Origin of the sequence: Anabaena sp. WFMT (assembly GCF_051781005.1) — a bacterium.
Lineage (GTDB): Bacteria > Cyanobacteriota > Cyanobacteriia > Cyanobacteriales > Nostocaceae > Anabaena.
This window is the reverse complement of record NZ_JBPWOA010000002.1, coordinates 288,358-403,700: the sequence shown is the minus strand read 5'-3', so window position 1 is coordinate 403,700 and position 115,343 is coordinate 288,358. Positions and strand designations below refer to the sequence as shown.

The 115,343-nt window shown below is 38.4% G+C and carries 96 protein-coding genes and 5 pseudogenes (2 of these 101 only partly in view); 48 read left to right on the top strand and 53 right to left on the bottom strand.

Annotated features, from left to right (window positions below; translation table 11 throughout):
• The 4 genes and pseudogenes from menA to ACSQ6I_RS02025 all read left to right on the top strand — a co-directional run.
• Positions 1 to 870: the 3' portion of a 2-carboxy-1,4-naphthoquinone phytyltransferase gene (gene menA, locus ACSQ6I_RS02040; RefSeq protein WP_438888611.1), read on the top strand. 30 nt of this gene lie to the left of the window's left edge; 870 of the gene's 900 nt are visible here — the last part of the coding sequence; the start codon falls outside the window, past its left edge; it ends in the stop codon at positions 868 to 870.
• Positions 870 to 1,886 (top strand): o-succinylbenzoate synthase, encoded by a 1,017-nt coding sequence (locus ACSQ6I_RS02035; RefSeq protein WP_438888609.1) that lies wholly within the window; start codon positions 870 to 872, stop codon positions 1,884 to 1,886. The genes menA and ACSQ6I_RS02035 overlap by 1 nt, the downstream gene beginning before the upstream one ends.
• Positions 1,871 to 3,265 carry a 2-succinylbenzoate--CoA ligase gene (locus tag ACSQ6I_RS02030; RefSeq protein ID WP_438888608.1) on the top strand — a complete coding sequence of 465 codons (1,395 nt, stop codon included), beginning with the start codon at positions 1,871 to 1,873 and terminating at the stop codon, positions 3,263 to 3,265. The genes ACSQ6I_RS02035 and ACSQ6I_RS02030 overlap by 16 nt, the downstream gene beginning before the upstream one ends.
• A gap of 378 nt (positions 3,266 to 3,643) precedes the next feature.
• Positions 3,644 to 4,787 (top strand): annotated as a pseudogene (locus ACSQ6I_RS02025) (IS4 family transposase).
• Positions 4,788 to 5,333: 546 nt separating this feature from the next.
• Here the strand turns inward: ACSQ6I_RS02025 and ACSQ6I_RS02020 are convergent.
• From ACSQ6I_RS02020 to ACSQ6I_RS02005, 4 genes are all read right to left on the bottom strand, one after another.
• A complete protein-coding gene (locus tag ACSQ6I_RS02020; protein WP_438888606.1) occupies positions 5,334 to 5,783 on the bottom strand; it encodes an acyl-CoA thioesterase in 450 nt (149 codons plus the stop codon).
• Between the two features lie 156 nt (positions 5,784 to 5,939).
• Positions 5,940 to 7,031 (bottom strand): T3SS effector HopA1 family protein, encoded by a 1,092-nt coding sequence (locus tag ACSQ6I_RS02015; RefSeq protein WP_438888605.1) that lies wholly within the window; start codon positions 7,029 to 7,031, stop codon positions 5,940 to 5,942.
• 152 nt (positions 7,032 to 7,183) lie between these two features.
• On the bottom strand, positions 7,184 to 8,422 hold the full coding sequence (locus tag ACSQ6I_RS02010; protein WP_438888604.1) for a phosphotransferase: 1,239 nt from the start codon (positions 8,420 to 8,422) through the stop codon (positions 7,184 to 7,186).
• 455 nt (positions 8,423 to 8,877) lie between these two features.
• Entirely contained in the window at positions 8,878 to 9,192 is a 315-nt protein-coding gene (locus ACSQ6I_RS02005; RefSeq protein ID WP_438888602.1) for a TMEM14 family protein, read from the bottom strand.
• A 77-nt stretch (positions 9,193 to 9,269) separates the two neighbouring features.
• Here ACSQ6I_RS02005 and ACSQ6I_RS02000 point away from each other — a divergent pair, with 77 nt between their 5' ends.
• The 3 genes from ACSQ6I_RS02000 (at position 9,270) to ACSQ6I_RS01990 (ending at position 13,353) form a co-directional block, all read left to right on the top strand.
• Complete coding sequence (locus ACSQ6I_RS02000) at positions 9,270 to 10,598, top strand: ATP-binding protein (protein WP_438888601.1); 1,329 nt, start codon at positions 9,270 to 9,272, stop codon at positions 10,596 to 10,598.
• 126 nt (positions 10,599 to 10,724) lie between these two features.
• A complete protein-coding gene (locus tag ACSQ6I_RS01995) occupies positions 10,725 to 11,999 on the top strand; it encodes a tellurite resistance TerB C-terminal domain-containing protein (protein ID WP_438888600.1) in 1,275 nt (424 codons plus the stop codon).
• 28 nt (positions 12,000 to 12,027) lie between these two features.
• The gene (locus ACSQ6I_RS01990; protein ID WP_438888599.1) at positions 12,028 to 13,353 is read left to right on the top strand and encodes an ATP-binding protein; all 1,326 of its coding nucleotides are present in this window, start codon (positions 12,028 to 12,030) and stop codon (positions 13,351 to 13,353) included.
• A gap of 241 nt (positions 13,354 to 13,594) precedes the next feature.
• On the opposite strand, the gene ACSQ6I_RS01985 is transcribed toward ACSQ6I_RS01990, so the two are convergent.
• Positions 13,595 to 14,986, bottom strand: coding sequence for a serine/threonine protein kinase (locus tag ACSQ6I_RS01985; protein WP_438888598.1), 1,392 nt, complete (start codon positions 14,984 to 14,986; stop codon positions 13,595 to 13,597).
• A gap of 124 nt (positions 14,987 to 15,110) precedes the next feature.
• Here ACSQ6I_RS01985 and ACSQ6I_RS01980 point away from each other — a divergent pair, with 124 nt between their 5' ends.
• Entirely contained in the window at positions 15,111 to 17,276 is a 2,166-nt protein-coding gene (locus ACSQ6I_RS01980) for a DEAD/DEAH box helicase (protein ID WP_438888597.1), read from the top strand.
• 205 nt (positions 17,277 to 17,481) lie between these two features.
• Here ACSQ6I_RS01980 and ACSQ6I_RS01975 read toward each other — a convergent pair whose 3' ends face one another.
• A complete protein-coding gene (locus tag ACSQ6I_RS01975; protein WP_438888596.1) occupies positions 17,482 to 18,063 on the bottom strand; it encodes a pentapeptide repeat-containing protein in 582 nt (193 codons plus the stop codon).
• A gap of 572 nt (positions 18,064 to 18,635) precedes the next feature.
• On the opposite strand from ACSQ6I_RS01975, the gene ACSQ6I_RS01970 reads away from it, so the two are divergent.
• The 6 genes and pseudogenes from ACSQ6I_RS01970 to ACSQ6I_RS01945 form a co-directional block, all read left to right on the top strand.
• On the top strand, positions 18,636 to 19,697 hold the full coding sequence (locus ACSQ6I_RS01970; RefSeq protein ID WP_438888595.1) for a transposase: 1,062 nt from the start codon (positions 18,636 to 18,638) through the stop codon (positions 19,695 to 19,697).
• Positions 19,698 to 19,964: 267 nt separating this feature from the next.
• On the top strand, positions 19,965 to 20,138 hold the full coding sequence (psb34, locus tag ACSQ6I_RS01965; RefSeq protein WP_438888594.1) for a photosystem II assembly protein Psb34: 174 nt from the start codon (positions 19,965 to 19,967) through the stop codon (positions 20,136 to 20,138).
• A 156-nt stretch (positions 20,139 to 20,294) separates the two neighbouring features.
• Positions 20,295 to 21,698, top strand: a complete 1,404-nt coding sequence (gene leuC / locus ACSQ6I_RS01960; RefSeq protein WP_438888592.1) for a 3-isopropylmalate dehydratase large subunit — start codon at positions 20,295 to 20,297, stop codon at positions 21,696 to 21,698.
• 135 nt (positions 21,699 to 21,833) lie between these two features.
• Positions 21,834 to 22,442, top strand: coding sequence for a 3-isopropylmalate dehydratase small subunit (leuD, locus tag ACSQ6I_RS01955; RefSeq protein WP_438888591.1), 609 nt, complete (start codon positions 21,834 to 21,836; stop codon positions 22,440 to 22,442).
• A gap of 42 nt (positions 22,443 to 22,484) precedes the next feature.
• Positions 22,485 to 22,718 carry a DUF3134 domain-containing protein gene (locus ACSQ6I_RS01950; RefSeq protein ID WP_323313047.1) on the top strand — a complete coding sequence of 78 codons (234 nt, stop codon included), beginning with the start codon at positions 22,485 to 22,487 and terminating at the stop codon, positions 22,716 to 22,718.
• A gap of 480 nt (positions 22,719 to 23,198) precedes the next feature.
• A pseudogene (locus tag ACSQ6I_RS01945) lies at positions 23,199 to 23,672 on the top strand (gluconolactonase); the annotation flags it as partial.
• Positions 23,673 to 23,689: 17 nt separating this feature from the next.
• Here ACSQ6I_RS01945 and ACSQ6I_RS01940 read toward each other — a convergent pair.
• A pseudogene (locus tag ACSQ6I_RS01940) lies at positions 23,690 to 24,601 on the bottom strand (IS982 family transposase).
• 150 nt (positions 24,602 to 24,751) lie between these two features.
• On the opposite strand from ACSQ6I_RS01940, the pseudogene ACSQ6I_RS01935 reads away from it, so the two are divergent.
• Both ACSQ6I_RS01935 and ACSQ6I_RS01930 read left to right on the top strand, forming a co-directional pair.
• Positions 24,752 to 25,225: pseudogene (locus ACSQ6I_RS01935) on the top strand (SMP-30/gluconolactonase/LRE family protein); the annotation flags it as partial.
• A 22-nt stretch (positions 25,226 to 25,247) separates the two neighbouring features.
• Entirely contained in the window at positions 25,248 to 25,811 is a 564-nt protein-coding gene (locus tag ACSQ6I_RS01930; protein WP_438888589.1) for an antibiotic biosynthesis monooxygenase, read from the top strand.
• Between the two features lie 50 nt (positions 25,812 to 25,861).
• Here the strand turns inward: ACSQ6I_RS01930 and ACSQ6I_RS01925 are convergent, their stop codons facing one another.
• Positions 25,862 to 27,142 carry a vWA domain-containing protein gene (locus tag ACSQ6I_RS01925; protein WP_438888588.1) on the bottom strand — a complete coding sequence of 427 codons (1,281 nt, stop codon included), beginning with the start codon at positions 27,140 to 27,142 and terminating at the stop codon, positions 25,862 to 25,864.
• Positions 27,139 to 28,395, bottom strand: a complete 1,257-nt coding sequence (locus tag ACSQ6I_RS01920; RefSeq protein ID WP_438888587.1) for a vWA domain-containing protein — start codon at positions 28,393 to 28,395, stop codon at positions 27,139 to 27,141. Before ACSQ6I_RS01920 ends, ACSQ6I_RS01925 begins: the two co-directional genes overlap by 4 nt.
• Positions 28,396 to 28,688: 293 nt before the next feature.
• Here ACSQ6I_RS01920 and ACSQ6I_RS01915 point away from each other — a divergent pair, with 293 nt between their 5' ends.
• From ACSQ6I_RS01915 to ACSQ6I_RS01890, 6 genes are all read left to right on the top strand, one after another.
• A complete protein-coding gene (locus tag ACSQ6I_RS01915; RefSeq protein ID WP_438888585.1) occupies positions 28,689 to 29,351 on the top strand; it encodes an ATP-dependent Clp protease proteolytic subunit in 663 nt (220 codons plus the stop codon).
• 96 nt (positions 29,352 to 29,447) lie between these two features.
• Positions 29,448 to 30,041 carry an ATP-dependent Clp protease proteolytic subunit gene (locus tag ACSQ6I_RS01910; protein WP_015217292.1) on the top strand — a complete coding sequence of 198 codons (594 nt, stop codon included), beginning with the start codon at positions 29,448 to 29,450 and terminating at the stop codon, positions 30,039 to 30,041.
• Between the two features lie 203 nt (positions 30,042 to 30,244).
• Positions 30,245 to 30,850, top strand: a complete 606-nt coding sequence (locus tag ACSQ6I_RS01905; protein WP_438888584.1) for a DnaJ domain-containing protein — start codon at positions 30,245 to 30,247, stop codon at positions 30,848 to 30,850.
• A gap of 268 nt (positions 30,851 to 31,118) precedes the next feature.
• Positions 31,119 to 31,379 carry a MoaD/ThiS family protein gene (locus tag ACSQ6I_RS01900; RefSeq protein ID WP_438888583.1) on the top strand — a complete coding sequence of 87 codons (261 nt, stop codon included), beginning with the start codon at positions 31,119 to 31,121 and terminating at the stop codon, positions 31,377 to 31,379.
• Positions 31,380 to 31,575: 196 nt separating this feature from the next.
• Complete coding sequence (gene thrC / locus ACSQ6I_RS01895; protein ID WP_438888582.1) at positions 31,576 to 32,880, top strand: threonine synthase; 1,305 nt, start codon at positions 31,576 to 31,578, stop codon at positions 32,878 to 32,880.
• Positions 32,881 to 33,003: 123 nt separating this feature from the next.
• Positions 33,004 to 33,279, top strand: a complete 276-nt coding sequence (locus ACSQ6I_RS01890; RefSeq protein WP_438888580.1) for a MoaD/ThiS family protein — start codon at positions 33,004 to 33,006, stop codon at positions 33,277 to 33,279.
• A gap of 39 nt (positions 33,280 to 33,318) precedes the next feature.
• On the opposite strand, the gene ACSQ6I_RS01885 is transcribed toward ACSQ6I_RS01890, so the two are convergent.
• Positions 33,319 to 33,681, bottom strand: a complete 363-nt coding sequence (locus ACSQ6I_RS01885; protein ID WP_438888578.1) for a hypothetical protein — start codon at positions 33,679 to 33,681, stop codon at positions 33,319 to 33,321.
• 302 nt (positions 33,682 to 33,983) lie between these two features.
• On the opposite strand from ACSQ6I_RS01885, the gene ACSQ6I_RS01880 reads away from it, so the two are divergent.
• On the top strand, positions 33,984 to 34,598 hold the full coding sequence (locus ACSQ6I_RS01880; RefSeq protein WP_438888577.1) for a DUF2996 domain-containing protein: 615 nt from the start codon (positions 33,984 to 33,986) through the stop codon (positions 34,596 to 34,598).
• Between the two features lie 164 nt (positions 34,599 to 34,762).
• Here ACSQ6I_RS01880 and ACSQ6I_RS01875 read toward each other — a convergent pair whose 3' ends face one another.
• Positions 34,763 to 35,263, bottom strand: coding sequence for a TM2 domain-containing protein (locus ACSQ6I_RS01875; RefSeq protein ID WP_438888576.1), 501 nt, complete (start codon positions 35,261 to 35,263; stop codon positions 34,763 to 34,765).
• A 329-nt stretch (positions 35,264 to 35,592) separates the two neighbouring features.
• Between ACSQ6I_RS01875 and acsF the strand changes: the two genes are divergently transcribed.
• From acsF to ACSQ6I_RS01860, 3 genes are all read left to right on the top strand, one after another.
• Complete coding sequence (acsF, locus tag ACSQ6I_RS01870) at positions 35,593 to 36,669, top strand: magnesium-protoporphyrin IX monomethyl ester (oxidative) cyclase (protein ID WP_438888575.1); 1,077 nt, start codon at positions 35,593 to 35,595, stop codon at positions 36,667 to 36,669.
• Positions 36,670 to 36,762: 93 nt separating this feature from the next.
• A complete protein-coding gene (locus ACSQ6I_RS01865; RefSeq protein ID WP_438888574.1) occupies positions 36,763 to 37,572 on the top strand; it encodes a tetratricopeptide repeat protein in 810 nt (269 codons plus the stop codon).
• 291 nt (positions 37,573 to 37,863) lie between these two features.
• On the top strand, positions 37,864 to 39,270 hold the full coding sequence (locus ACSQ6I_RS01860) for a collagen-like protein (RefSeq protein WP_438888572.1): 1,407 nt from the start codon (positions 37,864 to 37,866) through the stop codon (positions 39,268 to 39,270).
• Positions 39,271 to 39,361: 91 nt separating this feature from the next.
• Here ACSQ6I_RS01860 and ACSQ6I_RS01855 read toward each other — a convergent pair whose 3' ends face one another.
• From ACSQ6I_RS01855 to ACSQ6I_RS01845, 3 genes are all read right to left on the bottom strand, one after another.
• Positions 39,362 to 40,486 carry a site-2 protease family protein gene (locus ACSQ6I_RS01855; protein ID WP_438888571.1) on the bottom strand — a complete coding sequence of 375 codons (1,125 nt, stop codon included), beginning with the start codon at positions 40,484 to 40,486 and terminating at the stop codon, positions 39,362 to 39,364.
• A gap of 695 nt (positions 40,487 to 41,181) precedes the next feature.
• Entirely contained in the window at positions 41,182 to 41,760 is a 579-nt protein-coding gene (locus ACSQ6I_RS01850; RefSeq protein ID WP_438888570.1) for an ABC transporter permease, read from the bottom strand.
• Positions 41,761 to 42,056: 296 nt separating this feature from the next.
• Positions 42,057 to 42,632 carry a TIGR04376 family protein gene (locus ACSQ6I_RS01845; RefSeq protein WP_438888991.1) on the bottom strand — a complete coding sequence of 192 codons (576 nt, stop codon included), beginning with the start codon at positions 42,630 to 42,632 and terminating at the stop codon, positions 42,057 to 42,059.
• A 328-nt stretch (positions 42,633 to 42,960) separates the two neighbouring features.
• Between ACSQ6I_RS01845 and ACSQ6I_RS01840 the strand changes: the two genes are divergently transcribed.
• Positions 42,961 to 43,155, top strand: a complete 195-nt coding sequence (locus ACSQ6I_RS01840; protein ID WP_438888568.1) for a type II toxin-antitoxin system HicB family antitoxin — start codon at positions 42,961 to 42,963, stop codon at positions 43,153 to 43,155.
• Positions 43,156 to 43,194: 39 nt separating this feature from the next.
• Here the strand turns inward: ACSQ6I_RS01840 and ACSQ6I_RS01835 are convergent, their stop codons facing one another.
• The 3 genes from ACSQ6I_RS01835 to ACSQ6I_RS01825 all read right to left on the bottom strand — a co-directional run bounded on the left by ACSQ6I_RS01835 (position 43,195) and on the right by ACSQ6I_RS01825 (position 44,998).
• Positions 43,195 to 44,022 (bottom strand): D-alanyl-D-alanine carboxypeptidase family protein, encoded by an 828-nt coding sequence (locus ACSQ6I_RS01835; RefSeq protein ID WP_438888567.1) that lies wholly within the window; start codon positions 44,020 to 44,022, stop codon positions 43,195 to 43,197.
• Between the two features lie 152 nt (positions 44,023 to 44,174).
• The gene (locus ACSQ6I_RS01830) at positions 44,175 to 44,462 is read right to left on the bottom strand and encodes a hypothetical protein (protein WP_438888566.1); all 288 of its coding nucleotides are present in this window, start codon (positions 44,460 to 44,462) and stop codon (positions 44,175 to 44,177) included.
• Positions 44,463 to 44,524: 62 nt separating this feature from the next.
• Positions 44,525 to 44,998 (bottom strand): DUF29 domain-containing protein, encoded by a 474-nt coding sequence (locus tag ACSQ6I_RS01825; RefSeq protein ID WP_438888565.1) that lies wholly within the window; start codon positions 44,996 to 44,998, stop codon positions 44,525 to 44,527.
• A gap of 259 nt (positions 44,999 to 45,257) precedes the next feature.
• On the opposite strand from ACSQ6I_RS01825, the gene mnmG reads away from it, so the two are divergent.
• Positions 45,258 to 47,186, top strand: a complete 1,929-nt coding sequence (gene mnmG / locus ACSQ6I_RS01820) for a tRNA uridine-5-carboxymethylaminomethyl(34) synthesis enzyme MnmG (protein WP_438888564.1) — start codon at positions 45,258 to 45,260, stop codon at positions 47,184 to 47,186.
• A gap of 227 nt (positions 47,187 to 47,413) precedes the next feature.
• Entirely contained in the window at positions 47,414 to 48,610 is a 1,197-nt protein-coding gene (locus ACSQ6I_RS01815; RefSeq protein ID WP_438888990.1) for a hypothetical protein, read from the top strand.
• Between the two features lie 63 nt (positions 48,611 to 48,673).
• Here the strand turns inward: ACSQ6I_RS01815 and ACSQ6I_RS01810 are convergent, their stop codons facing one another.
• Entirely contained in the window at positions 48,674 to 50,230 is a 1,557-nt protein-coding gene (locus ACSQ6I_RS01810) for a glucosaminidase domain-containing protein (RefSeq protein WP_438888562.1), read from the bottom strand.
• 573 nt (positions 50,231 to 50,803) lie between these two features.
• Here ACSQ6I_RS01810 and ACSQ6I_RS01805 point away from each other — a divergent pair.
• Complete coding sequence (locus tag ACSQ6I_RS01805; protein ID WP_438888561.1) at positions 50,804 to 51,337, top strand: late competence development ComFB family protein; 534 nt, start codon at positions 50,804 to 50,806, stop codon at positions 51,335 to 51,337.
• Positions 51,338 to 51,525: 188 nt separating this feature from the next.
• Here ACSQ6I_RS01805 and ACSQ6I_RS01800 read toward each other — a convergent pair whose 3' ends face one another.
• The 6 genes from ACSQ6I_RS01800 to ACSQ6I_RS01775 form a co-directional block, all read right to left on the bottom strand.
• Complete coding sequence (locus ACSQ6I_RS01800) at positions 51,526 to 52,137, bottom strand: hypothetical protein (RefSeq protein ID WP_438888560.1); 612 nt, start codon at positions 52,135 to 52,137, stop codon at positions 51,526 to 51,528.
• Positions 52,138 to 52,611: 474 nt separating this feature from the next.
• On the bottom strand, positions 52,612 to 53,466 hold the full coding sequence (gene purU, locus ACSQ6I_RS01795; protein WP_015216587.1) for a formyltetrahydrofolate deformylase: 855 nt from the start codon (positions 53,464 to 53,466) through the stop codon (positions 52,612 to 52,614).
• 24 nt (positions 53,467 to 53,490) lie between these two features.
• A complete protein-coding gene (locus ACSQ6I_RS01790) occupies positions 53,491 to 54,102 on the bottom strand; it encodes a DUF4340 domain-containing protein (protein ID WP_438888559.1) in 612 nt (203 codons plus the stop codon).
• Between the two features lie 52 nt (positions 54,103 to 54,154).
• Positions 54,155 to 55,915 carry a GldG family protein gene (locus ACSQ6I_RS01785; protein WP_438888989.1) on the bottom strand — a complete coding sequence of 587 codons (1,761 nt, stop codon included), beginning with the start codon at positions 55,913 to 55,915 and terminating at the stop codon, positions 54,155 to 54,157.
• A 153-nt stretch (positions 55,916 to 56,068) separates the two neighbouring features.
• Positions 56,069 to 56,881 carry an ABC transporter permease gene (locus ACSQ6I_RS01780; protein ID WP_438888558.1) on the bottom strand — a complete coding sequence of 271 codons (813 nt, stop codon included), beginning with the start codon at positions 56,879 to 56,881 and terminating at the stop codon, positions 56,069 to 56,071.
• Positions 56,882 to 57,874 (bottom strand): ABC transporter ATP-binding protein, encoded by a 993-nt coding sequence (locus ACSQ6I_RS01775; protein WP_438888557.1) that lies wholly within the window; start codon positions 57,872 to 57,874, stop codon positions 56,882 to 56,884.
• A 572-nt stretch (positions 57,875 to 58,446) separates the two neighbouring features.
• Here ACSQ6I_RS01775 and ACSQ6I_RS01770 point away from each other — a divergent pair.
• Entirely contained in the window at positions 58,447 to 60,519 is a 2,073-nt protein-coding gene (locus tag ACSQ6I_RS01770; protein WP_438888556.1) for an S-layer homology domain-containing protein, read from the top strand.
• A 528-nt stretch (positions 60,520 to 61,047) separates the two neighbouring features.
• Complete coding sequence (locus ACSQ6I_RS01765; RefSeq protein ID WP_438888555.1) at positions 61,048 to 61,731, top strand: hypothetical protein; 684 nt, start codon at positions 61,048 to 61,050, stop codon at positions 61,729 to 61,731.
• Positions 61,732 to 61,844: 113 nt separating this feature from the next.
• Here the strand turns inward: ACSQ6I_RS01765 and ACSQ6I_RS01760 are convergent, their stop codons facing one another.
• On the bottom strand, positions 61,845 to 63,449 hold the full coding sequence (locus ACSQ6I_RS01760) for a DUF1565 domain-containing protein (protein ID WP_438888554.1): 1,605 nt from the start codon (positions 63,447 to 63,449) through the stop codon (positions 61,845 to 61,847).
• 197 nt (positions 63,450 to 63,646) lie between these two features.
• Between ACSQ6I_RS01760 and ACSQ6I_RS01755 the strand changes: the two genes are divergently transcribed.
• Entirely contained in the window at positions 63,647 to 64,690 is a 1,044-nt protein-coding gene (locus ACSQ6I_RS01755; RefSeq protein ID WP_438888553.1) for a thiamine phosphate synthase, read from the top strand.
• A gap of 108 nt (positions 64,691 to 64,798) precedes the next feature.
• Positions 64,799 to 65,011, top strand: a complete 213-nt coding sequence (thiS, locus tag ACSQ6I_RS01750; protein ID WP_015216596.1) for a sulfur carrier protein ThiS — start codon at positions 64,799 to 64,801, stop codon at positions 65,009 to 65,011.
• Positions 65,012 to 65,130: 119 nt separating this feature from the next.
• On the opposite strand, the gene ACSQ6I_RS01745 is transcribed toward thiS, so the two are convergent.
• A complete protein-coding gene (locus ACSQ6I_RS01745) occupies positions 65,131 to 66,369 on the bottom strand; it encodes a glycosyltransferase family 4 protein (RefSeq protein ID WP_438888552.1) in 1,239 nt (412 codons plus the stop codon).
• A 1,136-nt stretch (positions 66,370 to 67,505) separates the two neighbouring features.
• Between ACSQ6I_RS01745 and ACSQ6I_RS01740 the strand changes: the two genes are divergently transcribed.
• Positions 67,506 to 68,477, top strand: a complete 972-nt coding sequence (locus ACSQ6I_RS01740) for a DUF1517 domain-containing protein (RefSeq protein ID WP_438888551.1) — start codon at positions 67,506 to 67,508, stop codon at positions 68,475 to 68,477.
• Positions 68,478 to 69,247: 770 nt separating this feature from the next.
• Here ACSQ6I_RS01740 and ACSQ6I_RS01735 read toward each other — a convergent pair.
• The 3 genes from ACSQ6I_RS01735 to ACSQ6I_RS01725 form a co-directional block, all read right to left on the bottom strand.
• Entirely contained in the window at positions 69,248 to 71,083 is a 1,836-nt protein-coding gene (locus tag ACSQ6I_RS01735) for an SUMF1/EgtB/PvdO family nonheme iron enzyme (protein ID WP_438888550.1), read from the bottom strand.
• 349 nt (positions 71,084 to 71,432) lie between these two features.
• Positions 71,433 to 72,839: an aromatic ring-hydroxylating dioxygenase subunit alpha gene (locus tag ACSQ6I_RS01730; protein ID WP_438888549.1), complete on the bottom strand. Its 1,407-nt coding sequence runs from the start codon at positions 72,837 to 72,839 to the stop codon at positions 71,433 to 71,435.
• 151 nt (positions 72,840 to 72,990) lie between these two features.
• Positions 72,991 to 73,800 carry an ABC transporter permease gene (locus tag ACSQ6I_RS01725; RefSeq protein WP_438888548.1) on the bottom strand — a complete coding sequence of 270 codons (810 nt, stop codon included), beginning with the start codon at positions 73,798 to 73,800 and terminating at the stop codon, positions 72,991 to 72,993.
• Between the two features lie 726 nt (positions 73,801 to 74,526).
• On the opposite strand from ACSQ6I_RS01725, the gene ACSQ6I_RS01720 reads away from it, so the two are divergent.
• The gene (locus ACSQ6I_RS01720) at positions 74,527 to 75,597 is read left to right on the top strand and encodes a glycosyltransferase family 4 protein (protein ID WP_438888547.1); all 1,071 of its coding nucleotides are present in this window, start codon (positions 74,527 to 74,529) and stop codon (positions 75,595 to 75,597) included.
• Here ACSQ6I_RS01720 and ACSQ6I_RS01715 read toward each other — a convergent pair.
• Complete coding sequence (locus ACSQ6I_RS01715; RefSeq protein WP_438888546.1) at positions 75,594 to 75,983, bottom strand: DUF1499 domain-containing protein; 390 nt, start codon at positions 75,981 to 75,983, stop codon at positions 75,594 to 75,596. The genes ACSQ6I_RS01720 and ACSQ6I_RS01715 overlap by 4 nt on opposite strands.
• A 297-nt stretch (positions 75,984 to 76,280) precedes the next feature.
• On the opposite strand from ACSQ6I_RS01715, the gene ACSQ6I_RS01710 reads away from it, so the two are divergent.
• The 4 genes and pseudogenes from ACSQ6I_RS01710 (at position 76,281) to ACSQ6I_RS01695 (ending at position 79,004) form a co-directional block, all read left to right on the top strand.
• Entirely contained in the window at positions 76,281 to 77,429 is a 1,149-nt protein-coding gene (locus ACSQ6I_RS01710) for an alanine--glyoxylate aminotransferase family protein (protein ID WP_438888545.1), read from the top strand.
• Between the two features lie 142 nt (positions 77,430 to 77,571).
• On the top strand, positions 77,572 to 78,255 hold the full coding sequence (locus tag ACSQ6I_RS01705; RefSeq protein WP_438888544.1) for a hypothetical protein: 684 nt from the start codon (positions 77,572 to 77,574) through the stop codon (positions 78,253 to 78,255).
• A 363-nt stretch (positions 78,256 to 78,618) separates the two neighbouring features.
• Positions 78,619 to 78,780, top strand: a pseudogene (locus ACSQ6I_RS01700) (DUF4258 domain-containing protein); the annotation flags it as partial.
• Complete coding sequence (locus ACSQ6I_RS01695; protein WP_438888542.1) at positions 78,777 to 79,004, top strand: type II toxin-antitoxin system MqsA family antitoxin; 228 nt, start codon at positions 78,777 to 78,779, stop codon at positions 79,002 to 79,004. The pseudogene ACSQ6I_RS01700 and the gene ACSQ6I_RS01695, both read left to right, overlap by 4 nt.
• A 212-nt stretch (positions 79,005 to 79,216) precedes the next feature.
• On the opposite strand, the gene ACSQ6I_RS01690 is transcribed toward ACSQ6I_RS01695, so the two are convergent.
• The 3 genes from ACSQ6I_RS01690 to ACSQ6I_RS01680 all read right to left on the bottom strand — a co-directional run bounded on the left by ACSQ6I_RS01690 (position 79,217) and on the right by ACSQ6I_RS01680 (position 80,041).
• Entirely contained in the window at positions 79,217 to 79,426 is a 210-nt protein-coding gene (locus tag ACSQ6I_RS01690) for a type II toxin-antitoxin system HicA family toxin (RefSeq protein WP_438888541.1), read from the bottom strand.
• On the bottom strand, positions 79,423 to 79,623 hold the full coding sequence (locus ACSQ6I_RS01685; RefSeq protein WP_015216521.1) for a type II toxin-antitoxin system HicB family antitoxin: 201 nt from the start codon (positions 79,621 to 79,623) through the stop codon (positions 79,423 to 79,425). The genes ACSQ6I_RS01690 and ACSQ6I_RS01685 overlap by 4 nt, the downstream gene beginning before the upstream one ends.
• A gap of 187 nt (positions 79,624 to 79,810) precedes the next feature.
• Positions 79,811 to 80,041, bottom strand: a complete 231-nt coding sequence (locus ACSQ6I_RS01680; protein WP_438888540.1) for a hypothetical protein — start codon at positions 80,039 to 80,041, stop codon at positions 79,811 to 79,813.
• A gap of 698 nt (positions 80,042 to 80,739) precedes the next feature.
• Between ACSQ6I_RS01680 and ACSQ6I_RS01675 the strand changes: the two genes are divergently transcribed.
• The 3 genes from ACSQ6I_RS01675 (at position 80,740) to ACSQ6I_RS01665 (ending at position 85,444) form a co-directional block, all read left to right on the top strand.
• Positions 80,740 to 81,426: an alternative oxidase gene (locus ACSQ6I_RS01675; RefSeq protein ID WP_438888538.1), complete on the top strand. Its 687-nt coding sequence runs from the start codon at positions 80,740 to 80,742 to the stop codon at positions 81,424 to 81,426.
• A gap of 485 nt (positions 81,427 to 81,911) precedes the next feature.
• Positions 81,912 to 83,726: an ATP-binding protein gene (locus tag ACSQ6I_RS01670; protein WP_438888536.1), complete on the top strand. Its 1,815-nt coding sequence runs from the start codon at positions 81,912 to 81,914 to the stop codon at positions 83,724 to 83,726.
• 65 nt (positions 83,727 to 83,791) lie between these two features.
• Positions 83,792 to 85,444, top strand: a complete 1,653-nt coding sequence (locus tag ACSQ6I_RS01665) for a pseudouridine synthase (RefSeq protein ID WP_438888535.1) — start codon at positions 83,792 to 83,794, stop codon at positions 85,442 to 85,444.
• Positions 85,445 to 85,646: 202 nt separating this feature from the next.
• On the opposite strand, the gene metK is transcribed toward ACSQ6I_RS01665, so the two are convergent.
• The 3 genes from metK to ACSQ6I_RS01650 form a co-directional block, all read right to left on the bottom strand.
• On the bottom strand, positions 85,647 to 86,837 hold the full coding sequence (gene metK, locus ACSQ6I_RS01660) for a methionine adenosyltransferase (protein WP_438888534.1): 1,191 nt from the start codon (positions 86,835 to 86,837) through the stop codon (positions 85,647 to 85,649).
• A 64-nt stretch (positions 86,838 to 86,901) separates the two neighbouring features.
• Positions 86,902 to 89,862 carry an HAD-IC family P-type ATPase gene (locus ACSQ6I_RS01655; protein ID WP_438888533.1) on the bottom strand — a complete coding sequence of 987 codons (2,961 nt, stop codon included), beginning with the start codon at positions 89,860 to 89,862 and terminating at the stop codon, positions 86,902 to 86,904.
• On the bottom strand, positions 89,822 to 90,406 hold the full coding sequence (locus ACSQ6I_RS01650; protein ID WP_438888532.1) for a DUF5132 domain-containing protein: 585 nt from the start codon (positions 90,404 to 90,406) through the stop codon (positions 89,822 to 89,824). Before ACSQ6I_RS01650 ends, ACSQ6I_RS01655 begins: the two co-directional genes overlap by 41 nt.
• Before the next feature lie 406 nt (positions 90,407 to 90,812).
• Here ACSQ6I_RS01650 and ACSQ6I_RS01645 point away from each other — a divergent pair, with 406 nt between their 5' ends.
• Positions 90,813 to 91,274, top strand: coding sequence for a pyridoxamine 5'-phosphate oxidase family protein (locus ACSQ6I_RS01645; RefSeq protein WP_438888531.1), 462 nt, complete (start codon positions 90,813 to 90,815; stop codon positions 91,272 to 91,274).
• Between the two features lie 284 nt (positions 91,275 to 91,558).
• On the opposite strand, the gene ACSQ6I_RS01640 is transcribed toward ACSQ6I_RS01645, so the two are convergent.
• The 3 genes from ACSQ6I_RS01640 to ACSQ6I_RS01630 all read right to left on the bottom strand — a co-directional run bounded on the left by ACSQ6I_RS01640 (position 91,559) and on the right by ACSQ6I_RS01630 (position 93,333).
• Positions 91,559 to 91,783, bottom strand: a complete 225-nt coding sequence (locus ACSQ6I_RS01640; RefSeq protein WP_438888530.1) for a hypothetical protein — start codon at positions 91,781 to 91,783, stop codon at positions 91,559 to 91,561.
• A gap of 4 nt (positions 91,784 to 91,787) precedes the next feature.
• The gene (locus ACSQ6I_RS01635) at positions 91,788 to 92,417 is read right to left on the bottom strand and encodes an HPF/RaiA family ribosome-associated protein (RefSeq protein WP_438888529.1); all 630 of its coding nucleotides are present in this window, start codon (positions 92,415 to 92,417) and stop codon (positions 91,788 to 91,790) included.
• 514 nt (positions 92,418 to 92,931) lie between these two features.
• Complete coding sequence (locus tag ACSQ6I_RS01630) at positions 92,932 to 93,333, bottom strand: hypothetical protein (RefSeq protein ID WP_438888528.1); 402 nt, start codon at positions 93,331 to 93,333, stop codon at positions 92,932 to 92,934.
• A gap of 331 nt (positions 93,334 to 93,664) precedes the next feature.
• Between ACSQ6I_RS01630 and ACSQ6I_RS01625 the strand changes: the two genes are divergently transcribed.
• Positions 93,665 to 94,459 (top strand): type 1 glutamine amidotransferase, encoded by a 795-nt coding sequence (locus tag ACSQ6I_RS01625; RefSeq protein ID WP_015216508.1) that lies wholly within the window; start codon positions 93,665 to 93,667, stop codon positions 94,457 to 94,459.
• 66 nt (positions 94,460 to 94,525) lie between these two features.
• On the opposite strand, the gene ACSQ6I_RS01620 is transcribed toward ACSQ6I_RS01625, so the two are convergent.
• Both ACSQ6I_RS01620 and thiD read right to left on the bottom strand, forming a co-directional pair.
• Entirely contained in the window at positions 94,526 to 95,128 is a 603-nt protein-coding gene (locus tag ACSQ6I_RS01620; protein WP_438888527.1) for a hypothetical protein, read from the bottom strand.
• A gap of 121 nt (positions 95,129 to 95,249) precedes the next feature.
• A complete protein-coding gene (gene thiD / locus ACSQ6I_RS01615; protein WP_438888525.1) occupies positions 95,250 to 96,077 on the bottom strand; it encodes a bifunctional hydroxymethylpyrimidine kinase/phosphomethylpyrimidine kinase in 828 nt (275 codons plus the stop codon).
• 45 nt (positions 96,078 to 96,122) lie between these two features.
• Between thiD and ACSQ6I_RS01610 the strand changes: the two genes are divergently transcribed.
• A complete protein-coding gene (locus ACSQ6I_RS01610) occupies positions 96,123 to 97,601 on the top strand; it encodes a PAS domain-containing sensor histidine kinase (RefSeq protein ID WP_438888524.1) in 1,479 nt (492 codons plus the stop codon).
• 283 nt (positions 97,602 to 97,884) lie between these two features.
• Here ACSQ6I_RS01610 and ACSQ6I_RS01605 read toward each other — a convergent pair whose 3' ends face one another.
• Complete coding sequence (locus ACSQ6I_RS01605) at positions 97,885 to 98,316, bottom strand: hypothetical protein (protein ID WP_438888523.1); 432 nt, start codon at positions 98,314 to 98,316, stop codon at positions 97,885 to 97,887.
• A 91-nt stretch (positions 98,317 to 98,407) separates the two neighbouring features.
• Between ACSQ6I_RS01605 and ACSQ6I_RS01600 the strand changes: the two genes are divergently transcribed.
• On the top strand, positions 98,408 to 100,252 hold the full coding sequence (locus ACSQ6I_RS01600) for a S8 family peptidase (protein WP_438888522.1): 1,845 nt from the start codon (positions 98,408 to 98,410) through the stop codon (positions 100,250 to 100,252).
• Positions 100,253 to 100,321: 69 nt separating this feature from the next.
• Positions 100,322 to 100,549, top strand: coding sequence for a hypothetical protein (locus tag ACSQ6I_RS01595; RefSeq protein WP_438888521.1), 228 nt, complete (start codon positions 100,322 to 100,324; stop codon positions 100,547 to 100,549).
• A 46-nt stretch (positions 100,550 to 100,595) separates the two neighbouring features.
• On the opposite strand, the gene ACSQ6I_RS01590 is transcribed toward ACSQ6I_RS01595, so the two are convergent.
• From ACSQ6I_RS01590 to ACSQ6I_RS01540, 11 genes are all read right to left on the bottom strand, one after another.
• The gene (locus ACSQ6I_RS01590; protein WP_438888519.1) at positions 100,596 to 100,991 is read right to left on the bottom strand and encodes an endonuclease domain-containing protein; all 396 of its coding nucleotides are present in this window, start codon (positions 100,989 to 100,991) and stop codon (positions 100,596 to 100,598) included.
• Between the two features lie 261 nt (positions 100,992 to 101,252).
• Complete coding sequence (locus ACSQ6I_RS01585; RefSeq protein WP_438888517.1) at positions 101,253 to 102,575, bottom strand: CO2 hydration protein; 1,323 nt, start codon at positions 102,573 to 102,575, stop codon at positions 101,253 to 101,255.
• 259 nt (positions 102,576 to 102,834) lie between these two features.
• On the bottom strand, positions 102,835 to 104,337 hold the full coding sequence (locus ACSQ6I_RS01580; RefSeq protein WP_438888516.1) for an NADH-quinone oxidoreductase subunit M: 1,503 nt from the start codon (positions 104,335 to 104,337) through the stop codon (positions 102,835 to 102,837).
• 101 nt (positions 104,338 to 104,438) lie between these two features.
• Positions 104,439 to 105,149, bottom strand: a complete 711-nt coding sequence (locus ACSQ6I_RS01575) for a carbonic anhydrase (RefSeq protein WP_438888515.1) — start codon at positions 105,147 to 105,149, stop codon at positions 104,439 to 104,441.
• Positions 105,150 to 105,217: 68 nt separating this feature from the next.
• Positions 105,218 to 107,077, bottom strand: a complete 1,860-nt coding sequence (locus ACSQ6I_RS01570) for an NAD(P)H-quinone oxidoreductase subunit F (protein ID WP_438888514.1) — start codon at positions 107,075 to 107,077, stop codon at positions 105,218 to 105,220.
• 319 nt (positions 107,078 to 107,396) lie between these two features.
• The gene (locus ACSQ6I_RS01565) at positions 107,397 to 109,211 is read right to left on the bottom strand and encodes a hypothetical protein (protein ID WP_438888513.1); all 1,815 of its coding nucleotides are present in this window, start codon (positions 109,209 to 109,211) and stop codon (positions 107,397 to 107,399) included.
• A gap of 263 nt (positions 109,212 to 109,474) precedes the next feature.
• A complete protein-coding gene (locus ACSQ6I_RS01560) occupies positions 109,475 to 110,698 on the bottom strand; it encodes an NAD(P)/FAD-dependent oxidoreductase (protein WP_438888512.1) in 1,224 nt (407 codons plus the stop codon).
• Positions 110,699 to 110,833: 135 nt separating this feature from the next.
• Positions 110,834 to 111,817, bottom strand: a complete 984-nt coding sequence (locus ACSQ6I_RS01555) for a hypothetical protein (protein WP_438888511.1) — start codon at positions 111,815 to 111,817, stop codon at positions 110,834 to 110,836.
• A gap of 45 nt (positions 111,818 to 111,862) precedes the next feature.
• Positions 111,863 to 113,326, bottom strand: a complete 1,464-nt coding sequence (locus tag ACSQ6I_RS01550; RefSeq protein ID WP_438888509.1) for an MBOAT family O-acyltransferase — start codon at positions 113,324 to 113,326, stop codon at positions 111,863 to 111,865.
• Positions 113,327 to 113,536: 210 nt separating this feature from the next.
• Positions 113,537 to 113,896 (bottom strand): acyl carrier protein, encoded by a 360-nt coding sequence (locus ACSQ6I_RS01545; RefSeq protein ID WP_438888508.1) that lies wholly within the window; start codon positions 113,894 to 113,896, stop codon positions 113,537 to 113,539.
• A 4-nt stretch (positions 113,897 to 113,900) separates the two neighbouring features.
• A protein-coding gene (locus tag ACSQ6I_RS01540; RefSeq protein ID WP_438888507.1) for an acyl-CoA dehydrogenase family protein crosses the window boundary here: on the bottom strand, positions 113,901 to 115,343 show its 3' portion. The gene runs 366 nt beyond the window's last position; only the last 1,443 of its 1,809 coding nucleotides appear in the window; its start codon lies off the right edge, out of view; it ends in the stop codon at positions 113,901 to 113,903.

Sequence of the window (115,343 nt, the reverse complement as noted above, 5' to 3'; positions counted from 1 at the left end):
AATAAATTATGGCTGGCGGCGATTAAACCACCAATGTATAGTGTTGCTATTATGCCTATATGGGTAGGTTCTGCGGTAGCATTTGCAGAAACTAAAGTTTTTAATGGGGTAATATTTGCGGTTTTTATGACTGCGGCGATTTTAATTCTGGCTTGGGAAAATATCAGTAATGATGTTTTTGATGCAGAAACTGGGATTGATAAAAATAAACATCACTCGCTGGTAAATTTGACTGGTGACAAGCAGTTAATGTTTTGGTTAGGAAATTTGTGTTTAGGTTCTGGTTTGCTGGGGATAATTGTGATCGCACTTTTACAACAAGACCCGGCTGTAATTGCTATCATTCTGCTATGCTGTGCGTTGGGCTATATGTACCAAGGACCTCCCTTTCGTCTAGGATACCAGGGTTTAGGTGAAATTCTCTGCTTTTTTGCTTTTGGCCCCTTGGGAATGACAGCAGCATACTACAGTCAAACTCAAACTTGGTCAATCACCAATTTAGCAGCTTCAGTGATTGTCGGCATTGTCACCAGCTTAGTTCTATTTTGTTCACACTTTCACCAAGTTAAGGATGACATAGCCGCCGGTAAGAAATCGCCTATTGTGCGCTTAGGCACAGAAACAGGCGCTAAAGTATTAATTTGGTTTACAGCTAGTATATATCCCTTTAATTTGTTGTTAGTTGGATTGGGAATTTTCCCAGTTTGGACACTTTTAAGTTCGGTAAGTTTACCCTTTGCATTCAAATTATGTCGCCATGTTCAAGAAAATCACAGTTATCCAGATAAAGTTAGTAATTCTAAATTCATTGCCGTTGCTGTACAGTTTTGGAGTTGCTTAATGTTAGGTGTAGGATTTATTCTTAGCTAATGGTTTATCAATTTTCTTTTCGTTCTATTAACCAAAAATTCACTCGTCCTATAGTTACTAGTCATGGGATTTGGGAAATTCGCCAAAGCATTATTATCCGTCTCATTGATATTACAGGTAGAGTTAGTTGGGGGGAAATTTCCCCCATTAGTTGGTTTGGTTCTGAAACCATAAAACAAGCTTTAGATTTTTGTAGCCAACTACCAACAGAAATAACACGAGAAATAATTTTTTCTATTCCTAATACTTTACCAGCTTGTCAATTTGGTTTTGAGTCAGCACTAGAAAAATTAGAAAAAAGTCATGAATTGACATCTATCAAAAACCTCACCTATAGCGGCTTATTGCCAACAGGAGAAGCAGCTTTAAATCAATGGCAGAATTTATGGAAACAGGGATATAAAACATTTAAATGGAAAATTGGTGTTGATGAAATAAACAAAGAATTAAATGTTTTTAATTCACTCATTCAAAATTTACCAAATTCAGCCAAACTGCGTTTAGATGCTAATGGTGGACTTAGTTATACAGAAGCTAAATTATGGTTAAAAACTTGTGATAATCTCAAAAATAAAATTGAATTTATCGAACAACCATTACCTGTAGATAAATTTGTAGAACTGTTGGAATTAAGTAATTTATATTCTACCAAAATTGCTTTAGATGAATCTATCGCCACTTTACAACAATTAGAATCCTGCTTTCAGCAAGGTTGGCAAGGAATTTTTGTAATTAAACCAGGGATAATTGGTTCACCATCACAGTTAAGGAAGTTTTTTCAAAAAAATCAAATTGATATGGCATTTTCATCTTTATTTGAAACCCCAATTGGTAAAAATGGACTGCAAATTGATATAGTATTTTCATCTGTATTTGAAACCTCAATTGGTAGACAAGCAGCACTGCAATTAGCAGCAGAATTATCTAAAAATAATCGCGCAGTAAGTTTTGGAATCAACCACTTTTTTACACAACAACCAGAAAACTGGATTCAAAGTCTATGGAACAACCTTTAGACTATTTACGGAAAATCAAAAATCATGATTGGCTAATTGGTTATGATAGCCAAGAGTTTTATCAACTAGCAACAGAATTATATTCAGAATTAACTCAATTATCAATAAAGAGTACACCACCAAAAATTATTCTAGCTGAACGTGAACCAGTGCGATTTTTAGCCAGTTTTATTGCCGCTTGTGCAGCCAAATGTCCAGTTTTTCTGTGTAATCCTGACTGGGGAAAAAATGAATGGGAACAAGTTTTTAATTTAGTAAAACCGGATATAGTTTGGGGACTAGATAATATTAATTTACAACCACCAATTACCAATTACCGTTCGGCTGACGCTCACGGCGGAAGCCAATTACCAATTACCAATGCTATTATGATTCCTACAGGTGGTTCATCAGGAAAGATTAAATTTGCTATTCATACCTGGGAAACATTAACAGCATCTGTACAAGGATTTACAGAATATTTTCAGTTAAAAACAGTTAATTCTTTTTGTGTATTACCACTATATCATGTTAGTGGTTTAATGCAATTTATGCGAAGTTTTACCACAGGTGGCAAATTGGTTATTACTTCCTTTAAAGAAGTTGAATTTTCGCAAATACCGAATATTAACCCAGCAGAATTTTTTATATCATTAGTCCCCACTCAATTACAACGTCTGCTGCAAAATACTCAATTAACCCAGTGGCTAACTCAATGTCATACAGTACTTTTAGGAGGTGCGCCAGCATGGAATGAATTGTTAGAGAAAGCGAGGTTTCATCATATCAGGTTAGCGCCTACTTATGGAATGACAGAAACAGCATCTCAAATTGCCACACTTAAACCTGATGAATTTTTGAATGGTAAAATTAATAGTGGAAAAATTCTCCCCCATGCCAAAATAACAATTTGTAATCAAACAGGAAATATCAATATTCAAGCTAAATCTTTAGCTTTAGGTTACTATCCAGAACTTTGGAAAAATCCAGATAATTTTTCAGTAGATGATATTGGTTTTTTAGATTCTCAAGGCTATTTACATATTATCGGACGTAGCAGCGATAAAATAATTACAGGTGGCGAAAACATTTACCCAGCAGAAATTGAATCAGCGATTAGAAAAACCAACATGGTTATTGATGTTTGTGTAATTGGTATACCTGATAAACATTGGGGACAAGTATTAACAGCTATTTATATTCCTAAAAACCCGAATACCTCTATTTTAGAAATTCAAACTCAACTCAAAAATCAACTTAGTAAATTCAAAATTCCTAAACATTGGATTTCCCTACCAAACTTACCCAGAAATGGACAAGGAAAAATTAACTGTCAACAACTCCAAAAAATTGCTGAGGATTTTCTGGCAAATAATAATTTGGCTTTACCTAGTTTTTAGTATAGCTTTTAAAGCTAAAATGCTTGAGATTTCCGTTTCAATCCCTAATAGAGATTATTTGAAATTTCAACACAGATCCATCTATTTTCGAGCTTTTGAAATCAAAAGTTTCAATCCCTAATAGGGATTATTTGAAATTTCAACTACCCACTGGGGATGCAAAGCGAAACTTTAAATAAGTTTCAATCCCTATTAGGGATTATTTGAAATTTCAACGTTCTTCCGGCTATAACGCTGCTTACGATGCTTCTAGAGTTTCAATCCCTAATAGCTGACGGGATGACAAACTAGTCTAAAAAGCTTATCAGATAAAGATTGTAGCAATTTATGGTAAAAAAAGATAGACCTACTTTTCTCAATAAGGACTATCTATTGATAATGTTACCTACATTTTACAAAACACACCTGAAAAGTCAATTAAATCTGGCGGAATATATCTTGCTCAAAATTATGATTATTCTGTTGCAATCGCTGAAAAAAGTAAGTTTAGAAGCTTTGGCTACTGCCCTGCCAATTCCGATTAAATTTGAAAGTAGAAAAAGAAAAATACAGAGATTTTTATCTTTACCAAACTTAACAATTGAGAGAATCTGGTTTCCCATTGTCAAAATATTCTTAGAAACATATTTTAGTGATGGAAAATTAATTTATGTAGTGATGGATAGGACGGCTTGGGGACGCATAAATTTATTCATGATTAGTATAGTTTGGGATCAAAGAGCAATCCCTGTATATTTTGAATTATTGTCAAAGTTAGGCAGCAGTAACTTTGAAGAGCAATCACGGATATTGAAGAAAACTTTACCCATTTTTGATAACTATAAAATCTGCATATTAGGCAACGCGTGAATTTTGTTCCATAAAATTGGCCAACTGGTTAAAAGATCAGGGGTTATGTTTTTGTACAAGACTCAAAAAGAGTGAATTTGTAGAAATTAAAAATGAAATTTGGTTGGATTTAGATAATCTCGGCTTATCACCGGGAGTTTCTTTCTTTTTGGCAGGAGTTAAGGTTACTAAAAAAAAGGGCTTTACGAGTTTTAATGTTGCCTGTAAATGGAAACGTAAAATTTTAGGAGTAGCTCCAAAGGAAGGATGGTTTATTTTAACAAATCTAGATAGTTTAGAATTAGCAATTTCTGCATACAAGAAACGATTTGATATAGAAGAAATGTTCCGTGATTTTAAAAGTGGAGGTTATAACTTAGAGGACACGAAGGTTATAAATGAGCGGTTAATATCTATGATTCTATTAATATCAATTGCCTATACTAGTGCCACAATACAAGGGCAGGAAATTAAACGCAAAGGTATCCAGAAATATGTTGGTCGAGTGAAGGAATATGGGCGAACACAAAGAAGACATAGTAGTTTTTATATTGGATTATATGCCCAAACTAGGGTTAATTTCATAGATAATTGTCAGGAATTAGTTAGGTCATTATTGAGACTATCTCCTAATAAGCGGAAGTATTATCAACAGGGTGAGAGAGCTATGAGGCTTATTTTATCGGTATCTTAACTGTTTTTGTCCTCCCGTCAGCCCTAATAGGGATTATTTGAAATTTCAACGTCGTGCCAATGGGAAGTGCAATATTAATTGAAAACCCGTCAGCCCTAATAGGGATTATTTGAAATTTCAACTTTCCCTACTGCATTCATCAATACCATTTCCATTTTAGGCCGTCAGCCCTAATAGGGATTATTTGAAATTTCAACTCATCTGCTTTTCAAAGTCGTTAAAACGGTCTTTACTCATGCCGTCAGCCCTAATAGGGATTATTTGAAATTTCAACTGTGGGAGGCTGAAAACCTATATATATGTAGTTTTTAAGGTGCGGTTGCGCGGATGGTCTCATAATAGTCCATTTGAGAAATTCTGTCAAGGGTGGAAATAGCTGAAAACCTTGCTGTGTAAGGTGCGCGGATGAGTGAACCAAATAAAAGTCTAGAAAAGCTTGTCTAGATGAGATTTCAGCCATTTTTTGCTGACTGAGATTTTTTACACCCACCCATCCGCGCATGAGGCGAAGAAAACAGCAAGCGCCAAGGAAGTAAAAGGAGATGGTCAAATTATCTCTTCCCGTGACTTTCTTCTCTCTGCGCCCTCTGCGTCTCTGCGGTTCGTTTCCAACCAAGAAATCATCTCATTTGGTAATTCTTGCTTAATTCTACTACTTGCATTAATACAAACGTGCCTAGTAATTGCCTTAGCAACTATTACCTCATCTACCGTAATTTCATAGGTAATGTCAAATTTATCCATACCTATTTTTTGTGGTATTAAACTAATCATTAACTTATCACCGCAATACATTGGTCGCAAAAAATCTACATTTGCATGAACAATAGGAAAAGCGACAGAAGGATTAGTAAAAAAAGTTTTGATATTTATACCGCAGCTTCCTAGAGATTCTTCGTAAGCCTCATGACAGATACTTAAAGTATTAGCAAAATACACCACTCCTGCCGCATCAGTATCTTGAAATCTGACAGTTCTTTGATAGGTGAAAATCATCTTGTCAAAATTCCTAAATTAAAGACAAAAAGCAGGTAAAATACCTGCTCTATGAACTTATTTTAATGCACTAACCAATATTAAGGTAAGTTGATAGTTAGGGAATAGGGAACAATTACTCGCCATAACTAGATAACTCACAATTGACTGGGATTACTAACAATTTAAGGGGATATATATATCTTCAGAACTGGGGTTAAGATAAGGACGCTGGACATCAATTAGATGCTGGGCAAAATGTTGATCAATTATCCGCATTCTTTCCTCAATGGCATTTTTACCTTTATCCCAAGCTTCTAATAAAGCATTAGCAACGATTTGACAACGATTCATCCCAAAACTTTCCTGTGCGGCAAATTTTTGGCTTGGTTCTTCTGCTAAACTTAGTCCTGGGGCTAAAAACTTGGTAAATAGGGGAATTTCTGGCTGAAAATAACATTGATGCTGTTTGTAAACAGGCTGAAGAATTTTATGAATTGCTGGATAATCTTGTCTTTGAAAGTGAAGTATACCAGCATCATAACGCCCATAAGCTGAGGGGTTATAAAGAACTTCAAAACTAAAAGGGATGTTAGCGGTGTTTAGTTGTTGGGTAAGGCTATCCATGAGTGCGATCGCACCCGATGGGGTAAAATTAAAATAAATTCGCCCTACTTCCACATCAGTCTTTGGTGTACCCTGGCGTTCCTGTCCCAGATTACTAACTGCCACATAACAGCCGTTTTGCAAGCGATTTTTAGGCATCCAAATAGCTATTAATTCACCTGGGTTGACCGATTTTTTACTAGATTGAAGATAGCATTCTGGCTCAACATACAAGGTTAAACCATTTTTAGTTACTGCCATACTGCTATCAGGTTCTAGTCGCAAAACTTCCCAATTAGGATCATAATGACCATGACCATGATTGTTTTCATGCAATTGCTCGTAAAAGTCCCAATCAATTCCGACACTAGAGCTTTGATCTAAAGTTTTTTGTGGTGAGTAATTCCCATTATCACTATTTACTGCTAAAACAGTTTGGAGCGAACCATTGTAATAAATACCATGCAGAAAATTGCGTAGTAGTAGAGATAGGTATTTATGTTGTAAATCTTGTGAATTTTGTTGAAATCTATTTGCTACCGTAGCTGGTAGAGCAAAAGGTTGATAATGAGGATGTTGAATACAAAAATTTGGCTCAATCTGGATATTGGTGGCAATATCAAATAAAGAATTCAAGATTTGATTGGTAGAATTATCTAACATTAATAAATTTGCACCTCCATATTTAAAATACTAACTAAAAATATAGCAATCTTATTTGAGTTGAGAACTTATTGGTGATAGCGGAGCGTGATGTAAGTCATGGGAATATCACAGAGAATAGAAGTATCCATGAATCATTTAGGACTGCTCTACTAACAACCTCGTAGGCGAGTTTTTTCGTAATAAATCCGTAGTAGTTGCTTTTCTTTCTCAGGTTTGGCTATGTTGTTTAATCCGCTTACAGACTGGAGAATCTCTGTTTCCGAACTTCCAAAAATAGTTAACACAGCTTGCTCAGGCATAGTTAAAAGACTTTTAGCTACTTCGAGCATACAAAGGTGACTATTATCAAAGTATTTATGGCACGAAATTATGTTTTGAATTTGATGAGTTAGTGCCAAACCAGTAAACTGAATGACGCGGATAACAAAGTCTCGACGGTACTCCAAAATCATGGGAAAAGCATGGAGATAAGCGCGGAGTAAAGCCGAGATTGAAGGTTGAATAACCTCCAATGGTATCATTGCTAAATTTAGAGATTCCTCTAACTCTAAACTGGGATCTACTACCAAACTTGAAAGCCAAATGTTGACATAGCTTGCTAATAAAGTTCCTAAATCAAAAGCTGGATCTCCCCAAGCACAAGCTTCCCAATCAATGAATTTTACTAAGCAATTATCTAGTTGTTGCCAACGGGAATGAACCAAAATATTGTTTAATTGTAAATCATTGTGAGTTAAGCAACAAGGCTGCCACTCATAGGACAAATCAGCAATTGCTGATTCTAGGCTTTCGTAGCGTTGATAGAGAGTATGAAATTTGAGTGCTTCAGTGGGAATATTACCAAAAATATCTTGATTAATTGAACCTATTCCTTGAGCAGGGTTGTAAAAGTTATAGCGAAACTGTCCTTGGGGAGCAGTGTCCATGAAATCACGATATTCTCGCCGTTGGAAAGTGGAATGGTGTAAACTCGCTAATGTATTACCAATGGCGGTGGCAATTTCTGTGGTAAAAATACTGTTATTTTTGTAAAATTTACCCAGTTCCACATATTCACTTAGGTAACTACGGACAAGGATAGAATTATCTTCATCAAAATGTAGCAATGATGATGATATTGCTGCAATGTTGCCAAGAGATGGAAACTGCTGGAGTAGTTGGTGAAACAGCCATTCATTAAAAAAATCATGGGGACTGCTACCACAATTCTGACGATTTTCTTGTTTAACCAGTAATTTACGATCATCTACTAGACTCACCAGTAAATTCCGATTATTTCTGCCACTTTCTGGCAACTCAGATTCATATAATATGCCATCTCCTGAGCTACACAGACCTGCATTTTGCAGATACTGGATAACATTTTGAGAAGACAGTGATAATATCATGTATTCTTTTCCTAGTTTCTTAAATTGCTGAGATAATTACTGAGGTCAAGGTTGATTTAGCCTTAGCAGTATTCGGTAGATAGCAACAAGAGTGCAAACATTAATAACGATTGCTACTATATAGTGATATCTTATTTATGTTAGTAAAACCTGCCAAAATGGCAAAATACGCTTTATTTTTCCTTTAAAGTATACTGAGAACTCCATAAAATCTTTACATTATTGAGGATAATAACTCTAGTATATATAGAGTTATGTAGTTAAAGCTTGTTGATAGCAAAAATTACTAGCTAATCAATAATTACTAGATGATGTTGTTCGCACTCAATAAGTTATTTATCTATACTTCTCTATATGTTATAAAAATAACGTGGTTGATTTATGATATAAATGTACTAATAAAACTACTGGTGTCAAGGAGGGGGATATGCCTACTTAAGCAATCATACAAATTATCAACCAAAAATTTGATTCACCATCACTGCTAATGCCAGCATACCAAAAATAATCATCAATCCCGCAGGCATAAATTTACGTGTTTTAGCAAATCTGAAAGCAAATAATAATACTAAAATGCCAGTAACCAAAGCCGCTAAGGTTAAACCCCAGGTTTGTCCCTGAAGCTGAGAATAACCAGCAAAAATTAGCAATAAACCGCTAATACTACCACTTAGTAAAGAAATTTTGCTCTTAACTTGAATGTAGCCAATGATTCCACCTACTAGTGCTAAAACGCCATAACCAAAAGCGGCAACTATACCTAAATTCATTGTTACAACCTATGTAGATTTGGATTTTACTTTCCTGATCAGCAGACAATTACAGTTGATTAATAGATAATCAAGCGATGTCTACGCCAAATACTTCGTCCTATACCCAAGTTCAATTCCTTCAACGCCAAGCTGCGTCTCTTTTACTGTACCAATCTGTCCTGAAAGGCGAAGTAGCGATCGCATTTCTTGATCTGTTGCAAGCTATAAGATACACTGATGCCGACGGGCGCGACTGTCTCCAAGCTTACGGTAATTATTTTCAAGCTTTGGCTGCCAGCAAACAAACCTGGGAAGAATACTTAATTAATAAAATTCTGATCGCTGACAATCCTTTTACCAGACTAGCTCAACAACGAGATTTTACTGATTTACCATCGGCATTAGTCGCAGCAGCCCGTCATGATTTACAAATATTACAAAATTTACATGAATGTAACAGCGCTATTTTAAGCGAATGGGTGCAAGTTGTTGCTCATTTACCAGTTTCCCCGGTGGTGTGGTATCAAGAACCAGAAAAAGTAAAAATTAATACTGATTTAGTTACCTCTATTCCACACTTGGAAATTTGGGCTGACGCTGTAGAAGATTTAGCAGCTTATTATCAACAACATGGAACTGGTCTATTTGCCGAATATCGCGCTTTTAGCTGGCAAAATGGACATTTTGTGGCTATCCCCTATCCTGACCCCGTGCAGCTAAATACACTGGTAGGTTATGAGTGGCAAAAAGATACTCTGTTAAAAAATACAAAATTTTTATTGTCAGGACAACCCGCACTGCACGTATTACTTTACGGTAGTCGTGGTTCTGGCAAGTCTTCTTTAGTCAAATCCCTTTTAAATGAATATAGTCATCACAACCTGCGCTTAATAGAAGTAGCAAAGTCGGAACTGCAAGATTTACCAAAAATTGTCGAACAATTACGGGGAGTACCGCAGAAATTTATTATTTTTGTAGATGATCTTTCCTTTGAAGAAGATGATGATGCCTTTAAATCGCTAAAAGTAGTTTTAGAAGGCAGTTTAACCGCTAGACCCCAAAATATAGTTGTTTATGCTACCTCAAACCGTCGTCACCTCATTCGTGAGTATTTTAGTGATAGACCGACTCCCAAGGATAACGAGGAAGTCCATGCTTGGGATACAATGCAGGAAAAGCTGTCCTTTAGCGATCGCTTTGGTCTAACATTAACCTTTGAACCAGCAGATCAAAAAACATATTTAAACATTGTTAACCATTTAGCAGCACAAGTTGGTATTAATCTTAATCAAGAAGACTTAGAATATAAAGCTTTACAATGGGCAACTCGCCATAATGGTCGTTCTGGCAGAACAGCACAACAGTTTATTGACTTCTTAAAAGCAGACTTAGCTTTGTTTAATGAAAATAATAACAGACTATAATTAACTTACTTCATAACATTTTTTATCCCTTAATAGAATCACAGTCTTATATTCAAAACATTGTGAACAATAATGACATTAATAACTACTAACTCCGACAACTTTACTACGCTAAAAACAAGCAAGATGCACTCAGCAATAGTCAGTAATAGATTGATTCTCGGAATATCTGCCTTTAGTGTAAGTTTTGGCTTAAGTCTCGTTCCCAACTGGGATTTTAATAAAGCCTTTTTCACAGCTTTAATCACCGTCTTAGCTACCTATTCAGCCGCACTATTTGTTGATAAACGACGTAGAAATTATGAAATGCTAATTTTAAGTTCTCTCCATAAACGAATTAGAGAACTTGAAGGACTAAAGTATCGAATTGTTAGAGAAATAAAACAAATAGACGAACATCGTAACATTCTCTACACAGAATCACAGCATCTGCAAAATCAAATAGCAGAAAGCCGCAATCAAAGAGACATTCTCCATCGAGAATTAGGTAGTTATGCTGGGCAAAAAAAGCAGTTAGAATCAGAAATTATTACTCTCAAAACTGAAATTCATCATCTAGAAAGTAGTACAGAAGAACTCAATCAAACATGCTCCCATCTCACAGCCGAAAAACGCCGTCTAGAACTAAACTCTAATGTATCGCGTTCAGAACTTACCCAACTGCAAACTCAAATTGAAGCCTGCAAGCAAGAAAAACAGGAAATAGAAAGTAATTTAACCCTCGTAAATAGACTCAAACCCCAACTAGAAGAAAAATTATATGAACTGCGAACAGAAATTCAAGAATTAGAAATTAAAATAGCCCAGCAAAATAACCTACTCATAGATACAACAACTGCTAGAGAAATTGTAGCAAATAATCTGACTAATTTACAAACCCAAACACAAACACAACAGGCAGAAATCAATCAATTGCAAAATCAAATTGCATTATTGCAAGATGAACGCGACTTGTTGCAAAACCAAGTTTGGGAATTACTCCAGAACATGGAAACACTCAATCCAGAAACATTGTCTGAAAATACTCAAGAAGATGAGATTGAATTATTTCCTTTCGATGAATTACTAGAACCCATAGATTCTCAAGCACAAACTTCAAATTTACCGCCAGAATGGAGTCATTTTCTAGAAAACCTGCCAACCTATGAAATTCAAGTATTAAAAGCCATAGTCGAGGAAGATAATCCCAAAGCCATCATTAAACAAATTGCCGAAGAACATATCACAATGCCCAATCTATTAATTGACTCCATAAATGAAATTGCCAATAACACCCTTGGTGAACTAATTATTGAAACAGGTGAAGAAATTCCCGAAATTTATCAAGAGCATATGTTAAATGTCAAAAGAATGATAGCGATGTATGAACACTTGATAACTAAATCAATATCACCTAATTAAATAATTTTTTTTCATTAAAATCAACTACATGACAAAGCTTAAAATCTCTAAAAAAATATCTACTGCTTTAATTAATTCTCTAGGTGCGGGAGTAGTACCCAGAGTAGGAATTGAGCATATAGCAGTAGGCCGAGAAAAAGAACTCAATAGCCTATTACAAAATCTCAACGATATTGGCGAAGGTGTAGCCGCATTTCGATTTATAATTGGTAACTACGGCGCTGGTAAAAGCTTCATGCTACAAATGATTCGTAACCGCGCCATGGAGCAAGGATTTGTAGTTGCTGACGCTGATTTATCTTCTGAACGCAGACTAGCAGGAAGTCACAATGAAGGTTTAGCAACCTATCGAGAATTGATGAGTCGTCTAGCTACAAAAACTCGTCCTGATGGTGGTGCGTTAGTTTCTATTCTGGAAGGATGGATTAATAAAATTCAGCAAGAAGTAGCTAAAGAGACGGGAATGCGTCCCAATGATGAAGGATTTGACGAGCAAGTAGAAACAAAAATTCGGGAAGTAGTTCACTACATTGAAGACTTAGTTCACGGCTTTGATTTTGGCAGTGTAATTATTGCTTATTGGCGTAGTTATCGCTTAGATGATGATGATTTAAAAAATGCCTCTCTGCGCTGGTTGCGGGGAGAATTTAACACCAAAACCGAAGCTAAAGCAGCTTTAGGAGTGCGCGTCATTATTGACGATGATACTTGGTTTGATTATATCAAATTATTAGCTAAATTTGTAGCTGAAATAGGTTATAAAGGATTTTTTATTTTAGTAGATGAAGCTGTAAATTTATATCAAATATCCACTACAGTTACTCGTGAGAAAAACTATAACAGACTTTTATCAATGTTTAACGATACCATGCAATGTAAAGCTGAAAATCTTGGTATTATCATTGGTGGAACCACCAAATTTTTAGAAGACCCAAATCGGGGACTATTTGCAGACCAAGCTTGGCGCAGACGCACAAAAGAAAGTCGATTTGTTACCCAAGCTAATGTACAAGAATATTTAGGTCCAGTTATTCGTCTCAATCCTTTAACTGAAACAGAAATACTCACACTTTTGCAACGCTTGACAGAAATTCATGCTCTTAATTTTGGATATGAAAAAAATTTGACAAATCGTGAATTAAAGGAATTTGTCCAAGAAATTATCACTCGCTTAGGTGCAGAAGCATTATTGACACCAGGAGAAATTATTAGAGATTTTATTAGTGTGTTAAATGTTTTCTATCAAAACCCAGAAGTTAAGTTTACTGAATTGATTCACGGCTCTAATTTTCAACCCACTGCTGCTGGTAAAGATAGTAATTTAGATGATGATGCAGCCGAATTTAGTTTGTAACTACTTACGTTTTTTTATTCATTTAACCGCAGAGACGCAAAGAACGCGAAGGAAGAGAAAGATGAGAACCTATTCTAGGACTTCCAAATCAAAAAATCCCCAATTCGTAGGGTGGGTTACGCTGCGCTAACCCACCATTATCCCTAAATTTATGGTGGGTTACGGACTAACCTCCTATAACCTGCGTGGCGAAGCCATACCCACCCTACGATTTTTGGGTAATTTATTTTTTGGTGTTCCCTTACTCTTTAGTTATTGGTAAGCCTAGCCAATCACTAAGTTCTTGAGCCAACCAATCAAGTTCTAAAGTACTAACAGAAAAAATATTATTTTCACCAGTCTGAATTTTATATTTCCGCATTCCTGCCCAGATAATTAAACAAGGTTGAGGTTTATCCTTATAAAAAGTATTAGTTTTCTCTAAACGCACTATATATTTTTTGAGGCTAGGAAGTGGATAATAACGCTCAATACCAAATAATTCATAACATGAATAAATTTGTCTCCTATTGATATGAAGTTTTTTGGTTCCAAAGAAACAGATAAACACAACCAGAAATAATATTAATAGACTAAGTGGAATCAGCAAAGGTGACATAGTTCTAAATATAGGCATAATCATTAAAAAAGAAAGCGATACAACTATCCCAAAATACCAAGAAAGTATCATCATGATTTTGGAAAACCCGCCGACTGGAGGGATAGTAATTTCGATGAAATCAGCATTTTTATGCAAAATAACTTTACTTCCAAAAGGTTTTCCCAAAAATGAATTAGATGCCTTTACTGGAGTTAGAGTTTTAACTCTAGGTAATTCTAAAATTTGTAAAGCCTGTTCAGCAGAAGCCAAACGTCTACTCGTCATAGGTTGGGTCATCTTCCGCAACCAACTACTAAAACCGGGACTAATATTGGCTGCTTCTTCAAATTTAATGACTAAATCTTGTTGCGGTAAATCTGCTGGATGTTGACCTGTGATTAAATAAATTAAAGTTGCACCTAAAGCATAAAGGTCAGAAGCAGGAGTAGCTTTACCACTAAATTGCTCAGGTGGCATATATCCATAACTACCAACAACAGTCATAGTACTATTGCTTCTCACAATAGTCTGTACGGAACCAAAATCAACTAAATAAACATCACCGACGCTATTACCAGAACGATTTGTTAATAGTATGTTGCTGGGTTTAATGTCACGATGAATTACTGGTGGTTGACGACCATGTAAATATTTAAGAATATCTAGTATCGCTGTTGCTATTTGCTTGACTTCTTCTTCACTAAAACTACGTCCTGCTTTGAGTTGTGTTTCTAAAGATTCAGCAGGAATATAACTTTGTACCAGCGCAAATCCTTTGTAGTCAGAAGTATTTAACTCAAAGTAATCTAGGTAACTGGGAATTGCTGGGTGCGAGATGGCTTTCAGGGTTTCCGCTTCCCGTTCAAACAGCTTTAAGTCGTGCCATTGAAACTCATCATCAAATGTCAACAGTTTAACTACTACCAGTTCTTGGCTTTGCAAGTCACGAGTCAGCAACGTCCTACGTCCTGCTTTTTTACCCAATTGCTGCTGCACTTCGTAACGTTCCAATAGCGTCTCTTTGGCAAAATCACCTAAATCTTGATTTGTCATTTTGCTAATTTCACAACTTCGTTACTTTTATAACTTGACTCCCTGTTACTACAGTACTGTAAGCTTACTTAAACCAGCAACTAACATGAAACAGATTATTCTGTAGTTCTTCTTCAATTTATCTATGAGCAATAGCACATTTTCTAGACTCGCACCCTTCATTCAAGAATATATTTATCTTCACAACTGGACGGAATTGCGACCAGTACAAATGGCTGCTTGTGAAGTTATATTTAACACTGATGCTCATTTGCTAGTTGCTGCTGCTACTGCTGCCGGGAAAACTGAAGCAGCATTTTTACCAATTTTAACTTTATTACATGAAAATCCAGCTACTACCATAGGTGTATTGTATATTAGTCCCATCAAAGCTTTAATTAATGATCAATTTGAACGCCTCAATGATTTATTGAAAACCGCAGATATACCCGTATGTTCTTGGCATGGTGATGTTGCTCAAAGTCGCAAAAACAAACTTTTAAAGAATCCCCAAGGTATTCTACAAATTACACCAGAATCATTAGAAAGCCTGTTAATTAACAAAAACAATGAACTAATTCGGTTATTTGCTGATTTACGTTTTATCATCATTGACGAAATTCACGCTTTTATGGGTTCTGAACGCGGGTTTCAAATTATTTGTCAATTACAGCGTTTAGGAAAAATTACTAAAAAAGAACCCCGTCGTATTGGTTTATCAGCAACGCTTGGCGATTATTCTATGGCTGAAGAATGGTTACAATTAGGAACACATCAGCCAGTAATTACTCCAAATATTGAAGCAGGTAACCGCCAAATCAAATTAGCTGTAGAACACTTTTTTAGTGAAAAAGAATCTGATGAAGAATCAACAGATCAAAAATATATTTTTAATCTCACTAAATCTCGTAAATGCCTAATATTTGCTAATAACCGTACCCAAACAGAATCTATTATTTCTTCTTTGCGTCAAATAGCTAAAAAAGAAGCATTTCCAGATATATATCATGTTCATCATGGCAGTATATCAGCCAGTTTAAGACAATCTGCTGAAAATGCCATGCGTGAACCGAATAATCCGGCTGTAACTGCTGCAACTTTGACTCTAGAATTAGGTATAGATATTGGTTATTTAGAAAGAGTAATTCAGTTAGAATCACCTTTATCTGTTGCTAGTTTTTTGCAAAGATTGGGACGGAGTGGTAGAAGAGGTGAATCTGCGGATATGCGTTTTGTTTGTGCAGAAGAAAAACCATTAACAGAAGCTGTATTACCAGAACAAATACCTTGGCAACTTTTACAGTGTATCGCTATTATTCAACTTTATTTAGAAGAACGTTGGCTAGAACCAATTCAGTCTATTAAATATCCTTTCAGTTTACTTTATCATCAAACAATGAGCATCTTAGTAGCAGCGGGAGAACTTTCACCAGCAGCTTTGGCTCAACAAGTTTTGAATCTACCACCATTTACTTACATTTCTGAAACTGATTATAAATTATTACTCCGTTATTTAATTGATATTAATCATATTCAAAAAACCGAACAGGGTAAATTGATTATCGGTTTAGCAGGAGAAAAGATAGTTAACAGATTTGAGTTTTATGCTGTATTTCCTGACAATCAAGAATATGTAGTGAAAGAAGGTAAAACGGCAATTGGTAGTATTGTTATACCTCCTGCTGTTGGTAATCAATTTTCTTTAGCTGGAAGAAGTTGGGAAGTCATAGAAGTTGATTTTAAGAAAAAGGCTATTTTTGTGAAACCATCTGAGGGGAAAGCTAGTATTTATTGGCGTGGTGGTAGCGGTAATATTCATACTAGAATTTTGCAAAGAATGCGTCAAGTTTTGCTAGAAGATGTCGAATATATTTATCTACAACCAAATGCAATGCGACGCTTGCAGGAAGTTCGTAAACTGACGCGCAAGGCTGGATTAGATAAACAAAATATTTTGTTATTAGAAAAAAATAAATGCTGTATTTTTCCTTGGATGGGTACAGTTGCTTACCGCACTTTAGAAAGATTGCTTAATTCCTTTTGTCGGGAATCGTTAGAAATTACCAGTATTGGTGGCATAAATCCCTATTATTTGACTTTGAAGTTAGGTAAGGGTAAATTCTCTAATGTTTATCCAGAAATTGCTTCTTTATGTGAGCAAAGAATGACAACAGAACATTTAGTTAGTCATGCGGAAGCACCAGAAATCAATAAGTATGATGAATTTATTCCACACGCACTTTTAAGAAAAGCTTTTGCTAATGATCATTTAGATATGGAAGAACTAAGACAGCAAGTTTCCCTTTGGTAAAAGGATCAAATTTAGTATTTATATTCCAATCAAGTTCAGTTAAAGAAATTTAAAGTAGCGTTGTGTTACCGCGCAACACAACAAAATTGCCTAGATGTTGGGTTTCCTTACGTCAAACCAAAATACGAGGAATTGCAATTCCACCAGATTCAACGAAGGTGTGCTGCTTCCAGCTAATAGCAATGCTCATAATACTTCCTTCATTTCACCCACCGAGCGTTCGACCGTCTGGGAGAATAATGCGTCCCCCACCTGGAGGAATATATTCTGGTAGTCTGAAATTGGAAACTTGAAAACTGGCTCCCGTGAGATCACTATCATTGAACCCAGAATCACTGTCGAAAGTGGCTCCATCAAAGATTGCACCTCTAAAACTACTCTGAATCAAAGCCACCATGATGAAGTTAGCGCCTCGGAGAGAAGCTCTGTTAAAATTAGCCCCTTCAATTACACTTTCTTCTCCACCAATAATAGCCCCATCCAAGATAGCTTCAGTCAAATCAGCATTAATAATACCAGAACCTTTGAGATTGACTCCTCGCAAGTCGGCTCTACTCAAGTTAGCTCCGGTGAAATTAACCTCACACAGGGCAGCACCACATAATTTAACACAACTCAAGTTAGCTCTATTGAGTTTAGCTCGACCCAAGTCAGCCCCACTCAAGTCAGCCCCGCTTAAGTTAATTTCCATCAATTTAGCATTATCCAAAAAAACACCTCTGAGTCTGACTCCTGGAAAATCTCTTTCCCCAGCAGCATAACGCTGTAACAACTCTTCAGCATCCATAACTCAAATCCTATATTAATTAACATCTTCTAAGGCTAATCGCAATTCCTAGTAGATGCAGCAAAGCAAAACATAACCTATACAAGTTTTCTGCGGCGGATAAGGTGATGATTATAGTGGTGTCGAAGGTACTGAAAATTCTGAAATCTACTAAAAATACGGTTACTCAAATCAAGAATTGCTTTGTTGCAGGTACGGAGATTCTGATGATGGATGGGATTAAGAATATTGAGGATATTTCAGGTGGGGAATTTCGAGATGCAGTCGCAAAATACAGTTGGCTCATATCTTGCACCTGGTTAAGGGAGACAGTATTAACCGAAAATGAGAGAATAAAAATAACATCCAGACTTGGATAAATAAATTAAAATACTGAGACAATAAATAACATATAGTCTACATAAAATAACTGCTAACATACACAAAACTAGCAGTAATTAAATCTGCACAAAGATAATTTAAATTGATTAGTAAAAATGCGAAAAAGGGTGTATTAAACAACATAAATAGCAAGAACTATGGAAGCAACTCTTGCCCGTGTCCATTCCTTAATGTGCACAATCCTAGCATTCATGCCTACTCACTATCAACGAGATAGCTTAGAAGCAATGCTAGGATTATTTCTAGAAGCTCAAGGAAAACCTTTACCACATTACAGTAAAACTAAATCAGAAAGTGCTTTAAGCCGATTTCTAAATCACTATAACTGGTCTACTCGTCAAATAATTCGTCATCTGCGTCGAACAGTAATTGAACTAATTTTGAGTGAATGCAGACGGGGACGTAAACCATTCTTACAAGTAATCATTGATCTAACTACCTTAGAAAAAACAGGTAAATTTAAGGCTTTTAACCACTTAATTACTATTTACAATCATAAACGAGGCTTACATCTAGTTGTCTTGTATTTAGTTGTTGGACAATGGCGTATTCCTTGGAATTTCCGGGTGTGGAGAGGTTCATGTTCAACAACTCCAGCTCAATTAGCTTTAAAAATGGTATGTCGTTTACCGAAACAACTTACCAGGCAATTTCATCTGAAAATCCTGGCTGACTCGGCTTTTGGTACTAAGGAGTTTATTCATGGTATTCGTCAACTTAAATATCACGCTATTCTCGGAATTGCTTGTAATCGTAAATTGGTTGATGGTCGCTCAGTTAAGGATTTATGTCATCGTGGACAACAGTTAAAACTTGTTGGTTTAGATTTTCCTGTTACTATTTCTTGGTATTATTTCAAAACTGATAAAGGTGTGTTTATCAAGAGATATGTTATTTCTACAATACCACTTAAGGCTGCAACTATCTCTTGGTGGGGTAAGCGAAGATGGCAAATAGAAGGATGGTTTAAAACTGCTAAACATCGCTTTGGTTTAGACAAATTTGGACAATGTACTCTCTTGGGTATTTATCGTTGGTTAATCTTATCTGTGACTGCCTATTTATTAGCACATTGGACTTATTTAGCTGAATATTATCCTCATACTCTTGATTGGGGTCAAGCTGCTTTTCTTGCTCTGTCCACTTTTTTTCCTATTTTATTATTGTCTTTATTATTACTTGATATTGAACGCCTTCGTCCTCTAGCATTTAGTCACGGAATTGACATTACTATTTCCAGGTGCAAGATATGAGGTTGGGTTTCGTTTCTCAACCCAACCTACACGGCATTCACAACTAAAGCAGTAAGTTAACCCGCTGTTATTGCTGAAGTTTATGGTGGATTACAGTCTAACCTCCTAACTCACCCTTGTATATTATGTTGTGCCTCATGAAGCATCCCAGATAAGCAAGCCTTATATAAATCATCTACTATTTTTTTGTCAAGTCCTATTGACACTTTGTAACAATCTTGTTAAATTAGTTTACATAAAGTAACAAACAAAGGAAAAAAATATATTATGTATACCACCGTTAATGAAGAAGGCATCCTTAATAACTACGCTAACGAGCCAAATCTTTACTACGCTGAATATCCTACAAAAGATCAACAAAAGAGCTACGCCTTCCAAGGTGCAGTAGCGATTTTATTCATTACATCTATAGTTTTAATTTCGTTGGGGGTTAGCTACTAAGATTTTTAGTTTCGGTATTGGTATCTAATCGTCATTTGGATTTCTCCTATCAGCCCCGGCTAGTTTCACCGGGGTTTTTTTTGTGGCTGAATTTGCGAACAACTGCAAATTTTTTGATACTATGAATAATCCGACTCCTTTAATCGAGATTGGTATATGAGCAGAGGAACCCTGTTTGACAAAGTTTGGGACTTACACACCGTTGGTACACTTCCTTCAGGGCTGACGCAACTATTTATCGGGCTACACCTTATTCATGAAGTGACCAGTCCTCAAGCCTTTGCGATGCTGCGGGAGCGGGGTTTAAAAGTTTTATTCCCAGAACGGACTATAGCTACAGTTGATCATATAGTCCCCACAGAAAATCAAGCCCGTCCCTTTGTGGATAGCTTGGCCGAAGAAATGATTCAAGCATTAGAAAAGAGTTGTCAAGAGAATGACATCACTTTTTACAATATTGGTTCAGGGAATCAAGGTATAGTTCACGTCATTGCGCCTGAATTAGGACTGACTCAACCGGGAATGACGATCGCTTGCGGAGACAGTCATACTTCTAGTCATGGAGCATTTGGAGCGATCGCATTTGGTATCGGTACAAGCCAAGTACGGGATGTTCTAGCTTCCCAAACCCTAGCCTTATCTAAATTAAAAGTCCGCAAAATAGAAGTTAACGGCAACTTAAAACCAGGTGTTTACGCCAAAGACGTAATTCTGCACATCATCCGCACCTTGGGAGTCAAAGGTGGTGTTGGCTACGCTTACGAATTTGCCGGCACAACCTTTGCACAAATGAACATGGAAGAACGGATGACCGTTTGCAACATGGCCATAGAAGGCGGTGCTAGATGTGGTTACATCAATCCTGACCAAATTACCTACGATTATCTCCAAACTAGAGACTTTGCACCTACAGGTGCAGAGTGGGATCAAGCCGTTACTTGGTGGGAATCTCTGCGTAGTGATGTGGATGCCGAATATGATCATGTAGTAGTCTTCGATGCTGGGGAAATTACCCCTACCGTTACCTGGGGAATTACTCCTGGTCAAGGTATCGGCGTAAATCAGAAAGTACCAACACCCGAAGAACTCCTAGAAGAAGATCGGTTTATCGCCGAAGAAGCTTACCGCTATATGGACTTATACCCCGGTCAACCTATCCAAGGGACAAAAATTGATGTTTGTTTTATTGGTAGTTGCACCAACGGCCGCATTAGCGATTTAAGAGAAGCTGCCAAAATTGCCCAAGGTCGCAAAGTAGCAGAGGGAGTAAAAGCCTTTGTCGTCCCCGGTTCTGAAAGAGTCAAAAAAGAAGCCGAAGCCGAAGGACTAGATAAAATCTTCCAAGCAGCCGGCTTTGAATGGCGAGAACCAGGATGTTCCATGTGTCTAGCCATGAACCCCGACAAACTCCAAGGAAGACAAATCAGCGCCTCCTCCTCCAACCGCAACTTTAAAGGCAGACAAGGTTCATCCTCCGGGCGCACCTTACTCATGAGTCCGGCAATGGTAGCCACAGCCGCTATTAAAGGCGAAATCGCCGACGTGCGCGACTTGTTGTAAAAACCTATCTTGTGGAATGAGGACAGGCTAGAAGCCCGTCCCACAAAAAACCTCTCAAAAACTTCTTCCTCTGTGTCCTCCGCGTCTCTGCGGTATGCCTTACGGCACGCTACGCGAACGTTTCTTCTTAAACTTATGGTAAGTGAAGTAAAACAAATATCCGGTAACGCCGTCCCCCTCATCGGTAACGACATTGATACAGACCGAATTATCCCCGCCCGCTACTTAAAAGCTGTCACATTTGACGGTTTAGGTACAGGCGTATTTATTGATGACCGGAAAGCCTTAAACGGTCAACACCCTTTTGACCAAACCCAGTACCAAGGGGCAAAAATATTAATAGTTAACCGGAATTTTGGCTGTGGTTCATCACGGGAACACGCACCCCAAGCCTTAGCTAAATGGGGAATAAAAGCCCTGATTGGTGAAAGCTTTGCGGAAATATTCTTTGGTAATTGTGTCGCCATGGGCATACCTTGCGTTACGGCTGATGCAGCTACAGTCAAACAACTGCAAGATTTAGTAACAGCAAATCCTCAAACATCTGTTAGCATAGATTTAGAAAATTTGCAAGTAAAAATTGGTGATTTTACGTCCCCAGTTGTGATGAATGAAGGGACGAGAAGCACCTTTGTTTCTGGTACTTGGGATGCTTGCGGTCAATTGGTAGAAAATGTTGAAAAAGTGCGGGCAACTGCGGCGAAATTGCCGTACATTAGTTGGCGTAAGTTAGCAGTAAAGTAAGTTAATCAATTTAGTTTTTTCCCAATTCAAAGAGAATTTTGTATGCTTAATGGCCCTTTGCATGAACAACCTCGTAACCAACGAGCTACCGTAATTCGTACAAGTCATGAATTTATTCTTCTGGAATGGCTGAAGTCTACTGGACGGTTAATACCTCGTGAACCAGCTGAAACAGGGAATCTTCGTGAGGTAGAAGAAATTTCTGAAATCATCGACCTCGATGATCTTCCCTATGATAATGATGACGATGACTCAGATGTAGAGTTAGAAGATTAAGACATAAAGGCAGAAGGAACAAGACAGGGCGTAATTTTTGTTTTGTGATTTCTGCCTCTGCCGTTAAATAATCATCTGTTACGCAAATTTCATATTAGACATCTCCAGAAAAGAACGTAGAAACGTTCCATGGAAAGTCTCTACGAGGGTTCAAGGAAACGCACATTTAATTCTCGGAGATGTCTATTGAATATCTTTTGCTGACCTTTGCTAATATCCATTTAGTAAATACCTCCATAACCCTCTTTCGTCACTTTCGGCAACGCTAAATTTGAAACCTTTATTTAACAAGGGTTTTAGCGATTTATTAATATTACAAAATGTTTGCTGTATTTTGTTATTAATAAAATGTTCAAATCTTTATCACATAAGGATTTGACAACTAGAAAATTATTTTTGTGATTCCCGGAGTCATGGAAGAGGGATAAGTCCTGCGGTATGAATTCATAGTTTAGCAATCTCCAGGAGAATTTCACTCAAATGCAGAACTCAACAGTATTACCGCCTATTTACACCCATACCCCAGTTGAATTAGTCCCAGCCCAAGTTATTTCCACATTCCCAGTTAACACCTTTCTAGAAAATCTTGTCATCGCTCCAGATGGAAGTATTTTGGTGACTAATCATGAAATAGGTCAAATTGTTCGGATTTTACGGGATGGTAGCCAACATATTCATGCCAGTGTAGAAGGTAAGATCAGTGGTTTAGCCTTCACTACTAATGGTGGTCTGATTGCAACTGGATGGAATGCTGATTCTGTATCTGTGGTTTTTCACATAACAGCCGATGGTGTTGTGGAAACTTTGGTAACTTTGCCGGATGCGATTTTCCCTAATGGCATCACACCAATGTCTGATACAAAGTACTTAATGGCAGATTCCTATCGGGGGGCAATCTGGCTGATTGATATTGCCCAAAACAGTGCTTCAATTTGGTTAGAACACCCTTTGTTAACGTGAGTTCGACGGAGCTAAAAAATGGCAGGAGGTAGAGATGGTAAGTCTTTTGGGTAAATATCAATAGAAGGTTTTTTAGGTAAATAGGTATAAGCAGCCAAACCCGCTATCAAATTCACCAAAAAGTTCAATGGACTACGATGACGGGAGTGTTCTATTTGACAGATATTTTTGAGGTAGTCATTTACAGATTCGATAACGGCTCGTTTGCGTAATAAAATTTTATCAATCAATTTGACTAAGCGATTTTTCATGTTCTTTTTGGATTTTGTAATTAACTCTAATCCTCGCTCATATAACTCCTCAAATAATTTTTGGGAAACATATCCTCTATCCCCAAAAAGTTTACCAATTAAATCTTGAGTCATCTCTGGAACTGGTTTGCGGTCATCTACATTGGCAGGAGTTAACTTAAATGCCAGCAGTTCTCCTCGGTCATTAATAATCAAATGAAGTTTACTTCCGTTATGCCAACCCACGAAATTTTTACCCCATTTGACCAACCCTTTAAATACTTTATGTGTATGGGCATGACAATTATGGCAAACATTGATTGGTGTGGAATCTATAAAACTAATCCCTGTAATTTCTCAGGTTCGTGTATGCAAAAAACAGCACAATAACATTAGACACCAAGGCATCAATTCCACAAATCTTGTGTAGCTGACTAAATTCGGAAATGCCCCACGCCATCCTGGAAGTACCTGCAAGGTATAAAATTCCTTAAAGGTTCTATAACCACTGCCATGAAAAGCAATGACTATTGTCATCACTTCTGATAGGTGCATTCTTGATTAGCTGCGCCTTTCTCCCTTTGTGGATGGCAATTGTGGTACTTGCTGCCACAAGTTTTCCCATTGGTTACAGAAATCATCTACATCACAAAATATTTGCGTAATATCAAGGTGAGATATGATGGTAGACATAGCCGAGACTCCCTATTTTCTTTGATATTTTTAGTCTCGGTGTTTTTTTATGATTTTTTCACCTCTTCTCCATAAATCTTAGTGATTTTTCTCTGGAGTTTCTCAAATCCTCTCTGAACAAGCTTTCCACCTTTTGATCACTGTCGAACTCACGTTTTGTTAGCTCGTAACAGTGCAGAAAGCATAATTCCTGCTGTCAACGGTTTAAAGTGGTTTAATGAGTATCTCTATGTTTCAAATACTGATCAACAACTATTGTTACGAATTGCCATTGATACAGCAAATGTTCCTAGTGAACCGGAAATTTTAGTGAAGCAGACGAATATTGACGATTTTGCCTTTGATGTGGAGGGTAATCTTTACGGAGCAACTCACGTTTATAACAGTGTAGTCAGGATTACGCCCGATGGCACGACAACTATTATTGCTCAATCTGAACAAAACGTAATTGGTAGTACAGCAGTTGCTTTTGGTCAACTAGAGAGCGATTCCTACGGAGTGCTTGGCGATCGCACTGCCATCTATGTTGTCACAAATGGTGGTATGTTTTTGCCACCTCCCACAGGTGTCGTAGCGGCTACAGTTGTCCGGCTTGAGGTTGGAAAAGCTGGATATCAAAGGTGATAGGCAAAAAGAAAATTAACGGATGGAAAATGCACAAGAGGAACAATTAGTCACAGTTGTAATTTCGCAACTCGTCAAACCAGGCAATGAAATGGCTTTTGAGGCTTGGGTGAAAGATATTACAACTGTAGCCAGAACCTATACAGGTCATTTGGGTACAAATGTGATTCGTCCTCAACCTGGTGTCAGAAATGAATATGTGATTATTCTTCGATTTGATAGTTATGAAAATCTGAAAATATGGATGACATCAAGTGATCGCCAATACTGGCTTACTCAAGCCAAACCTTTGGTAGAATCTGACCCCCATATCCAGGAAATCAGCGGCTTAGAAGCTTGGTTTTCTATTCCTGGTCAACCTTTAAAAACACCACCACGCTATAAAACTGCATTATTGACCTGGGCTGTTGTCTACATATTAATTAATCTTTTGAGTGTCTTTCTTAGTCCTTTACTTCGTAGTTTACCTCCGCTGATTATTTCCTTAATTATTTCCGCTATTATGGTGGTACTACTGACTTATGCAATCATGCCCAGAGTAAATCGTCTGTTTAGCTTTTGGCTATATCCCAAATCAAAAGTTTAGGATAATTGCCAATTTTTCAGGGTAGGCAGATGCCCACCCTAAATAATTAATTATTCTCGTAAGATTGTTTTTGAGACAATTCTGGTTTTTTTGCGATCGCTCTCCGAGAGTTCTTCACCAGCTTGCAGACGAGTGGCGTTGGATTGCAACACGGTGGCTGCACCTGTATCTCCGATTTGCAAGGCAGTTTTAGCGGCTGTTTGCAGCATTGTCACCGCACCAGCGCGATCGCCTTGTTCCAATTTTGTCTCTGCTACCTGAGTTTGACGATATTTAGCTAATACCAAAATCGACTGTATCACCTGGGGATTAACAGCAGGTTGATAAGCCTTGGTGACATTGGCATAGACAGGTAACAGAGGGGAAAGTAAACCTTCTTTATTTTCTGCTGGGTTATCGTAGCGAATTTGGATATGTCCAATCACTTGTTTGCCTTCTGGCAACTGTCCTAAATAAATATTCGTCAAAACTACCCGTTCTACATCTTTCATTAAATCTCCCAAGCGGACAATAAAGCTACCATTAGCTTCTGTTTCCACTGTTAACTCAATGGTTTCTGGGGCAACTTGGGCAATGGGTTTGAGTTCTGCGAGTCGGACACTAGGGACTAGGGACAGCAACAAATGGGCATTGGTTAACCCCACAGACTGAATTCGTTTAAACAAGCTGCCAAATTGGGCTACAGCTTGTTCTGGACGCTCAATATAAGTCAGACTACCACCACCTGCATCGGCAATCTTTTCTAGCAAATCCTGGTTCCATTCATTGCCAAATCCAAATGTGTTGATTGTCAGGTTGACTCTAGTTGCTTTTTGGGCAAGTTCCAGACAGCGTTTGTGGTCGTTGGGGCCAATTTCCCACTTCCAGATTTTTAAACCACCGTCACCATGGCCATCTGTGAGCAAAAATGCTTGGGAAACAGCGCCTTTTGTGCCTTTGAGTAATTCGGTGATTCCCAAAGATAAGGCTTCAGCAATAACTGTACCGCCAGAAGCCTTGAGCTTATTCTTTAACTTGGCTTTGATGCTGTCTATATCTGAGACAATTTGGTTGGGGATAATGACCTCAGAAGTACCTGCAAAAGCGACAATAGAGATGCGATCGCCTGGCTTGAGTTGAGCTAATAATTGTTCTACTGCCTGAATTACAGTATCAATGGCTTCTCCATGCATAGAACCACTTTTATCTAAAATCAGGCATAAATTCAGCGGTAAACTTTGGTCAAGTTGATCGGCAATAGCCGATATAGAAATGGCTAGTTGACGCTGGTTACTCAATTGAGCCGCATCAACATTAGTGTCATTTAGTGCCGACAGTAATTGAACTTTCATTTAGGAGGAGCATCCTGCAACACAGTTTTTGAGACAATTCTGGTTTTTTTGCGATCGCTTTCTGATAACTCTTCCCCTGCTTGCAAGCGTGTGGCGTTAGTTTGCAATACCGTTGCTCCACTGGCATCTCCCATTTGCAAAGCCGTTTTGGCAGCCGTTTGTAGCATTGTCGCCGCCCCAGCGCGATCACCCTGTTGTAATTTCGCTTCGGCCAACTGGGTTTGGCGATACTTAGCTAAAGCCAAAATAGACTGTTGGACTTCGGGATTGGCAGATGGTTGGTAAATTCGCTCTACATTTGCATATACTGGCATATTCAGGGAAAATAATCCGGTTTGGTTCTGGGCGGGGTCATCGTAGCGGACTTGCACATTAGCGATCGCCTGTTTACCTTCGGGCAACTGTCCCAAATAAATATTAGCCAAAATCACCCGTTCCACATCCTTCATTAAATCTCCCAAACGTACCAGAAAACGTCCATCAGCATCTGGTTGCACTGGTAATTCAATGGTATCCGGGGCAACTTGGGCAACAGGTTTAAGTTCCGCTAATCGCACATTTGGCATCAGTGAAAAGAGCAGATAAGCGTTAGTCAATCCCACTGTTTGCATCCGGGTGAACAAACGACTGAACTTATCCATAGCTTGATCTGGTTGTTCAATATGTGACAAATTCCCCAGACCAGCATCAGCTATTTTTTCTAAAATATCCTGATTCCAATTGTCACCAAAACCCAATGTATTCAAAGTCAAATTATAGCTGGCTGCCAATTGGGCAAATTTCAAACAGCGATCGTTATCACCATGTTCATTTTCGCCATCAGTTAGCAAAAAGGCGTGGGAAACAGTTTCTTTTTTGCCTTTGGCTAATTCCTCAATCCCCAACCGCAGACCCTCATCAATCGCCGTCCCACCATCGGCAGACAAGCGATTAATTTGCTGTTTGATCTGTTCTCGATCTGTAATCACCTGATTAGGGACTAAAACTTTAGCACGATGATCAAAAGCAACAATACTCAGACGATCATCAGAACTGAGTCGATCAACCAGCAAAGAAGCTGCTTTTTTCACAGTTTCGAGCGATCGACCATTCATCGAACCGCTATGATCGAGAATTAAGCATAAATTCAATGGCACACTGCGATCTAGAGTTTCGCCAATCGCAGAAATCGAAACTGCCAACTGACGTTGACTGCTGGCTTGATTCGCGTCTAAATTAGCATCATTTAGAGTAGGCTGCAAATTAACTTTCATAACCTAATTTTCCTATCGAGGACATATATCCATTTATAAATAACTTCAAAACAAAGCTTCCGCGCTACGGAAAAGTACTTTTGGGCATTGGGCATTGGTTAAGAGGTTATAAATAACTCTCCTGAATCCTGAACTCCTGCGCCCCTGCTTCCATTTCCCAATTACTTAATATTCAGAATATCCTAGAAATCAAGCGCTCTTCACCATGAGAGAGAAATCCACACCCTAAATAAAGTTAGCATCACGCTAGGATGTATTACAGTTAACGGCATAGTTTCAGGCGATCAGTTGCTATGGACACTTCCCCAATCCAGGCTGTTCAAGCCCCTTATTACGGCGATAATTTCTACCGGACACCACCGCCAGATTTACCTTCCCTGCTATTGAAGGAGCGAATCGTCTATCTGGGAATGCCACTGGTTCCTGCTGTCACGGAATTGATAGTCGCTCAATTGCTTTATTTACAATCCGACGACCCCGAAAAACCAATTAAAATCTACATCAACTCAACTGGCACCTCTGGTTACAGTGGCGAACCTATCGGTTTTGAAACCGAAGCCTTCGCTATCTATGACACCATGAAATACATCAAGCCCCCCATCCACACCATCTGCATCGGTTCGGCAATGGGTATGGCTGCGATGCTTCTGAGTGCTGGTACAAAAGGTTGTCGTGCTAGTTTGCCCAACTCCAATATTATCCTGCATCAGCCGAAGAGCTACGCCCAAGGGCAAGCAACGGATATTCAAATTCGAGCTAAGGAAGTTTTGGCAAACAAAGCATCAATGCTTGATATTCTCTCTTATACAACCGGACAGGCAGTAGCAAAAATCGCCAAGGACATGGATCGTCTTTTCTACATGACTCCTTACCAAGCGAAGGAGTACGGTTTGATTGACCGAGTATTTGAGAAAGAAGAACTCGCCAATCCCCCACTCCCTGCAAGTGTGCTTTAAGGAGTACCGAGTATTGAGTATTGAGTATTTAGTATTTAGTGCTTCACTCAGGACTCAGCACTGACGACTGAACTAATTACAAACGGAGTAACGAAAATGCCTATAGGCGTGCCTAAAGTTCCTTACCGGATGCCCGGAGGACAGTATACAGACTGGATTAGTATTTACGATCGCCTTTCCAGGGAAAGAATCATTTTTCTGGGAAGAGATGTTGATGACGAAATCGCTAACCAAATTATTGCCATCATGCTTTATTTGGATTCAGATGATCCAGGTAAGGATATTTTCTTATACATCAATTCCCCAGGTGGCATGGTAACATCTGGTTTGGCAATTTATGACACCATGCAACACATCAAATCTGATGTTGTTACCATTTGCGTTGGTTTAGCTGCTTCAATGGGTTCTTTCCTGTTAGCTGCTGGAACTAAGGGCAAACGCATGGCTCTACCCCACTCCCGGATTATGATTCATCAACCTTCCGGTGGTACTCGTGGCCAAGCATCTGATATCGAAATTGAAGCTAGAGAAATTATCCGCATTCGTCACCAGTTAAATCAGATTTATGTTGATAACACTGGTCAAACTTTAGCCAAAATTGAAAAAGACATGGATCGTGACTTTTTCATGTCTGCTCAAGAGGCTAAGGAATACGGCTTAATTGACCGTGTGATTGAAGAACGCCCGTAGAAGAGCGCAGGGGGGCGGAGTGCAGGGCGCAGAGGAGAAAGTTTTCCCCCTTGCGCCCTGCTCCTTGTCCTCTTAAGAGTCCCCAATCCCAAAACTAAAAAGTGTCAATTTTGAACTTTAAACTATAAATTTAGTTTTTATTATTTAGATTTAGGCTTTAATGCTAATAACTAAAATAAATATTTGCTCACTGATAGCTCAAGATGGACCTTGGAGATTGCTACCGTTTATTGGGACTAAGGTCGGGAGCCTCTTTTGCTGAAATTAAGTCGTCTTACCGCCGACTGGTGCAGCAATATCACCCCGATACTAACCCAGATGATGAAAAGTCTAAAGACAAATTTATTGCTTTGACAGAGGCTTATAGATTCCTACAAACGGTAATACCACCAGAGGAAATAGCCTCAAAATCAAGTAGTTCATCAACTTCTGTACGTAGTTACATTGAGGTGGAATCCCAGGAGTCAGCAGCAACAACAACTGTGATGCCCCACCCACCAACTCTAGAAGATATAGAACAACGGTTAAAGTGGAAAACTTATGAGCAGTTGCAACGGTTTTTGCAAGCAAGACGTTTTCCCCAAGCGATCGCTCTTGTGGAAGCTTTAGCTGCTAGATTACCAGAAGATATAGAAGTGCGACAATGGCAAGCGATCGCTTATCAAATCTGGGGAAGGGCTTTAATTTCCGAAAAACAACTTCCAAAAGCCAGAATTTATCTGAAAAAGGCTTTAAAGACAGATCCTCACAATAAGGCTCTGCTAAACGAAGTCCAGCAAGACTTTCAGCGTTTGGGGATTAAATTTTAAGATTTGATAATTTCTATATCGTCAATACGTCCCTCACTCAAGGAAGCAAAACGGTGAGGAGATTAATCTAACAATATGCAGTAATTCTCAGATCAATTAGACTTCCAAATAAGTAACTTGATTCCCAGAAGAACTACGGGAACTGGATGCTGCTGATCAAGGTCTTCAATTGGTGAGAGGGAATAGCAACGCTGAAAAAAGTTGAATTCAGCTGGCATTTAATTTCTTCTAATAAATAATGAAATAAATTAGGGTTCAGAAAAATTGTATGTCGAAATCTGCAATTACCGTAACCGTTAAATTGTTCGCTGCCTATCAAGAAGCTTATGGTGTGAACGAACTAGTGCTGGATTTTCCTAATGGTACGCCAGTAAAGGCGGTGTGCGATCGCTTTATCACCGAACACCCAGAACTCTCTCAATGGCGTGATGTTACCCGCTTTGGGATTAATCTCATCTTTGTCGAACCAGACACCCTACTAGAAGATAGTGATGAAGTTGTCCTCATTCCACCTGTTAACGGTGGCTGAGGATTGAGTACCGAGTATCGAGTATCGAGTATCGAGTGATTGACTCGGATTTACACTCGTTACTTTTCTGTTCTCATCCCCCTCATCTTCCGTTATGGAAAAGATATCCGACAAAAATAGTCGGGTATGTTTGACGTGTATTTTAGGGCGTGCTAGAGTAATCCAAAGTTGACGGATATACGGGGACAGCTAGTTTATGACTCAGGCAATTGCAAACCTAAACCAAGCAAACACTTCTATACTGCAAGCCTTGAAGTGTAAGGAATGTGGAGCAGAATATGAACTCAAAGCTAGTCATGTTTGTGAATTGTGCTTTGGTCCGCTAGAAGTCAAATATGACTACGATGCTTTACGTCTTTCCGTCAGCCGAGAAAAAATCCAAGCTGGTCCAAATTCAATTTGGCGCTACCGTCAATTTTTACCAGTCGCTACTGATAATGTTATAGATGTGGGAACGGGGATGACTCCCTTAGTGCGATCGCACCGTCTTGCCCGTCGCCTGGGTTTAAATAAACTTTATATTAAAAATGATGCCGTCAATATGCCCACCCTGAGCTTCAAAGATCGGGTGGTGTCAGTTGCACTGAGCAGAGCTAGAGAATTAGGTTTTACTACAGTCTCTTGTGCAAGTACAGGTAACTTAGCAAATTCCACAGCTGCGATCGCAGCCTATGCCGGTTTAGACTGCTGTGTATTCATCCCCGCAGACTTAGAAGCAGGTAAAATCCTTGGTAGCTTAATTTATAGTCCCACCCTCATGGCTGTCAAAGGCAATTACGATCAAGTCAATCGTCTCTGTTCAGAAGTTGCCAATACACACGGTTGGGGTTTTGTCAATATTAATCTCCGCCCTTACTATTCTGAAGGTTCCAAGACATTGGGCTTTGAAGTTGCAGAACAACTAGGTTGGGAACTACCAGATCATATTGTTGCTCCCCTAGCGTCTGGTTCACTATTCACCAAAATTTATAAAGGTTTCAAAGAATTTACAGAAGTCGGTTTGGTGGAAGGTAAAAACGTTCGTTTCAGTGGCGCTCAGGCCGAAGGCTGTTCCCCCATTGCTAAAGCCTTCAAAGAAGGACGTGACTTTATCCAGCCAGTCAAACCAAACACAATTGCTAAATCAATAGCTATTGGTAATCCAGCAGATGGTGTTTATGCTGTAGAAATAGCCCAGAAAACTGGTGGTAACATTGAATCAGTCAATGATGCAGAAATTATCGAAGGCATGAAGCTACTGGCAGAAACAGAAGGTATCTTCACAGAAACAGCCGGTGGGACAACAGTTGCAGTGCTGAAAAAATTGGTTGAAGCTGGCAAAATTGATCCAGATGAAACTACAGTTGTTTACATCACAGGTAATGGTTTGAAAACCCAAGAAGCAGTACAAGGCTACGTTGGTGAACCTTTGACCATTGATGCCAAACTTGATAGTTTTGAACGGGCTTTAGAAAGATCGCGGACACTTGATCGCTTAGAATGGCAACAAGTCCTCGTTTAGTCATTAGTCATTGGTCATTAGGGAGTTCTCAAGAATGACTACTGATAAATGATTGTAGGGGTAAGGCGCAATGCTAAACCCCTAGTAACTAACCACTGAAAATCGAAAATTAAAGTTGAAATTATGGCTGTAACTGTTTTAGTTCCTACTGCTCTGCAAAAATTTACAAATAATCAAGCTACCCTAGAATGCAGTGGCAGCAACATCACTGAATTATTTGAATCTTTAGAAGAAAGCTGTCCTGGTATCAAATCACGTTTGTGCGATGAAGCCGGGAAGCCAAGACGGTTCTTAAATTTGTATGTTAACAGTGAAGACATCCGCTTTCTAGAAGGCACAGAAACATCTTTAAAAGATGGTGATGAAGTCAGCATCGTTCCCGCTGTTGCAGGTGGTTGAGCTATCTGCAAATTAAACCTCCCCCAGTTTGTGGGGAGTTTATGATTTGGGTATGGTCAGTTGTTGCTGCCATTCCTGATTGTTTTCTATATCATTCAAAACGATACGTTGATAGGATTCGTTTTCTAAGTCGATCGTTAACACACTACCAAAATCGTTTTTTCTGGTGACATACCAAAATTCCTTACCTCGGTCTGTGTAGTAAGTTCCAGCTTTAATCAGACCAGGTACAAAACTACCAGGGGCGCGGATTTCTTTCCAAGTATTAGGTGGTAGCTCTGTTGAAGCTTGCGTGATATGGGTTAGCGGTATTTGCCAAACTTTGTGAAAGCGAACAGCTAAAAGTTGCTCTTTTAAGGAAAATTCTATTTGTAAATAGTCTTCAACTATACTTAGGTGCATAAAATCAAAAGTGCAAAAAGATTAAAGTACGTATAGGCATAAGTCAAAGCAGAAGAAATAGATTAGTTACCAGACTCAGACAAGATTCCTGTTAGTAGTGTAGACCGAGCGATCGCTGATAGTGAGACGGATACAATTGTCCCTCGTCATGCTGGAGACAGGATTTCTGAAATATGAAATATATAAAAATATGAAATATATAAATAGTTATAGCCACGCGCTGGTATGTCAAAATGGAAATAACTGACTATCCCAAGGTGAGCGATCGCTCTAAAAGCTAGACTAAAGGATTAACCTGAGCAATGGCAGAAGAAACCAATCAAAATCAAGCGGGAGAGTCGGCTCCCAGCACTGTTGACAAACAGGCTCCCAGTGTCGCTGAAGAAAATGCTCCTAGCCGCAGCGAACCAGTAGCTACAAGCCTGCCTACAGCCAACACACCAGATCCCAAAACAGCAAACCCAAAAGTTAATCCCAATGCTGCTGCACCTGCAAAAGAAAAACCAGACGCAGCCGCTAAAGCTCCCAAAAAAGAAAAACCACCTGCTGTAGAAGATAAGCCTTTTGAGGAATTTATACAGCAAGAATACTTACCAGCTTTGCAAAAAGCAATTGTTGCAGAAGGAGTCCCAGATGTAGAGCTAACTTTTGCCAAGCAGAAATATCCCATCACTGGCTTTAACTCAGCCGAAGAATGCTGGCAAATTATCGGCAGTTGGCAAGAAGGACAGCGCCAATTTAACGTCTACTTCCCCGATGCAGATATTCAAGGCAAAAAAGGTTTTTCCTGTAACGAAGGTAAAAAACCTAGTACCCTTGAGTCATTCTTAATTGATGAGCGCAAAATTACCCTTGATTTGTTGGTATCCCGATTAGTCTACCGTTTAAACGGTCAAAAATGGCTAGGTAGAAATTAATAATTGGTTATTGGTCATTGGTTTTGGATAATTGACCAATTATTCCTTAATGGTACAAGTACCCGGATTTATCAGTGGAATCAATCCAAAATCGTTCGACTGAGCGCTCACGACGAAGTCCAAAATCCAAAATCCAAAATCCAAAATCGAATGACTATTCCCTATTAACTTGACAATTCATAGAAATGGTAGGTAACGGCTCCAGTAATGGGGTCGTTGTCTATTCGCACATAACCTGATTTCAGCATTTCTTTGAGAACCTTTTCCACTTCAGCAAAACTGGCTCCCGTTGCCTTCACCCCTTGAGTCACAGTTAAGTTACCACCCTTAATTTCTGCGGCTTCAAGCAGTTTAACCATCAGTTCGTTACCAGTAGGCTGGTAAACTTGGGAATTAACTACTGCTTGATTGAGTGGTAAACCCAAAGGTGATAAACCTGCTTTGATCCTCAGTTGCTGTTCATACTCATCAACCATCCCAGGAATCAGCAGTAGATCGACTAACTGGCCTACATACAAAAAACCAAAAGTCAATAGCCACAATACACCAGTCGCTATCTTGCCATTATACAAACGGTGTAATCCTGCTATTCCTAAAAATCCACCTGCACACAAGGCATAAGAGATCAGAAGACGGTCTTTATTCCGATTTTCTTGTACATTCATCTTGTTCTCAACCCCTTGAATTAGCTCTTGTTTTTTGAGCTTTTTAGTTCCTGGTTACACGCTGGGCATTCTTCCATCAACACAACTTACATAGCGGATGCCAAAGCCTAAATACTTTAGCTGACTACCAATTTTCAACTCCACATTCCGTAACAACTAAAGTTTTGTTGCAACTCTTAATGTTTTATTTGCCATTTTCCCGGCAACACCTTGGTAGACTGAATTTTATACATAATGTAATTATTGTCCTTAGCTGCACCTTGTGAGAACATAAGCTTTGGCTCTCTGGTGTACTCAAAAATAAGAAAAACATTCATGGCAGTCAAAAAATGGTAGATTCCCTAAAAAAACCAGGCTTTGAAGAAATGCGTCCCGGGGTTAAAGTCCCGTCAAAAGAAAGCCTCTTAACACCCCGCTTTTACACAACAGATTTTGATGAAATGGCGCGGATGGACATCTCCGTCAACGAAGACGAGTTAAGAGCCATACTGGAAGAATTTCGCGTAGACTACAACCGCCATCACTTTGTCAGAGATGCCGAGTTTGAGCAATCCTGGAATCATATTGATGGGGAAACTCGCCAATTGTTCGTGGAATTTCTCGAACGCTCCTGTACAGCCGAGTTTTCCGGCTTTTTGCTCTACAAAGAACTCGGCCGTCGCTTGAAGGATAAAAGTCCTCTATTAGCAGAGTGTTTTAACCTGATGTCACGGGATGAAGCACGTCATGCTGGCTTTTTGAACAAGGCAATGTCAGACTTTGATCTATCTCTAGATTTAGGTTTTTTGACTAAGAGCCGCAGTTACACTTTCTTTAAGCCCAAATTCATCTTCTACGCTACTTATCTTTCTGAGAAGATAGGTTATTGGCGCTATATCACCATTTATCGCCATTTAGAACAACACCCTGAAGACCGGATTTACCCAATTTTCCGCTTCTTTGAAAATTGGTGTCAGGATGAAAACCGCCACGGCGATTTCTTTGATGCCATCATGAGAGCGCAGCCACAAATGCTAAATGACTGGAGAGCCAAGCTATGGAGTCGGTTCTTCCTGTTGTCTGTGTTTGCAACAATGTATCTCAATGATATTCAGCGCAAAGATTTTTATGCTTCTCTCGGCTTAGATGCCAGAGAATATGACATTCATGTGATTAAGAAGACCAATGAAACCGCAGGTAGAGTCTTCCCACTCATGCTCGATGTAGAAAATCCAGAGTTTTATCAGCGTTTGGATGTTTGTGTCAAAAATAACGAAAAATTGACAGCAATTTCCAACTCCAATACTCCTAAATTCCTGCAATTCTTCCAAAAAGCGCCAATTTACCTTTCTCATGGTTGGCAGTTATTAAAGCTATACCTGATGAAACCCATTGATGCGGTTTCTGCTCATGGTCAAGCTCGCTAATTTAGCGTAGTTTTAGAAAAATTTTGGTGGTTCTGTGATGTACAGAGCCACTTTTTTTGTTTTAATCAGTATATTTAGGGAGTTTATAAACTAATGCTCAATTTAATGTTTGCTTTTGGATACTCTAGCCTTGGTTATATACTTTATAATTCTGGCGACTATCAAGGAGCCATTGAAAATTATACTCAGGCAATTTTACAAAATTCAGAGGATTTGACATCATATCTAAGTCGTGGTGTGGCTCGTTCACTGACAAAGGATTATCAAAATGCAATTGAAGACTTTAATGAAACAATCCGGCTGAGTCCTCAATATGCTCAGGCTTATGCTGAACGTGGTGTGGCTCGTGCAGCAATAGGCGATAATCAAAGTGCAATTGAAGATTGTCATCGTGCAATTCAATTAGATCCCCAATATGTACGAGCTTATTTTGGACGAGGTGCAGCGCGTTTTTACTCTGGTAACTATCAAGGTGCGCTAGAAGACTTCAGTCTGATAGCCAGCATGGAACGTTCTGCTATTTCTTACTACAATTTGGGCATTCTGCAATATTCTCAGGGTATTAATAGTCAAGCGATTAAGCACTTAACCAAGGCTCTTTATGTAGATCCCAATTTAACGGCTGCTTACTATGTGCGAAGTAATGCGTGTTATGAGTTAGGAGATGAGCAAGGTGCATTTGCAGATTTTAATGAAGCAAAGCAGATTGAAGCAGTGGGTGCAGGTGAAAAATATTCTGAGGATGAATTTGCTCTCTACGCAAGGGGTTTGGCTCACCATCGCTTAGGTAATCGGGAGAAAGCGATCGCTGATCTCCAAGAATCAGCCCAAATTGCGTTAAAGCATCAAAACACAATATTTCACCAAAAGGTGATCAACTTCATGAGCGAAATTCAGTCTTAAGTAAGCTAAAACGCACCTAATTTAAATATTTGAGCGAGCAAGGATGCCCACCCCACAAAAGTTAGACTTATTTCGGCTATACAATTTAAATGCGTAGCAGCTTAATTCAGCATAAATAAATCACTATGGTTTATAGTTGCACTGTCTTCGCTAAAGCGCAACTAAGAGCTAATTCCAGAGATTTGACAAAAATTTTTCCTTAATTTGACACCAGTCAGTAATACTAAACCATTACATTACAAATCAAACAAATAGCAGGGCTATAAAAACTAAAAATTTATGTATAATTTTATGCACAAAACTTTTAAGAGTAAATTGCCACTTCTGTTGACTTTTTGCCTATTTAATAGCTTTTTACCTGCCTCGGCTTCAGTTTTATGTGCAGCAAACTCCTCTGAACAAGACTATAAAATAGCTAATCGCTATGACAGAGATGGAGATAGAGGCAGCAATGGACGCTCTGGTCGAGATGGTCGCAGTGGTGAAAATCAAACGATTTCAGCTAATGGTTCCCCTGTAAATATTGACCTGTCTGGGGAAGATGGGGAAGATGGGGAAGACGGAGAACGTGGTACTCGACCCCGCTGTAGAGACCAACGTGAAAATGTCGAAAACTCCATCAATGCACCAGATGGGGGTAATGGTGGTACTGGAGGGAAAGGTGGAGATGGTGGTCATGGTGGTTCCCTCACTGCCTATTACACCAATTTGGTAGACTTACAGAAAATTTTTGTTCGCGCTGTTGGCGGGGAAGGTGGACGCGGTGGAAAAGGTGGCAGAGGTACAGCAGGTTGTAATTGTAACCGTAGGAGTTGGGAAGTAAAAACCTGCAAAGGTACTCCCGGTAGTCCTGATTATAAGTGTACTAGTAAAGTTTATCGGTGTTCTCACGGCAGTGATGGACGTGATGGTAGTTATGGTCAAAACGGTAAGCCAGGACGATTAGGAACTTTAAGTATAATTAACAGCAATAAACCTTTGGCAGATGATGCACCAACTTTAAAATTAGCACTTTCTGAATTAGCAAATAAAGATTTTAACCTCTCCAAAAATAAATGGCAGCAGCGTCAAGGAGCAACTTCTCTGTTAGCTGTTGGTTCTGTGATTGCTGATGAATATCGAGAGTTTGAAAAGCGACTAGAAGGGACTTTTAAATTAATTTGGCAAGATAAACAACCCATTACCAGCTTTGCTAATCAAAGTGTAACACTGAGTTTAAATGACAGTGAAAAGGTAGAAATTGCCTTTTCTGATGATATGTGGGTTGATGGTAATGCCAATATGCAAGGTAAATTGACAGAGTTTACTGTTAATTATGCAATTCCTAAAAAAGATGTGACGCGTTTAGCAGTGGCAGATTTTACTGATGCAGGACAAAACCTCAACTTAAAAATAGTTGATTTAGCATCAAGGTCAGATTTAATTAATACTCAGTTTCGAGTGAAATATAGGGCAAGAGACAATTTTTCTGGATCTTCTAACTACCAAACTTTTTACGAAGGGGAAATTCCTAACGAATTAGTTACTCGTAGCTATAATCGTTTTACCCTCGATTTAGGTAAGTTGAAGATTCCCAGTGATGCTCTTAATTCTGGTGTGAATGTTGATATTGAAGTAGTAGCAATCCGTTCTTTAGGGGGAAGTTCTGCACAGCAAACTCTCAACTGGCAAGGTGCAATTCGCAAAGTTAATAAATAATTCAGAAGGCATAAGTGGCTATCATCAAATACTAAAACTCAAAACTGCTTGGCAAGGCAATTTTGAGTTTTTACTTAAACATTTGAAGAGGTTATGCAAATTTTGTTTGTACTTTCTTCTGAAGTAAGTTGATAATTGCAGCTTTTTCTAAAATTCCAACCAGAAAACCATTGTCACGAATCACAGCCAATGCTGATAACTTTTGTGTTTCGAGTAACTGTACTACTTCCAGCAATGGTTGATCCGATTGTACAGTGCTGGACTGCTCGATTGGTTTCATTACTTGGAAGACTTGAGTTTCTGACCATAATGTATTTGGGATGGTTCGCAAGTCATCAATTGATATTGCTCCCAGCAATTGTCCTTCCTCATCTGTCACCAAGAAACGACGGTATTCTTGAGCATTTAAGAGCTGTTGATCTGCAAACTCTCTTAAAGTCAAATTGGCTGTGACAATGGGGCTATCGTTGTTTACAGCATCTGCTGCTGTTAAACCTGTGAGTTTTTCTTGCACTCTAGCAAATTGGGCAGCTTTTCCAGCATTTTGTAGCAAGAATAATCCAATTAACAAGTTCCAGATGTTAACAAAGCTACCAAATAATAGTAGAGGAATGAGACCAGATGCGATCGCAATCCAACCAAAGATTTGACCAATTCGGCTGGCAACAACCACTCCTTTATAGGATTTACCAGTAATTTTCCAGACTATTGCTTTCAGTATATTTCCTCCATCCAAGGGTAAGCCAGGAATGAGGTTAAATAGAGCTAAGGTCAAATTAACAGAAGCTAGTAGACCCAGGATAGCTGCCAATGGCCCAGATGCAGCAGTCGCAAAACCAACTGTTGTCGCTGTAGCGAATAGAAGGAAACTAACTAATGGTCCTGCGATCGCTACCCAAAAAGCTTCCCCAGGAGTTTGCGATTCTTTTTCTAAGCTTGCCAGTCCACCAAATATAAACAGTGTAATTGATTTGACATCAATTCCTTGGCGAATAGCGACAAAGCTGTGTCCTAATTCATGGGCGACAACTGAGCCAAATAGCAACAGTGCTGTCATCAATCCTAGTAGCAACGGTAATCCCCCACCTAATTGGGGAAATTGTGCCGCTAGTCCGCTGCTATAGCTCCAAGTTACCAAACCTAGAACCAAAAACCAAGACGGATGTATATAGAAAGGTATTCCAAAAAGGTTGCCAACCCGAATTGTGCTATTCATGGTATTCACCTGTGACATGAGCATTGAGAGGTTTGTTGTTTCTCCCAATGCCCTTATCGTAACGAAATATTAAGTAAATTTAATCTTTGTAACAGTAGTGGTGTCCGTCCATTAAGGTGTGGTTATGCGAATTTAGCCTGTAAAATCTCTATTTTATGGGTGAGAGTGGGAGAAAAATTACCATATTTACCATAATTTTCGGATAAGGGACTTCCCAATAAAAAAATATTCAATTATTTCTTGTGGGGTAGCCATAGTAAGCCCATCCCACAAGAATAGTAAGCCCATCCCACAAGATTGGATAATTTATTTCCTGGAAGTCCTTAAATGCGCCATTTTTTCTGTGTCTGGAGCGTGAAACAGAAAAAATCACGATTGTCGTCTAAATACATGAGAACTGCTGTTGTCACTAGCAAGAACTTAATCAGGACTTACGCAACTGGCTTGATTTGTAGGGTGCGTCAGACCTATAAATTGTTTATTATACTGCAAACGCGTGAAATCTGGACTTATGTCATACTGAGCGTAACGTAGTGCAGCGAAGTATCTCGGAGATTCTTCACTTCGTTCAGAATGACACTTTTGAACCGTTTTTAGTATATCAACAAATTTATGATATCTGACGCACCGATAAAAGATATTAAATGTGACACGCAGCTTTAGTCTTGTTAATCTGTTCTCTACTTTTTTTGTAATTAAGTTTTGGAAGATTTTCCTTTATCCGAAACCATTTGAGAGAGAATATATCCGGTTAAATCTAGTAATTGATCCAGAAAAACACCGATAATAGCAATGTAGAGTATGGAGTCAATTATATATTTAGGATTGCCAGCTTTATAACCATTCCATGCCAGAAAGCCAAGTCCTTTTGAACCTGCCAGCATTTCTGTAGCAATAACTGTAAACCAGGCTATCCAAAGACCAATTCTCAAAGCTTTAAAAATGTGATGGATAGCTACGCGGAAATTATTATCATATTTACGAAATTGTTGGATACCTGTAGCTGTTTCCACAATAACTGCCCAGAGTACACCAATAAACACCACAAAAATAGCTGCGGTTTCGTTCTCTTTAAAGAGAATGAGCGCAATCGGTAAAAATACTATAGAAGGAATGCTATTTGGGATTTGGAATAATCGTGTAAATAGCTGATAAACTATACCATTGATACCAATTACAAAGCCGATAAATATACCTAAAACCGAGGCGGGAATATAACCTACAAATAAGCGTTGTAGGGTAGCCAAAACGTCTAACAATATACTATTTTCCATTCCTCAGTTATTATTTTAAGCGTCTGGGGAATACTAAAGCAATAATACTCAATAGCGGTGGAAAGGAAAAGTTAAAAGCAGATGTAAAAACCCAACTTCATCAAGTTTATCGGCAAATACATTTCTAACCAAAAAATTAAATAATATTTCAATAATTGAATTTAGCTGAAATTAAAAAAATAAATTTGTGGTTCTTTAAATAAAAATTAGGGGCGTATTGTAATACACCCCTACCGTATATAAATTATCAGAGATGAAAATGTATCATTGAGATTTCATCCTTTCGGCTTGCTGAATTATTTACCCATATTTCGCTTCATTTGTTCCAACTCATCTTGAGTTTCCCAGCGACGAAACTTGTCTTCTAAGTCGTCAAAGCTACTAGCTGGTGTTTGCCAAGCATTGGTTTCTAAACGCTGCGGAGTTGGAACTTTTGCGCGTTCTGTTTGTCGCGCTGTCTGTGCTGCGGTGGCTTTAGCTTGTACTTCTTGACGACGCTGCTGAATTTTTCGTAATAGTTCTTGAGATTGGGTAATGCGGTCTTTTAGACCCTGCATTTGTCCCCAACGCTGATTTCCCTCGCGGAGGAGTGCGTCTTCTCTGTTTTGCGCTGGTGCGGCTAAATCCTCTCTACCTGCGGCTTTGGCTTTTTGTACGCGAATGTGCCAGCGTTGGATTTCTTGCGCGGTGGAGAGAATATCATCTTGCGATCGCTTCTCTTGTAATTGTAACTCTGCAATTAGCTTTAAGGTATCTTCTTCTTGCTCCCGCAGCTGTTCTAACAGCATCTCCAATTCCAAATGGGGATTGTTACGCAAGAATTCTTCTAAACGTTCTTCTAAAAACCGACTTAAATCATCAAATAAGCCCACTGTCAGAACTCCAAACATCGGGTTTGTAACTATTTTATCCTAATCTACCAAAAATAACCTATTCCTTTTGATGATAAAAACGATATTACTCTCTAATTAATACTTAGATTGACAATTAGCGGATAGTAAAAATCATTTATCCACTACTACTACAAATGGGAAAATAATCATATTAAATTACTTGAATTTGTATAATGATTTGATAAATTCCATCAAATTTAATTTTTCCAGCTATAGTTAGCAAGGATGTGAGATTATGCAGTATCAAACGCTCCTTTTTTATCTTAATTATTAATATAGAATTAAAGATAATAGCGGTGATTGAGATATGCGATATCAAGTCAAGTTAAATAAAATAGATAAAGTATATGCTATCTGGTGTCCTGCCTTACCTGGATGTTGGACAGTTGGAGAAACGGAACAAGAGGCTTTAGACAAGATGAAATATGCCATTCAAGCTTACTTAGAAACTATGGATGAAGTTGGTAAAGATGCTGAATTTTATTATGTAGAAGTGCGATAATTTAGCATTCAATCAAGTAATAGTCAATTTTAAGATTACCTAAATGGGTGTAACCCAATAAGTAATACCCCTGATAGTTTTAGCCCTTAATCCAAACTTAGGTAAATCCTCTTCACTCCAACGAAGATAAGTCCAATGGGGAATATCATTTGTGACAGTCTGAAACCAACCATTTTGATTTAAAGCTTTTCTTTGTGCTGGACTAGATACCCGTAAATCAATCGCTAATCCCCACAGATGTTGTGAAGTTCCTGGGGGTGCAACCGTATCGAGAATTTTTGTTTCTTTACCTTGTTTTACTTGTTCTAAAGTTCCACTATTCGCGTATTTTTGCCAAAATCTTAAATTGGTAGCAAAACTGCGAGTACAATCACCAGAATATCCAGATTTTAGTGGAATATTTACCAAAATCCTGGCTTTATTAAAAGCATCAGCAGCGGATCTTTGTAAATAACATTCTCTAGTCCCTTCAACTAATGCTACTCGCATATTCCCCTGAAAATCTTGTGTTTCGCGTTCATCGTCTAAGATAACTTTTCGTGGTAGTTTAATTTCTGATTCTTGATTGATAAAAACTGCACCATAAGCACGCAGTAAAGTATATTCATAACTATTAAGTTGGGGAATATTTGCTAATTGATGGGTAATTGTAGCTAAAAAACGCTCTTGCTCATTTAGTTGCTGACTGGGAATAAATGGTGTAAATGTAGATGGTGTTATATTGACATTATTTGTTAGAGCAGTATTTTGTAATGATTGATGATAGTTAGTATCACTACTGGCAATCAAGGTAAAAAATATGAAGATAATGACGGTAATAAAAGTTATTTTTCTTAAACGGCGTTTTATTCTTGAATAACGTTTCATTACAAAATTGATTAACTTGACAACTTGGATTTAATCATATTACAAAATTGTGGGAATGTTAGTAATTACTTCTCGTAGCTAATTTGATAACTTAGAATCATTTTCTAAAAAACATAACAGAATATGAGTATCTAACAAAAAACTCATTATTCTTACCCATAAAAAGCAGCAATCACTTCTTCTGAAGTTTCATCAAAATCATCAGCGATCTGCACCTGTCTTTGCCAAAAACCCGCAACTATTGGCTCTAAAGTACCTTGGTTACTCATCTGATGTAAACCCGCTTTTTCCACTGTAGGTTTTTCTGGAGAGATAGGTAAAACTTTTGCCCAAGGAACGCCTTGAGGAGTTAGGGGAATTTCCATATTATTTTGGATATCTGATAATAACTCAACTAAATTATCAGACAAGTAAGTAATATCGAAAGTTTTTCCTGACATTGTTATTCATCTTCTACTCACTACAAGTAGTATAGCAAAATTTAGAAAACATGAATAAACATTTAAAATTGAATATTAATAGTATCAGAGAACCAATCATCATCAATTAACTGTTCTAAAGTATATGGACATTGATCAGGAAAAATGTTTTTCTTTAATCCTGTTTTGGCAATTACATACTTTATCGCTTTTCGATAATTATTTTCTTTTTCTGCATTTAGGTGTTTTCTTAAATTCGTAGTCATATCTGTTTCCAGTTCACTGCGAAAATTAACAATTTCAGCAGCCCAATGACGACGATTTATGCTTTCTGCTTCCCAATATTGAATTAATAACAAATGAATGATAATTTGTCTTAAGTAACTTTCTCCCCTACGTTTAGTATCTCTAACCAAATTTTCTAAAACCTCATTTAAACTATCTAAATCTATATCATTTAACCGATTATTTTTTATTTGCTCTAAAGTCATCTCATACCAGGCTAAATAGTCTGATTTATATAAATTTTTTAAGCTGGTTGTATTTAAAATTTGCATATTTTTACCTCAAAAAATCATAGAATTTCTTCGTGGAAATTGATCCTACATTTTTTAACTCATCAACAAAATTTTCTACAAGAGCTAAGGCAGAATTATATTATAATATATCATATCTAATATCAATATATTATAATACAAATATCCTGTAAATCCTTTAATCCTGGAAATGCTGATTGAGACAATTAGCCAAAATATACGATAGAATACTTATTCTAACTAGCTTTTTTAACTTTTAATTATTAATTTTTAACTGCTTATGACCATGCACAATTCCGTTGAATTCCAAGACGCATTTGATGTGATAGTCGTCGGTGCAGGTCACTCCGGTTGCGAAGCAGCTTTAGCTACTGCCCGCCTCGGTTGTCGGACTCTGCTGTTAACCCTTAATCTAGATAGAATTGCTTGGCAACCTTGTAACCCAGCAGTAGGTGGCCCGGCCAAATCTCAATTAACCCATGAAGTTGATGCTTTGGGTGGAGAAATTGGCAAAGTTGCAGACCGCACCTATCTACAAAAACGCGTCCTCAACTCTTCACGAGGTCCTGCGGTGTGGGCATTAAGGGCGCAAACTGATAAGCGAGAATATGCGACAGTCATGAAGACCATTGTCGAGAATCAAGACAATTTGACAATTCGGGAAGGAATGGCCACCGATTTGGTGCTGGGTGCTAACGATGAAATTATCGGTGTGCAAACTTACTTTGGCATGGCGTTCCAATGTAAAGCCTTGATTATCACCACCGGCACATTCTTGGGTGGGAAAATTTGGGTGGGTAACAAGTCAATGCCAGCAGGACGTGCGGGAGAGTTTGCGGCTGAAGGATTGACAGAAACTCTGAATCGCTTAGGATTTGAAACGGGAAGATTAAAAACAGGAACACCGGCGCGGGTAGATAGACGCTCGGCAGATTACAGTAAAATGGAAATCCAGCCGGGAGATAAAGAAGTCCGCTGGTTTAGCTTTGACCCCCAAGCGTGGGTAGAACGGGAACAAATGGCTTGTTACATGACCCGGACTACTGCGGAAACTCATCGTTTGATTCGGGAAAATTTGCACCTATCACCGGTTTATGGTGGTTGGGTGGAAGCTAAGGGACCCCGTTATTGTCCGAGTATTGAAGATAAGATTGTCCGCTTTGCAGATAAAGAAAGCCACCAAATTTTTATTGAACCAGAAGGTCGGGATATTCCTGAATTATACATCCAAGGGTTTTCTACGGGTTTACCGGAAAATCTGCAATTGCTGATGTTGCGGAGTCTCCCCGGTTTAGAAAACTGTGTGATGCTGCGTCCTGCCTATGCGGTGGAATACGATTATATACCTGCAACTCAGTGTTATCCGACATTGATGACAAAGAAGGTGGAAGGGTTATTTTGCGCGGGACAAATTAATGGGACAACGGGTTATGAAGAAGCTGCTGCACAGGGTTTAGTCGCGGGTATTAATGCAGCGCGATTTGTCCGGGGTGAGGAAATGATAATTTTCCCGCGTGAGCAAAGTTACATCGGGACTTTGGTTGATGATTTGTGTACGAAGGATTTACGGGAACCTTACCGAATGCTGACGAGTAGGTCTGAGTACCGTTTGTTACTGCGTTCTGATAATGCTGACCAACGGTTGACACCTTTAGGAAGAGAAATTGGTTTAATTGATGACCGTCGTTGGGATTTGTTTACTAGCAAACAAGAACAGATTACGGCAGAGAAAGAACGTTTGCATTCTACCAGAATTAAAGAACTGGAGGAAATAGGGAGAGCGATCGCACTCGATACCCAACAAACAATTAAAGGCTCAATTACCCTTGCTGACTTATTACGTCGTCCAGGAATACATTATGTTGATTTAGAAAGGTACGGACTAGGTAACACCAACCTTAACCAAGCCGAAAAAGAAGGAGCAGAAATAGACATTAAATATTCTGGTTATCTAGCCAGACAGCAAAACCAAATCGAGCAAACCGCCCGTCAAGCCAACCGCCAATTACCTGCCAATTTAGACTACACAACAATTGATACTCTTTCTAAAGAAGCCAGAGAAAAGCTCAACAAAGTCAAACCACTCACAATTGGTCAAGCAGCCCGAATTGGCGGCGTTAACCCAGCTGATATCAACGCCTTACTAATTTATTTGGAAATAGGTAGAACCAAGTCCCAGAAACAGTTATCGGTGTTAGCCGACACATAAAATTAGAAAGGGCAAGTATAGTATAATGTGGGGGATCAGTATGATAGATGACATATACTTTTGTTGTGACATTATCAACTTGTTCTAAATTAGAGTAGAATTTAATACCATTGCTCAATCAACTTGTCTCCTCTGGGACGAGTAATTTAGCTATTGATTTTTTAACTTGATTTCCAGGTAATCGGGGTGTAGTTTACCCTTCCTAGCAGCTACAACAGAGGATGTCTATGATCACAGAAGCCAGCACCCATCTAATTATTTCCGAAGCAGCAGAGGACTTAATCCCCAATGAATCCCTGTCCATAGAAACTTACGCTGAAGGATTAATGGATGATCTCTTCAACGATATCGACAGCATTCTGGATGGTCGGAGGAAACGTCCAGCCAAAACTGTGAGGACAGAATATGTACCTATACAAACAGTTACGCTAAAGACTCCAGAAGTGGTTTTACCACAGAGAGTACACGGAACAGTTAAGGCGATGTCGCCAATCAAAAAGCAACAAACAAGTACATTAGTATTCAATCATCCTTCTGTTACGGCTATTAGTACAAGAACTCAACAAAATAGCGGTAGTTTAGGCAACCTGCTAATTATGGGAGCCACCTTAAGCTTGGCAATGGTGGGTACACTCTACCTAACAGATTCGAGATTGCTAACTAATCTCACTGCTAAATTGATTCCCCAGAGTTTACAAACAAGTCAGCCACAATCGCCTGTAGTCATCAAACCAGACCCTCAAGCAGAGTTGGTTAATTATATGCTGGAAGCCTTAGCAGTCATAGAACAGCAAGGAACAAGCACTAATCAGACATCAGCTAGATCTGGATTTCCGGCAGTAAATCTCAACCAAACAAACTCTTTGGCTTTGCCCAGTACCCAACCAATTGGGACTCTACCACCACCAGTATCAGCTAATAATGTAGCACCTGCTCCCAGTCGGGTAACAAATGTTGTTGAGCGGATATATATCCCTGTCTATCAAGCGCCTCAACCTCTACGCCCCTTACCACAGGTTCCACCAATTCCGGCGCAGGTATCCGCACCTGAGACTGTGAAAAATCTCCCCAAAGCAGCGCAACCAGTAACCAAACCGATCCCAGCAAAAGTGTTAACGGCAACTGTGAAGCCGGCAGTTAAACCTCAGCTACCCGCCATAGCACCCCCAAAACTGCCAACAGCACCAACAACTATTCAGCAACAAGTCTATTTACCACCTAGTTATTCGGCCGAATTAGAAGGATTACTAGAGTTAGGAAACAAATCTGCTGCTTTGTTTAAAATTGATGGTGTGACTCGCCGCATTAACCTGGGAGAGGGCATTGGATCTAGTGGTTGGACACTAGTAGAGGTGAGTAATGGTGAGGCGATTATCCGCCGTAATGGTGAGGTGCGCTCAATTTATGCGGGTCAGAAGTTGTGAGAATTGGTTGATACTCCCTGCCATAAATTGACGGGGTTAATTAACGGGACTTGAGAACTTTGATTAGCTTCTCAATGGAGCGTTAATTTCAAAGTGAATATGATTACTGTGACCACTCAGAGGAGTACAAAGACCCTCTTTGATTAGCTGCTGATCATTGAAAAAAACTGCTCCTGTTCTGACTAGCTGTTGCTTGCGAATAGATTTCAGCAAGGCTCGTGTAGCATCTTGATCGTATTCAGAACTTGACCAAACAATGCCGCCAAAATTCCCATTTTTCTTGGGCAAGAAAACATCACACATCATCCCAGTTTCATGACCGTGATGATCAGGGGTGTCTCCTCCATGAGGTAGGCTAACATCATTAATCGCAAATGGAGCAGCCTTGGGGTGAGTACTACGATAACTATTTTGATAATCTTGAGCGATCGCTTTAATGACATCAGCTAACCAGTGGGTTCCAAAATCATGATGATCATGAATTTCTGCCAGTTCACCATTAACAAAACCATTGTCAGGGTCACTTTCGGGCATTAATACCCACTGCGGTGCATTAGCTGCTTGCAACCATCTATGAGTCATTTCACCAACATCAACTCTACCATCACCACTAACAGTACTGCGACCAATAATAATTGACTGAAATAGTTTAATAGCATCAAATAATCCTCTATCTCGGTCTGCACTGTTAGGATCACCTACCCATTTGTAACCTAACTCATACAATCTGGCTTTAACTGCTTTCACGTCATCAGCTTTATTGACTCCGCCAATTCCCACACTACCACTAAGTTCTATCTTTGCTGCTAATACACTAGATGTTGAAATTTGTTGAGTTTTTTGATTGCTAGGAACAACTACTTTAATGTTGAACTTGAGGATTTGGTCATTGATAGTAATTACCATTTGACGATTACCATTTTGGTTAAAGACAAAATTGAATTGCCATTTACCATCCTCATTAATTGGTACACTTGCGGCTGGAAATTTATCATCAATTATCACTGACAAAAGTTTGCCACTATCAGCTAATTTTGCTAACCCTTCAACTCTGAAACCTTGCCCTATTTCTACTTCTTTAGGCGCACGAATTAGTTGCAGTTGTTCTAATGTCGAAGGAATGATAACTTCTCCCCTATTAGTCAGTAATTCCTGTGCTTCAGGAAGTAGTTTAATAATTTTACTGACGTAGTTAGGATCAGATGAATATCCCTTACTTTTGAGAAATCCAATAAAGTTTTCTGGAGTATTAGTATGCTCTTCTAAACCTTTATAGGGAGAACGAGTTAAAAATTTCCAATAACCAATAATAAAGGCATTAATATCTGTGAATTTACAAAACTCAACTTCTCCTAGCTCAGAAGAAATTTTTATTTTCACTGGTTCTGCAAAGCCTTTCATATCGGGGTTTCGCCATTTTAATCCGGCAAAATTATTAGCATTAATGGCAAGTTCACTTGTAGCTCTAGCAGACTCTAACAACCATTGAGCTAGGGTAACTTCTTTGAGAATTTGCCTATTGATATTGCTAATCTTAGCAGTTTCAAGACCAACGGTTTTAAATATTACTTCTAAATTACTGTTCAGATAATTTTTGACTAAATCATTGAGTAATGTCATATTTTGCCTGCACAAAAAGAATATATTTATTGAAATCTGTAACTTGAGATATAGTTTGCCTAAACATTATCTGCAATTGTGATCTCACTAGTCTGTAACTTGAGATATAGTTTGCCTAAACATTATCTGCAATTGTGATTTCATTAGGATGATATTATACAGCAATCTTAAATTAGTTAAGTCAATAAAGGTAGGAGACGGAGGGTTTACTTGCTGTAGAAAAACCGCTTTTCCTACTGTAACCATGAAAAATCTGTCTGAAGTTATAGATAACCCATATTTATTTCTTTTCTAGTGATTGTCAAAGTTCCTTAATAGAACCGTCGGTATCACAAAACCAATAGACCAAGAGACTTTCAAGCTTTTAAGAGTTTCTGAAAATATCAAAAAAGCAGTTCATATTTTACAAAATATTAATTTAATATAAAGATGGTATGATACACATTCACAACAACAGAAATATATGGTTATAGTAAAATATACGGGTAAAGCGCATGGATCATAATTATGACGTGAAGCTTGATTTATAAGAAGTCTAACTGAAATTCAAAATAAAATCAATTTTTTACAGTTATGTCAAACTTACGTCCATCCTTAAATTCTGTAACTTCCTCTTCTCAACAAACTGCATTTACAAAAGATTCTCGCAATGTGATGGAAATGCTAGTTGTAGAAGAAGTAGAGAAACAAATCAAATCCTTGCCTGTAAAAACTGCTTACTACATCAAAGCATCAGAAGTTGTTGCTTATGCTTTAAACCGTTTACCTTGCCTGTATGCTACTACTAGGAGAGGGTGGCAGCGACAATGGCATCATGGAAAAACAGAGTTATATCAGAAAATTACCACAGCTGTACGTCAAGGAATTATAGCTGTACAAAGAGATCCTTTGCGTGTTAATGATCCTCTCAATTTTACAGCAGACCATGCAGCCTTAGATGCTTTGGAAAAACTCAAAATTTTATTGCAACGTCAAGACCTGTCATGGGATAACTTAAGTGATGTAGTGGAGCAAACATTACTCAATGAGTCAAAAGGTAGGACTACCTGGCATAAATCTGGTAGCTCAGAAAGGGATACATTTAACTGGGAGAAGCATCAGCAATAACTTAAATTTTGATTTGTTATTGCATTTTTACTTATTTATGAGTGCTTAATAGAAAATAGGTACAGGTAGGTAAGGTAGGTGATATTTTTGGCAAATTAAGCGTTGTTAAAGAGTAATAGGGAAGTGCGACCTAGAAATCTTACTAATTGGGTGCAACGATGTTACTGAACTCCGACTGATGTAGGCAGCTATTGCTTTTTAACACTAGCCTCCAGAGTTTTTACTTGAGTTTGCAATTGTTCTACCACTTGTAGATGCGATCGCTCTAACAAATAACCTGCCCAAACAAAGCTACCACCTAACACAGCAACTACAGCCACTAAAAGGCTAGTCAGCATCTTGACCTGAGAACGAAGTTGTTTGACTTCATAGATTTGATATTGATTCTTGTCCAGAGAGATGAGATTAGTATCTTCATTTTCTGCGACTATCTCCACTTTTGCATTTTCTACTTTTTCGTTCTCTACTATTTTGAACTCAATCTTGCTTCTTAGCCAATCAGCAATCAACTTAGGGCAATTACTCTTAAACCATTGCCAAGCAATCATCCTGAATGCCGGCTTAGATAATTTAGAAATCCCCTTTAGAGTTTTATTAAGAGTCCGAGACTGAAACTTTTGGTTGATCAAATTAGTTGACCCAGCATCATAGAGGCAATTTAAAATCAACTTAACTGTAATTTCTTCCCTGTAAATCAAATTTACCAACAAGAGAAGAACATCTTGCATCAGTTTTTCTTCTCGTTCTGCTTCTGTCTGCAATTGTGTCAAATCAGTTGGTGATTGTAATTGTTTAGGCATAGTTTTTGTATAAATTCCCAGTTTCCATTCAGTGCTTCCCTTTAAGTATACCGATATCAGAAAGCATTTGCTAATTCCTCGATTTGTTAGCGTCAAGCGACTAACCCATTAGCGAGAATAGAGATGATCTACCTACAGTGGAGATGAATAACAATCTCATTCAAAAACAACTGTTTTATTTCTATACAAACACCTGATTTTATCAATTCAACCCTACCACCCTATCCTAGCGAACTAACCCTGTGGAAGATTGATTAAATTCTTCCCAAGCAACCTCAACCTTACCAAGCACCAATCAACCCTAGAGCAAAACTGAAGAGAGCATGAATTTGATTATAACTTTTCAGGGCTGTTGGCAATCCTGAAAAAAGTAGCTTTGAAAGAAAATTTTTCTAGCAAATATATTACTAAATGGGTATTGACAAGTTTAGAACTGCTAGTAAATATATGAAAACAAATTACCGATTACCAAAATCACTCAAAAACTACTGTCCTATTCCCATATACCAAGACGCGATTTTGTAAATGTAATCTTACCGACCTAGCTAAAACAACTCGCTCTAAATCCTTGCCCTTTCTCACCAAATCATCCACCTCATCTCGGTGACTTACCCGCACCACATCTTGCTCAATAATTGGGCCTGCATCTAAATCCGCAGTTGCATAATGCGCCGTTGCCCCAATAATTTTTACACCTCTTTCAAAGGCTCGATGATAGGGATTAGCGCCGATAAAAGCTGGTAAAAATGAGTGATGAATATTAATAATTTGCGGAAATTGTCGAATAAAATCGGCGCTGACAATTTGCATATATTTTGCCAATACAACTAAATCTATTTTGTACTGTTGCAGTAATTCTAATTGTTTAATTTCCTGTTCTTTTTTATTTTCTTTAGTAATAGGAATATAGTGATAGTCAATGCCAAATTTTTCTGCTACATCCTGTAGATGAGGGTGATTACTAATAATTAAGGGAATTTCAGCATGAAACTCTTTTGAACGTTGTCGCCAAATCAAATCAAACAAACAATGGTCTTGACGACTAACCCAAATTGCTAGACGTGGAACAGTATCAGAAAAGTGTAATTCCCACTTAGCATTTAAAGGTTGAGCAATCGCATTAAATGCCTTTGCAATCAAGTCTCGTGGTAGATTAAACCCATCTAACTGCCATTCTAGGCGAGTGAGAAATAAACCAGCAGCAAAATCTGTATGCTGGTCGGCATGGATAATATTTCCACCATTAGAATATATAAAATTGGCGATTTTTGCTACTAATCCCCTTTGGTCAGGACAGGAAATGAGTAAAGTTGCTGTCGGCTTAGTCATAAAATTTTACTTAAAGTTTATTTACTATTTGTTAGGAATTGATTCAGGAAGACCGGGTAAAGGCTGTGATTCACTGCTTTTTCCTGCCTCTTTCCACTCTGATACTTCTCGATTTACAGCATTTAAAAAATCTTTAGATACTAGCAATATATTGATATTATCATTTGTTTGATTAGTGGGATCAACTTGAGCATACAAAAAACTATTGTTAAAATTAGGTTTGCCGATAATTAACTGATGGCTTTGCTGATTTTTGAGTTTAATTTCGATATTTGTTGGGGATTTTTCTAAACCAAATTCACTTAGTTGATTAGTGGGAATGGATAAAGTTTTCTCACTTTTGCCTTTGACTAATAAATCCAGCAAATAAGCAACAATCGCATCATTAGCGGGTTCTGATATTGGCGATTTAATTAGCCATTTTGGTGGTTCTGATTTATCGTTACGTTCTAGATTTAATGTTATGTCTTTTGTTTTGACTGTTAAAGACTGGACATCCTCAGCAGTGAAAGCAAAAATCTGCTGCTTATTTTCCTGAACTTCTTCGCGCTGAGTTGCACCTTTGATTTCATAAAGGTAAACAAAACCACCCAAACCCAGGGCTAAAAGTATCAAAATTAAAGTTGTGCGTTTCATTTAGTAATTGGTCATTGGAAAAAACTTTTACCCAGTCGCTAGTTCTAAATATCTATCTTCGTTTCCACCAAATAATAGATCCTGTTGCCAAACCGATAAAAGGTAAAAGCAATAAAGAAGATATTGTTAATAGATTTGCTTGGATAGTTGACATGGTGAGGCGGCGATTTGTCGGTTCTTTGGGACGAATGGAAAGTGGTTGTTGATCCTGTTGACTCAGCCAAGTTACTGAGTTGAGGAATACATCTCCATTTAATTGCTGTTGAAATAAGCTATCTGTAGCAAAATCTGAGTTTCCTAATACTACTAAACGTGATTCTTTGGTAGACGCTATTGGTGTTGGTGAAGCTATTGGTGTTGGTGAAGCTGTTGGTGTTGGTGAAACTGTCGGTGTTGGTGAAGCTGTCGGTGTTGGTGAAGCTGTTGAGGTTGGGGAAGTTGTTGAGGTTGGGGAAGTTGTCGGTGTTGGTGAAGCTGTTGGTGTTGGGGAAGTTGTCGGTGTTGGTGAAGCTGTTGGTGTTGGGGAAGTTGTCGGTGTTGGTGAAGCTGTTGAGATCACTTGGGTTGGTAAATTTCTTTTTAACGCCACACCTAAAGTTAGAGGGCCTTTGAGGTCCTTACCTTCATTAAACTCTAAATTTTCGCTTTGCTGGTCACTTTCAGCCCAACTGCTGGGATAGGGTTTTGTTCTTAATAGAGGAGTAGACTCGATACCTGGAACTGGAGTAACTTCTAAAGGACGAACTAGGGGATAGAAAGAAATACCGTTACCAAAATCTTTAGTGATGGGATGTTCTCCATATTCTGTGACTAACGGTGCTGCTGGCCCAAGTCCTAAGCTTTGTCCCGAATTATCTATAGCTAAACGGTTATCTAGTTTTACACCCCAATCTTGCAGCAAACTGTCAATTTTTGGGTCGGTATTGGGGTCAATCATCAGCAATAAGTTACCGCCACGATAAAGATAGTCTTGTAAAGCTTTGACTTCACCTACAAATAATTCTCGTTTTGGTCCAGCAACGATAACGACAGTAGCATCTTCAGGAACTTGAGGATTTTCGGCTAAATTCAGCGGTGAGGCGGTGAAATTTTTGTCAGTTAAGCCCTGAATTGCTTCTGATACGGCACCTTTACCTGCTGCAAGTTGGTGTTCACCATGACCTTGGAGAAAGTAAACTTTAGCGGTGCTGTCGGTGGTGATTTGTTGCAGGCGATTTGTTAACCTAACTTCTGATAGGCGTTCATTTTCATTTACTGTCTGTACTAATTGGCGTTTGTCTGCAAATTCTAGATAAACTTCGCCAAAATCTTTGACACCAAATTTTTCTGCTAATCCTGGCCTAGCTTGGGGATCAATATATTCAAATTTAAAATTAGCATTTTGGCGACGATAATTTTCTAGTAATTCTTGGTCTTGATAATTTTGCTCTCTGGTAAATACCCAGACTTTAGCTGTTTGTGGTAGGGTACGCACTAATTCTTTAGATTGGGGGGCGAGGGTAAATAACTGAGTTTCTGTTAAGTCTGCCCGGAGGTGGTAGCGAGTACTCAAAAAGTTAATTAGTCCTAGTATTGTTAATACTGCGAAAGTGGCGATAATGGCGTTTGTACCTGCTTGGGTTGAGCGCTGCTGCCACCATTTACTCTGTCGGTTTTGTACTACTATCCAGATACCGCAAATAACAATACCAGAAATTAGTAATATTAAAGGTAATAATTCCCATTTGTCTGATAAAACAGCGATCGCTAAACCAGCTGCAATCAGGAATGGGCCTAGTAAAAATATAAGTTTCCAAGGTTTCTTTTTAATCATTTGGTAATGGGTAATTGGTAATTGGTAATGGGTAATCGGTAATGGGTAATCGGTAATCGGTAATCTATCTTTCTCCCCCTGCACCCCTTCGACTTGTCTTCGACACACTACGTGAACGCTCAGGGCAAGCCTGCCCCCCTGCTTCTTCTGCCCCTACCGGCGTTGGAAGCGGAGTGCGTCGATTGATTGGGCTGTGAGAAAGATGCCTAAGATGATGTAACTGGCAAATACAATCAAGCTGCTGGTGTCGAAAATGCCTTGAATTAAGGTGTTGTAATGTTTTAGTAAGGATATATGACCTAAAGCTACACCTATGGGTCCGGGGATAGTTTTGGCGATTACATCAATAAATAACAGTAATATAATGACTCCGAAGCTGAGGACTGCGGATAGAAGTGTGCTGTCTGTGAGTGAGGAAATAAACATTCCTATAGATAAAATTGCTGCGGCTAGTAAGATTAATCCTAAATGACCGAGTAGGGGAATGATGGGTGACATAGGGGGATTTGAACTGCTAAGTGCGATCGCTTCAAATCCGAGTAAAGGTAAAATCAATGTTGTGAAAAATGTTAGCACTCCTAATAATTTACCCACGGCTACAGCCCAATTAGTTACTGGTGATGTCGCTAATAATTCTAAGGTTCCCCGCTTGCGTTCTTCGGCATATAGTCCCATTGACAAAATTGGCAGAATAAACAGCAATAACCAGCCCATACGGTCTAAAAATGCCCGCACAAATTCGTAAGGAACATCTATTGGTGGTACTGCTACGCCTATTTGTTGTCCTTGGATGTCATAAGCGGCAACTGTGGGTAAAATGCCACCAGGCCCTAATAAAATCATCACGAAGAATAAGCCAGCGATAAACCAAAAAATGCCAGCAATACCATAAGCCAAAGGAGATACAAAATAACTTTGTAACTCCCGGCGATAAATGGCAATAATATTAGCCAGAACAATACCCATCTATGCGGCTTCTCCTTCTGTGGCTGCTGAGTCTGCTTCAGGTAGCAAATTTTTTTCCTCTGTAGTCAGTTGCAAAAACACATCTTCTAGGGTAGCGCTGACTCGCCGCATTTCATATAAACCGAATCCGCCCCGAATCAAAGCAGCCGCAATATTCTGCCCTGGTTCTGTTCCTGGTTGCGATATCACCCGCAGGTGGGCGCGGTTTTGGGTTTTATAACTGGTCGGCATTGATTCTACCAAAATCACATTTGAGATATTTTGCAATACTTGTTTTGCTAGACTTACTTCTCCTGAAATTTCTAATTCATATCCAGACCCATCTGTCAACTGTGTCATCAGATTTTCTGGCGTATTAGTGGCTACGACCTTACCGCCATTGATAATAGCGACGCGGTTACAGGTCATGCTCACTTCTGGAAGAATATGGGTTGAGAGAATAATTGTGTGCGTTCCGGCCAAGCTTTTGATTAAATTCCGGACTTCAATAATTTGTCGGGGGTCAAGTCCTACAGTAGGTTCATCGAGAATGATAGCTGGGGGGTCGTGGACTATGGCTTGGGCAATACCAACTCTTTGACGATAACCTTTGGAAAGTTTGCGAATTATGACTTGGCGTTTTTCCTGTAAATTGCAGCGCTGCATAGCGGCTTGGACTTTTTGAGGGCGATCGCCTGACGATACTCCCTTAATTCGAGCTACAAAGTGCAGAAATCCTTCCACCGTCATTTCGGGGTATAACGGCGGTGTTTCCGGTAAATAACCAATTCTTTGCCGGACTGCGAGGGAATTTTCTTGGACATCATAACCTGCAATTTTGGCTGTACCTCTGGTTGCGGGTAAATAGCCGGCTAAAATTCGCATGGTTGTGGTTTTACCAGCGCCATTTGGCCCTAATAAACCTAAGATTTCCCCTGGTTCTACGCTAAAGGAGACATCTGTGATGGCTGAGGTAGAACCGTATATTTTACTGAGATGTTCAACTTCTATCACTGATTATAGGGATTTAAGGATGACACGGTATGGAGGATGTTAGGAATCGAGTTATTAACTGATGACAAGGATTATGATAAACTACTTGCTTCTAAATCACTGATTATAAGGATTTAAGGATGACACGGTATGGAGGATGTTATTAATGAAGTGATTAACTGATGACAAGAACATAATAAACTACTTCCGTAAAATCCCTAAATCCTTACCAATCCGTGATTCAGACGAAAAAGATATGGTGATAGAGAGACTAAAATATACTAATTAATTTTGGTAGCAAGAGTTTGACATTTAAACGGTTGGTATTATGATTCAGAACATACATCTATCCATCTCATACTTTAATTAGCTTCATCTGTATTCTGTATTCTTTAATCCTTATTGTTTCATCCGTATTTCCGTGTCATCCTTTAATCCCTATAATCAGTGATTATGGTTGTTGTTAAACTCCGTCTAACGAGAAAGCTGTAGTTTTTTCTATAGGAAAATCTCCAGTTTTCAAGATGGATGGGTTATATATTAAATTTCATCCGTATTTCCGTGTCATCCTTTAATCCCTATAATCAGTGATTATGGTTGTTGTTACATTCCATGTAAATCCCGTGACGGGAAATGATACTAATTCTGGTTCCCGTTCGAGTCCGTTTAAAAGTATTACCCGTGCATTAAAAGCCACAACATCACCTGGAATTATTCAACTAGGACTTGGGACATACGGTGTTGCTAGTGGCGAAGTTTTTCCTCTCATCATTCCTGCGGGGATGTTGGTGGTGGGTAACGAAGCTAATAAAGGTGAAAAAATTATCATTTCTGGCAGTGGTGAATATCAGAGTCCTAGCTTTGGGATGCAAAATATCACGCTGTTATTGCTAGGTGATGCCAGTTTGTTGGGTGTGACTGTGACTAATTCCATTGCTAAAGGTACTGGTATTTGGATTGAATCAACAGCACCGACATTGGCTAATAATACTTTCAGTAAATGTGGACGGGAAGGGATATTTACAACAGGTAATGCCAAACCGGCAATTTTAGATAATCTGTTTGTAGAAAATGCTGCCAGTGGATTAATGATGGCGCGGAATAGCAAAGGCGAAGTGTTGCGGAATGTGTTTCAAAAAAACCCGCTGGGCATAGCCATTAGTGACTTTGCAGCCCCCTTAGTGGCAAATAATCAGTTGTCAGAAAACCGAATGGCGATCGCACTTTCTCGTGATGCTAGGCCGGTGCTGCGACGCAATCTGATTACTAAAAATACCCAAGGTGGTCTGTTAATTAATGGTAATGCAGTTCCTGACTTAGGCAGCGCCCAAGATCCGGCTGATAACATTTTTCGAGATCAGGGTGAATTTGATGTCCAGAATTTATCATCACAAAAGTTAATTTCTGTAGGTAATCAGTTAAATTCTAGCCAGGTGAAGGGTTTGATAGAATTTATCGCTGCCACAGCCGATACTCCCAGTCAAGTAGGAATTAGTACTAGTTTTACTGATTTAGATGGACATTGGGCAGCAGCTTTCGTACAAGCTTTGGTGAACAAAGGTTTTATTAGTGGCTTTCCCGATGGCACTTTTCAACCATCCACACCAATTACCCGCGCTCAATATGCTGCCCTCATTACCAAAACTTTTCAACTACCTGCTAGTAATAAACTCGATAGATTTAAAGATGTCAAAACTGACTTTTGGGCAGCCGCAGTCATAGCCAGTGCATCTGAACAAGGTTTTTTGAGTGGCTTTCCCGATGGGTCATTTAGACCAGGGCAAAATTTAACTAAGGTTCAGGCTATAGTTGCCATTGTCAATGGCTTAAAATTCAGCGGTAGTAATCCAAATGGATTAACGGTGTATAGCGATCGCGCTCAAATTCCCAGTTATGCTATTAATGCCGTGACTATGGCTACCCAAAAACTTTTAGTAGTCAATTACCCCCAACCAGAACTACTAGAACCATTACGAGAAATTACCCGTGCTGAGGTAGCAGCATTAATTTATCAGGCATTAGTTGCTAGAGGTGAGGTTGAAGCTATACCTTCTCCCTATATTGTGCAACCAGAAACCGAGATTCCTTCCTTTTCTGACTTGGTGGGACATTGGGCAGAACCATTTATCCGGGCTTTGGTGAGTATGAACATCACTCAAGGTTTTGCTGATGGCAGCTACCAACCAGATAAACCCATGACTCGCGCCCAATATACGGCTTTAATAGCGGCTGCTTTTAACCCTACACCCAAACGCTCGTCCACAGAATTTACTGATGTACCTGACAGTTTTTGGGCGGCCAGCGCCATTCAAAAAGCAGCTAGTGGTGGTTTTGTGGGTGGATTTAGTGATCGCACTTTTCGTCCTGATCAAAATGTCCAAAGGCTACAGGTAATAGTTTCTTTGGTGAATGGACTGGCACTGCCAGCGGCTGATAGTAGTATTTTAATCGCCTACACAGACAAAAAATCTATTCCTGAATATGCCCAAACTGCGATCGCTACTGCCACAGCACAGAAAATTGTCGTCAATTATCCAGATCCCAAGTTGCTTGCACCCACAAGAGATGCGACACGCGCCGAGGTTGCAGCTATGATTTATCAGGCACTAGTTGCCCTCCAGCGTACCAAACCCATTAATTCACCTTACATAGTCATTAAGAATTAGGAAGCAGGGAAGAGGCAGGGGGCAGGGGGCAGGAGGCAGGGGGTAGCTCACAAGGGGTAGGTTTTTAATATGATCTGTGAAGGCAGGACTGGGAAGACAAGGAGGGAACGTAGACAAGGAAGATTTTATACGCACAATAGTCTTTTAACGGAGTATTTCCGTTACTAAACATACATATTTCTGTACGATTTTCCTCCCTTGTCACCTTGTCCACCTTGTCACCCAAGTCTTGCCCTCACGAGAATGTAAAATACCTACCCTTGTGAGGCAGGGGCAGGGGGAGATGATTTTCATTACCAATTACCAATTACCAATTACCAGAGTCGATACTGAGTACATATAATGTTAAATTTGTCTAGCACTGGAGTTATACTTTATTATTTTGCATAATAGCGATTGACAAGTAGAATGAAAAACACTGCCTATTAAATTTGCGGCTGATGAAAAAACTTTCATGTAGCTAAAAAGACGTTAGGCTAGATGCGATGGGTGAAAAATTTATACCTATTGCCTGGAACTAAAAGCCCCATGCTAACAACAGCCCCAGACACCTCAACTGAATTGACCGTGAACTTATTGGTTCACTATAGTTTTGACCTCAATGGGTACAGTGCCAGTGAGTTAATTAACCGCTGGCGATCTGATTACCCACTTAATTGGCTACACATAGCAGTAATTGAAGCTCTGTACCAAGGACGTTATAAAGCGATCTCAGTACAACAAATCTTAAACTTCTGGCTGCGACGAGGTCAGGTTATTTATCATTTCAATATGGAATTTGAGCGCTTGATTTGCAGCAAATTCCCCGAAAAATTAACTAAAATATCTCCACCCGTATTACCACCTATTCCATCGCCTGTACCAATTGAGCCAGCCAAGAATCGTCATTTATTACCTGTTCATAGAAATTATTACCAAGAGGGTAACACTGCATCCGGATACCTAGTAAATAATGAGGAAGAAGGACGTGTTTTAACATCTCCCTCATTTAAAGTCGCTGCCGATACTAACAAGAGACATTTCGCCGCGTCCGTTAGCCAAAGGCTGATAGCTCAAGGAAGTTTGATCCCCAAACAACTGCCAAAACTGTTGCCAGGAAGCGCCAATTATCCACCAATTGGACAGTTTACCCCGCAAAGGAGCGATCGCTCGGAATCATTCACATCCAAGCTCAGAGCGATGACTGATGAAGAACCTGAATTTGCAGTATGAGTAGTGAGTACCGAGTACCGAGTACCGAGTACCGAGTACCGAGTATGGGAACGAGATAAAGGTGACTGTAGGGGCGGGGTTTCCCCGCCCAATTACGAATTACGAATTACGAATTAATTCAAAGGCTCCATGAAAGCTCTCAAACCTTTACTACTGAAGATTTGAATCATTTCACTGGCATTATCTTGACTGTCAAAAATGCCTACTTGCATCACTTTACGACCTTGCCAGACTTTAGAAAAAGCATCAGGGACAACGGAACGGACTACTTGCCGTTGTGAGTCATTAGCGACTGGAACCACTACACGATAACGTAAACCCTTGGCAGTATTGGTATAACGATTGGGGGGTGATATGTTGACTGAATTGCTAGGAAGCGATGCTTGAGGTGCTGTAAACTCAATCACTCCCGGCTCAATTCTGACATAATTTAATTGTGGTGTATCTGGTTGTGTTGGCAAAGTGCTGGGCTGGGAATTAGTTTTGCCACTGGATAAAACTACAGTAGATTGGTTAAAACTTCGTGGGATGCTAGGAGCAGCAAACACTATTTCTGAATTTGTGGGTATTTTCTGTGCAGATAGAGAATTAGGTGCAAAATTTCTGACTATTGGTGCTGGTGCTGTTCTAGCATTAAAGTCTACATTACCGATAATGCGATTTCTAGCTAGGTTATTGCCAGGAGCAAAAACTAATTGCTTGGCAGCTTTGGCGTTAATATCAGAGCGACCATTATTCCGAAATTGGTTTCCACCTGGTTCTTGAGCATTACCTAAATCGGGTGTAGCTTGGGCAATTACGACCAAACCATCTTCTTTACTGCCTTGAATAATATTATTCCGCAAAATTGGGCTGCTATTGGCTTGGACTATAATTCCTGATCTGTTATCTTGAATTTGGTTGCCTACAATTATCGGGGCAGCATTTTGAGCAATGTTAATGCCAAAACCAGTGTTTTGAAAGAAATTTTCCCGAATTTCGGGACGGGAATCACCAGAAACTGTGATTCCATTAGCACCATTGCCATTAAAATAATTTTTGCTAATAGTCGCAGTAGCATTACCGGTGATGGAAATTCCATCTTGGGTATTGCCAGTAAATGTATTTTCCTGAATTAGGGGACTGCTAGATTCAATCCATAAACCATAACCACGGATATTGGTATTAGTGACTGTGACTCCACTTAAACCTGCTTGGTTTACACCGACTATCGCGACGTTTTTACTGCCAAAGCTACGACTGAGGTATTCACCACCACCTATAATCTTCACACCTCTGCCTTGATTACGAGTGTCTCCTTGAATAGCTACACCCTGTTTCATGGTTATGGGAAATACTTCTCCGGTTTTGGGGCTGTATGTACCAGGAGAAAGCATAATGATAGTATCTGGTTGTGCCGTTCGTAAGGCTTGAGTAATCGTCTTCAGAGGAGCGTTTTCACTACCATTACCCCCTTGGTCATTGCCAATAGTGGGGTTAACAAACAGCAGGTTAGCCTGAGAAATTATTCTCTCATTTTGGAGTTTCTGTTCTGTTCTGATGGTAATCTGAGCAGTGGCACTGCTAAAACTTGTGTCTAAGAGTGCTATACTGGCGACTCCTAAAGCAAAGCTCAAACTCAATATTGAGTGAGAAACTGAAGGACTGGCTTTAGGGTAAATCAGTTTTGTAACCAGTCTATTTACTTTACGGTGATGGCAAGATTCAATGTGAAGCATTAACTTTGTATAACTCCTGTGGAACACAAAAGGAATTTTTATACTTTGCAGATAGTAATATGACGATAATATTACCCATAAGTTTACCAAGTGGCTATATTTCATACAAATTAATTAATTAGTAAATATTTAAAGATGCAAATATATAAGAACCAGGCTGGAGGTTTTATGATTGGACTGACAACGGAGTTGTTGTAATGGTCGAAGCCCACAGCCAAGCACAGCAAATAAAAGAAGTGGTTTATCGGATTTTAGATGCCAACTTAGACCGCGCTCGTGAGGGATTGCGAATTATTGAAGAATGGTGTCGTTTTGGTTTAAATGATGCCCATTTAGCTGGGGAATGCAAACGCTTACGTCAAGAGGTAGGTAACTGGCATACGGCACAAATGAGGGCGGCACGAGATACGCCTGGTGATCCTGGTACTGATTTAACCCATCCTCAAGAAGAACAAAGGAGTTCGATTACATCTTTGTTACAAGCGAATTTTTGTCGTGTTCAAGAAGCACTGAGGGTGCTGGAGGAATATGGCAAACTGTATGATCCAAATATGGGGAGTACTTTTAAGCAGATGCGCTATCAGGTTTATACCCTGGAAAGTACTTTGATGGGTTATCAGCGTCATCAGTTATTATGGCGATCGCATTTATATTTGGTAACATCTCCGCTAGAAAGTTTGTTGGAGGTTGTGGAAGCGGCTCTCAAAGGTGGTTTAACGCTGGTACAGTATCGGGAAAAAACTACTGATGATGTGATTCGTCTGGAACAAGCGACGCAATTAAGGCAGTTATGTCACAATTACGGTGCTTTGTTCATCATCAATGACCGGGTAGATTTAGCTTTAGCCGTAAATGCCGATGGTGTACATTTGGGACAACAAGATTTACCCATTGCCATTGCCCGACAATTACTAGGAACACAGCGCATAATCGGCCGTTCTACCACAAATGCCCAAGAAATGCAAAAAGCGATCGCCGAAGGTGCAGATTATATTGGTGTCGGTCCAGTATATGAAACGCCAACAAAAGTAGGAAAGGCCGCTGCTGGTTTAGAATATGTGAGTTATGCGGCTAAAAATTGTGCAATTCCCTGGTTTGCAATTGGGGGAATAGATGCAAGTAATATTAATGATGTGATTGATGCAGGAGCGCGACGGGTAGCTGTAGTGCGATCGCTTATCCAGTCTGAACAACCTACTTTAGTCACACAATATTTTATTTCTCAACTCCATCGGAAGTAGAAAAGAAGGTGACAGGTAACAGGTGACAGGTGACAGTGGTGTAGGGGTGGGGTTTCCCCGCCCAATTACGAATTACGAACTACGAATTACGAATTACGAATTAGGATTATGAATTATCAAATTAGTTTGCAAGTCAATGGGGAAACACAGAGTTGTGTATCCGAAACGTCGTTACCTGAATTACTTCAGCAGTTGGGTTTTAATCCCCGGTTGGTAGCAGTGGAATATAATGGTGAAATCTTGCACCGTCAGTTTTGGTCAGAAACTAAAATCCAAAATAGCGATCGCTTGGAAGTAGTTACCATTGTTGGTGGGGGTTAGACAGAAGGCAGGGGGCAAGTCAGTACAGAGGGATGAGTAACGAGTAATGAGAATGAGTAGGAACGAGAGTCAATCACTCGGTACTCGGTACTTACTACTCAGCAATTACCAATCGCCATTTAATAATTCAACAAACAGGAATAACGAGACTCAGGTGCATATAACCAGCGGTGATAGGTTTTGCGTTTGGCTAATTCTTGTCCTTTGCGTCCGAGTTTTTCCCGTAGCTGCTTATCTTGACACAAACGTTTAAAGGCTTGTAAAACTTCATAACCAGAATCGGGATTTACCAATAGGCCATTTTCTTCATGATGGACTGCATCTAAAATACTCCCTAAGCGGGAGGCAATCACAGGTTTACCAAAGTATTCTGCTTCTAAGTAAACAATACCAAAGTTATCTATGCTTTTAGCCTCGTCTTCCCACAAGGTCAGCATAGCGAAAATGTCGCAAGCTGCATAATAACTGGCTAATTCTCGTTCAGGTACAGATCCAGCAAAATGTACTCGTTTATCTACCCGTAAACGTTGAGCTTGGGATTTTAGCTGTTGTTCACAGGAGCCTTCACCACAAATTATGTAATGGACATCTACACCAACAGTTAATAGTAAAGGAATATTATCTATAACGCGGTCGAAGCTTTTATGTTTAACTAACCTACCAACAGAAAGAATCACAATAGCTGTTTCAGAAATGTTATAAGTCTGACGTAAGCGAACACGTAAATCATCCAGATGACTAGGACTAGTGGGATTACCAAATTTTTCTGGTCTCACAACTGGGTTAATTACATGAGTAGGTGTATCTAGGCGAAAAGTAGTTCTTAAAGTATCTCTAACATAGGAACTATTACAAACAATTCCTTCGGCTCGTTTGAGGGTAATTTTAAATAGCAACCGCCACAATGGATTACGAGAAATACTAACCAAATCATTACCGTGGAGGTAGATGAAAAAGCGAACGGGTAAGATATAACTGAGTATTAACAAAGCTATAAAATCGTAACCATGACACCATTCAATGTAGCGGTAATGATAACGAAAATATAGTTTAATAGCTAGTAATATTGAGCAAATAATATTGAAAACAGGCTTAACGATACTGCTCAATAAATTACCACCCCAGAAACTAAAATAAAGCCAGCGATAAACTGGAAATTGTTGCTCTTTATCAAAAATCTTATCTCCTGAGCAACCAGCAGCCAGTACAATCACTCTATCTGGGTCTTGTAAACAACGATTATAGACATATTCTCCAATTACAGCCTGTTGTGGCTGGAATATACGGGAGATAACTAGGATGTCTGGGTAATCTGTTTTCTCCCGGAAGTGTGTCCCTAGTTGTGAAATATGTTCCATGATTCAGGTTGATAAATAAACTTCAAATCCTTAAACTTAATTTCTTGATTTTTTTATTGAATGCCCATCAACAAAGTAGAAAATTATAGCTGAATGTACTGAGTAATTTTTATCTGAAAATCAAATTTTTATCAGGATTAAAATAGCATGTAATCAAGCTATAAGGTCAACTTTGATCCTGAAGATATATTGATTTTAAAATTGGCTTATACCTAAATTTGGATTAATAGGCTGTTCCCGGAATTTCAAACAATACTAACTATTCCAAATTGGTCTAAATTTTATGCTTGCCTGCCAATTACTGACCGAATAAATATTTTTACATGATGAACTTTTGCTAGATTTTATTACTGATATGCTCCAGCAAATGTTCAAAGAATGCTGGGTAAGATACTAAATCTAGCTGTTACTAATAGCCTAACTTGAATATTGCCAGAATTCATGCCAAATTGCCAGAAAATATCTGATAATTTGCTACTCTAGATAATATATTCTCTATGTTCCAATAATATTTTTATCTCTTCATAATTACCTAAATAGAATTAATTGCACATCTTTTTTCTGTTGTTTATTACCTAGATATTCCAACGAATTTAATTGTGTCTAACTATTTACTAATTACTACTGCTGTAGAGACTATTTGTTCGATTATTCATCATAAAAAATATCACCATGCTGTATAATTTTCTCCTTGTACTGATATTGGTATTTAACATCCATTTTCTGGAGTGATAGCCGCAATGATTATTCAAACCCCCTTGCCAATATGTGCTGAATATTCTTTACCTATCCGGAAAAAAATAGTTACTATGCTAAAAAATTTAATTAGCAAAAATTTAACTGCGTGTGTGTAAGTATGCGGTTAAAATTATTCCTAATAAGTATTCTGATGCTAAAAAACGGTAATAATTAATTGATGACAAAGTTCTGGGATTGCAAAGAAGATTCGCGGTACGGTTATCAACGCGAGAAATCCCCCCTCTGTTCACTGCCAAGCCAAGATAATAGGCGTTAGATTAGGTATATAGCTGACAAGGACAGACTTGTTTGCCTGTAGCTATTATCACCTCCAAATTGTCAAACTTCTGGCAGCGAGGGGAGAAATCTTAAAAATAGTGTTTTTCACCTGATTAATTATGCGTAAAAAATTACAACAAACCCTCAAACCACTGTTAAAAATTGCCTTTGTCCTGGGTCTGGTAATGGCTTTAGCACTCGGTAACGCTGATGGTGCATTAGCTGCACGCAGTGGTGGACGTATCGGAGGAGGTTCCTTTAGAATGCCTTCTAGCCGGACTTACACACCACGCACCTACGCACCTGGTGGTGGTGGAGGATATTATCCTGGTGGCGGTTTTGGTGGTGGTTTTGGATTTCCGTTCCTACTTCCTTTGTGGGGTATTGGGGGAGGTTTTGGCGGGTTGTTCGGGATTTTAATCTTTTTTGCGATCGCTAATTTCTTAGTCCAAAGTTTCCGCCGTGTCAGCAATGGAGAAGGTGAAGAAGTCGGCTATAGCAGTAACCCCAGCGTTTCTGTCACCCGTCTACAAGTAGGTTTATTAGCACAAGCTAGAGGCTTACAAACCGAACTTAACCAAATTGCAGAAAAAGCTGATACCAACACCCCAGAAGGGAAAGCAGAAATTTTGCAAGAAGCGAGTTTAGCTTTACTGCGTCATCCTGAATATTGGGTATATGCCGGTGGTGGTAGCCAACAAGTGAAATTAAATGCTGCTGAATCACAATTTAACCGCTTGTCATTGGCTGAACGCAGCAAATTTAGTGAAGAAACCCTTTCTAACGTCAACAATCAGCTAAAATCCGTTTTGGCTAAAGAGTTACCCGGTGAAGTAGATAATCCCACCCGTTTAATCAGTGAAGGGCCTGGAGAATATCTCATCGTCACCTTATTAGCTGCAACTTTGGGTAAATTTGAAATTCCCCAAATTAATAGTGCTGATGATTTAAGTCGGGCTTTGCGACAAATTGGTAGTCTTCCTGGTGAGCAACTTTTAGCTCTTGAAGTATTGTGGACTCCCCAAGCAGAAGGTGATACTTTAACTTCTGATGATTTGTTTGCTGAGTATCCTGATTTGAAGTTGGTGTAGTTAACCTATAGCCACAAATGTAAGAATTCAGGAGTCAGCCCTTCGACTACGCTCAGGGCAAGGAGTCAGGAGTCAGAATAATTGTCAAGTCAGTAATTCACTGATTCGAGATTTTTGAAAAAATCTCCAGCATGATGTTCAAATTCTTATTTATTCTGCATTCTTCAATTCTGTATCCTGAATCCTTACCCACAAATAAAAATGTAGGGGTTTTGCATTGTGCTTTACCCCTTTTTTATTATCTAATGATAAAACCTAAATACCAAAATATTTTTAGCTTTGTTACCTTATCAATATTATTGTGAAAATCTCGCTAATAACTCCTGATGAGATAATTGTAGAAGCAAGGGAGTAAATTCTTCCCTAGTCAAAATAATTCGTAATTGATAATTCGTAATTCGTAATTGCAATCAGTGGAGGCTTGAACCTACCACTGATCATAGACCACTAAATCTTGGATTTAGTGGGGGCTTGTACCCTCTTTAATTACGAATTACGAATTAGTAATTATTTGGTCATTTAATTTAATTAATAACTGAAATATAAAAATAACACTCTTTGGCGATCGCTATTTTATGAACAAATCGAAGTAAAACCTATTTCTCGATCTCCACTAATTAAGATATTTATTTGCCGATAGTTCTTCCTTATCAAGTTTAGCATAACAAATTTAAAATCCGTTGTCAACCCCCAATACTCTATCTTTTTGCGTTTATTCCAAAAGTTAAAAATATTTAATTTCTTTATCTTGTAAATCCTGATTCAGACATTTATTCCTCAACTGAAAACACCACTCGAAAACCCGACATTCTCAAACCATCATCTGCTTCATTCCAAGTACGACTCGCACTCCGACAAAGTTCAGCACTGAAATTCCAAGCACCACCGCGCAAAACCCGACGATGTTCATCACCACCAATATTCCACACACTACCATCTATAGGTGCGCCATCATAATTCTTATGCCAAGGGTCAGCACACCATTCCCAAACTAACCCGTGCATATCATACAACCCAAAAGCATTAGCTATCTTAAAACTGCCTACATTTGTGATTTCTTTGCGGAAATGGCTTCTTGGTTCCACAGCATAAAAATCACCACCATTACAGTTAATTAAATCAGAAGTAATCCTTTCTCCAAAATGAAAAGCAGTTGTAGTTCCTGCACGACAAGCATATTCCCATTCCGCTTCACTGGGTAAACGATAATTGCGTCCAGTTTTCACCGACAACCGCAAACAAAATTCTACAGCTTCATACCAAGAAACATTTTCTATAGGGAAATTTGCACCTTTATATTTTGATGGGTTAGGGTCTAAAGCTTGTTGAATTTTTGGTAAAGCAGCTATTGCTTTCCATTGTGCTTGAGTAATAGGATATTTCCCCATGAAAAAATTTTCAACTCTAACTTGATGTTGAGGATATTCATCAGCATCAACTTCAAATTCTGGTGAACCCATCCAAAAACTACCACTAGGAATGGACACCATTTCTAAAGTGACGTTTTTATTCAATTCTTCTGCAAAAAATTGAGCGCTACCTTTCTCACATTTAATTTCTCTTCCTGCGGTGTCTACAGTAATAATATCAAAATCAAAATTTTCTAAAGGTGGTAGGGGAACGATAACCTTAACTTTTGCTGGTGGTGTTTCGATAATCGGAGTAATATTTAATGCCGCTGGTGGAGAGGTTTCGGCTTTTAAATCATTTAAAACTTCTGTCGCTGACTGATATCTATCACTGGGGAAATGTTGGAGTAATTTATCTAATATATTTTTTAATTCATCACTAATCGTAATACCTTTTTCCTCTAAACGTTCTTTCCATAACCATTTAGCATTCATGGGATTATAAAGAGGATCTTTAAGTCCATAGGTGTCTTGCATAGGTAAATCCTGAGTTAATAACCTGACACAAGTTACACCCAAAGCATATAAATCACTCGCATGACAAGCAAAACCTGCCATTTGTTCTGTTGGTGCATAACCTAAAGTATAAATGGCTGTGGCTTGTCTGGCTATACTGGTATGAGTAACTTGTTTTGCACCACCAAAGTCAATTAATACAGGTTTTTTATCTATATCTTGACGAATAATATTTTCAGGTTTGATATCCCGATGAATTACATTTTTTTGGTGAACAAAATCAAGTACTGGTAATAAATCAGCTAAAAGTTGGCGAATTTCTGTTTCGCTATAAGCCTGTTTTTGAACTTCTTCCAGGAGTGTTTTCCCAATAATAAATTCCTGTACTAAATACAAACTAGCACCTTGTTCAAAGTAAGCTAATAAACGGGGAATTTGGGAATGATTTTCACCCAGTTCATATAATCTAAACGCTTCTTCTTTGAAAAACTCGGCAGCTTTTGCGCGTTGTCCTGTTCCCTGAACTTGAGGAAAAAATTGCTTAATGACACATGGTGCATTTAGTCTGTCTACGTCTTCTGCTGCGTAGGTTTTGCTAAACCCACCTTCACCTAATAACCGCAAAACACGGTAACGGTTTCTGAGTAGTTTTCCAAATGTACCATGTCCGCAAACGATGCAAAATTTACTGTAGTCAGGGTTGAAGGGGTTTGAACAATTGGGATTTTGGCAAATTTGCATAATGGAGGGGAAGATAGCATCTTTTCCAAAGTCGTCCCCAATATTATCTAATTGAAAAAAGATATTTAGGTCAGCAAACAAGGATATCTATCTATGTCCTGACATTAGCTAATTACGGTAATAAAAGTGAAGAGAATATGTTGATTTATCTATTTTGTTGGGGAGGTTATAAATCTGTATATATATGGGCGCACAGATTTCCACTATCTAATTAACATTAGAAGATTTTGGGAACTTTGTCAAGTGTTTAGTTGGGAATTTTCTGGGAGAGGCACAGAGAGAATTAAGAGAGATTTTGAGAATAGATAAATATGGTGTGTTAGGAAGAGTTAACACACTCACTAATTACTCAGTTTCGGTTTTTCTCTGGTTGGTTACGGGGTGGTATAAGTCGCCCTTGATAGAATTGTTTTTCTAGGTTGTGAAGTTTCCACCATGCTAACCCTAATACTAGAGGTGTTACTGTCTCAATGACGACTGTTAAAACTGATGTTGTGTGTAAGAAAAATGCTAAAATTGGACTACTTGCTAAAGCTAATAATGCTATACTTCCACACCATAATTTTAATAGCTGAATATTAACTAGGGCTTTTTTACAACTGGCACATTTCTCGGTATGGGAATGATATCTTTCTAGGAGTGCGTCTTTTGGTAATGGTGGGGGGAATGGTTCTCCGGGAAATGGTTCGGCGCTGTATTGGTTCACCCACTGACGCAGTTCAAATACAAAACTATCGGCTTTGGTAGCTAGATAAAATGCTTTAGTAAAATTAGGACTACCACCTTTTGCTTCTAGATAACGTTCTTGGTAATGTAGAAAAATTTGATCATCTTCTAAAACGCCATTTTGTCCCAGGTGATAGTACCAACGGGGTCTAAGTTTAATAAGTATACCCGGAATTTTGGAGGAAAATTTGAAGGGAAACCGAGCAATTAAACGACATTCACCTTTGCGAATTGGTGTAGCATAAACAACGGTTAAAATCCTGGCTTTTGGGGAGTTGATATCATGCCACATCAAAGAAGGGGCGATGAAAGTTGTGGATAATTCTCCTGACTGTGATGGTTTTAAACCTTGCTTCCATATACCCTTAAAACCGTGTTTTCCTGAGTTAATTACTTCTAGTTCTAAAGGTGCGGCGTTGGCACGATTTCCGACTGTGCGATGATGGGTAAAGGCGACGTGGCTGGGGTCGAGAATATTTTCTAATAGTGTCAGAGCATCATAAGGAACATCTCTAAATGTGTTGATCATCACCCAACCTTCAGGTGATTCTTCTATTGGTTCTATAACTGGAACTTTGGTTTTAGTGGCGTTTTCTGGGTTGCCGGCGTAAACAAATAGTAGTCCTTGTTTGGCGGTTGTGGGTAAGGTTGATACACAGGCGCGTTGAGATGTTTCGGCTTTACCATCTGCTGCTTGTTGGGGAATAATTTGACAAGTTCCATCTCCTGAAAATGCCCAACCGTGATAAGGACATTCTAACAGTCCATTTTGATTAATTCTACCTTCGGAAAGCCTTGCTAAACGATGGGGACATTGGTCTATAAATGTTTGCCAAGATTGGGTTTGTCTGTCCCACCAAATAACAATATCTTTGCCTAAGAGGGTAAAGGGTGTGGGTTGGGTTTTATCTAAGTCTTGAAGGTAATGAACTGGATACCAGGCTTCTTGGTATTGGAAATGATCGGGGTGATTGCCACCTGGTAATATTTCCTCTGGAAGATTATTTATAGTTGGGTTTGTTTCTAGCATTTTTTTTAGGTAATTACGAATTACAAATGTCAGGATTCACTATCTAAAAATAGAGAATGCAGAAGAAATAAAATTTTGAATATTATGCTTGATATTTTTGTTTAAATCTCGAATTTTTTAATTCCTGATTCCTAAAATTATTACTTAAAAATTATAAATTATTTTGCTTGTCTCCAGAAATGCGAATTAATTCAGCTATGACAGCGACGGTGGCGGTTACGGAAATTAACATGACGCTAAGGGCGTTAATATCAGGTTTGACTCCGGTTCTGATACGGCTAAATATTTCCATTGGTAGGGTGCTAGTACCACTACCTGCGGTGAAGCTGGAGATGAGAAAGTCGTCTAAACTGAGGACAAAGGCGAGTAGACAGCCGGAGACAATTCCAGGCATTAATTGAGGTAGGACGACTTTGATGAAGGCTTGAATGGGTGTTGCACCTAAATCTAGTGCGGCTTCTTCGAGGTGGGGGTCTAGATTACTGAGTCTAGCAGAAACGACTAGGGCGATGTAGGAGAGACAGAAAACTATGTGGGCGGCTACAATTGTCCAGATGCTGAGGGGAATGGCAAAGGCGGCTAAACAGACTAGAGTTGCAACTGCGATCGCAATATCGGGTATTAATAATGGTAGATAAGATATGCCGCGATACAATTTTTTACCGGGGAATTCATACCGCGCTAACCCCACAGCCATTAAGGTTCCTAAGACGGCAGCAACTGTGACTGCGCTAAAGGCAACGAGTAAACTGTTATTTAAAGCTGATAAAATGCGATCGTCGTTAAATAGTTTTTGATACCATTCCAGGGTGAATCCTTGCCAAGTTGCACTGTAGGGTGACTTGTTGAAGCTATAAAAACTTAGTACCAAGATAGGTAGGTACATGAACACAAATATTAGTAGCGAGAAAACTACCAGCCATTCAATAGGCTTTTTGTCATTTGAGTTAGAAATATTCATGTTTATATTTAACTTTATATTTTATTGTATTATATTATACGTTTTTTCTTGAAAAAGTCAAGGTTTTGACGGTGATGCTACAGAATTAATCAGTAATTTAGCAGACTGAGAATTATAGAAGACTCAGCAGATTACATATGTTAAAGAGATGTATATGCAACATACAGCAGAATTCAGGAGTCAGGAGTCAGGAGTCAGGAGTCAGGAGTCAGAAGTAAAACTGGCTTTGTGTATAGGTTTCAATTTAAATTTTGTACCTCCTAACTACTTTGTACCTCCTAACTACGCAAACTGCTGTATCTACATTTGTTTGTAGTAGTGGTTGTAGTTCTTGATGCTGATTAATTGAATGGAAAATGATCAATTATGATTCGGTTTATAAATTTTTCAACATCCACTCAGGCTTAAATACAGGAACAAATCGCCCCATATATGGAAAGATAATAAACTGCATATTTTGGGATAATATGGAGTTTTATGTTAGTTAATTGCCATTTTTAGAGATACTAATTTTAGTTATAAAGTCTTAATTTATGTCTTTTGATGAGGCTGAAATCACTACCTAAGATAGACAAAAAATATCAAAATAACAGCATAAAATTTTGAGGCAATTATCTATATAGTTGGTGTTTCAAGTGATTTACTGCTATAGTTAATCGCTGGGCATTAATTCCAAATTAAATAATAAACACCACTAATTGTAATTCTACTTTTTAGGAGACTGACATGAAAATTGCTCAAATTGCTCCATTGTGGGAGAGAGTACCACCTCCGGCTTATGGTGGTATAGAATTGGTAGTGGGATTATTGACTGATGAATTAGTCCGAAAAGGGCATGAAGTGACGCTATTTGCATCAGGTGATTCTCTCACTTTGGCAAAATTAATATCAGTTCATCCTCGTGCTTTAAGACTTGATAAAACTGTCAAAGATTGCAGTATTTATGAATCACTACAACTAGCTTCAGTATATGAACGGGCAGCGGAGTTTGATATCATTCACTCCCATATGGGACATAGCCCCCTAGCGTATGCGAATCTGGTAAAAACTCCGACAGTTCACACCTTACATGGAATTTTTACACCCGATAATGAAAAAATATTTAGATATGCCAAAAAGCAGCCTTATGTTAGTATTTCCAATGCCCAAAGAGAACCCAGTTTAGAGTTAAATTATGTAGCCACAGTTTACAATGGGATTGATGTTAGTAGCTATGAATTTTATGCTCAACCAACAGATCCACCTTATTTAGCATTTGTAGGTAGAATATCTCCAGAAAAGGGGCCACATTTAGCTATTGAGATTGCTAAAAAATCTGGTTGGCAGTTGAAAATAGCGGGTAAGGTAGATGTCGTAGATGTAGAGTATTTTGAAACGCAAATTAAGCCGCAGATTGACGGAAAGCAAATTCAATATTTAGGTGAAGCAAATCATGTGCAAAAAAATGCGATCATGGGTGGTGCAGTAGCCACTTTATTTCCTATTACTTGGCGAGAACCTTTTGGGTTAGTAATGGTAGAGTCAATGGCTGCTGGTACTCCAGTAATTGCAATGCGAATGGGTTCGACTCCAGAAGTAATTTCTGATGGTGAAACGGGCTTCCTTTGTGATAATACACAAGAATGTATTAATGCTATTGACAAGATAAATAGATTAAACCGTTATGCTTGCCGACATTATGCAGAAGAACGGTTTAGTTTACAGCAAATGACTAATGGCTATGAGGCACTTTATCAGCAAATTATCGGCGAAAAAATTGCTCAACAAAATGGATATTTACGCCCTGCTTTAGTTTAGTTAAACTTAGATCGAATAGTCTCAATGCGTTGGCGATTTACTCCTAAATCACCATAACCTAAGCGGGAAGCTGAACGCACATGGATGATGTTAGAGTTACGGTCGAGATAAAATTCTACATCATCTACAAATCCCATCAAACCACTTTTAAATTCTGCATATAAATAATCTTCAGTTTCAGTAATTAACTTGGTTCTAGGTAAAGATTGAATAATATCTTTGAGTTTAGATAATGCTTGCTCTGGGGTGGATGTGAAATTCAGAGGTGCAATTTGATGGAGTGGATCTGATGCTTGACTGGAAACACAGTTAGGGCTGGGGGGACAGGGTGCTAACTTACCATCTCGAACGCCTAAATTGTTTGGTCGTTTGCCTGTGAATATCATGGGGTTAAGTAGGGGTAAAAGAATAATGAGAATGCTAAAGCAGTAGCTAAGGCTATTTCTCCTTTGAGGTCTAATTTGCGCCTGAGTGACCGATTTGCCCCTTCTAAGGGTTTTAAGCTAGAACGTTTTGACTCATGATAACTCTTGAAGCGATCGCCTTAACAGCTTGTTACATCCACTTTAAGACTTTGGGGATATGGTTTCTTCCTACGAATGATAGACAATCATGAAACTGATAAAAACATCGGTAATCTAATCGTTTTATCATGCAATTAATATTGAACCGTGAATAAATTTATGACATCCACCATAGTCATCAACGATAGTCAGCGTCTAGCGATCGCACCCCTAGAAATCCCCCACCGTCTATTACTTGGACCCGGCCCCTCCAATGCCCATCCAGCCGTATTACAGGCGATGAATAGCACACCCATAGGGCATCTAGATCCCGCATTTTTAGCCCTCATGGATGAAATTCAATCTCTGCTACGCTACGTATGGCAAACAGAAAACCCCCATACTATCGCCGTCAGTGGCACTGGTACAGCCGCAATGGAAGCCACTTTAGCTAACACCGTAGAACCGGGAGATGTGGTATTAATTGGTGTAGCTGGTTATTTCGGTAATCGCTTAGTAGATATGGCAGGAAGATATGGCGCAGATGTGCGAACGATAACCAAACCCTGGGGACAAGTTTTCAATTTAGATGAAATCAGTACGGCAGTAGAAACCCATAAACCCGCGATTTTAGCTTTAGTTCATGCGGAAACCTCCACCGGCGCACGTCAACCTTTAGAAGAGGTGGGTGAGTTGTGCCGCAAACATGGCACATTGCTATTAGTAGATACTGTAACTAGCTTAGGTGGTGTTCCCATCTTTTTGGATGAATGGGGAGTTGATTTAGCTTATAGTTGCAGTCAAAAAGGTTTAGGTTGTTCTCCTGGTGCATCACCGTTTACCATGAGTGCGCGGGCTATGGAAAAGTTGCAGAAGCGTGAGACTAAGGTTGCGAACTGGTATTTGGATATGTTGTTGTTGGGGAAATATTGGGGTGCAGAACGCATATATCACCATACTGCCCCGGTTAATTTATATTATGGTTTACGGGAAGCATTGCGTTTAGTGGCAGAAGAAGGTTTAGCAAATTGCTGGCAACGGCATCAAAAAAATGTCGAATATCTTTGGGAAAGCTTGGAAGAAATCGGTTTAAAAATGCACGTTGAGAAGGAATATCGGCTACCAACTTTAACTACTGTTTGCATTCCTGAAGGGGTAGATGGAAAGGCTGTGGCACGGCAGTTATTACTTGATCATAACATTGAAGTTGGCGGCGGTTTGGGGGAACTTGCGGGTAAAGTTTGGCGTGTGGGTTTGATGGGTTTTAATAGTCGTCCTGAAAGTGTGGATAAGTTGGTTGAGGCTTTGAAAGAGGTTTTGGGTAAGTAAGATTATTGTTTTTGGGTGCGTTAGCTGTGAGTTAGCGCACCTAATGGAAAGGTGTAAATCAGTATGTATTGGTATACTAAATCCTACTGAAAAATGCTATACTTTTAAAGCAATCATCTTATTTTAATTACTGGGTGTACTCTTGACTGGCTTTACTAATGGATACGAAACAGTCCGCAAAGATGCTTGGTTTGCACTTCAAGATGCAAACCACTTAGCTGTGGCATATCGTCTCAGAGCTACTCAACTTACTAAATGGAAAAGAGTTAGAGAATTCATAAATTTAGGAGTAGCTCCAGGCCTACTTTCGGCTACATTCGTTTGGGATAATGCTGTATTAAGAACTATACTTGTTGTGTTTTCAGGTTTATGCTCTGTATCTAGTTGGGTGTGGGTTATTTTCGGTTTCTCATTTAACTGGGATAATCAGCTTAGTTTGAGTATTGAAATTCCTCAAAAATTGTCACTTTTGATTCCAGATATTGAAGAGAATCTCGAATCTCTAACTAATCTCCAAAATACTAACAATGGACAAGAAGCAGAGAAAGCAGCTAACAAATTAAAAAACTTGATGCAACAGGTAAAATCTTTAAAGGGTGAACTGGAGCGTGAGCAAGTTCATATCGACCCTTGGATGAATCTAATAGCCCAACAAGATACAATGCGAAATAGGAATGGAAAATGTGGGTCTTGCTATCAAGAGTGGATACCTGGCTCCAAAATTTTAAATACAGATAGTGCAAAAGCTTTAATAAAAAAAGTGAAAACAAACAAACTACAAGGAATTTGTGAAGATTGCGGACAGCAACTTTCTCGCACACCTTAATGATTTCTTATTTTCTTACACTCAAAAATCTTCCTAACTGAAAATATGTAGAGGTAGCAAAATGCTGTATAGACGTAGACGTAGCAGAATAATACGTTGTATTTGTTTTAATTCCATACGAAAATTAGCTCTAGAAATTGAATCAAAACTTTCAGAAGCAGAAGTCCATGAACTTATTCAATATTTGCTACATAATCCCCGATCAGAGTTTCAGGAGTATAGAGGAAAACACATAGCTGCTGGTACTTATGCTCCCAGAGAGACTTTCTGTAGCCTTTGTGGTCGCCCTATTTAAGAATTAATAATTTAAACAGTATGTACCTTATATTCCAAATACTGTTAAGTTAAGAAAACCCTGATGATACACAATACCGCAGTTATTTAATATTGGATTTTATAGAAGATAAAGGAATTCATGTTGTATTTTCCTATGATGAAGCTACAGATACAGGATATGTAGTAACGGCTTATATTCCTGATGCTAATATTTGGTTGGATGGATTTACAACTAAGAGACTAAGATGATGAAATGCGTAATTTGTAAGCATGGAGAAACCAAACCAGGTTTAGTAACTGTGACATTAGAAAGAGATAAATGTATTATTGTCTTGAAAAAAGTTCCAGCAGAAATTTGTGATAACTGTGGTGAATATTATTTAAGCGATACAGTTACCGAACAGGTTTTAGAAAAAGCAGAATTAGCTATTAATAATGGAGCAGAATTAGAAATTATTAGATATGCAGCTTAGTGTTTTTATTGATTAATTTTTGTGTCTTATATCTAGACTTGTAAGCTGTAAAATATAACTGTCTGATAGCGTAGCGTGGCGCAAGCCATATCAGGATTTATAGGATGAAGAAAAATCGCTAATCTTACAAAATGTACAATCTAACAAGATAAACGTACCAACACAATCCTGTTAATCGTCTAATCTTGAAAATCCTGATTCAGACAATGAAATTAATCTAAATCTTCCTCAGTTAAACTAGCATCTTTCAATATACTTCTCAGTGTACCATTGGGTAGATCACGATTACTATGAACAGGAATAGAAAGAATAACACTCATACCTTCCTTAGCATAGATATGATGACTACCAGTTATCCGTTTTAAATTCCATCCATAACGTTCAACAATCTTACACAGAGATTTGCCAGAAACCGATTTCATAAAGATAACTCAATCAACTGTTTTTGTGGTTCAATTTCTTCTTGCTGACTAGCAACTTCTAACCAACCTTGAACAGCATCTTTCAACATTTCTAATAAATGTTCGTAGCTTTCCCCCCAGGTATGACATCCTGGTAAAGCTGGTACAGAACCACACCATACACCGTCTTCTTCCCAGATAATTGCTTTTATTTTCATGACTACTTCTTCCAAATACCGATATTTTACTCTAGAGTGGATTAGGTGCAATAACTAATGAACCTAATTTTTAACACAGATAATGCTAGTAGATAGATTGTTGTTGCTTTCTTTTTTCTCGCACTCTGTCTAACTTGCTTGTCAAGAGACTGATATTCATGCCAAAAAGAAGGAAGAGTTGCGGACTTCATAACTTGTCGTAGTCCATTGGCTTTGCAAGTCCTTCTGCTATCTCTCTTTTAGCACGTTGAGCAGATGCAATCAATGTTTGTTGAGTTTTCTTAAATGAATTATCCCATTTTAACTCATCTTGTAAATCTTCAAGATATTCTCGAAGATGTTCTACAACTTTTTCTTGTACATCTTCAGATAAAGATTCCATCATTTGAATTACTGTGGTAATTGCTGGAGATGACATAAAAAATTTCCTTTTCAACTATATCAGTCTATTTTACTAAAAAAATCAATTGTAAATCCTGATTCTGACATTTAATCAATTCCAGCTTGTTGAAAAATTTTGTTGAGGTGTAATTTCTAATCCTGAAAAAAGAGCATCTCTAGTTTATTGTCCTAAAAAACCAGCAAGCAGCAGTGGTATGAGTATCAAAGCAGAAACAATCAAAACCAGAGTAGCTGGATCAATTTTAATATGGTTCTTCTGTGGATCTCGCATTTGCCACAATTCCCGAAAATAGGTACTTTAACTCATTTTAAATTATTTATAAATCTTTTGTGCCACTTCATGAGTTGAGAAATGTGAAGCAGTCATGAGTTATTTTTTTCTAGGTAGTTTAGTACCCATTTCTGTTAATGCAGAGAAGATGAGATAGGCAATCAGTAAACCCACACCTGCGAAAAAAGCGAGTAAATCGTTATTCATTACCCTAAATTAAATTGAACCTTACACACAGCTAGTATACAGCAGTAATACACAGATATTTGAGCAGTTGGTCAATTTCCTGTGGGCTATTTTAATAAAAAATTATACAATTTATTTATATTTTCCTCAGTAATCCTCACAAGATCCTCAAACTTTCTGTTTAGGGTTGGAGGTGTTAAAAAGAAGCTGAAAATTCGAGCAATACCTCATAAATTGATATTTAATGGAGATTGACAATGATTAAGTTACTTGTGGGGATACTTGTTTTTGTTATTAATACGGTTTATCGCGATCGCCCTTATCCTCGCTTCTATGTCCTGGAAACCGTTGCACGAGTCCCTTATTTTTCCTATCTCTCAGTTCTGCACCTCTACGAAACACTGGGAATTTGGCGGAAAGCCGATTGGCTAAAAGTGCATTTTGCCGAATCCTGGAATGAGTTGCATCACCTGTTGATCATGGAATCTTTGGGAGGTTCGCAATTTTGGGGCGATCGCATATTAGCAAGAACAACCGCACTAATTTATTACTGGATTATAGTTGCGCTCTATATTGTCTCTCCTAGTTCTGCTTATAATTTCATGGAATTGGTAGAAAATCATGCTTATGACAGCTACCAAAAATTTTTGACAGAACACGAAGCCGAATTGAAATTACAACCAGCACCAGCAGTAGCAATTAGCTACTATCGTGATGGTGATTTGTATATGTTTGATGAGTTTCAAACTGCTAACTCACCAGAAACACGCCGTCCAAAAGTTGATAATCTTTATGATGTCTTTGTGGCCATTCGTGACGATGAAATGGAACACGTCAAAACAATGGTTGTTTGTCAACAAACAAATGCTCAACTCACGTTTAAGAGTCCTCATGCTCTGCCCCAATCTGACATTAAGGATAGTGAAGTTTTATCTACTCACTAGTCTAAAATAACGATATAAAAAATAATAACTTCGATTTTTCAAGAAGTCGGAGTTATTATTTGTAACTCTATTTTATTTATAGAAATTTATTACTAATTGCATATTTTTTTATTAGAAAAACCAATTTATAAACTACATACAGTAGAATTCAGGAGACGCTACGCAGCCCTTTAAGAACATAGCGAGATTTGACGCATTAATACAGTAAAGAAATGTATTTAAGCTTAATTATTAGCAAGCAACCAAAATTTACATCCAGGTAACGAGAGAGCAAACCCTAGTGATATTACTTTGATTAAAAGTGTATATCGTGCATAATTTCCCGGATAATGTTCTTATTTTAAGACAATAGGTAATTATAAGCATAAATTCTATGCTCTGAAACAAGCACGCATTGATGCTCCAGCAGATATTGTCGCAGTTTCAGGTTAAAAAACCATAGGATATTTCCTATGAACCAATTAGGCAGTTGCAAGCAAAATTAGATGAAACAACTAAGAAATAGCTCTACCAAATTGAAGTTAAGTTCAATCATGAGTATGAAGATTTGGCAACGATTTCTGGGATCTTCGACAATATTTGCTGCGCTGATCTGTTTAATAGGTAGTGGTGCTTATTATTTACATCACGCCGGAATAGCTGCGGAAAAAACGCATAAAAAAACTGCACAGGCACTTACTATTACTCATAGTCTGGAAAAATCTCTGAAAGATCAAGCTCTAATACTCAAGGATTTTGTAGTTTTAGATCACAACACTACAAGCATGATAGAATATCAGCAAATCAGGTCTAATTTTATAATTGATCTTGATAGATTAGAACTATTAATAAACAAAACATCAGAGTTATTGGTTGTACGTCGTCGGCATGATTTTCTGACGCGTTTAGTAAATGAGATAGATAGTAATATAAATACTTTGGTAATATCTCAGGAGGATGTACAAGCGATTAACTCTTATATAAAAGATATTGATTTTTATTTAAATATCATTTCTCAAAATGCTCAAAAACAGGATGATATAGCAATTAAAAAAGTTAGACAAATCAGGACAATAAATGCTAACTTTTTGTTTGCAGGTATTTTGGGTATATTATTGGTATTCTTAGCTCAATTGATTATTATTGTTATTCCAGTTATTCTTTCACTGCATCAACTCCAAATTGGAGTAGCAAAAATTAGTGCGGGAAATTTGGGTTATCATTTAGATATTAAAACTAATGATGAAATCGAACAATTAGCAAATGATTTTAATCAAATGACCTTGAAGTTAAGTAATTTTTATCAGTCTCTAGAATCTAGAGTTACCGAAAGAACATCTGAGCTTTTCCAAGTCAATCAGGATCTAGAAAATGAAATTCTTGATAGACGTAATACAGAAATTGAGCTAAAAAAATCTCAGCTACAGTTAACACAAAAAGCCGAAGAACTTGAGCAAACACTAAAAAAACTTCAGCAAACTCAAATCCAATTAATTCAAACTGAAAAAATGTCAAGTTTAGGACAGCTAGTAGCTGGTGTAGCTCATGAAATTAATAATCCTATAAACTTTATACATGGAAATATTCAGCCATTTCATGAATATTTGCAAAATTTAATTGAATTAATATATTTATATCAAAAATATTATCCTCAACCGGCTGATGAGATTCAATATTATATTGAAGATATAGATTTACACTTTATTCTTCAAGATTCTACTAAACTAATTTCTTCTCTGGAAATAGGAACTAAAAGAATTCGTGAAATTGTTGTATCTTTGAGGAATTTCTCTCGACTAGACGAAGCTGAAATGAAAGAAGTAAATATCCATGAAGGTATTGATAATACTCTATTAATCCTCCGACATAGAACTAAAGCAACACCAGAATCTGCTGAAATTGAAATTATTAAAGACTATAGTGATTTGCCATTAATTGAATGTTATGCAGGTCAACTAAATCAGGTATTTATGAATATTCTAAGTAATGCAATTGATGCATTAGAAGAGTATAACAATCCACATTATAATCAAGAGCAAAATAATGGGCATAAACAAATTCATATTCAAACAAAAATGATCAGAAAAGATCGCATTGCTATTCATATCACAGACAATGGTATGGGAATTCCCGAAGCTAGTCGTAATCGGATATTCGATCCTTTCTTCACAACAAAAGCAGTGGGTAAAGGAACAGGACTTGGTTTATCAATCAGCTATCAAATTGTGACTGCAAAGCATAAAGGTAATTTGCGATGTATTACTAAATCTGGTAAGGGAACAGAATTTATTATTGAGTTGCCAATTCAGCAGAATCATTAATTGCTATAGATGAGAATTATAATTTATGGTATTTTTATGGTCTAAAAATAAAGCTGAAAGTTTTTATGAAATTGATCCACCCCCTGTCAGATTTTATTAACCCTAATTCCACAATTCTCCCTCCACCTCCCAGCTATTATTACGAAGGGAAATGTCCTCAAACTGGGGAACTGCTGAGACTACCTCGCACTCCTTTAGCTGAAGCTATAGCTGAGGTTTTAATGCAGCAACTTCAGCAAAATTACTTTTATTTCTATGAAGGTAAAATGTATGGAATATTACTAGTCGAATTATCTAATGGTGAACAAGGGGTAATTAAAGCCTTTTCTGGTTTATTACATGGTTGTAGTGTGCATGAGGGTTGGGTTCCACCTATTCCGGGACGTGAAGAAGTTGCACTAGCAGAAGCACAGACTTTAGCTGAATTGGAAGCAATTAAACAAGAAATAATTCATCTGCAACAACTTCCAGAACGCGAACAATATCAAACATTATTAACTGAGTTTAAACAGCAGTTACAAATAATGAGTTGCCAACATAGCCAAAGTAAAAAACAACGACAGGAAAAACGTCAGCAATGTGGCGAAAATTTGACAATAGAAGTTCTTGAAGAACTGGAAGCAGAAAGCCGTCAACAGGGGATTGAGCGAAAATACTTTAAACGTCGTCAAAATGAAGTTTTGCAACCATTTCAGCAGGTTATAAAGGGTGCAGATGACAGAATTAGGGAACTCAAACAACAACGCAAAGAACTATCTCGACAATTACAAACACAGATGCACGCTGTTTATAGCTTAACTAATTTTTCTGGAAAATCTCTATCTTTACAGCAATTACTACCAGGAGGAACACCTACAGGTACAGGGGATTGTTGCGCTCCTAAGTTGTTACATTATGCTGCAACTCACGGACTAAAACCCCTAGCAATGGCTGAATTTTGGTGGGGTAAATCTTCAGTACAAGATAAAATTCAGGGACAGTTTTATGGTGCTTGTGCAGAAAGATGTCAGCCATTAATGGGGTTTTTATTATCAGGAAAATCCAACCCTATTATCCCATTTTTAATCAACAAAGAGGAAATTATCAGTTCTATTGGTGAATGGGTTATTTATGAAGATAAATGGTTAATTGCTGTGAATAAACCACCAGGATTGTTGTCTGTACCTGGACGTTATTCTTATAACCAAGATAGTGTTTTGAGCCGATTGAGGAATTTGTATGATATGGAATTAATGACGGTACATCGTTTAGATCAAGATACTTCTGGTATTTTGTTATTAGCTAAAAATTTATTTACCTATTCTCAACTAAGTCAGCAATTTGAAAAACGGCAAATTCATAAAGTTTATGAAGCTATACTTGCAGGTTCCCTCGCTATAGCAGAAGGTGTTATTGATTTACCATTGTGGAAAAATCCTGAACAGAGTCTTTATCAAAAAGTTGATTTAGAACGGGGTAAACCCAGCTTGACGCGCTTCCGGGTTACGGGAAAAGCAGGTGACTATACCCGTGTAGAATTTATCCCTCTGACAGGACGCACCCATCAGTTGAGGGTTCATGCTGCTGATGTGCGAGGATTGGGTATAGCTATTTTGGGCGATCGCTTGTATGGTTGTAATATTGATGCTTGTAGACTATATCTGCACGCGAGAGAACTGAGTTTTTATCATCCCCATTTAGAGAAAACTATTCATCTCCAGACAGCAACACCATTTTAAAAAATGATCTCATATTTGTTGGGGCTGGTAATGGGTAATTGGTAATTGGTGGTAAAAACTCTGAAATCAGTGAAAATCATTAAATCCTGAAAATCCGTGATAGTGATTGGTAATTGGGAAGATAAATTATCCGAACTTGTTTATATAATCTATTCCTCTTAGAGTACAGGTAATAGAAAGTTATTAAGATAATTGTGTTGTACTAATTTAAAAAAATATTAACTTTATCCACCTGTTCCCAAGGTAATTCTATATCACTTCTACCCACATGACCGTAAGCAGCAAGCTTACTATAAAAACCACCTTTTGTTAATGAAGGTAAAAATCTCAAGTCAAATTGCTTAATAATTCCTGCGAGACGAAAATCAAATTTTCTTTCTAAAATTGCTGTAATTTTTTCATCAGAAATCTTACCAGTTCCAAAGGTTTCTACCTGCACACTCACAGGACGAGAAAGTCCGATTGAATAACTTAATTGCACTTCACACTCATCAGCAATTTTAGCTGCAACTACATTTTTAGCTGCATAACGGGCAGCATAAGCCCCAATTCTATCTATTCTAATTGGGTCTTTACCACTTAAAGCTGAACCACTATGTTTAGAATATTCACCATAAGTATCAATGGCATTTTTTCGACCTGTTAAACCTGCATGAGTTGTAGGTCCACCAGTAATAAATCGTCCATCAGGATTAATAAATATTCTAGTTTTTGCATCTGGCTTAATTTCTTCACTTTCAAAAATAGGATCAATTACATTTTCTAGAATATCATCACGTAATTGTTGTAAATCAGGTTTTGTCGGTTGATTTTGACTAGCGATAACTGTAATACTATGAATTCTATAAGGTCTACGATTTTTATATTCAACTCCTACCTGAGTTTTACCATCTGGTGTCAGATAGGGGAGAATTTTTTGCTTTCTCACCTCACTAATTTGTCTGGCTAGTTTATGTGCTAACCAAATAGGTAAAGGCATTAAAGTATCAGTTTGATTGCAAGCAAATCCGAAAACTGTAGCTTGATTAGTAACAGTAATTTTTTCTATTTCTGCATCAGAAAGAATTTTTTCATTAAATAAATGATGTTCTTCAGGAGGTAATTCTGTTAAGCTAGTTAAAATGCTACAATTTTTACCATTAAATTCCTTTTGTTGATAACCAACTTGTTCAATTACCCGTCTAGCTATATTCGTAAAATCTACATTTGCACTTGGTTCAAATCTAGCAGCAATAAAAACAATGCCTGTAGATACTGCACATTCTGTAATTATTCTTGCGTAGGGATCTTGTTGTAAAAAGCGGTCTACAATCGCATCACTAATTTGATCACAAAGCTTATCAGGATGCCCTTCTGTTACCGATTCTGACGTAAACATAAAATCTTTTTTCATAAAAAAAATTCTCCTCTCTCTGCGTTCTCTGTGTCTCTGCGGTTCGTAATCTTTATTAATTAATTTATTTTTTAGTTCCTTCATTTACCAATAAAGGTAACAATGCACCACTAGTAATCACAGCAGTATCTACCATATTCAATGGTGCAATCTTTAATAAACTCCGTAACTGCGGCATAGTTAAAGCTAGTAATTGAATCCCAAAAGAACCAATAACCGCAGTATTTAAATAAGGATTAGGTGGTAATTTTTCTTGACTAAAAATACTATGTTTTTCGGAACGGCTACTAATAGTATGTAGTAATTGCCCGGAAGTAAGAGTCATGAAAGCAACTGTGCTGGCTTTAGGGCTAATCCCATATTTAAAAATACCGTAACCATAAGCTGCTAAAGTACTAATTGATATAGCGGCAGACTCAAACACAATTCTGCCAAAGTCGGTATTTTTAATAATCGGTTCATTGGGGTTGCGGGGTGGTTGATTTAATACGTCTGGTTCTGGTGCTTCCATAGCTAAAGAAAGTCCAGGGAAAATGTCAGTTACTAAGTTCAACCATAGGAGTTGAATTGCATTTAAAGGTTCACCAATACCTACTGCGGTAGCGGTTGTCATCACCATGATTTCGCTGAGATTTGTAGCTAAGAGAAAATGCACAGATTTTCTGATATTGTTGTAAATTGTTCTGCCTCGACTGACAGCAATCATCATAGTTTCTAATTTGTCATCTTCTAACACGATGTCTGCAACTTCACGGGCTACATCAGTTCCCTCTTTACCCATTGCTACACCGACTTGGGCAGCTTTTAATGCTGGTGCGTCGTTAATGCCATCACCGGTCATGGAGACAACTTTACCGGATGTCTGCAATGCTTGAACTATTTGCAGCTTATTACTAGGACTGATGCGGGCAAAAACGTCTACTTTGTCGCTGAGTGCTGCTAACGCTTGCGGAGTGAGATTATCGAGGTTGTTGGAGTCGAGAATTTCTAGTTGAGGATGTCGGTTTAATTCTAACTCTTTAGCGATCGCATAAGCTGTCGGACTTTGATCACCAGTAATCATCACGGTATCTATTCCCGCTTGGTGAAAGTCTGCAATTAATTCCTTTGCACCCTTTCTAATCGGATCTGCCATTCCCACCAAACCCAACCAAATCAAGTCTGATTCGTGATTATCGCTATTATTGCCTTCCTCAATATAACCATAAGCTACTCCCAGCACCCTGAGCGCCTTTCCTGCCATGCGATCGTTTTCGATTTCCATCTTCTGTCGATCTTCTGCTGTTAAAGGTACTATTTGCCCGGTTTTCATCCACCTATGACAAATTTGCAAAACTTCGGCAGGGTTGCCTTTAACTGCAACCATCTGGTGACAATTGTGAGTTTCATGAATTGTACTCATTAGGTTGCGATTTTCTGAACGCAAATTAGTTTGCAACAAGGGATATTTTTCTTTCAATGCAATGACATCCACACCCGCACTAATTGCTGTATAAATCAAAGCATTTTCTGTTGCTGAACCTGTCACTACATACTCATCATTTTGTTGACTAACTTCGCTTTCATTACAAAGAACTGCAACATGAATCAATTTTAATAATTCATTGTAGATATAAGGATTAATATTTTCTTCCCCAGAAATAAAGTTACCGTTATTTACTTGAATATGTTTACTGTCAGTGACAATTTCCACAACTGACATTTTATTTTCAGTGAGTGTTCCAGTTTTATCCAAGCAAATAGTCTGCACCGAACCTAATGCTTCTACTGCATTTAAACTGCGAACCAGAACGTGATTCTTTCGCATATCACGAATGCCTAAAGCTAGGGTAGTAGTAGCAATTGTAGGTAAACCTTCGGGAACTGCTGCAACTGCTAAAGATATAGATGATTGCAACATTGGTAATAAACCATATCCTCGTAACATTCCCAAACCAAAGACTAACCCACATAATCCCATACCAATTAAAACTATTTGACTACCCACTTGATCTAATTGTTTAGCAAGAGGAGTTTGGGTTGTTGTGGCTTCACCAACTAGTTGCTGAATTTTACCCATTTCGGTAAAGTTGCCTGTAGCTACTACCGCAGCTAATCCTTGTCCATTAATAACTAATGTCCCTTTATAAATCATATTTAAACGATCTGCTAAAGGTACATCTTCACCATTTAAAGATGTAGTTGTTTTAGTTATAGGCAGACTTTCCCCAGTTAAAGCCGACTCATCAATATTTAAATTATCTGCTTCAATAATGCGGGCATCTGCGGCAATATAACTACCAGCTTTAAGAACTAAAATATCTCCTAAAACTACGGTTTCTGTAGGAATTTCTATTTGATGACTATCTCTAATTACCCAAGTGAATTTTTCTGTCCGATTTTTCAGGGAATTAATAATGCGTTCTGACTGACTTTCTGTGGTGTAACCAATCGCAGCATTTAATCCTACTACACCCAAAATTACTACAGCATCAATCATTCCCCCGGTAAAAATAGAAATTCCTGCCGCTATACCTAATAAAGCAACTGGCAATGATTTAAATTGCTCAATTAACATCCTTAGTTCAGAACGTGTTACCGTTGCTGATAATACATTTTTGCCATATTTATTGAGGTTGATATTAGCAGCTTCACTAGATAAACCTGAGATACTGGAAATATTTAATGATTTCAGAACATTATCTACTGTCATTAAATGCCAATCTTCACTTTTTTGCTGGTACTTAACAACATTTATCGGCTCTTTTTTGACATTTTTAGATAATTTATTTTCTTGAGGAATCTTAGCCTTAGATTTATAATCTAATAAGGCTTGCTCAATTAATGATGCAATTTGTTTATGGCTATTTTTCTCTTTAAAAATAACCAGAATATTTCCGGTTAATACGTTAGCAGAAACGTAATTTATTTCTGAATGCTTGACAAGGCATATCTCTAAATATGTTTTTAGAGATGGTGAATGATAAAGCGCTTTGATTTTAAATCTAGCTCTCCCTTTGATACTGTGGTGTATTGCTTGAATCACTACTCTGTTGCTCCTGAAATTCCATTGAAACAGTATTAATTGATAAATTACTTAACCGAGTTTCATCCTCATAATTCAGTCTTGTGAAAATATCAAAAGCATACCAAGCCAATATATACCAAGGAATTTCGTCTAGTTCTAATCCTTTTCTCAACAGTTGTCTGATAGAAAGTAAAGCAATTCCTAGAGGTAATATCACCCGCAAATCTGCAACACCACTTGTCATTTTCCCGACATCTGCATTTATATCGGAAATCATATTAATGACATCATCAGCTACTTCTGATTTGCCATTTTTAAAATAGTTGAGAGAAGTTCTAGATTGAAAATTTTCTAGTTTTTCCTTTTTAGTATCTGCTGTTGTTTTTGCAAATACTTCAACGATTTCTGCAACTGCATCCTTATATTTCTCAGATAAAAGCAGACCATCTTTAATAGTATTTTGGACTACAGGCTGTTTTATTGCTGATGCAACAGGTAGAATTACAGGTGAGAAAAGTATTGCTGTCAAACCTTCAAAAATTATGTCTAATGTAGATGCCATTTGTCAATCTCCATCGTCAGCACATTATCATTATAAAAGTAATTTTTACCTATTTTCATCATTCTCAAGTTATATTATGTCCGTATAGATATCAATTCTGAATAGGACTATTTATTATGTAACTGGTATATTAGTAGGTTATGTCAGATGCCGAAAATATGTTGATTGTTAGCGAAGTTTAGAGTTTGACGCACCCTAAAATCTTACATTGAGTGTGATAAGCAGCTTTAGTCCTAATGAATCTGTCAGTATATTTCTTTGGTATGAGACTAGTAGGCTTATTCACTGAAATTTACATCTCTAGACTCATGAATTATAAACCTAAAAATATTAATACTAAAAAAGATAGTTAATAAAGACTCAAACTGGGTTTCCTCCTCAACATTATTTACTAAAAAATAGCTCAATGACAAAATTAAAAGACCGTAATCAACAAATTGAACAGTTGCGTACACTAATTAAAGACATTGATCATGCCATGTTAACCACAGTTGATGATGATGGTAGTGTACATAGTCGTCCTATGTCTATATTTAGTGGAATTGATTCTGATGGTAGACTCTGGTTTTTTACCTTTGCTGATTCTCATAAAGTATTTGAAATTGAACACCGTCAACAGGTGAATGTGAGTTTTTCTTCACCTGATAAGCAGCGATATGTTTCCATTGTAGGTACAGCCGAACTGGTAAGAGATAGGAATAAATTACAAGAAAAATGGCAACCAGAATTACAAACTTGGTTTCCCCAGGGAATAGATGAACCTAATCTGGCTTTGTTGAAGGTGAATATCAATAAAGCAGATTATTGGGATAGTCCATCTAGTTTTAGATCACAAACAATTAGTTTGTTAGAACTCTCACATAGGTAATATATAGCAGGTGACAGGTGATAGTGCTAAAAGCCTTTTGGTGTCTAAGTTGTATCATCGTTTAATGTCCTAATCGCCTTGTCCACTGCTATAACTATTGGGGATTTATGCCTGATGGTAAGATTGTCGAATTGCCAGATTTATGCAAAGAATATTGACAAAGACAGATAGTAGGAGGAAAGAAATATTAACAGAAATTTTAGTTGTGGTGATGGAAAATCGCCCATTATGATGATTCATCATAGTTTGTAGTTAAGAATGAAGTACTAACTACAAATTTTTATTTATTTAGCTTTATTTGGCATTATTTTCGGTTCACTTTGTGGATGAGCTTTTTCGATATGCTGAATTAAGCTTTCTGCCATTTCCACAGCCAGAATAATTAACTGCTGTTCCATAGTTCCATATCCTCCTGTATCACTAATTTGGGGATAAATGTGGGGATTTGATAGCATAGCAGCGAGTAATTGAGATGCAGTTGTTTTCAATTCATCAATTTGTGTAGTCATGTACTTATTCCTGCCAATCTAAGGGCGGTTCAATCAATGTTTTTGATGATTTACCAGCACGAACACCAGGTTTATCAACTATTTTTACGGTGCTTGCTTGGGGGCCTTCTTCACCTTGTTCTAGGGAAAAATGCACACCAGTACCAATTTCTAAACGATCAAAGTCATGATGTAAAACGCTATTGTGGTGGAAATAAACTTCCTGACCATCTAAAGATTTGAGGAAGCCATAGCCATCTTGTCGAAATAATTTAGTCACAAAAGCTATACTTTCTTGTGCTTCTTCGCTTCTATGAGATTGTTCATTTGCACGTTGAAGTTGGGTAAGTTTAGCTAATTGATGACGCATGGCATCAAAGGTTTCTCTAATTACTGCATCTAGAGGTTGATATTGAATACCCTCTCCAGGATTTTTTTCTGCTACTAATTCATGACCATGGGGAACTGTCAGATCAATTCGCACACGATAAGGAGAACCACTGCGAGGTCGTTCATGTATTTTTTCAATAACAATTTGACAGCTATTAATGTAATTGCAAATATGCTCTAATTTGGCAATTTTTTCCTGAATTAAGGTATCAATCGCATCTGATTTTTCTAGATTGCGATAGGTAATTGCTGGTGTAATTTTCATGCTTTTCTCATCCAGATAGGCAGTATTCAAATATCTAATTGTGTGTACATCTTTTTATATATAGGTTTGCCATTTATAGATTTTAGATAAATCCTCGAATTTTTACTCTGACTAAAGGGAAGATATTTAAAATCTATGTATATATATTAAGTATGAGTTCAATTAGAGTTAACAGCTTATTCTGTGAGGATTACCTATTTTTGGTGCAAGACAGGATTATTTATTTTGTGACTTACTCTAAATCCTCCTTAGAAAGTAGGACTTGGAGAAGCTTATCACTGATTTAACAGATTTAAGGATTTCACGGAATGAAGGATTTTTTGGTAAATGAAAGGGTTTAAGACCCCTACGTCTACAGGTAGTTTTAGTTACCCTACTCTAAGCAAGCTACAGTCTGGGTTTAAATCCCTGTCTGAAACTGTTTTATCACTGATTTAATCCCCCCTTTTCAAGGCTAGGGGGGATTTCGATACAACCGTAGACATTTAAAATATGTTCTGAGGTTGGGGTTGAGTTATTGCAGTTTCACCGCAGCACGTTGTAAAGGTAAAACTTCTTCTAAACTCAATTCATGGTCAGTGGTAAGATGACTACTACAACAAATTGTGCTAAAGAAAATAGGCTTGCCAACAACTTCTGAAAAATGCTTTTCTAGTAATAATCTGGAGGTGATATCACCTAATAATTCACCTAAATCTTTTGTTAATTGGTCTTGATCATCTCGATGAACCATTCTAAATTTAAACTTGGTTTCTCCAACTAAATTTTTAATTGCAGAATCAAATTCGTGTGCTTTACCTTGAACATAAGCAAAAGCTTGTTCTTCTAAAAACTTCCAAGCTTCTGGAAAAATCTCCTGGATTTTTTCTAGATGATTTTCCGTTTGGTAGACCAAAGTTGCAGTTTTACAATCCATATATTGATGTATTTGGTTGGGAAATAAACCTGATTACCTCTGTAATCTCAACAGAAGCAGTAAAATTTTTTGCCTAGCTCCTTAAAAATTATCGGCACAAGGTGATAATAAAACTGTTACATAAAATACAAAATATCTAGAAATTATGGTAAATATAAAAAATAAAGTATTGCTGAATAGGAATATGAAAATCAAAAATTCCATCTCTCAAACTCTTACTCTCTGTGCCTCTGCATCTGGAGCGTGAGGCTAATTCGTACCTTAAATCAGCAACACCAAAAATAAGCTAACATTGAACGCAAATTAATTGGAATTGCTAAAGTGAGGATTTATGAGTTCTGCACAGATGGAAATTATTATTGGTTGGCTATATCCTAAGTTGATGAGTACCTATGGCGATCGCGGAAATGTTATAACTATAGAACGCCGCGCCCAATGGCGGGACTATGATGTGACCGTTTTACCCCTAGACCAAAACTCCACTGCAAATGATATAAAATCAGTAGATGTGATCGTCGGTGGAGGCGCACAAGACCGTCAGCAAGAGATTGTTATGCGCGACTTGCAAGGTGCAAAAGCTGACGCAATGCGGGAAAAAATTGAAAATGGCACACCGGGAGTTTTTACCTGTGGTTCTCCCCAACTGCTGGGAAATTATTATGAACCAGCCTTTGGGAAAAGAATTGAAGGTTTAGGAATACTAGATTTAGTTTCTATTCATCCTGGTGAAAATACTAAACGTTGCATAGGTAATTTAGTTATAGAAGTTACAGCATCACGCCTAGCCCAAGAACTCGAAGCAATGACAGGGACAAAACCTTATCTAGTCGGTTTTGAAAATCACGGTGGACGCACCAAATTAGGGAAAGTGGAAGCTTTGGGGCGTGTGGTATACGGTTTAGGTAATAATGGTGAAGATGGCACAGAAGGCGCGTTTTATCAAAATGCGATCGCTACATATTCTCACGGACCATTACTACCAAAAAATCCCTTTGTTGCCGACTGGTTAATTCAAACAGCTTTGCGGTTAAAGTATCAGCAAGAAATCAAACTTTCACCTTTAGATGATACCTTGGCAATGCAAGGAAGAGAAGCGATGTTTAAGCGGTTGAAGGTTAGTAGGTAGTACCGATTTGTGAGTACCGAGTACCGAGTTATGAGTACCGAGTGCTGAGTGCTGGGTGCTGAGTAATTACGAATTATTCTGGTTTTGCAACAAAGGACGCACAATCAAATACCCAGCACCAAAACCAGTAATCATCATTAACACAATCGTAATTATTAACCACCAACCATTAAGCCCCTTCAACTCTGACTCTGGAGTGGGATAATAGCGTACCTCCTGTTCTTCGACAAATACCGTTTCTGATACCGGGAAATTCATATCCATAATAGGTACAGAAAACTCCTCTCGTCGGCTTTTGCTTGGTGGAACTTTTGTAACTGCGGGTGGACGGGGACGAGAAGCCTGTTGACGTGGAGGTGCGGCTGTAACTGGGGGCTGACTTACCTGTTTTAGTTCAGTATTAATACGTGGTTTTGGTTCAGGAATAGGTATATTAGAAGATTCAACTAAATTTTGCAGGTGATTAAAAGCCTGAATAACTTTAGTAATTTCTTGACGCAGGAGTTGATTTTCTTGGGCTAACTTTTGATTGTGGGTAGTAACTACATCTAACTTTGATTGTATTGCTTGTAACTCTGTTGCTAATTCCCGGTACACATGAAGGGGTACAGAGGGGGAATAACTGGGAGTAGGTGGTTGACGGTGAACATGACCTGTAGTTGTTCGCATTGGGAATATTGTATAAAAATAAGGACTTTAGATTAACAAAATATACTATCAGCGTAAAGGTATCCCGGAGACTATAATCCAAAAACTCTCTGAGGGCAATTATTTAGCTTTGAGTCCATTTCTAAACGTTGCTTTTTTGCAACAACGGGAAAAAGTGTCCTACAGGCCCTTGTCCTTTGCCAATATCAAGAGAGTAGGTGAGTGCAGTTGTTACATATTGCTTTGCGTGTTGGACTGCTGTCCATAAATCTTTGCCTAAAGCTAGATTAGCAGCGATCGCAGCTGATAGAGTACAACCAGTACCATGAGTGTTTTTTGTCTCTACCTGTTGCGTCGTTAAAGTCTCCAACTTTTCCCCGTCAAACCAAATATCCACCCCTCGCAAATTTCCAGACATTCCCCCACCTTTAACCAAAACAGCCTTATTTCCTAATTTTTTATGGATAATTTGGGCTGCGGCTTGCATATCTTCTAGAGAATCAATCTGTAACCCGCTTAAAATCTGTGCTTCATAACGATTTGGTGTAATTATAACCGCTTGAGGAATAAGTTCATGACTGAGAGTTTGCACAGCATCATCATCAATCAACTGCGCCCCTGTTCGTGATACCATCACCGGATCAACTACTAAGTTATTAATTTGAAAAGCTGTTACTTGCTGGGCTACAGCCAAAATAATGTCCTGGTTTAGCAACATTCCCGTTTTCGCAGCTTGGACACCGATATCTTCAACTACCGCCTGAATTTGCGCCACCACAGCCTCTGAAGGCATTGCATCAACCCGTGACACACCGAGAGTATTTTGGGCTGTAATGCAAGTAATAGCACTTGTTCCGTGAACACAATGGAAAGCAAAAGTTTTTAAATCGCTTTGAATTCCCGCACCCCCACCACTATCCGAACCGGCAATAGTTAAAGCAACAGGGATTAAAGTTTTGGTTGTTGTCATTATGATAAATTCTAAATATTAAAAGTACATATATATTACTGTTTTATGTCCAATCAATCTCCAAATGAGGAAATTGCTTTTTTACGTCAACGTGTCGCTGAACTTGAAAAAGTATTAGAACATCATCATCAATTACAACAAGAGCTAGAAGAATGTAAACAGGCAAAGGCAGTATTAGCAAAAGATTTACAAAATATGGAAGAGCAATCTTCCCTATTTAAAATGATCATTGAGGAAACCCTTGATTGGGTATTTGTCAAAGATAAAAATTATCGTTATCTTCTAGTTAATCAGACCGTAGCTAATTCACTTGGTAAAACCATTGAAGAGATGCTTGGTAAAGATGATGTAGAGCTAGGTACTTCCGAAGAAATAGTATTTGGTAATCCCGATAAAAAAATTCGTGGATTTCGCACAGATGATCAACTAGTTTTATCAGGTGAAACAATACATAATCCTTATGATCCTGCACCTGCTGGTGATGGTAGTTTATATATTTTAGATACACGCAAAATTCCTTTACGTAATACTAAAGGGGAAATTTTTGCTATGTTGGGTGTAAGTCGTGATGTTACTGATCGTCATCGAGCCGAGGAAGAATTACGAGAATCAGAAACTCAACTTAGACAGCGAACATTAGAATTAGAAGCTACTTTACAAAAACTACAACGCACCCAATCTCAATTAATTCAAAGTGAAAAAATGTCTTCTTTAGGTCAATTAGTAGCAGGAGTTGCCCATGAGATTAATAATCCTATTAACTTTATTTTTGGCAACCTTATCCATGCAAATAAATATACCCAAGATTTACTAAAATTATTAGAACTTTATCAGATTAATTATCCGCATCCAGTTAATGAAATCCATGAGCAAGTCAAACTTATGGAACTGGATTTTTTGCAGGAAGACTTACCAAATCTTATCTCTTCTATGACAATTGGTACAGAACGTATTCAACAAATTGTTGATTCTTTGCGGACATTTTCCCATCTTGATCAAGCTGAGTTAAAGCCTACTAATATTCATGACGGTATTAATAGTGCGTTGATGCTTTTGAAACATCGTTTCAATAATCAGCCGCAGATTTCTAGAATTCAAGTTATTAAAGAATATAGTGATTTGCCATTAATTGAGTGTTTTCCAGGACAACTCAATCAAGTATTTATGAATATTTTAATTAATGCTATAGATGCTTTGGAGGGAATAGGAATTCAAAACTCTAGATTACCCATTTCCGAACCCAAAATTCACATTTCTACTCATATATCTAATTCTGATTATATCACTATCTGCATTGCTGATAATGGTTTGGGAATGTCAGCAGAAATACAACAAAGAGTATTTGATCCTTTCTACACGACAAAACCAGTTGGTAAAGGTACAGGATTAGGTTTATATATCAGCTATCAGATTATTAATGAACAACATAACGGTTCGTTAAAATGTATTTCTTCTCCTGGAAAAGGAGCAGAGTTTGTGATTGAAATTCCTATTCGTCAAACCCAGTCTAAATCTTCAATTTAAATTTCTGGCTTTTCTTATATTTTACAGCTTCATATTTTCAGCAATAAGCTGTTGAGTATTTTTTTAATTGGAATAGGACTTACTCATTGACAAAATCTATCAAATATGAGTTATAGATTTTATTTCTTGTAGGGTGTGGTTCGGCAAGCTCACCAACCACGTCAGACCCGATAATTTAGCACATAACAGATTTTCTCTATGTGACGCACCGCGCCAATATAGCGGTTCTCGGTTGAGTGAGACACACTGATTTTCGTTAAAAATAAGCTTATAAATTTCAGTTTTAATCACTATTTCCTGATTGCAAATTCTTTAATGTCCCTTGCAAAAACTTACCCCATTTTGCTGCTAAAGGAACTTCTGTAAACGGAACACGAATTGATTTATCAGCAGTAAATAAAAACTCTAATTCAATTTTTCGACCTTTTTGGGGTGGATTTTCTATATCTACCGAATTACCATTTACCAAAAAGCGGATTTCTTGAACATCCAATAAAGAAAAAGTTTCTAATTCAATGGGTCCTTTAGTTGTAGGTTTTCCCCAAGTGATATCATTACCTTTTTGAGCTAATACTGCATAAATATCATATTTAGCCCGTTCAAACTGTTCTGCCCAAATTCGATAAGCTTCAAGTTTCTTAAATTCCTGGGAACCTTGCCACGCTAACCAGAAAAATGCCACTAATAAAGGCAACCATAAAAGACCACGTTCCATAATTCGTAATTCTTAATTTTTTCCAGTCTCTATTTTCCCAAAAATACCATGAGATGAGTTATCGTAGTGAGCAAACTGACAAGAAGCGGTGATGAAAAAATTTATATTATTGTGCTTGTTTGTCATCGGTCTGACTGCTGCTGTGTTTGGGTTTCTGAATTTTCAGGGACTAGCAGCTAAAGGTGACTTCGAGACAATTTTGCTGGATTTTCGGGAAGATATGGCAGAAACTGTCATTCAGAAAGATTTGCAAGCGATCGCACAACAATACAATGTTACACCCCAACTGGATAATAAATATTCAGCGGCCGACAATGTATATATTATCAAAGGCGATCGCACCAGGCTCCAAGAATTAAGAAAATCTCCTTATGCTAAAGTTACAGAATTCATCGAGCCAAATTTTATTTACAGAACTGTTCCCCTAGGGAAAAATACTGGTTTAGCAGAACTCCCAGCCCAAAACAATCAAAATACCAATCCTTCATTAGTTGGCCCCAATGACCAATATTACAGCAAGCAGTGGAACCTGCACAAAATCGGTGTCGAAGGTGCTTGGACTCGCACCAAGGGTAGCGGTATTACAGTAGCCGTCATTGACACCGGCATCACTCAGGTACGCGACTTAGCTGACACTAAATTTGTCAAAGGCTACGATTTTGTCAACGACAAAGAACAAGCCAATGATGATAACGGACATGGAACCCATGTCGCCGGTACAGTCGCCCAAACCACTAACAATCAATATGGTGTCGCTGGAGTCGCCTACGAAGCCAGTCTCATGCCCTTAAAAGTGTTAAGTGAGTCCGGGAGTGGAACAGTTGCAGACATCGCCGAAGCCATCAAATTTGCCGCCGATAAAGGCGCAGATGTGATTAATATGAGCTTGGGTGGTGGTGGTGAAAGCCAACTCATGCAAGATGCTATTGAATACGCCTATAAAAAAGGTGTAGTTATTATTGCTGCTGCTGGCAACGAAAGTACTGATGGTGCTAGTTATCCAGCCCGTTATCCCCATGTTATTGGTGTTTCTGCCTTTGGCCCAGACGGAGAAAAAGCATCCTATTCTAACTATGGTGCTGGTGTAGATATATCTGCCCCTGGTGGTAGTGAAACCGGTGCAATTCTCCAAGAAACCATCGACGAAAACGGTGAAGGCGTATTTTTGGGACTGCAAGGCACAAGCATGGCCTCTCCCCACGTTGCTGGTGTAGCAGCATTAATTAAAGCTACGGGAGTCACAGAACCTGAACAAATTTTAAAAGTTCTGCAACAGTCAGCCAGAGTTATTCAAGATGATGGTTTGAACTATTATGGTGCTGGACAACTCAACGCTGAAGCAGCAGTTAAACTAGCCAGCGAAGGACAAATTAGTTTTCCCGATTTCTTCCGGTGGTTGCGGGATAACGGCTATATCAACCCTGGTTTTTGGATAGATGGTGGTGCGATCGCACTATTACCTAAAATATTAATGGTAGTAGGTTCCTATCTCCTCGCTTGGTTTCTACGAGTTTACTTCCCCTTTGCTTGGAGTTGGTCTTTATCCAGTGGCTTAATATTTGGTAGTTCTGGCTTATTCTTCCTCAAAGGATTGTATATCTTCGACCTTCCCCAATGGCCTTTCCGGGTTTTAGGCAGTTCCATTCCCGAACTAGGTAACAGCTTACAAGGAACAGGCGCTTTAAATCCTCTCTTTGCCAGCGTCCTAATTCCCATTGTTTTGATAGCATTACTATTAGGACATCCCAATTGGAAATGGTTTGCCATTGGTTCTAGCTTAGGAGTAGCAGCCTGTTTAACAATCAGCGCCATTTATGATCCCGCAGTTTGGGGATTAGGAGATGGTAACATAGCCCGTATTTTCCTCATCGTTAATGCTTTACTGTGTTACGGACTCGTGCGTTTAGCATTAAAAGACGAGAAACAAACAGCTTAAATAATTAGGTAATAGGAAAAAATCTTTCCTATTACCTATCACCAGTCAACCTATTACAAATTCTTAATTATGACTATTACAGTTACAGGAAAAATTGAACGCCGCAATATTGGACTTGGCGCTTGGGCGTTTGTTACAGACGAAGGCATTACTTATGAAATTCCCAAAAGCACTGACAAAAACTTACTCAAATCAGGACAAACAGCCAAAATCACAGGAAATGTCCGCGAAGATGTCATGACAACGGCAATGATTGGTTCTGTTTTAGAAGTTAATTCTTTTGAGGTGCTTGACTAAGTTAATACATAAAAAAGCCCCCCTTTTTAAGGGGGGTTGGGGGGATCTAAAGATTGTTGGAAGAAGCGATGAATTCCTCTATAATTCCACATACACCTACAAAATTTTTCAACACATCATTATTTGTAAATCTCATCATCTTTAACCCATAACCCTTTAGCATTTCAGTTCTTTCCATATCATAATTTTTACCTTCAGGCGTAAAATGGCTATCACCATCTACCTCTATCACTAATTTCAAACTTGGACAGTAAAAGTCAACAATAAAATTATCAATAGGTCTTTGTCTAAAAACGCGAAATTTAAAGTTTTTTAAGTATTCATTCCACAGCTTTTTCTCTGCTGGTGTCATGTTTTTTCTCAGTTCTTTTGCCCTTTCTATAAGTTTTGGGTTGTAGGGTAAGTGAAAATTTGATTGAAGTAAGTTTTTTTGTATCGGCATTTGTTAGATACTCACGAAGATCCCCCCTAACCCCCCTTTTTAAGGGAACAAGAGGTTTTTTAGATATTCTGGTCGAAGTTCACCCTTCACCTCTAAAAAAAAGGGGGAAAATTAGCATGATTATTTTGCTTAATCTTTATTACCTTGTGCTAATTGTACACCCTTATAAATCCCATAGCCAGCCAAACTAGCAGCAGCAATTACTTTTAACAGTGCTTAGTCCTCAAAAAAGCCCCCCTTGTTAAGGGGGGTTTGGGAGGATCATCTATAATCCTGACTTTGAATACTTCGCAACTTAGCAGCATCACGCATACCATAATCAGCACGAGTAAAGCGATTTAACTGCATTTCAAAAAACTCCCGATTTGCCTGTAAATGCTTGGGATTTGGATCATCTAGCGGATATAAAAGCGCAGTTCTTAAAGCTTGAATTACCGCAGACGTAACATTATACATTGAACGTTGGAAAGTCACACCCAACTGAATCAACATATCATCTTCACCGCGACAATGTTGTTTATAATAATCAACAAGATATTCAGGGAGAAAATGCAACATATCCTGCATTAATAATGTGGGAGGAATACCCGCAGTTCCTACAGGGAAAACATCAGCATAAAGAATGCCATAATGAAAGTCTTTTTGGTCATCTGGGACTTGTTTTGCTTGGGCATTATATGATTTTGTACCTCGGAATGGTGCAGTCCGGTAAAACACAGCTTCTACATAAGGTAAAGCGGCTTCATATAACCAAGTAAAACCTTTAGATTTAGGGATAATCTCATAACATTCACCATCAACATAAAGATGATGATAAATGGGACGACCGGCAATAGCAAAAATACCATTAACCAAGAAATTCATCGCATCAGGAACACCTTTAAAACCGCCTTCATCATAAATATCCGACATTTCAAAAAATACCGGTGCCATCACTTCCCAAAAAAGTCCTAAATTAGAGTAATAGGACATCATTCGGCACTGTTCCAAAAACATATCTGGAAACAGTTTATAAAGTCCTAACATCAAAGGATTTTTTTTAAAGTAAGCTTTAATGGCTTTATCAGCGTTGGCTTTATATTCTTCCGAATCTAAATAAGCATCAAATTGATTAACTGGGGCATACATTTGACGATGCCACAACATTGCTTGCATACAAGCTTCGGCAAATTCCATGTTAATTCTATCATGGAATAAATGATGTAAGATTTTTGGCATTTTGGTGGTTTCACCTTTTTCCATAAATGCCAAAAGTTCAGGATGTGCTGTAGCAACACCGCGCCAAATTCTTAAATCTGCATCATCACCTGCATAATGGTTATGTAAGTCTAAATATTCTTGAGGTAAGAAGTATTTAAAGGCTGGAAGGGGATTTAGAAATACTCTTTCGGCAATATAAAGCAAGTCGCGCCAATAGAAGTCCATCGGTACGGCGTAAGCTTTATAAATACCGATGATTTGCATTAAGTTTTCCGGCGTATCTGGCAGCATTGAACCACCAGCTTCTAGACGATGAATTACTTCTGCAAATTCGTGGTTTGATGGAGGTAGTTTGGTGATTGGTTTCTCTGGAGTTTGTACCATTTTGATTAACTTAAGAAGTAGGACTATTTTGTAAATTTTGGTTTAAATTTCGACGAATTTTTAAGGCGGAAGATGCTCAAAACATCATGAGTCCACATGGGTAAAATCAGAGTTATTTTCTCGTTCCTATACTCTGTATGGGAATGAATTTGAAAGGATCTGCCTTTAGTTGTGGCAGAGGCAAAGCCTCTTGATAGCATTCCCAGTCAGAGACTGGGAACGAGGTATATTATTTTTTTATTCTGAACTCCTTCTTAAATTACTTTAATGCCACTTGTGAAATTACGGTTTTTTCAGGGATAGGAATAGCAGCTACCATTGCTGTAGTTGTGGTTTCACTCCAACGCACTAACCAGGTGGGTTGTACTCCTAAGAAAAGAATAAGGGCGGCTAATATTAATGCGGGTATTTTTTCTGCCCAAATGACTCTAGGATAATATGCTAAGTCGTTGTTGAGTCTGCCAAAACAGGTGCGATTGAGGAGAATAACGAAATAAACCGCAGTTAAACCGGACGAAGCTACGCATAGTAATGTAGGCAGAGGGAAGGTAGCAAAACTGCCTTGGAAAACGATAAATTCGGCAATAAAGCCTGTTAAACCAGGAATACCTGCGCTGGCCATGCCACCAAGAACTAGTAAGGCACTGATGAGGGGTAAGCCGCGTATGGGACTCATTAGTCCGTTGAGTTTATCTAGTTCTCTTGTCCCAACTTTAGCTTCAATAACACCGACTAAATGAAAGAGGATAGCGAGAATAATTCCGTGACTGAACATTTGCGCTACTGCACCAACTAAGGCTAGTTTGGTACTAGAGGCTGCTGCTAGGAGAATATAACCCATGTGTCCGATGGAACTATATGCTACCATGCGTTTGATGTCTTTTTGAGCGATCGCTATTACTGACCCATAAATTGCAGTGATAGCACCCCAAATGGCTAATGTTGGTGCAACTATATTCCACGCTTGGGGAAATAAACCAAAGCCAAACCGTAATAGTCCATAGGTTCCTAATTTTGCTAATACTCCACCTAATAAAATGGCAATAGGTGCAGAAGCTTCAACGTAAGCATCAGGTAGCCAGGTATGGAAAGGAATTAAGGGAATTTTGATGCCAAAACCTAAAATTATTCCTACTAACAATAACAATTGCATTCCAGCAGAAATATTTTGGGTAGAAACTGCATCTAAGGCAAAACTATGGGAACCACTTAACCATACCATGCCCAAAAATGTTGCCAGAATTAATGCCCCAGAAACTGCCGTATAAATCAGAAATTTCATCCCTGCATAGGCTCGTTTTTCTCCTCCCCAAATGGAAATTAATAAATAAAAGGGGATTAATTCGAGTTCATAGAACAGGAAGAAAAGCAGTAAATTTTGAGCTAAAAATGCACCCGCAACGCCACCACTGACTAATAAAACCATTGAGTAAAAAAGTCGAGGGCGTTCGGTATCTTGACTACTGCTGTAAATAGCTATCCAAGTTAATAAGCTATTTAATACCAACATTAGTATTGATAGTCCATCAACTCCTAAGTGATAACTTAAACCCAAAGTTTCATTCCAAGGTAAATATTCTTGAAACTGCATTCCTGGATTGTTGATATCAAATTTCAGCAGAATAAAAATATTCCACAAGAGAACTAAAAATGACAGGGTTAACGATACCAGTCTGGTTTTAGTTTTAGAAATAATATTATCTGGTAAAAATCCGATAATTGCCGCGCCAACAATTGGCAACCAGATTAAAACACTTAGCATAATTGGTGATTGGGGATTGGTAAGAGGTGATTGGTGATTGGTAAGAGGTGATTGGTGATTATCTTATATGAAAAAACCTCTTACCAATTGATTTAAGGAACTTAACTAACTAAGCTGACTTTACCTGTGTCTAAGTCGTAATAACCGCCAACTATTTTGAGTTTATTGGCATTGATTAATTCAGATAGCACTGGTGATGATTTCAAGGTTTCAATTTGCACCAAAATGTTAGCTTTACAGGCGTTTTCCAATCTATCTCCTGGTTGTCCTTTAGATTTTTCTACTCCGGGTTTAATCGCAGCTATTAATTTACCAATTTGTCCTGGTACTTCTTCACCTTTAATAGCGGCATCTACAGCACCACATCTTTCATGTCCCAGTACAAGAATGACTTTTGATCCTAATACTAAGCTGCCAAATTCTAAGCTGCCAATTTCTTCTGGTGTGGCTATATTGCCGGCAATACGGCAGACGAATAAATCTCCTAATCCTTGGTCAAAAACAATTTCTGACGGCACTCTGGAATCTGCACAACCTAGAATAGAAGCAAAGGGTTTTTGAGATTTTGCAACTTCTTGTAAACGCGTATAATCTTGATTTTTATAGCGACGCTTTCTGTTGGCAAATCTATTATTACCATCCAGTAATGCTTTGAGTGCTTCCTCAGGGGTAGTAATATTTTGGGCGGTGGCTACTTCAGGTGCAACTAAGTTGGAAGCTACACTTAAAGCAACTCCAGCACCAATTGCACCTGTACCTAATTGGAGTAAATTTCTGCGAGAAAGATAGCTTTTTTGATGTTTGATGTTCACTTATTTATTCTTACGTCAAAAGTTGTTTTTTTATTTTAGATGTTTATAGACACCTAAATCATAGATGTTTAAAAAATTAAATCTATGAACTGAACACTCCAGATAGGCCATGTCATCCATGCACCTAAAATGCCAACTCCTAACAAAATTGTGAAGGCATAAAATTGAGTTTGTCCATTAGTGCTATATTTCAAACTTTCTCCACCCAATAGGGAAAATAAACCCACAAAATTGACGATACCATCAACTACGAAGCGATCAAGCATATCGGCAAATTTGGAAAGTTGAGCAACTCCAAAAATTATAGTGACTTTGTAAAGTTTGGGTGTGTAAAAGTCATAAGCTAGTAAATCTTGTAAACCTTGCCAGGGCAAGCGTATTGGTTTAGCAATGTTACCTAAATAAATGACACCACCAATACTGCAACCAAAGATACTCGACCAAATTAAAAGCAGTACTACATCTTTATTTAATATTGCCCAATCAGGTAATAAAGATAAACTTTGCAACACCAGAGGCAGATGTAAAACAAAGCCGAATAAAACCATCATTGGTAAAACCATTAACCAAATAACTTCGGGGGAACGTTCACTCATTTGTTTGGCTTTACCACCAAAAATTAAAGCGAATTCTCTGGTTAAACTAAAGGCAGTTAAGCCATTGACAGCAATAATAATTCCCACTAACCAAGGTTGAGTTTCCCATAACCCATCAGCTAATTTTACTAATGCCCAAAAACTGCCTAAAGGGGGAAAACCAATTAACCCCAAAGTACCCACAATAAATGCTAAACCGGAAATGGGACGACGTGACCATAAACCACCGAGTTGGGTAACATCTTGGGTGATGTTGTTTAAGATGATGCTTCCAGTACTCATGACTAAAAGTGCAGCAGATAAAGCATGAGTGAGGACTAATAATAATGCTGCTTCGTCTTGTTGTGTGCCTACGGCGATAAATACTAAGCCCATGTAAGCACTGACAGAATAAGATAAACAGCGTTTGATGTCAATTTGAGCGATCGCTATTAATGAACCTCCAATAGCTGTCACCGCACCAATACCTACCATTGCAGAAGAAGCCACAGGGGATAAACTAAACACAGGTTGCAATTTAATCAGCACCCATGCACCACTCGCTACTACCACCGAGTTCCGCAAAATGGTACTGGGAACAGGCCCTTCCATCGCTTCATCTAACCACAAGTGCAAAGGAAACTGAGCGCATTTACCCATTGGCCCAGCAATTAAAGCCAAACAAACTAAGGTAATAATTGTCGGGTCTACTTTTGCCGTTTGCGCCCATATTGCTAAGTCTTGATAGTCCCAAGTTCCGGCTAACGTCCATAGTCCCAAAACACCCATTAGCAAGAATAAGTCACCAACCCGTTTGGTTAAAAATGCATCTCGCGCCCCAGTCACAACCAGAGGTTGACTGAACCATAAACCCACTAATAGATAAGTTCCCAGGGTAAGAATTTCTAGAATTACATAACTGAAAAACAGGTTATTACATAAAGCTAAGGCACACAAACCAGCTTCAAATAATCCCAATAAAGAATAAAACCGTCCCCAACCCCAGTCCCTTTCCATGTAGCCCACAGCATATACTTGGGCAAGGAAATTTAAACCGGTAATGATAATTAATGCACCAACAGTAATAGAAGACAGTTCTAAATTAATAGTTAGATTTAATCCAACTGTGGATAACCAAGGTATCAATACTTCTTTTGCTGGATGATTCCAGGTAGCGGTAAATGCCAAGACCGAATGCAAAAGAGAGAAGAACGTCATCACTAAATTGACGTAACCTGCCGGTCTTGATCCTGTACGACGAATAATTCCCGGCGACCAAGGTAAGGCTAAAATACCTCCTAATAAAGCATAGCAAGGGACCAGCCAAACGGTCTCTAGCAGTGACTCAAACATGAATTTACCTCTATATTTGTATGAAAAAATACTGACAGAGTATCATTTATCGTTGATCCCTGTAGTTTCTTGTGATGAAATTAAGGCAATTTATCTTTGCTTAATATTATTAGGTTATAGCTTACCGTGATTTTTACTGAAAATGAATTAGTTAATTACACAAATTTACGATATGTACTCTAATTTATTCTTATAGTTCTATGGATTGGATTATCTAATCAAGAACATTGATTTAAATCTATGCCACATTCTGAATACCCCAACTATCAGATGCCATATAATTGAGGGCAATCGAGGGAAATTGAGGGAAATATAGTTTCTAGGGAATATCAGAACAAGACTGTTCCCAAGTGAGCTTTTTCTCCACAGTCTGCTTTTCACCAGGTGGAACTGTACGCTCATCCATAAAGTAAATGTTGAATTTCTCTAGTTTTTCACTACCCTTGTGTTGAGTGTTCCAAACGTGACAGAGATATTTTCCATAAAGAGGATAAAGCTTTTTACCAACTGCTCGATTGAGATTAATAAAGTAAGTGCGCCATTGCATATTGTGATAAATAGCACTTCTGACACTTAAGCTGGGTTTATCCCAATTCACAGCACTCCCACCTCGGAAAATATCCACCTCGCTGCCATTTTTCAGATTACCAGGAATTATATGCCATCCATCATCTCTAGGGGGCGCAGGTGCAAAAATGCTCCAAGATTGATCAAGTCGTGTAACTCGGCCAAGAACTTCTGTATTTTGCCATATTTTCCGCTTGAATAAATCAGGAGCATAACTACTGATATTCCAGATAAAAGCGTAGATTAACAGTACCACAGCCAAAATATTCAAAAAGCGGGATTTACGAACTTCCAGAGGACGGAATTTCAAAGGTTTGGTGAAATTACCAGCGAATTTACGGTTAGATGCGATCGCTTCATAAAACTTTGTTCCCCCTGCCATGACAGGTTTCCAAGTCAACACCGGCACTAAAAATTTAAATATCGGCGACAAGCTCACTACATAAGCAATACCTTTAAACTTAAAATATCGCTTCCCTTGCCAATCTTCAATTACCCAAGAATTATGTGCTTCCATATCAGCATAGATATCCGGGTATTCCTGCGCCATTAATAACGGTGTCCCCGGCAAAATCAACAGCGTTCTTAATATATGCACTACTTTTTTACAAAACCCACAATCACGATCAAAATAAATTGTTAAGCCCTGACGTGCTGGTGTTTGTAGCCGCTTTTCTAAACTATGCCAAAAAGAACTGGGGAGAAATGCTAACCAACTAAAAATACTCAAAAATGGAAAAATGCCGATATTCAAAGTTAAGGCAAATCCGGCATGAAGTCCGATAAAAGTCAGAACTGCACCCAAGCGAAACCAGTTATTCCGAAAAGGAATGAATATCACCAATGGTCCAATCCATTCCAGCACCAAAGTAATTTTAGTGAAGATATTTAAAATTGGCTGAAAATTGAGGAGAAAATGACCAAAAGGAGTAACATATTGGTCAAAACTCAAAGCATAATAAACGGCGCTACCATCTACCCAAATGGGACTTTTAGTTTTAATTGCAGCTGAAAAGATATAGATAAAACACTGCTGACACATGAGAGCGAACGTAGCACCAGATAACACTCTTTCTGGTAACTGACGTTGTGAAGTATTCAGCGCACTATCAAGGGAATAACAAGCTCCTAAAGGCAGGAACATAGCCCAAAACAGGAGAGCGCGAAGGACATCATCCGCAGCGAAAATTAGGGCTGGATTGCGATTGTGGAGGGAAATGAGCAATATCCAAGAAGCAATGACAGCAACTCTGGTGTGATAACCCACCAACATCAAAAGCGCCATCAAAGTTGCGATCGCAAATAATAGTACCTGAAAAATCGGTTCACCACTAATGGCGTGTAAAGACCAATGTCCAGTTTTAGCGATTTCAGCTAGTAACCCACGGGGAAGAACACCGACATCTGTATAGTGGGCGGTGATATCTCTAAAGCGAGTCAATAAATCTGTGAGGATGATTAAGGAGATACCGATGCGAAAAACTGCAAGCGATCGCAAATCTAGTCCTAAAATAGTTTCTAGATTTTTTCTCCAGGATGTTTTTGATGTTTGTTTGTGAATGGTCATAATTTTTTTTAATAAACCGCGAAGGCGCGAAGGACGCGAAGGAAGAGGGAAGAAGGAAGAATATAAACCTCGTCCAAGTTGAGAACTAGAGTTTTTCAAAAGGGAACTCTTAACAGGGAACAGGGAAGAGTATAGGATTTAGGAACAAAACCCGATTAAGAAAAAACTATCGGTTTCAAGGTAGACGTGGTTTAAATAAATTTGGGATTTATAAAATATTGAGGAATAAATTTTAAAGGTTAAGCGTTTTTTACTTCTGATTCCTATTTTTTCATTTTTCCAAAAATCCACCTTTTAGCTACTTGAAGTTTATGTTTGAGAGTTGGTAAACGTTGAATATACACTCCTCGGCGAATAATGCGAGCTAGATTACCATCTAAGGTGATACCAAAGCTATAAACTACAGCATTCTTAATGCCTAAAGTCAGCATTTCTCCTAGGTGTAAGTAACTAAATGGCTTTAATTTACGTCCTGTAATTTTTGCCCAGATATTACGAGCCGCACAGGGAGCTTGTTGAAAGGCTGCTTGGGCTGTAGCAGGAGTTTGGTTACCTTGAATATCTCGAATTTCTGCCAGGTCTCCTAATACAAATACATTTGGATATCCTGCTAGTTGCAAAGTTGGTGTAGCAATTAATTGTCCTTGTTGATTATGTTGACAATTTAGGTTTTTTACCCATTCAATTGATTGATTTCCTCCTGTCCACAAAACTAAATCTGTCTGGAATTTATGAGTTTTACCTTGATGATTAACAATAATTGTATCAGGTTTGATGGCTTCTATATTGGTATCTAATTCTATTCTCACACCCCGTTTGACTAAAGCTCTATATGATGCAGTACGACTACCTTTAGAGAAAGTTTTAAGTATTTCATTTCCTCGGTCAATTAAGCGAATTTCTCCGCGTTTTTTGAGTCTATCTGCCAATTTACAAGCTATTTCCACACCATTAGGTCCTGCTCCAGCAATCGCTATCCGAATTAATGGTATATTCGATGCTTCTAAAAACTGCAACTGTTTTTTTAAATCTTCAGCATCAGCTAAAGTGCGAAATGTGCGAGCATATTCTGTTGCGCCTGGTACTACATCTAATCTTGTTTCTTTGCCAACAGCTAATACTAAATAGTCATAAGTTAGTATTTCTCCATTTTGCAAATTTACCAATTGTTTTTCTAAGTCAACACCTTGAATTTCTGCCTGATAAAATTTAGCTTGACTATCTGAGAGCAATTTTTTATAAGACGGTGCAATTTCGCCATTATGTAATTCTCCTGTTACCACTTCATAGAGTAAAGGAGTAAATAAGAAATGCTCTCGTTTTTCAATCAAAGTAATCTCATAATCAGGCTGACGAATTTGAGCAATCTTTCCTAATTCCAAAGCCGTATATAGCCCACCAAACCCACCACCTAAAATGCAAATCCGCAACGGATACGGTTGTTTTAGCTTACTTTTTTGAGGAATTTTGTCTTTTATTTCATACATGAGTTATGATTTTGTCTTTTTTTTATTGCACGCAGAGGCGCAGAGGCACAGAGAGAAGCAGATAAAAATAGATTTTTTTTTATTTAAGTTTTACTTACAGCGGTTTCCAATTGTATGAGGTATATCGTAGCCCCCTCATCGCTTGCGATGATGGGGTTCTTGTATCTCATAATATCGGGAAGTGCTGTAATTACGAACTATATTTACAGCTTTAAATTGTTCTACAAGTTCAATGGTTCGAGTCCGGCGACCATCAGGATTAAGATGATAATGAGTATCAGCAAATAAGCTAGATTCAGTCTTAATGTTTAAGGTTTCTTTGTTATAAAGTACAGGGGCAATTTTCCCTAAATCTTCTGCTGTCTTGCGGATATTATTGAGGGTTTTAGTATCAGTGCTGCCATAAATCCAAGAAAGCCCTAATATCAGAGTTGCTCCTTTGGCTTCAATTTCTTGTTTAAATTGCTGAATCCGTTTTAGAGAATGAGGAGAAACGCTATCATTGATTTTCAATTCCCACCATTCGCTTTTAGTCCGTTTTTTCATGACTGTTGGATCACCTTTGGCTGTAACTGGGTCAGAATAATAGCCTGTTAAATGACCTTTTTCTACCAAATCTAAAGATGATTTAGTGGCAGCGCGTAGGGAGGGTATACCTAATAACATCAAGTCTTGGGCTAGTTGCTTGGGGGGTACGTTTCCTAAACCGGGTTTACCAATAGCAACGCCAAATTGACCAGAGCGAGCGCCCCATCCATCTTTATCTAGTAACAATAAATATTCGGGAATAAGAATGACAATATCGCCTTTTTTGATGACATCAGAGATACTAGGCAAAATCACATCTAAACCGATGGGTCCATCTGTGGCTATGTTGAGGATGGGGATTCCCAATTTTTGTTGTATTAGACCTGCATCTACTGTGTAGTGAGCGCCAGAGCCACCGACAATGAGAATTCGCTGGGGTGCTTGTACTTCCTTAGCTATGGCGATTTTTTGTTCATACATCATCCGCAACCAGCTAAGTTCACCACCATAACAGGCATTGTAGAAATAACCAACACCCCAAGTTAAAGTAGCGATCGCAAACCAACTAGAAAATCTAAGAAACTTGTTCATAACAGGTGACAGTTAAGAGTAAAGAGTTTTAACTGAGAACTGAATCTAGAACTCAAAGTAAATAAACGGTGAAGGTGTATTAGCCGCAAATAAAATAGTTAGCACTAAAAGCACCCGCGATACCCAAGGAGAAATTAATAAATCATATTCAGTTTCTCCTTGTCGCCAAACTCCAATTTGTTCCATTAACAATAGTCCTATAGACAGCACTAAAGTTAATACTAAAGCTGCTGCTCCATTCCCATTAAAGAATGTCAAAGCTTCACCCAGGTTAGATAAAGAATAATTCCCAGGAGTTACCAAAACTTTCAGTTTTTCCAATAACCGCAAAGTATTGGTTTCCATAAAAAACAGACATCCTAAAATGATAGATCCAAAGGTTAAAGCCCAGGAAATGAACTGAGGCATGAGGAATTTTTGCTGTCCTAAAAATTTATAAAAAGGTCTTCCTGCATAACGCAGTACTAACAGCAGTAGTCCGTGATAAGCTCCCCAAAGAATGAAGTTCCAGGCTGCTCCATGCCAAAAACCAGATAGGGTAAATGTAATAAATAGATAGAAAGGGGCTAACTTCATGTTTTTACCCATTAAAGGTAGAAAAACATAGTCCCGAAACCAAGTGCTGAGGGTAACGTGCCACCTGCGCCAAAACTCGTTAATACTCTGGGAAGTATAGGGAGCGAGGAAGTTCAGGGTTAAGTTAACACCTAAAAATTTTGCTAAACCCAGGGCTATAAAACTATATCCACCAAAATCAAAATAAATTTGCAGCGTAAATAAAAAGGCAAAAAACCAGACTAACCAAGGATTATCAACTTGATCTACTTTAATGTATGGTGAAATATTGTCAGCTAGAACAAACTTCATAAATAGTCCTAGAGACAGCCAACGAAAACCAGATTCAAAGTTATCAAGTGTAAATTTGAACTGAAAGTTTTCAATCTGGGGAAAGAAATCAGCCCGACGTTCGATTGGCCCTGCGACAACTTGAGGGAAAAAGGAAACAAAGTTGACGTAATCTAAAGCAGCGATGGGTTGTTTTTTGGCACTCTTGTAGGAATCAACCACAAATGCCACCATTTGGAAGGTATAAAACGACAATCCAGGAGGGATGGAACCCATACCAGGGATAGACTTTGATTGCCAATTTGCTGCCAATCCTGGTATGACTAAGCCCAAAACATCTTCGACAAAAAAGTTCAGGTATTTGAAATAGGCGAGGATAGCAACATCTATCACTACTACAATGGTAGCGATCGCTTTAGCTGTCCATTTTTCTTGCCTCAACATCAACCACACCATCACGTAGTTGAAAATAATTTCGCAGATAAAGATGACAAAACTAGACTTGGAAGCGTTGAGAAACAAGAACAACGACATTGATACCAAGCCAAACGTGTCGAAAATACCTCTCCACAGGTTCAAAGACTTGGCAACATAACGGACTGTAAAATAAGGGATGCCAAATAGCAGTAGCACCCACCAAAAGGAAAACTCCGAAAAATTCAATTCAACCTGCCTCCAGTCTAAGAAATGCGTGAAATATATAAACTACTCAACTAATGGGTAAATTAGTTACAACATTTTTCATGTATTTAGACCACACTCTTAATTCCTCTGGAGTGCCTCTCTCTGTGCCTCTGCGCCTCTGCGTGAGACAAAAAATGAGTTCATCTACTCGAAAATTGCTATAATTTCCTCTCCCCATTTCCCCCAACATCAACTACCACTGATTTTGTTCCAAATTCCACCCCAGCCTTTGCCTTGGGTAGTTACTTCTTCTTTTGGTTTGCTGGCAACAGCAGCTGTTTTGGTAACACTAGTTGCGGAAGGTAATACACTCAGTTCATTGACTAAATATTGAGCAGCTTTTTCAATAGTTGGATAGTCCCAAAGTAAAGTGGAAGGCAGTTCTGCATCTAACCAATCTTCCATATCACCAACAATTGTGACCGAATCAATCGAGTCTAAACCATAGCGAGTCAAAGGTTCAGTAACTTTGATAGTTTGAGCATTGATTCCCAGTTGTGTGGCAATCTGATTAACTAACCATCCTTGGATAGTATCAACAGCATTCATAGTATTAAGCTTGGAGTTGGAGTTTTGGACTTGCATAATTGGTAGTTTCCTGTTGTGTAGAATTTGCTAGTTGGAAGGGAACAATGGAAAACATCTTGTCTTGGTTGTACAAGTGGATTAACTCTTGGGTAACAGCCCCGTCATCAATCCGCCCAGGCAATGCTTTGGCAGGGCGAAATGCCAGCATCAGCTTCCGCAAGCTAAGTGCCAGCCACTCTCCGTTAGCAAAGAAGTCTCCCAGATGATTGCGGTTATGAAGCCACGTATGCACACAAGCCGCCGCTACGTGTATTACGCAGTATTGTTTCGCCATATCAAACACCTCTGGCGATTGCTCATGCCCAAACTGGAAGGTAGAAGCTGTAATTTGCTCATCAAGGGTGTTTAACTCTTCCTGAACTATGCTGGTCAGGGTGATGATTTGGTACAGAATGTCTGGGTCGAGGTTTGAGTCTGCCTTGAGGTGTTGTAGGGATGTCAAGGCTAAATCTAGTCCTTGGAGTACATCGTCACCGCCCCGGTTGACCAATTCCAGTTTTTTGCCGTTGAAGGGGGGTAAAGGCTGTGTGAGGTCAAAAGTAGTAATTAGGCGTGTTTGCAGTATATCTAGGTTACGTCCAGCATTTCTAACACGAGATTTAGCTAACTGCCGCAGTTGTAAAAGTAAGGCATGAAGATTAACGACGGTGCTGCCATCAAACATACTGATGATGGCATTATCCCGCAAAACTTTTTGGAAAATTCCCCAGTCGTGTGCTTCCCGCAGATAGAAGCGTGAACCTAAAACGACGGAGACATTCTGCACCGTTGTTTCCAAGGTGGTAGTAACGAAGTATTTGACTACTGCTGACCAAACGCTAATTTGCTCTGGCATGGTATTAAATCCACGCGCAACCCCGATGGTGGCACAGTCACAAATGAGGATATCTAAAAACCCATCTGTAAGAGTGCGTTTAGGTTGGGGCATATCAAAGACTGTCTTGCCATATAGTTTGCGTTCTAGGGCAAATTTGAGGGTGGTACGTAGGGCTGTATCTGCTGCTCCTTGGGAAAAGGCTGCACATAAGGCTCTGGTAATTTGGAAGCCTTTGAGTGCTAGTTCTAATCCTGCGCCTTCTGCTCCTAACCTCATGGATTCTGGGATGTAGCAGTTCTCGAAGCGAATACCACTCATATCAGAACCACGCACCCCGTGAGTGAGGATTTTAGGAAGGTGGCTATAGTTGGCTTGGTCAATTTTGCTCTTTTCTACCATGAACAAGGAAAGGCTTCTGGCTCCTCCTTCGTCGTCGGTTCTGGCGAGTACGAAAGCGACTCCAGAGATGGTGGCGCGGTTAATTGGCCATTTTTCTCCATTGAGGATGTAGCCTCCAGGAACTTTTTTGGCTTGCATATCTCCGCCCAGGAGGTCGCTACCATGTGCCTTTTCTGAATAGGCTAGGCACAT

Coding starts and splice junctions, on each gene's coding strand:
- ACSQ6I_RS02035 (WP_438888609.1), top strand. CDS start 870: ATGGTTTATCAATTTTCTTTTCGTTCTATTAACCAAAAATTCACTCGT.
- ACSQ6I_RS02030 (WP_438888608.1), top strand. CDS start 1,871: ATGGAACAACCTTTAGACTATTTACGGAAAATCAAAAATCATGATTGG.
- ACSQ6I_RS02020 (WP_438888606.1), bottom strand. CDS start 5,783: ATGATTTTCACCTATCAAAGAACTGTCAGATTTCAAGATACTGATGCG.
- ACSQ6I_RS02015 (WP_438888605.1), bottom strand. CDS start 7,031: ATGTTAGATAATTCTACCAATCAAATCTTGAATTCTTTATTTGATATT.
- ACSQ6I_RS02010 (WP_438888604.1), bottom strand. CDS start 8,422: ATGATATTATCACTGTCTTCTCAAAATGTTATCCAGTATCTGCAAAAT.
- ACSQ6I_RS02005 (WP_438888602.1), bottom strand. CDS start 9,192: ATGAATTTAGGTATAGTTGCCGCTTTTGGTTATGGCGTTTTAGCACTA.
- ACSQ6I_RS02000 (WP_438888601.1), top strand. CDS start 9,270: ATGTCTACGCCAAATACTTCGTCCTATACCCAAGTTCAATTCCTTCAA.
- ACSQ6I_RS01995 (WP_438888600.1), top strand. CDS start 10,725: ATGCACTCAGCAATAGTCAGTAATAGATTGATTCTCGGAATATCTGCC.
- ACSQ6I_RS01990 (WP_438888599.1), top strand. CDS start 12,028: ATGACAAAGCTTAAAATCTCTAAAAAAATATCTACTGCTTTAATTAAT.
- ACSQ6I_RS01985 (WP_438888598.1), bottom strand. CDS start 14,986: ATGACAAATCAAGATTTAGGTGATTTTGCCAAAGAGACGCTATTGGAA.
- ACSQ6I_RS01980 (WP_438888597.1), top strand. CDS start 15,111: ATGAGCAATAGCACATTTTCTAGACTCGCACCCTTCATTCAAGAATAT.
- ACSQ6I_RS01975 (WP_438888596.1), bottom strand. CDS start 18,063: ATGGATGCTGAAGAGTTGTTACAGCGTTATGCTGCTGGGGAAAGAGAT.
- ACSQ6I_RS01970 (WP_438888595.1), top strand. CDS start 18,636: ATGCCTACTCACTATCAACGAGATAGCTTAGAAGCAATGCTAGGATTA.
- psb34 (WP_438888594.1), top strand. CDS start 19,965: ATGTATACCACCGTTAATGAAGAAGGCATCCTTAATAACTACGCTAAC.
- leuC (WP_438888592.1), top strand. CDS start 20,295: ATGAGCAGAGGAACCCTGTTTGACAAAGTTTGGGACTTACACACCGTT.
- leuD (WP_438888591.1), top strand. CDS start 21,834: ATGGTAAGTGAAGTAAAACAAATATCCGGTAACGCCGTCCCCCTCATC.
- ACSQ6I_RS01950 (WP_323313047.1), top strand. CDS start 22,485: ATGCTTAATGGCCCTTTGCATGAACAACCTCGTAACCAACGAGCTACC.
- ACSQ6I_RS01930 (WP_438888589.1), top strand. CDS start 25,248: ATGGAAAATGCACAAGAGGAACAATTAGTCACAGTTGTAATTTCGCAA.
- ACSQ6I_RS01925 (WP_438888588.1), bottom strand. CDS start 27,142: ATGAAAGTTCAATTACTGTCGGCACTAAATGACACTAATGTTGATGCG.
- ACSQ6I_RS01920 (WP_438888587.1), bottom strand. CDS start 28,395: ATGAAAGTTAATTTGCAGCCTACTCTAAATGATGCTAATTTAGACGCG.
- ACSQ6I_RS01915 (WP_438888585.1), top strand. CDS start 28,689: ATGGACACTTCCCCAATCCAGGCTGTTCAAGCCCCTTATTACGGCGAT.
- ACSQ6I_RS01910 (WP_015217292.1), top strand. CDS start 29,448: ATGCCTATAGGCGTGCCTAAAGTTCCTTACCGGATGCCCGGAGGACAG.
- ACSQ6I_RS01905 (WP_438888584.1), top strand. CDS start 30,245: ATGGACCTTGGAGATTGCTACCGTTTATTGGGACTAAGGTCGGGAGCC.
- ACSQ6I_RS01900 (WP_438888583.1), top strand. CDS start 31,119: ATGTCGAAATCTGCAATTACCGTAACCGTTAAATTGTTCGCTGCCTAT.
- thrC (WP_438888582.1), top strand. CDS start 31,576: ATGACTCAGGCAATTGCAAACCTAAACCAAGCAAACACTTCTATACTG.
- ACSQ6I_RS01890 (WP_438888580.1), top strand. CDS start 33,004: ATGGCTGTAACTGTTTTAGTTCCTACTGCTCTGCAAAAATTTACAAAT.
- ACSQ6I_RS01885 (WP_438888578.1), bottom strand. CDS start 33,681: ATGCACCTAAGTATAGTTGAAGACTATTTACAAATAGAATTTTCCTTA.
- ACSQ6I_RS01880 (WP_438888577.1), top strand. CDS start 33,984: ATGGCAGAAGAAACCAATCAAAATCAAGCGGGAGAGTCGGCTCCCAGC.
- ACSQ6I_RS01875 (WP_438888576.1), bottom strand. CDS start 35,263: ATGAATGTACAAGAAAATCGGAATAAAGACCGTCTTCTGATCTCTTAT.
- acsF (WP_438888575.1), top strand. CDS start 35,593: ATGGTAGATTCCCTAAAAAAACCAGGCTTTGAAGAAATGCGTCCCGGG.
- ACSQ6I_RS01865 (WP_438888574.1), top strand. CDS start 36,763: ATGCTCAATTTAATGTTTGCTTTTGGATACTCTAGCCTTGGTTATATA.
- ACSQ6I_RS01860 (WP_438888572.1), top strand. CDS start 37,864: ATGCACAAAACTTTTAAGAGTAAATTGCCACTTCTGTTGACTTTTTGC.
- ACSQ6I_RS01855 (WP_438888571.1), bottom strand. CDS start 40,486: ATGAATAGCACAATTCGGGTTGGCAACCTTTTTGGAATACCTTTCTAT.
- ACSQ6I_RS01850 (WP_438888570.1), bottom strand. CDS start 41,760: ATGGAAAATAGTATATTGTTAGACGTTTTGGCTACCCTACAACGCTTA.
- ACSQ6I_RS01840 (WP_438888568.1), top strand. CDS start 42,961: ATGCGATATCAAGTCAAGTTAAATAAAATAGATAAAGTATATGCTATC.
- ACSQ6I_RS01835 (WP_438888567.1), bottom strand. CDS start 44,022: ATGAAACGTTATTCAAGAATAAAACGCCGTTTAAGAAAAATAACTTTT.
- ACSQ6I_RS01830 (WP_438888566.1), bottom strand. CDS start 44,462: ATGTCAGGAAAAACTTTCGATATTACTTACTTGTCTGATAATTTAGTT.
- ACSQ6I_RS01825 (WP_438888565.1), bottom strand. CDS start 44,998: ATGCAAATTTTAAATACAACCAGCTTAAAAAATTTATATAAATCAGAC.
- mnmG (WP_438888564.1), top strand. CDS start 45,258: ATGACCATGCACAATTCCGTTGAATTCCAAGACGCATTTGATGTGATA.
- ACSQ6I_RS01815 (WP_438888990.1), top strand. CDS start 47,414: ATGATCACAGAAGCCAGCACCCATCTAATTATTTCCGAAGCAGCAGAG.
- ACSQ6I_RS01810 (WP_438888562.1), bottom strand. CDS start 50,230: ATGACATTACTCAATGATTTAGTCAAAAATTATCTGAACAGTAATTTA.
- ACSQ6I_RS01805 (WP_438888561.1), top strand. CDS start 50,804: ATGTCAAACTTACGTCCATCCTTAAATTCTGTAACTTCCTCTTCTCAA.
- ACSQ6I_RS01800 (WP_438888560.1), bottom strand. CDS start 52,137: ATGCCTAAACAATTACAATCACCAACTGATTTGACACAATTGCAGACA.
- purU (WP_015216587.1), bottom strand. CDS start 53,466: ATGACTAAGCCGACAGCAACTTTACTCATTTCCTGTCCTGACCAAAGG.
- ACSQ6I_RS01790 (WP_438888559.1), bottom strand. CDS start 54,102: ATGAAACGCACAACTTTAATTTTGATACTTTTAGCCCTGGGTTTGGGT.
- ACSQ6I_RS01785 (WP_438888989.1), bottom strand. CDS start 55,915: ATGATTAAAAAGAAACCTTGGAAACTTATATTTTTACTAGGCCCATTC.
- ACSQ6I_RS01780 (WP_438888558.1), bottom strand. CDS start 56,881: ATGGGTATTGTTCTGGCTAATATTATTGCCATTTATCGCCGGGAGTTA.
- ACSQ6I_RS01770 (WP_438888556.1), top strand. CDS start 58,447: ATGGTTGTTGTTACATTCCATGTAAATCCCGTGACGGGAAATGATACT.
- ACSQ6I_RS01765 (WP_438888555.1), top strand. CDS start 61,048: ATGCTAACAACAGCCCCAGACACCTCAACTGAATTGACCGTGAACTTA.
- ACSQ6I_RS01760 (WP_438888554.1), bottom strand. CDS start 63,449: ATGCTTCACATTGAATCTTGCCATCACCGTAAAGTAAATAGACTGGTT.
- ACSQ6I_RS01755 (WP_438888553.1), top strand. CDS start 63,647: ATGGTCGAAGCCCACAGCCAAGCACAGCAAATAAAAGAAGTGGTTTAT.
- thiS (WP_015216596.1), top strand. CDS start 64,799: ATGAATTATCAAATTAGTTTGCAAGTCAATGGGGAAACACAGAGTTGT.
- ACSQ6I_RS01745 (WP_438888552.1), bottom strand. CDS start 66,369: ATGGAACATATTTCACAACTAGGGACACACTTCCGGGAGAAAACAGAT.
- ACSQ6I_RS01740 (WP_438888551.1), top strand. CDS start 67,506: ATGCGTAAAAAATTACAACAAACCCTCAAACCACTGTTAAAAATTGCC.
- ACSQ6I_RS01735 (WP_438888550.1), bottom strand. CDS start 71,083: ATGCAAATTTGCCAAAATCCCAATTGTTCAAACCCCTTCAACCCTGAC.
- ACSQ6I_RS01730 (WP_438888549.1), bottom strand. CDS start 72,839: ATGCTAGAAACAAACCCAACTATAAATAATCTTCCAGAGGAAATATTA.
- ACSQ6I_RS01725 (WP_438888548.1), bottom strand. CDS start 73,800: ATGAATATTTCTAACTCAAATGACAAAAAGCCTATTGAATGGCTGGTA.
- ACSQ6I_RS01720 (WP_438888547.1), top strand. CDS start 74,527: ATGAAAATTGCTCAAATTGCTCCATTGTGGGAGAGAGTACCACCTCCG.
- ACSQ6I_RS01715 (WP_438888546.1), bottom strand. CDS start 75,983: ATGATATTCACAGGCAAACGACCAAACAATTTAGGCGTTCGAGATGGT.
- ACSQ6I_RS01710 (WP_438888545.1), top strand. CDS start 76,281: ATGACATCCACCATAGTCATCAACGATAGTCAGCGTCTAGCGATCGCA.
- ACSQ6I_RS01695 (WP_438888542.1), top strand. CDS start 78,777: ATGATGAAATGCGTAATTTGTAAGCATGGAGAAACCAAACCAGGTTTA.
- ACSQ6I_RS01690 (WP_438888541.1), bottom strand. CDS start 79,426: ATGAAATCGGTTTCTGGCAAATCTCTGTGTAAGATTGTTGAACGTTAT.
- ACSQ6I_RS01685 (WP_015216521.1), bottom strand. CDS start 79,623: ATGAAAATAAAAGCAATTATCTGGGAAGAAGACGGTGTATGGTGTGGT.
- ACSQ6I_RS01680 (WP_438888540.1), bottom strand. CDS start 80,041: ATGTCATCTCCAGCAATTACCACAGTAATTCAAATGATGGAATCTTTA.
- ACSQ6I_RS01675 (WP_438888538.1), top strand. CDS start 80,740: ATGATTAAGTTACTTGTGGGGATACTTGTTTTTGTTATTAATACGGTT.
- ACSQ6I_RS01670 (WP_438888536.1), top strand. CDS start 81,912: ATGAAACAACTAAGAAATAGCTCTACCAAATTGAAGTTAAGTTCAATC.
- ACSQ6I_RS01665 (WP_438888535.1), top strand. CDS start 83,792: ATGAAATTGATCCACCCCCTGTCAGATTTTATTAACCCTAATTCCACA.
- metK (WP_438888534.1), bottom strand. CDS start 86,837: ATGAAAAAAGATTTTATGTTTACGTCAGAATCGGTAACAGAAGGGCAT.
- ACSQ6I_RS01650 (WP_438888532.1), bottom strand. CDS start 90,406: ATGGCATCTACATTAGACATAATTTTTGAAGGTTTGACAGCAATACTT.
- ACSQ6I_RS01645 (WP_438888531.1), top strand. CDS start 90,813: ATGACAAAATTAAAAGACCGTAATCAACAAATTGAACAGTTGCGTACA.
- ACSQ6I_RS01640 (WP_438888530.1), bottom strand. CDS start 91,783: ATGACTACACAAATTGATGAATTGAAAACAACTGCATCTCAATTACTC.
- ACSQ6I_RS01635 (WP_438888529.1), bottom strand. CDS start 92,417: ATGAAAATTACACCAGCAATTACCTATCGCAATCTAGAAAAATCAGAT.
- ACSQ6I_RS01630 (WP_438888528.1), bottom strand. CDS start 93,333: ATGGATTGTAAAACTGCAACTTTGGTCTACCAAACGGAAAATCATCTA.
- ACSQ6I_RS01625 (WP_015216508.1), top strand. CDS start 93,665: ATGAGTTCTGCACAGATGGAAATTATTATTGGTTGGCTATATCCTAAG.
- ACSQ6I_RS01620 (WP_438888527.1), bottom strand. CDS start 95,128: ATGCGAACAACTACAGGTCATGTTCACCGTCAACCACCTACTCCCAGT.
- thiD (WP_438888525.1), bottom strand. CDS start 96,077: ATGACAACAACCAAAACTTTAATCCCTGTTGCTTTAACTATTGCCGGT.
- ACSQ6I_RS01610 (WP_438888524.1), top strand. CDS start 96,123: ATGTCCAATCAATCTCCAAATGAGGAAATTGCTTTTTTACGTCAACGT.
- ACSQ6I_RS01605 (WP_438888523.1), bottom strand. CDS start 98,316: ATGGAACGTGGTCTTTTATGGTTGCCTTTATTAGTGGCATTTTTCTGG.
- ACSQ6I_RS01600 (WP_438888522.1), top strand. CDS start 98,408: ATGAAAAAATTTATATTATTGTGCTTGTTTGTCATCGGTCTGACTGCT.
- ACSQ6I_RS01595 (WP_438888521.1), top strand. CDS start 100,322: ATGACTATTACAGTTACAGGAAAAATTGAACGCCGCAATATTGGACTT.
- ACSQ6I_RS01590 (WP_438888519.1), bottom strand. CDS start 100,991: ATGCCGATACAAAAAAACTTACTTCAATCAAATTTTCACTTACCCTAC.
- ACSQ6I_RS01585 (WP_438888517.1), bottom strand. CDS start 102,575: ATGGTACAAACTCCAGAGAAACCAATCACCAAACTACCTCCATCAAAC.
- ACSQ6I_RS01580 (WP_438888516.1), bottom strand. CDS start 104,337: ATGCTAAGTGTTTTAATCTGGTTGCCAATTGTTGGCGCGGCAATTATC.
- ACSQ6I_RS01570 (WP_438888514.1), bottom strand. CDS start 107,077: ATGTTTGAGTCACTGCTAGAGACCGTTTGGCTGGTCCCTTGCTATGCT.
- ACSQ6I_RS01565 (WP_438888513.1), bottom strand. CDS start 109,211: ATGACCATTCACAAACAAACATCAAAAACATCCTGGAGAAAAAATCTA.
- ACSQ6I_RS01560 (WP_438888512.1), bottom strand. CDS start 110,698: ATGTATGAAATAAAAGACAAAATTCCTCAAAAAAGTAAGCTAAAACAA.
- ACSQ6I_RS01555 (WP_438888511.1), bottom strand. CDS start 111,817: ATGAACAAGTTTCTTAGATTTTCTAGTTGGTTTGCGATCGCTACTTTA.
- ACSQ6I_RS01545 (WP_438888508.1), bottom strand. CDS start 113,896: ATGAATGCTGTTGATACTATCCAAGGATGGTTAGTTAATCAGATTGCC.